At 59.4% G+C, this 107,137-nt stretch carries 101 protein-coding genes and 4 tRNA genes; 50 read left to right on the plus strand and 55 right to left on the minus strand.

What is annotated here, in order from left to right:
* Window positions 1–95, minus strand: a 95-nt coding sequence (locus FHT71_RS23060; protein ID WP_018010120.1) for a GTP-binding protein, incomplete at its 3' end; no start/stop codon positions are given.
* A 267-nt stretch (window positions 96–362) separates the two neighbouring features.
* Here FHT71_RS23060 and FHT71_RS23065 point away from each other — a divergent pair.
* Both FHT71_RS23065 and FHT71_RS23070 read left to right on the plus strand, forming a co-directional pair.
* Window positions 363–872, plus strand: a complete 510-nt coding sequence (locus tag FHT71_RS23065) for a hypothetical protein (RefSeq protein ID WP_132592282.1) — start codon at window positions 363–365, stop codon at window positions 870–872.
* Between the two features lie 83 nt (window positions 873–955).
* Complete coding sequence (locus tag FHT71_RS23070) at window positions 956–1,315, plus strand: hypothetical protein (protein ID WP_183722197.1); 360 nt, start codon at window positions 956–958, stop codon at window positions 1,313–1,315.
* Window positions 1,316–1,388: 73 nt separating this feature from the next.
* Here FHT71_RS23070 and FHT71_RS23075 read toward each other — a convergent pair.
* Together FHT71_RS23075 and FHT71_RS23080 are read right to left on the minus strand one after the other, a co-directional pair.
* Window positions 1,389–1,462, minus strand: a tRNA-Gly gene (locus FHT71_RS23075).
* A gap of 25 nt (window positions 1,463–1,487) precedes the next feature.
* Window positions 1,488–1,572 (minus strand) — tRNA-Tyr (locus tag FHT71_RS23080).
* Between the two features lie 206 nt (window positions 1,573–1,778).
* Here FHT71_RS23080 and rlmB point away from each other — a divergent pair.
* From rlmB to FHT71_RS23095, 3 genes are all read left to right on the plus strand, one after another.
* Window positions 1,779–2,669 (plus strand): 23S rRNA (guanosine(2251)-2'-O)-methyltransferase RlmB, encoded by an 891-nt coding sequence (rlmB, locus tag FHT71_RS23085; RefSeq protein WP_132592278.1) that lies wholly within the window; start codon window positions 1,779–1,781, stop codon window positions 2,667–2,669.
* Between the two features lie 874 nt (window positions 2,670–3,543).
* Window positions 3,544–3,619, plus strand: a tRNA-Thr gene (locus tag FHT71_RS23090).
* Window positions 3,620–4,150: 531 nt separating this feature from the next.
* On the plus strand, window positions 4,151–4,441 hold the full coding sequence (locus tag FHT71_RS23095; RefSeq protein WP_007791497.1) for a hypothetical protein: 291 nt from the start codon (window positions 4,151–4,153) through the stop codon (window positions 4,439–4,441).
* An 844-nt stretch (window positions 4,442–5,285) separates the two neighbouring features.
* Here the strand turns inward: FHT71_RS23095 and FHT71_RS23100 are convergent.
* From FHT71_RS23100 to FHT71_RS23115, 4 genes are all read right to left on the minus strand, one after another.
* Window positions 5,286–5,996: a sulfatase-like hydrolase/transferase gene (locus FHT71_RS23100; protein WP_183722200.1), complete on the minus strand. Its 711-nt coding sequence runs from the start codon at window positions 5,994–5,996 to the stop codon at window positions 5,286–5,288.
* The gene (locus tag FHT71_RS23105) at window positions 5,993–6,364 is read right to left on the minus strand and encodes a response regulator (RefSeq protein WP_007791502.1); all 372 of its coding nucleotides are present in this window, start codon (window positions 6,362–6,364) and stop codon (window positions 5,993–5,995) included. The genes FHT71_RS23100 and FHT71_RS23105 overlap by 4 nt, the downstream gene beginning before the upstream one ends.
* 102 nt (window positions 6,365–6,466) lie before the next feature.
* The gene (locus FHT71_RS23110; RefSeq protein ID WP_183722204.1) at window positions 6,467–7,096 is read right to left on the minus strand and encodes a response regulator; all 630 of its coding nucleotides are present in this window, start codon (window positions 7,094–7,096) and stop codon (window positions 6,467–6,469) included.
* Window positions 7,093–8,988, minus strand: coding sequence for a HAMP domain-containing sensor histidine kinase (locus tag FHT71_RS23115; protein ID WP_183722207.1), 1,896 nt, complete (start codon window positions 8,986–8,988; stop codon window positions 7,093–7,095). Before FHT71_RS23115 ends, FHT71_RS23110 begins: the two co-directional genes overlap by 4 nt.
* A 194-nt stretch (window positions 8,989–9,182) precedes the next feature.
* Between FHT71_RS23115 and FHT71_RS23120 the strand changes: the two genes are divergently transcribed.
* The 4 genes from FHT71_RS23120 (at window position 9,183) to FHT71_RS23135 (ending at window position 14,367) form a co-directional block, all read left to right on the plus strand.
* Window positions 9,183–10,193, plus strand: coding sequence for an HAD family hydrolase (locus tag FHT71_RS23120; RefSeq protein ID WP_132592270.1), 1,011 nt, complete (start codon window positions 9,183–9,185; stop codon window positions 10,191–10,193).
* A 106-nt stretch (window positions 10,194–10,299) separates the two neighbouring features.
* Window positions 10,300–11,145, plus strand: coding sequence for a hypothetical protein (locus tag FHT71_RS23125; RefSeq protein WP_183722210.1), 846 nt, complete (start codon window positions 10,300–10,302; stop codon window positions 11,143–11,145).
* Window positions 11,146–11,207: 62 nt separating this feature from the next.
* Entirely contained in the window at window positions 11,208–13,493 is a 2,286-nt protein-coding gene (locus FHT71_RS23130; RefSeq protein ID WP_183722213.1) for a tetratricopeptide repeat protein, read from the plus strand.
* An 85-nt stretch (window positions 13,494–13,578) separates the two neighbouring features.
* Complete coding sequence (locus FHT71_RS23135) at window positions 13,579–14,367, plus strand: hypothetical protein (RefSeq protein WP_132592264.1); 789 nt, start codon at window positions 13,579–13,581, stop codon at window positions 14,365–14,367.
* Between the two features lie 32 nt (window positions 14,368–14,399).
* Here FHT71_RS23135 and FHT71_RS23140 read toward each other — a convergent pair whose 3' ends face one another.
* The 3 genes from FHT71_RS23140 to FHT71_RS23150 form a co-directional block, all read right to left on the minus strand.
* On the minus strand, window positions 14,400–14,831 hold the full coding sequence (locus tag FHT71_RS23140; protein ID WP_183722216.1) for a DUF2721 domain-containing protein: 432 nt from the start codon (window positions 14,829–14,831) through the stop codon (window positions 14,400–14,402).
* Between the two features lie 51 nt (window positions 14,832–14,882).
* Window positions 14,883–15,542, minus strand: coding sequence for a hypothetical protein (locus FHT71_RS23145; RefSeq protein ID WP_132592260.1), 660 nt, complete (start codon window positions 15,540–15,542; stop codon window positions 14,883–14,885).
* A 97-nt stretch (window positions 15,543–15,639) separates the two neighbouring features.
* Window positions 15,640–17,346, minus strand: a complete 1,707-nt coding sequence (locus FHT71_RS23150) for an arylsulfatase (RefSeq protein WP_132592258.1) — start codon at window positions 17,344–17,346, stop codon at window positions 15,640–15,642.
* 617 nt (window positions 17,347–17,963) lie between these two features.
* Here FHT71_RS23150 and FHT71_RS23155 point away from each other — a divergent pair.
* Both FHT71_RS23155 and FHT71_RS23160 read left to right on the plus strand, forming a co-directional pair.
* Window positions 17,964–18,737 carry an NAD kinase gene (locus tag FHT71_RS23155; RefSeq protein WP_132592256.1) on the plus strand — a complete coding sequence of 258 codons (774 nt, stop codon included), beginning with the start codon at window positions 17,964–17,966 and terminating at the stop codon, window positions 18,735–18,737.
* Window positions 18,738–18,740: 3 nt separating this feature from the next.
* Complete coding sequence (locus FHT71_RS23160) at window positions 18,741–19,256, plus strand: hypothetical protein (RefSeq protein ID WP_132592254.1); 516 nt, start codon at window positions 18,741–18,743, stop codon at window positions 19,254–19,256.
* 108 nt (window positions 19,257–19,364) lie between these two features.
* On the opposite strand, the gene prfB is transcribed toward FHT71_RS23160, so the two are convergent.
* The 3 genes from prfB to FHT71_RS23175 form a co-directional block, all read right to left on the minus strand.
* Window positions 19,365–20,496, minus strand: a protein-coding gene (gene prfB / locus FHT71_RS23165) for a peptide chain release factor 2 (RefSeq protein ID WP_132592252.1) whose coding sequence is annotated in 2 segments (ribosomal slippage) — window positions 19,365–20,426 and window positions 20,428–20,496 — 1,131 coding nt in all. Because the reading frame shifts where the segments join, the coding sequence is not laid out codon by codon here.
* Between the two features lie 100 nt (window positions 20,497–20,596).
* A complete protein-coding gene (locus tag FHT71_RS23170) occupies window positions 20,597–23,044 on the minus strand; it encodes a penicillin-binding protein 1A (protein WP_132592250.1) in 2,448 nt (815 codons plus the stop codon).
* Window positions 23,045–23,287: 243 nt separating this feature from the next.
* Window positions 23,288–24,466, minus strand: a complete 1,179-nt coding sequence (locus tag FHT71_RS23175) for an N-acetylmuramoyl-L-alanine amidase (RefSeq protein WP_132592248.1) — start codon at window positions 24,464–24,466, stop codon at window positions 23,288–23,290.
* A gap of 719 nt (window positions 24,467–25,185) precedes the next feature.
* On the opposite strand from FHT71_RS23175, the gene FHT71_RS23180 reads away from it, so the two are divergent.
* Window positions 25,186–28,011 (plus strand): ribonuclease E/G, encoded by a 2,826-nt coding sequence (locus tag FHT71_RS23180; protein ID WP_132592246.1) that lies wholly within the window; start codon window positions 25,186–25,188, stop codon window positions 28,009–28,011.
* A gap of 347 nt (window positions 28,012–28,358) precedes the next feature.
* Window positions 28,359–28,757: a cupin domain-containing protein gene (locus tag FHT71_RS23185; RefSeq protein ID WP_132592244.1), complete on the plus strand. Its 399-nt coding sequence runs from the start codon at window positions 28,359–28,361 to the stop codon at window positions 28,755–28,757.
* Between the two features lie 26 nt (window positions 28,758–28,783).
* Here the strand turns inward: FHT71_RS23185 and FHT71_RS23190 are convergent, their stop codons facing one another.
* Window positions 28,784–29,887 carry a COX15/CtaA family protein gene (locus tag FHT71_RS23190; RefSeq protein WP_007801123.1) on the minus strand — a complete coding sequence of 368 codons (1,104 nt, stop codon included), beginning with the start codon at window positions 29,885–29,887 and terminating at the stop codon, window positions 28,784–28,786.
* Window positions 29,888–29,999: 112 nt separating this feature from the next.
* Between FHT71_RS23190 and FHT71_RS23195 the strand changes: the two genes are divergently transcribed.
* A complete protein-coding gene (locus tag FHT71_RS23195) occupies window positions 30,000–30,209 on the plus strand; it encodes a DUF2842 domain-containing protein (protein WP_007801121.1) in 210 nt (69 codons plus the stop codon).
* Window positions 30,210–30,327: 118 nt separating this feature from the next.
* Window positions 30,328–31,569, plus strand: a complete 1,242-nt coding sequence (locus FHT71_RS23200) for a GNAT family N-acetyltransferase (protein WP_132592242.1) — start codon at window positions 30,328–30,330, stop codon at window positions 31,567–31,569.
* On the opposite strand, the gene FHT71_RS23205 is transcribed toward FHT71_RS23200, so the two are convergent.
* Window positions 31,570–33,720, minus strand: a complete 2,151-nt coding sequence (locus FHT71_RS23205; protein ID WP_132592240.1) for a Wzz/FepE/Etk N-terminal domain-containing protein — start codon at window positions 33,718–33,720, stop codon at window positions 31,570–31,572. It abuts the gene before it with no gap.
* Window positions 33,721–33,911: 191 nt separating this feature from the next.
* On the opposite strand from FHT71_RS23205, the gene FHT71_RS23210 reads away from it, so the two are divergent.
* The 5 genes from FHT71_RS23210 to FHT71_RS23230 are packed head-to-tail and all read left to right on the plus strand — an operon-like array spanning window position 33,912 to window position 38,841.
* Window positions 33,912–34,487 carry a polysaccharide biosynthesis/export family protein gene (locus FHT71_RS23210; RefSeq protein WP_007801115.1) on the plus strand — a complete coding sequence of 192 codons (576 nt, stop codon included), beginning with the start codon at window positions 33,912–33,914 and terminating at the stop codon, window positions 34,485–34,487.
* A gap of 6 nt (window positions 34,488–34,493) precedes the next feature.
* The gene (locus FHT71_RS23215; protein WP_132592238.1) at window positions 34,494–35,663 is read left to right on the plus strand and encodes a glycosyltransferase family 4 protein; all 1,170 of its coding nucleotides are present in this window, start codon (window positions 34,494–34,496) and stop codon (window positions 35,661–35,663) included.
* A gap of 55 nt (window positions 35,664–35,718) precedes the next feature.
* Window positions 35,719–37,278, plus strand: coding sequence for an undecaprenyl-phosphate glucose phosphotransferase (locus FHT71_RS23220; protein ID WP_132592236.1), 1,560 nt, complete (start codon window positions 35,719–35,721; stop codon window positions 37,276–37,278).
* Window positions 37,275–38,537, plus strand: a complete 1,263-nt coding sequence (locus FHT71_RS23225; protein WP_132592234.1) for an O-antigen ligase family protein — start codon at window positions 37,275–37,277, stop codon at window positions 38,535–38,537. Before FHT71_RS23220 ends, FHT71_RS23225 begins: the two co-directional genes overlap by 4 nt.
* A gap of 10 nt (window positions 38,538–38,547) precedes the next feature.
* The gene (locus FHT71_RS23230) at window positions 38,548–38,841 is read left to right on the plus strand and encodes a DNA-binding protein (protein WP_132592232.1); all 294 of its coding nucleotides are present in this window, start codon (window positions 38,548–38,550) and stop codon (window positions 38,839–38,841) included.
* Between the two features lie 27 nt (window positions 38,842–38,868).
* Here the strand turns inward: FHT71_RS23230 and FHT71_RS23235 are convergent, their stop codons facing one another.
* From FHT71_RS23235 to FHT71_RS23255, 5 genes are all read right to left on the minus strand, one after another.
* A complete protein-coding gene (locus tag FHT71_RS23235; RefSeq protein WP_007801104.1) occupies window positions 38,869–39,081 on the minus strand; it encodes a hypothetical protein in 213 nt (70 codons plus the stop codon).
* A gap of 175 nt (window positions 39,082–39,256) precedes the next feature.
* Window positions 39,257–39,472, minus strand: a complete 216-nt coding sequence (locus tag FHT71_RS23240) for a hypothetical protein (RefSeq protein WP_132592230.1) — start codon at window positions 39,470–39,472, stop codon at window positions 39,257–39,259.
* A gap of 237 nt (window positions 39,473–39,709) precedes the next feature.
* A tRNA-Pro gene (locus FHT71_RS23245) sits at window positions 39,710–39,786 on the minus strand.
* A 399-nt stretch (window positions 39,787–40,185) separates the two neighbouring features.
* Window positions 40,186–41,055 (minus strand): 3-deoxy-manno-octulosonate cytidylyltransferase, encoded by an 870-nt coding sequence (locus FHT71_RS23250; RefSeq protein WP_183722218.1) that lies wholly within the window; start codon window positions 41,053–41,055, stop codon window positions 40,186–40,188.
* A gap of 264 nt (window positions 41,056–41,319) precedes the next feature.
* Window positions 41,320–42,018: a hypothetical protein gene (locus tag FHT71_RS23255; RefSeq protein ID WP_007801096.1), complete on the minus strand. Its 699-nt coding sequence runs from the start codon at window positions 42,016–42,018 to the stop codon at window positions 41,320–41,322.
* Window positions 42,019–42,669: 651 nt separating this feature from the next.
* Here FHT71_RS23255 and FHT71_RS23260 point away from each other — a divergent pair.
* The gene (locus tag FHT71_RS23260) at window positions 42,670–43,032 is read left to right on the plus strand and encodes a CAP domain-containing protein (protein ID WP_245505512.1); all 363 of its coding nucleotides are present in this window, start codon (window positions 42,670–42,672) and stop codon (window positions 43,030–43,032) included.
* 116 nt (window positions 43,033–43,148) lie between these two features.
* Window positions 43,149–43,343, plus strand: coding sequence for a hypothetical protein (locus tag FHT71_RS23265; protein ID WP_132592224.1), 195 nt, complete (start codon window positions 43,149–43,151; stop codon window positions 43,341–43,343).
* A 6-nt stretch (window positions 43,344–43,349) separates the two neighbouring features.
* Here FHT71_RS23265 and FHT71_RS23270 read toward each other — a convergent pair whose 3' ends face one another.
* From FHT71_RS23270 to FHT71_RS23300, 7 genes are all read right to left on the minus strand, one after another.
* A complete protein-coding gene (locus tag FHT71_RS23270) occupies window positions 43,350–44,015 on the minus strand; it encodes an HAD family hydrolase (RefSeq protein ID WP_132592222.1) in 666 nt (221 codons plus the stop codon).
* Between the two features lie 117 nt (window positions 44,016–44,132).
* A complete protein-coding gene (locus tag FHT71_RS23275; RefSeq protein ID WP_132592220.1) occupies window positions 44,133–44,675 on the minus strand; it encodes a MerR family transcriptional regulator in 543 nt (180 codons plus the stop codon).
* A gap of 218 nt (window positions 44,676–44,893) precedes the next feature.
* The gene (locus FHT71_RS23280; RefSeq protein ID WP_007801086.1) at window positions 44,894–45,232 is read right to left on the minus strand and encodes an integration host factor subunit alpha; all 339 of its coding nucleotides are present in this window, start codon (window positions 45,230–45,232) and stop codon (window positions 44,894–44,896) included.
* A 107-nt stretch (window positions 45,233–45,339) separates the two neighbouring features.
* Window positions 45,340–46,311: a beta-ketoacyl-ACP synthase III gene (locus FHT71_RS23285; protein WP_007801084.1), complete on the minus strand. Its 972-nt coding sequence runs from the start codon at window positions 46,309–46,311 to the stop codon at window positions 45,340–45,342.
* A 19-nt stretch (window positions 46,312–46,330) separates the two neighbouring features.
* Window positions 46,331–47,377 (minus strand): phosphate acyltransferase PlsX, encoded by a 1,047-nt coding sequence (gene plsX, locus FHT71_RS23290; RefSeq protein ID WP_132592218.1) that lies wholly within the window; start codon window positions 47,375–47,377, stop codon window positions 46,331–46,333.
* A 103-nt stretch (window positions 47,378–47,480) separates the two neighbouring features.
* A complete protein-coding gene (locus FHT71_RS23295) occupies window positions 47,481–48,035 on the minus strand; it encodes a DUF177 domain-containing protein (protein ID WP_007801079.1) in 555 nt (184 codons plus the stop codon).
* Between the two features lie 10 nt (window positions 48,036–48,045).
* Window positions 48,046–48,636 carry a ubiquinol-cytochrome C chaperone family protein gene (locus FHT71_RS23300; RefSeq protein ID WP_183722262.1) on the minus strand — a complete coding sequence of 197 codons (591 nt, stop codon included), beginning with the start codon at window positions 48,634–48,636 and terminating at the stop codon, window positions 48,046–48,048.
* Between the two features lie 178 nt (window positions 48,637–48,814).
* Here FHT71_RS23300 and FHT71_RS23305 point away from each other — a divergent pair, with 178 nt between their 5' ends.
* Window positions 48,815–49,351: an outer membrane protein assembly factor BamE gene (locus FHT71_RS23305; RefSeq protein WP_024316602.1), complete on the plus strand. Its 537-nt coding sequence runs from the start codon at window positions 48,815–48,817 to the stop codon at window positions 49,349–49,351.
* Between the two features lie 68 nt (window positions 49,352–49,419).
* Here FHT71_RS23305 and FHT71_RS23310 read toward each other — a convergent pair whose 3' ends face one another.
* The 3 genes from FHT71_RS23310 to FHT71_RS23320 form a co-directional block, all read right to left on the minus strand.
* Entirely contained in the window at window positions 49,420–51,564 is a 2,145-nt protein-coding gene (locus tag FHT71_RS23310) for a sodium-translocating pyrophosphatase (protein WP_007801073.1), read from the minus strand.
* Window positions 51,565–51,771: 207 nt separating this feature from the next.
* Window positions 51,772–52,254, minus strand: coding sequence for a transcription antitermination factor NusB (gene nusB / locus FHT71_RS23315; protein ID WP_007801071.1), 483 nt, complete (start codon window positions 52,252–52,254; stop codon window positions 51,772–51,774).
* A 3-nt stretch (window positions 52,255–52,257) separates the two neighbouring features.
* Entirely contained in the window at window positions 52,258–52,713 is a 456-nt protein-coding gene (locus FHT71_RS23320; protein ID WP_007801069.1) for a 6,7-dimethyl-8-ribityllumazine synthase, read from the minus strand.
* A gap of 329 nt (window positions 52,714–53,042) precedes the next feature.
* Between FHT71_RS23320 and FHT71_RS23325 the strand changes: the two genes are divergently transcribed.
* The 3 genes from FHT71_RS23325 to FHT71_RS23335 all read left to right on the plus strand — a co-directional run bounded on the left by FHT71_RS23325 (window position 53,043) and on the right by FHT71_RS23335 (window position 54,557).
* On the plus strand, window positions 53,043–53,393 hold the full coding sequence (locus tag FHT71_RS23325) for a hypothetical protein (protein WP_007801067.1): 351 nt from the start codon (window positions 53,043–53,045) through the stop codon (window positions 53,391–53,393).
* 98 nt (window positions 53,394–53,491) lie between these two features.
* A complete protein-coding gene (locus FHT71_RS23330; protein ID WP_132592216.1) occupies window positions 53,492–53,995 on the plus strand; it encodes a cupin domain-containing protein in 504 nt (167 codons plus the stop codon).
* Window positions 53,996–54,020: 25 nt separating this feature from the next.
* Window positions 54,021–54,557, plus strand: a complete 537-nt coding sequence (locus FHT71_RS23335) for a GNAT family N-acetyltransferase (RefSeq protein ID WP_132592214.1) — start codon at window positions 54,021–54,023, stop codon at window positions 54,555–54,557.
* Here the strand turns inward: FHT71_RS23335 and FHT71_RS23340 are convergent.
* From FHT71_RS23340 to FHT71_RS23375, 8 genes are all read right to left on the minus strand, one after another.
* Entirely contained in the window at window positions 54,520–55,140 is a 621-nt protein-coding gene (locus FHT71_RS23340) for a riboflavin synthase (RefSeq protein WP_007801061.1), read from the minus strand. The two genes, FHT71_RS23335 and FHT71_RS23340, sit on opposite strands and share 38 nt — an antisense overlap.
* Window positions 55,140–56,249 (minus strand): bifunctional diaminohydroxyphosphoribosylaminopyrimidine deaminase/5-amino-6-(5-phosphoribosylamino)uracil reductase RibD, encoded by a 1,110-nt coding sequence (gene ribD / locus FHT71_RS23345; RefSeq protein ID WP_132592212.1) that lies wholly within the window; start codon window positions 56,247–56,249, stop codon window positions 55,140–55,142. The genes FHT71_RS23340 and ribD overlap by 1 nt, the downstream gene beginning before the upstream one ends.
* A gap of 3 nt (window positions 56,250–56,252) precedes the next feature.
* A complete protein-coding gene (gene nrdR, locus FHT71_RS23350; protein WP_007801056.1) occupies window positions 56,253–56,729 on the minus strand; it encodes a transcriptional regulator NrdR in 477 nt (158 codons plus the stop codon).
* 9 nt (window positions 56,730–56,738) lie between these two features.
* A complete protein-coding gene (gene glyA / locus FHT71_RS23355; protein ID WP_132592210.1) occupies window positions 56,739–58,037 on the minus strand; it encodes a serine hydroxymethyltransferase in 1,299 nt (432 codons plus the stop codon).
* Between the two features lie 151 nt (window positions 58,038–58,188).
* Window positions 58,189–59,493: a L,D-transpeptidase family protein gene (locus FHT71_RS23360; protein WP_037084017.1), complete on the minus strand. Its 1,305-nt coding sequence runs from the start codon at window positions 59,491–59,493 to the stop codon at window positions 58,189–58,191.
* A 387-nt stretch (window positions 59,494–59,880) separates the two neighbouring features.
* Window positions 59,881–60,726, minus strand: coding sequence for a glycosyl transferase (locus tag FHT71_RS23365; RefSeq protein ID WP_132592208.1), 846 nt, complete (start codon window positions 60,724–60,726; stop codon window positions 59,881–59,883).
* Between the two features lie 183 nt (window positions 60,727–60,909).
* Complete coding sequence (locus FHT71_RS23370; RefSeq protein ID WP_007801049.1) at window positions 60,910–61,425, minus strand: MarR family winged helix-turn-helix transcriptional regulator; 516 nt, start codon at window positions 61,423–61,425, stop codon at window positions 60,910–60,912.
* Between the two features lie 129 nt (window positions 61,426–61,554).
* Window positions 61,555–61,992 (minus strand): DUF6163 family protein, encoded by a 438-nt coding sequence (locus FHT71_RS23375; RefSeq protein WP_132592206.1) that lies wholly within the window; start codon window positions 61,990–61,992, stop codon window positions 61,555–61,557.
* Window positions 61,993–62,127: 135 nt separating this feature from the next.
* Here FHT71_RS23375 and hemB point away from each other — a divergent pair, with 135 nt between their 5' ends.
* From hemB to FHT71_RS23395, 4 genes are all read left to right on the plus strand, one after another.
* Window positions 62,128–63,141 carry a porphobilinogen synthase gene (gene hemB, locus FHT71_RS23380; RefSeq protein ID WP_132592204.1) on the plus strand — a complete coding sequence of 338 codons (1,014 nt, stop codon included), beginning with the start codon at window positions 62,128–62,130 and terminating at the stop codon, window positions 63,139–63,141.
* 75 nt (window positions 63,142–63,216) lie between these two features.
* Entirely contained in the window at window positions 63,217–63,675 is a 459-nt protein-coding gene (locus FHT71_RS23385) for an RDD family protein (RefSeq protein ID WP_007801043.1), read from the plus strand.
* 177 nt (window positions 63,676–63,852) lie between these two features.
* On the plus strand, window positions 63,853–64,629 hold the full coding sequence (locus tag FHT71_RS23390) for an arginyltransferase (RefSeq protein ID WP_007801042.1): 777 nt from the start codon (window positions 63,853–63,855) through the stop codon (window positions 64,627–64,629).
* Entirely contained in the window at window positions 64,630–65,517 is an 888-nt protein-coding gene (locus FHT71_RS23395) for a DMT family transporter (protein WP_132592202.1), read from the plus strand.
* On the opposite strand, the gene FHT71_RS23400 is transcribed toward FHT71_RS23395, so the two are convergent.
* The gene (locus tag FHT71_RS23400; RefSeq protein ID WP_245505511.1) at window positions 65,456–65,965 is read right to left on the minus strand and encodes an SRPBCC domain-containing protein; all 510 of its coding nucleotides are present in this window, start codon (window positions 65,963–65,965) and stop codon (window positions 65,456–65,458) included. The genes FHT71_RS23395 and FHT71_RS23400 overlap by 62 nt on opposite strands.
* A 158-nt stretch (window positions 65,966–66,123) precedes the next feature.
* The gene (parC, locus tag FHT71_RS23405) at window positions 66,124–68,379 is read right to left on the minus strand and encodes a DNA topoisomerase IV subunit A (RefSeq protein ID WP_132592198.1); all 2,256 of its coding nucleotides are present in this window, start codon (window positions 68,377–68,379) and stop codon (window positions 66,124–66,126) included.
* Between the two features lie 236 nt (window positions 68,380–68,615).
* Between parC and FHT71_RS23410 the strand changes: the two genes are divergently transcribed.
* The gene (locus tag FHT71_RS23410; protein ID WP_007801034.1) at window positions 68,616–69,803 is read left to right on the plus strand and encodes a hypothetical protein; all 1,188 of its coding nucleotides are present in this window, start codon (window positions 68,616–68,618) and stop codon (window positions 69,801–69,803) included.
* Window positions 69,804–69,973: 170 nt separating this feature from the next.
* Here FHT71_RS23410 and aspS read toward each other — a convergent pair whose 3' ends face one another.
* Window positions 69,974–71,764, minus strand: a complete 1,791-nt coding sequence (aspS, locus tag FHT71_RS23415) for an aspartate--tRNA ligase (protein ID WP_132592298.1) — start codon at window positions 71,762–71,764, stop codon at window positions 69,974–69,976.
* Window positions 71,765–72,035: 271 nt separating this feature from the next.
* On the opposite strand from aspS, the gene FHT71_RS23420 reads away from it, so the two are divergent.
* The 4 genes from FHT71_RS23420 to FHT71_RS23435 all read left to right on the plus strand — a co-directional run bounded on the left by FHT71_RS23420 (window position 72,036) and on the right by FHT71_RS23435 (window position 77,254).
* Complete coding sequence (locus tag FHT71_RS23420) at window positions 72,036–73,427, plus strand: multicopper oxidase family protein (protein ID WP_183722223.1); 1,392 nt, start codon at window positions 72,036–72,038, stop codon at window positions 73,425–73,427.
* An 83-nt stretch (window positions 73,428–73,510) separates the two neighbouring features.
* Complete coding sequence (gene rnd, locus FHT71_RS23425) at window positions 73,511–74,656, plus strand: ribonuclease D (RefSeq protein WP_183722226.1); 1,146 nt, start codon at window positions 73,511–73,513, stop codon at window positions 74,654–74,656.
* 126 nt (window positions 74,657–74,782) lie between these two features.
* Window positions 74,783–75,850 carry an adenylate/guanylate cyclase domain-containing protein gene (locus FHT71_RS23430; RefSeq protein ID WP_132592192.1) on the plus strand — a complete coding sequence of 356 codons (1,068 nt, stop codon included), beginning with the start codon at window positions 74,783–74,785 and terminating at the stop codon, window positions 75,848–75,850.
* Window positions 75,851–75,895: 45 nt separating this feature from the next.
* The gene (locus tag FHT71_RS23435; RefSeq protein ID WP_183722228.1) at window positions 75,896–77,254 is read left to right on the plus strand and encodes an esterase-like activity of phytase family protein; all 1,359 of its coding nucleotides are present in this window, start codon (window positions 75,896–75,898) and stop codon (window positions 77,252–77,254) included.
* A gap of 96 nt (window positions 77,255–77,350) precedes the next feature.
* Here the strand turns inward: FHT71_RS23435 and FHT71_RS23440 are convergent, their stop codons facing one another.
* The 5 genes from FHT71_RS23440 to FHT71_RS23460 all read right to left on the minus strand — a co-directional run bounded on the left by FHT71_RS23440 (window position 77,351) and on the right by FHT71_RS23460 (window position 83,759).
* Window positions 77,351–77,971 carry a YdeI/OmpD-associated family protein gene (locus FHT71_RS23440; protein WP_183722265.1) on the minus strand — a complete coding sequence of 207 codons (621 nt, stop codon included), beginning with the start codon at window positions 77,969–77,971 and terminating at the stop codon, window positions 77,351–77,353.
* Window positions 77,972–78,122: 151 nt separating this feature from the next.
* Window positions 78,123–79,646 (minus strand): exopolyphosphatase, encoded by a 1,524-nt coding sequence (gene ppx / locus FHT71_RS23445; RefSeq protein WP_183722231.1) that lies wholly within the window; start codon window positions 79,644–79,646, stop codon window positions 78,123–78,125.
* Between the two features lie 12 nt (window positions 79,647–79,658).
* A complete protein-coding gene (locus FHT71_RS23450) occupies window positions 79,659–81,863 on the minus strand; it encodes an RNA degradosome polyphosphate kinase (RefSeq protein WP_183722234.1) in 2,205 nt (734 codons plus the stop codon).
* A gap of 64 nt (window positions 81,864–81,927) precedes the next feature.
* A complete protein-coding gene (hdaA, locus tag FHT71_RS23455) occupies window positions 81,928–82,641 on the minus strand; it encodes a DnaA regulatory inactivator HdaA (RefSeq protein WP_183722237.1) in 714 nt (237 codons plus the stop codon).
* On the minus strand, window positions 82,638–83,759 hold the full coding sequence (locus FHT71_RS23460) for an AI-2E family transporter (RefSeq protein ID WP_007801015.1): 1,122 nt from the start codon (window positions 83,757–83,759) through the stop codon (window positions 82,638–82,640). The genes hdaA and FHT71_RS23460 overlap by 4 nt, the downstream gene beginning before the upstream one ends.
* A gap of 246 nt (window positions 83,760–84,005) precedes the next feature.
* Here FHT71_RS23460 and purM point away from each other — a divergent pair, with 246 nt between their 5' ends.
* Both purM and purN read left to right on the plus strand, forming a co-directional pair.
* On the plus strand, window positions 84,006–85,079 hold the full coding sequence (gene purM, locus FHT71_RS23465; RefSeq protein WP_132595187.1) for a phosphoribosylformylglycinamidine cyclo-ligase: 1,074 nt from the start codon (window positions 84,006–84,008) through the stop codon (window positions 85,077–85,079).
* The gene (purN, locus tag FHT71_RS23470; RefSeq protein ID WP_132595185.1) at window positions 85,076–85,750 is read left to right on the plus strand and encodes a phosphoribosylglycinamide formyltransferase; all 675 of its coding nucleotides are present in this window, start codon (window positions 85,076–85,078) and stop codon (window positions 85,748–85,750) included. The genes purM and purN overlap by 4 nt, the downstream gene beginning before the upstream one ends.
* 2 nt (window positions 85,751–85,752) lie before the next feature.
* Here the strand turns inward: purN and FHT71_RS23475 are convergent, their stop codons facing one another.
* The 3 genes from FHT71_RS23475 to FHT71_RS23485 all read right to left on the minus strand — a co-directional run bounded on the left by FHT71_RS23475 (window position 85,753) and on the right by FHT71_RS23485 (window position 89,825).
* Window positions 85,753–86,916, minus strand: coding sequence for an alpha-D-ribose 1-methylphosphonate 5-triphosphate diphosphatase (locus tag FHT71_RS23475; RefSeq protein WP_132595183.1), 1,164 nt, complete (start codon window positions 86,914–86,916; stop codon window positions 85,753–85,755).
* A gap of 180 nt (window positions 86,917–87,096) precedes the next feature.
* Window positions 87,097–87,690, minus strand: coding sequence for an NUDIX domain-containing protein (locus FHT71_RS23480; protein WP_007801006.1), 594 nt, complete (start codon window positions 87,688–87,690; stop codon window positions 87,097–87,099).
* Window positions 87,687–89,825 carry a molybdopterin oxidoreductase family protein gene (locus tag FHT71_RS23485; protein ID WP_183722239.1) on the minus strand — a complete coding sequence of 713 codons (2,139 nt, stop codon included), beginning with the start codon at window positions 89,823–89,825 and terminating at the stop codon, window positions 87,687–87,689. Before FHT71_RS23485 ends, FHT71_RS23480 begins: the two co-directional genes overlap by 4 nt.
* An 83-nt stretch (window positions 89,826–89,908) precedes the next feature.
* Here FHT71_RS23485 and FHT71_RS23490 point away from each other — a divergent pair, with 83 nt between their 5' ends.
* Window positions 89,909–90,778, plus strand: a complete 870-nt coding sequence (locus FHT71_RS23490; protein ID WP_183722242.1) for a 23S rRNA (adenine(2030)-N(6))-methyltransferase RlmJ — start codon at window positions 89,909–89,911, stop codon at window positions 90,776–90,778.
* Between the two features lie 58 nt (window positions 90,779–90,836).
* Window positions 90,837–91,433, plus strand: coding sequence for a glutathione S-transferase family protein (locus tag FHT71_RS23495; protein WP_007801000.1), 597 nt, complete (start codon window positions 90,837–90,839; stop codon window positions 91,431–91,433).
* A 2-nt stretch (window positions 91,434–91,435) separates the two neighbouring features.
* On the opposite strand, the gene FHT71_RS23500 is transcribed toward FHT71_RS23495, so the two are convergent.
* Window positions 91,436–92,329, minus strand: a complete 894-nt coding sequence (locus FHT71_RS23500) for a LysR family transcriptional regulator (protein ID WP_132595177.1) — start codon at window positions 92,327–92,329, stop codon at window positions 91,436–91,438.
* 113 nt (window positions 92,330–92,442) lie between these two features.
* On the opposite strand from FHT71_RS23500, the gene FHT71_RS23505 reads away from it, so the two are divergent.
* Window positions 92,443–93,282 (plus strand): oxidoreductase, encoded by an 840-nt coding sequence (locus tag FHT71_RS23505; RefSeq protein WP_132595175.1) that lies wholly within the window; start codon window positions 92,443–92,445, stop codon window positions 93,280–93,282.
* 63 nt (window positions 93,283–93,345) lie between these two features.
* Here the strand turns inward: FHT71_RS23505 and FHT71_RS23510 are convergent, their stop codons facing one another.
* Window positions 93,346–93,978 (minus strand): outer membrane protein, encoded by a 633-nt coding sequence (locus FHT71_RS23510; protein ID WP_132591837.1) that lies wholly within the window; start codon window positions 93,976–93,978, stop codon window positions 93,346–93,348.
* 362 nt (window positions 93,979–94,340) lie between these two features.
* Here FHT71_RS23510 and FHT71_RS23515 point away from each other — a divergent pair, with 362 nt between their 5' ends.
* From FHT71_RS23515 to FHT71_RS23535, 5 genes are all read left to right on the plus strand, one after another.
* The gene (locus FHT71_RS23515; protein ID WP_183722244.1) at window positions 94,341–95,108 is read left to right on the plus strand and encodes an SDR family oxidoreductase; all 768 of its coding nucleotides are present in this window, start codon (window positions 94,341–94,343) and stop codon (window positions 95,106–95,108) included.
* Window positions 95,105–97,144, plus strand: coding sequence for an excinuclease ABC subunit UvrC (gene uvrC / locus FHT71_RS23520; protein ID WP_183722247.1), 2,040 nt, complete (start codon window positions 95,105–95,107; stop codon window positions 97,142–97,144). The genes FHT71_RS23515 and uvrC overlap by 4 nt, the downstream gene beginning before the upstream one ends.
* Window positions 97,145–97,254: 110 nt before the next feature.
* Window positions 97,255–97,845 carry a CDP-diacylglycerol--glycerol-3-phosphate 3-phosphatidyltransferase gene (gene pgsA, locus FHT71_RS23525; RefSeq protein ID WP_007800987.1) on the plus strand — a complete coding sequence of 197 codons (591 nt, stop codon included), beginning with the start codon at window positions 97,255–97,257 and terminating at the stop codon, window positions 97,843–97,845.
* A complete protein-coding gene (gene moaD / locus FHT71_RS23530; protein WP_132591833.1) occupies window positions 97,842–98,096 on the plus strand; it encodes a molybdopterin converting factor subunit 1 in 255 nt (84 codons plus the stop codon). The genes pgsA and moaD overlap by 4 nt, the downstream gene beginning before the upstream one ends.
* 1 nt (window position 98,097) lies before the next feature.
* A complete protein-coding gene (locus tag FHT71_RS23535) occupies window positions 98,098–98,565 on the plus strand; it encodes a molybdenum cofactor biosynthesis protein MoaE (RefSeq protein ID WP_132591831.1) in 468 nt (155 codons plus the stop codon).
* On the opposite strand, the gene FHT71_RS23540 is transcribed toward FHT71_RS23535, so the two are convergent.
* Window positions 98,566–99,462, minus strand: coding sequence for a branched-chain amino acid ABC transporter permease (locus FHT71_RS23540; RefSeq protein ID WP_183722249.1), 897 nt, complete (start codon window positions 99,460–99,462; stop codon window positions 98,566–98,568).
* Window positions 99,463–99,525: 63 nt separating this feature from the next.
* Here FHT71_RS23540 and FHT71_RS23545 point away from each other — a divergent pair, with 63 nt between their 5' ends.
* Window positions 99,526–100,077, plus strand: coding sequence for a CGNR zinc finger domain-containing protein (locus FHT71_RS23545; protein WP_037084032.1), 552 nt, complete (start codon window positions 99,526–99,528; stop codon window positions 100,075–100,077).
* Window positions 100,074–100,577 carry a hypothetical protein gene (locus tag FHT71_RS23550; RefSeq protein ID WP_007800977.1) on the plus strand — a complete coding sequence of 168 codons (504 nt, stop codon included), beginning with the start codon at window positions 100,074–100,076 and terminating at the stop codon, window positions 100,575–100,577. The genes FHT71_RS23545 and FHT71_RS23550 overlap by 4 nt, the downstream gene beginning before the upstream one ends.
* 69 nt (window positions 100,578–100,646) lie before the next feature.
* Here the strand turns inward: FHT71_RS23550 and ndk are convergent, their stop codons facing one another.
* Entirely contained in the window at window positions 100,647–101,069 is a 423-nt protein-coding gene (gene ndk / locus FHT71_RS23555; RefSeq protein WP_007800975.1) for a nucleoside-diphosphate kinase, read from the minus strand.
* A gap of 200 nt (window positions 101,070–101,269) precedes the next feature.
* Between ndk and FHT71_RS23560 the strand changes: the two genes are divergently transcribed.
* Window positions 101,270–101,785, plus strand: a complete 516-nt coding sequence (locus FHT71_RS23560; RefSeq protein ID WP_007800973.1) for a DinB family protein — start codon at window positions 101,270–101,272, stop codon at window positions 101,783–101,785.
* Between the two features lie 144 nt (window positions 101,786–101,929).
* On the plus strand, window positions 101,930–102,979 hold the full coding sequence (locus FHT71_RS23565; protein ID WP_183722252.1) for a GGDEF domain-containing protein: 1,050 nt from the start codon (window positions 101,930–101,932) through the stop codon (window positions 102,977–102,979).
* Between the two features lie 64 nt (window positions 102,980–103,043).
* On the opposite strand, the gene FHT71_RS23570 is transcribed toward FHT71_RS23565, so the two are convergent.
* The gene (locus tag FHT71_RS23570) at window positions 103,044–104,648 is read right to left on the minus strand and encodes a methyl-accepting chemotaxis protein (RefSeq protein ID WP_183722255.1); all 1,605 of its coding nucleotides are present in this window, start codon (window positions 104,646–104,648) and stop codon (window positions 103,044–103,046) included.
* Complete coding sequence (locus tag FHT71_RS23575) at window positions 104,645–104,956, minus strand: hypothetical protein (RefSeq protein WP_132591824.1); 312 nt, start codon at window positions 104,954–104,956, stop codon at window positions 104,645–104,647. The genes FHT71_RS23570 and FHT71_RS23575 overlap by 4 nt, the downstream gene beginning before the upstream one ends.
* A gap of 189 nt (window positions 104,957–105,145) precedes the next feature.
* Between FHT71_RS23575 and FHT71_RS23580 the strand changes: the two genes are divergently transcribed.
* A complete protein-coding gene (locus FHT71_RS23580) occupies window positions 105,146–107,029 on the plus strand; it encodes an ABC-F family ATP-binding cassette domain-containing protein (protein WP_132591822.1) in 1,884 nt (627 codons plus the stop codon).
* Window positions 107,030–107,137 lie beyond the last annotated feature (108 nt).

The following is a 107,137-nucleotide window of genomic DNA, read 5'->3' on the forward strand; positions in this document are numbered from 1 at the left end:
ATCGCTGCCGTCAGAGACGTCTTGCCGTGGTCAACGTGGCCGATCGTGCCGATGTTAACGTGCGGCTTGTTGCGCTCAAACTTACTCTTTGCCATTTGAATGCTTCCTGTGAACGAAATGGATGACCCCGGCGAACCGGTTTAGTGCCGCCGTTTAAGGCTTTCGTGGAAATTGCGCAAGACCTAATTGCGGACCGTATTCGCAGCCTGCGGGCGCATATGGGAAGGAGGTGCCGGATCGGCAATATCCACCGCAGATGGCAGCGAAGATATATTCGCGAAGAACGGGCGCGACCGGGACCAAGGATATGATACTATTTCATTTACTGCTCTCACGGGGAAGCACTGTCTGGAGACAACGCAATGGAACCAAAGGAAATTGCAAAGCGATCCGCGGGCAACTTTCTGATCTTTGCCGCTTGCGCATTCATATTGTGGATTCTTGCAGCTGCGATCGACTGGGTCGCGCAGATTGTACGCCTCTCCTCGCCTGAGCGGCTTCCAGCTTTGGCGACCTCGATCGTCAGTTCCTCGACGCTGCAGGCGATCGTCGCGATATGGCTGCTTACGGCGGCCTTCGCGATCGCCTTTCCGAAGATGCTGACGCCGCTTTCGACCACGACAATGCTGATGTTCGACGTCGGATACGGCATTCTCGGCGCGCTTACCGGTTTCGGTATCGCCATCGGTCTCTTCGGCGGCGGCTGGTCGATCCTGCTGCGCGCCGTGATCTACAGCGCACTGATTGCGATCGGGTTCATTGCCGTTCGCATCTGGCTTTCAAGGGAAGACCTCAGCGCTTACGGGCAGAGGCGATGGATGATCGCCGGCATCATCGCGCTCGCCTCGCCTTTTGTGCTTCTGTGGGGCTAGCAGCGCAAATCACACGCGCAGGTGCCGCGACAGCACTCTCCATATTCGGAATGAAATCAAGAAGGCGGACAGCCGAGAATAAGATGCTCGTTCTCTACCTATTTATTCCAGGTGCAACCGCAGTCTTTGCGGCGATGGGAATTGCCGCAATTTCCGGTCGCGCGACGGCGCTTCAGATCGCCGTTTATAGATTCGGTCTTATGCTTACCGCAGCGGTGGCTTGCTATGCCTTCGAAGGAGCCCGCGTGGTTCTCACAGTATGGCTCTTGTTCTGTCTGCCGGGTGCAGCGTTATTGATTTTCAGTAAAAAGGCGCTGGACTCTTCGGCACTCTATAAAATGACCGCAGCCTTTAAGGTGAGCCGCTTTGTTTGGAGAGGGTTTGGCAGTCGCGCTGGCGGGCGAGTTGTTCGCTGGTCTCGTCAGAGAGACACGCCGATCTAGGTTGACGGCAGCGCTCAGATCGCTAATCGCTCTCTATCACAGCGCCAATGGTTTTTGCAAAACTACTAAAGGTTGGAGCGGGTAGCGGGAATCGAACCCGCGTATTCAGCTTGGAAGGCTGCTGCTCTACCATTGAGCTATACCCGCGGGGTGGTTCCGATCCAATGACGAATGGTGGAGAGAGTTGGATTTGAACCAACGTAGGCTGAGCCAACGGATTTACAGTCCGTCCCCTTTAACCACTCGGGCATCTCTCCAGTCTTCTCGTCCGGATCGCGAGACCAAGCTCGTCAGACTTTCGAAGCGTTGCCGCCCCTCGGTCTGCGCCGCGTATATGACCGGACGATTTCCGCATGTCAACACGATGACGATGGAAAAAATGTGAAAAATTTCATCGACCGTGGAAAGCCGGGCTCTTGAAAGAAATCCTATGCGGAAAGAAGTGCCCTCGCTATAAAGCCGCATGAGCAAAGACAACAAAATCGGTGGCAAGCCCACCAACGACAAGTCCGCCAAGGACACACATTACGCAACCCTGCGCCGTGCGCATCGCGACAGCAAGCGCGAACGCGGCGAGATTCCGACACCTCCGCCGCAGAAGCGCCGGCGCGGCGCCGAGGACTGGAAGCCGCCGACACTCGCACCCGAGCAGGTCTATCTCTACGGCCTCCACACGGTTCGTGCAGCGCTCGACAACAAAGAGCGCAAGAACGTCAAATTGTCGGTGACCCAGAACGCGCTTGCCCGTCTCGAGATCGATGCCGATCAGCTCGGCATTCCGCTCGAGATCGTCGCTCCGCACGATATCGACAAGCTTCTCGGTCCTGACGCGATCCATCAGGGCGTCATGCTGGAAACGCGGCCCCTTCCCGTTCGCCGGCTCGAAGCGCTGAAAGACAGTCCGCTGCTTCTCGTGCTCGACCAAGTGACCGATCCGCACAACGTCGGCGCCATCATGCGTTCCGCCGTGGCCTTCAATGCCGGTGCCGTCATTACCACGCAACGCCACAGCCCGACCGAATCAGGCGTGCTGGCGAAATCAGCCTCCGGCGCGCTGGAACTCATCCCCTATATCCAGATCACGAACCTTGCGGACGCGCTTGGCGAACTGCACAAGCTCGGCTTCTTCACGATCGGCCTTGATTCGGAAGGTCCCGCCCCGCTCGAAGGTACATTCTCAGGTGAGAAGGTGGCGCTGGTGCTGGGCTCCGAGGGCAAAGGGCTGCGGCAGAAGACACGCGAAACCGTCAGCGCACTTGCAAGGCTCGACATGCCGGGCGCCATCAAGTCCTTGAATGTGTCCAACGCGGCGGCGATTGCTCTCTATGCGGCAAGGCTGCATTTGAAAGTATGATGCAATCGGCGGCGGATCGCGGCAACACGGGAATGCCACGATCCGCCTCGTTCTTCGATCGGCGGCGCTCTTTCTTGCCAATTTGCGCGCTGAGCGACGAGGCAAACGCGAACAGCAATCTCGCCCTGTCGCCGGCCGGAGACTGCGCGACAGCCATTGCAAGGCTCGATCCTTGATCTTCCACATTGAGGGCTTCCGGCTCGTACTGATGAGCGCCGACAGAGCATCCCTTTCATCATGGGGAACCACCGCAGCTTCGGGAAAAGCAAGGAGGAAGGCGGCAAACCATTGCTGATGATCAGAAAAAAGCTGACTCGCCTCGGTTTTGACTCTGCCGTTTTCTATAGCTGTCCCGTACGCGAACAGGAGGAACGTACCCCATATGGCCATCCGCTCCCTCATAGTCGGCACTCTCTTCGTCGCTGTATTCGTCGCCATCATTCTCAGCATCGCTTGGATCGACAAGTCGCAGCCAACGCACGAACCCGCTCCGCTGGCGCCCGCCCCTGAACGCCCCATTCCAACACCCACCCAATAGATCGTCGAGTCGTCGGGGAACCGACGGTCGCCCCCCCGAGTTTGCCACGCACGATTTTCAGGGAGAGAACCGTGCGGTGGTGATGGCCGTCATTGTTTCATGGTTGCCTCGGTGCTGAGCATCGCAATCATGTCGCCATCAGGAGCCAGTGAGACAGGCCCTGGAGACGCGTTGCAAGCAAGCGTGCGGCAAACTGCTCAGAATTGGGCTTGCGAAACCGACGCCGTCTATCTCGTTGCGCTTGCCAATCTCCGGCGGTCAGGTGGCACCCATGAAATCAACATCGCGCCGATTTCTTCTTTACAGGACGGCAGAATCTGGTACTTGGCAGGCATCGCCCTTGTAGCTCAGTTGGTAGAGCACCTGATTTGTAATCAGGGGGTCGCGGGTTCGAACCCTGCCGGGGGCACCATCTCTTGAGGAGACCGGTATCCTATTCCGGATGTCGTGATCTTCTCGGTCGTCTCGAAGAAGCCACGGATTTCGTTCCGTGGCTTTTTTCGTTGCGGGCGAGAAGCGATCAATGTCTCGACCGCACTGCCGGGAGAACCGACAAGGAATCCATTTTACGCCGATGGAGACAAAGCCTTTGTAGCTTCACGGCTATGGGTCGTCGCTTCACCAAATCGTGGCTTTCGAACTCAAAAACGTAGCGATTTCAGGGTTTGCATTTTACGGATTTGGGCCAACCTTCATCTCTTATTGCAGCCGTGGTTGTCCCAATCTCTGAAAGTAAGACAGGATCCGTTCAAAGTGGTAGCGCGTGTCCTCTAAACTGGTAGACTCTACCAACGGAGCCATCGTAGTCGGATGACGGGCTCGCCCAGGGGCCGAAAGCTCTCATCGTTGCCTGACATTTCCGCGGTAAAGGTTCTGGGTTCACTTGCTTGCGTGAGAGTGACCACGCGCGCGGAATCTGACCGATGAACTGGGAGGCCAGAGGATGTTTCAAAAAATAGTAGCGTCGGTCGTGATCGCGATGTTTGTTGCAAGCTGCACAGCCGTTTCGGGCTCCTATCAGTCGGAAGGCTACGCGCCTATTCCCGGCAGCATCACTTACGGCGGCCAGCCTCGAACGAAGATCACGAGGTCGCCGATCGGCTCTTCGTTCCCCCATACGTTCACGGATCAGACAGGGCGCGAGGTCGAGGAGATCTATATCATCCAACCGGATCGAACTCTGCTTATCGCCCAGCGACACTATCGGCCATTTTTGGCCTGGAGCAGGAACTAGGGGGCCGTGCCTCAGAGGCAAGCGCCCCCGAACGTTCACCTCCAACTTCTTCCAGGCCTTTGATCTTGAGAGACCGGGCATCCGGTGAACCCGTTTGACGCGCCTCGTAGCCAGCGAGAAGGCCGCCGTCGACAAAGCGGTCTACCTCGCCCAGCTCCGCTTGGCTTCCTGCTCATTGGGCACGACAGCGGACTTTTTCTTCAAGCAATGCCGTCACAATAAGCTAAATTAGGGAATAGCGCTGGATCCCGGCGCATTCACCAGTCTATATGGATTGGTCAAAGCCGCTCCCGGGAGTTGCAGGCTTCTCAAAATACCCCTGCTGTTCCTTCGTAGTCTCACGGCTGATGCGAGGCTTGGTCCACTTGCGTGCAATCGACACGACGATCTGTCTAGCGGTTTCCTCCTCGATATCGAGGGGTCCTGCCGGCGGATCCTCAGGGCCGCCCCTCGGCGGTACCGCCGTGCAGGTCAGCACGTATGCGCCCTTCGGCTTTTAGATGCGAACAGGATCGCGTTGCCCGGCTACAAGGTAGTACCCGCTCGAGTGATCCACGGGCCATGCACCGAGTTGGAAAAGCGGCTCCAAAACGCGCCTTTCAGCGACGATACCCTGGATTCGGATCCGCGGTTTCACGTACTTGGACCCGTCTACGATGGCTAACGCGGACGCCATCGATCTCTGAGTTGACCAGCGAAATCGGCCTCTACCCAGAGGAGCGACTCCCTACCTCGTCAGACCCGCTTGCCGATCCAACTCAAAACTTCGTCATGTTTGCCGCAGGTGGATTGGGTGACCGCACGAGGGTCTTCTTGTATTCCGCCACTGCCTTCAATATCGGCCCTAAAACCCAGTCGTACATTGCGCCGATATTGTGCTCCTGTTGCGGGTCGGCCTCGATGTTGAATACCGGGGATAACCGTTCATGGGTGCAGCGCTTGCACCTACGCCTCCCATCAGGATTGCCCCGCCCGCACCGCTGCGGCCCGGCGCTACGTCAGCAAAATAGGCCCGGAACTGCTTCCAGCGAACGGCGACCAGTTCCGAACGCACGAAGGTCAGCAAATGCTGGCGCGCCCCGTTGTCATCTTCGCCGAGCAGGAGTTTGCTCTGGTCGACGCCGTCGATCGGCCGGTTGTCCGGAATTTTGCCGCCCGCAATATGTGCGAGGGTCGGGAAGAAGTCCATGATCGAGAACATTGCGTATAAGGACCGCGGCTTGATCCGTTGCGGCCAGCGGATCATGGCGGCGGCGCGGATTGCGCCTTCGCTCACTTCGCCAAGCGCGCCGCGGCAAGGCCCGGAGGCTCCCATGTCTGGCATGTCGGCGCCGAAGCGGCTCGCGCCAGGACCGTCCGGTCCGTTGTCGGAGGCGACAACGACGATGGTATCCTCCTCTGCGCCAAGCTGCTTCAACGCGTCAAGCATCGTGCCGACTAAGGCATCGCCCTCCAGCAGGGAGTCGCCAAACTGGCCGATACGGGACGCGCCTTCAATGACTGGTGCGCCTTTTGACCCGCGGTCGTGGAGATCTTTCCTCGATCCAGAGTTCACGATCCGAGCGCCCTTTCGACCGCGTCGACAAGTACGGCCGCCGCGAACGGCTTTCGCAAATATGCGATGCACCCTGCCTGCTCTGCCTCGGTTTTCAGGCGAGCGTCTTCGAGGGCGGTAATGAAGATCACCGGCAGCTTCAATCCAGCCACTTTCACCCTCCGCTGTAGTTCGATGCCGGACATGCCGCCCAGGTCGATGTCCAGCACGAGGCAGCCGATCGGCGTCTCTGGATCACGGCCGAGAAAGGCTTCCGCCGATGCATACTCCATCGCCAGAAACCCGTAGGCATTGAGGAGCCGCCCGACGCTTCGACGTAGGCTCGCATCATCATCGACGACTGCGACAGTGCGGCGCAGCTTTCCCACCTCATGCCCCCCATTCGTGACAATACGCGAGATACGCAGTTGCCTGTCATTGTAGGTGCGTCGGCGGTTGCTTGATATTGCCCTAAGGGGATGGTCGCCCGATCACTCCCAGAGAGCACTGCGTCCGCGGTCGAGGCCGATGTCGGCGGCGATCGTGACAACCTCCGCCAAAGACTTTGCTCCGAGCTTCTCCATAACCTGATGGCGGTGCACCTTCACCGTCCGCTCCGAAATGCCAAGGGCATAGGCGATCTGCTTGTTGAGCTGGCCACGGATGATCAGCCCGAAGACTTCCGCTTCGCGCGCGCTCAAGCTCGCCATCAATGTCCTCAGCTCCTGCAGACGCTCGTGCTCGGCCCGCCGCCTTTCATATTGAGCCAACGCGCACTCGATCGTTTCCATCAGGACGGCGACCGAGCTCGGCTTCTCCAGGAAGTCCTGTGCGCCCGCCTTCATCGCGTCGACGCCGGCCTTTACGTCTCCTTCGCCGGTGAGGAATACGATTGGCAGTAGCGGCGCCAGCTCCCACAACCGGCGCTGTATCTGCAGGCCAGACTGGCCGGGCATCTGCAGGTCAAGGAGAACGCAGCCCGGCTCGCAGCTTGGAAGGCAGGCGAGAAACTGATCTCCGGATTCATAGGCCTCGACCTTCACGCCGTAGGCGGAGAGCAGCCGTGCAGTCGCCGTTCGGTAGGATTTGTCGTCATCGACGATATGGACGACCGGTTTCATGAGCCTCGCTCCTCCCGTCGGGCCAGAGGCAGGACCACCCGGAAGATGGCGCCGCCTTCAGGCCGGTTGTGCGCAGAGATCGTGCCGCCATATGTCTCGACGATGGCGCGCGCTATGGAAAGACCCAACCCTGTCCCTGCCTTCTTGGTCGTATAGAACGGCTCGAAGATGCTGGACAGGCGTTCTTCGGGAATGCCGCTGCCTGTGTCGACCACACAGAGCTCGGCCCTCTCCTTTGCAATTCCTGTTACGAACGTCAGGATTCTTCTGGCGCAATCGGCGTCCATCATGGCGTCCATCGCGTTGGTCGCCAGATTGAGGACGACCTGTTGCACATGAACTTTGTCTGCCCGAACCGGCAGCTCGGTCGTCGGCTGTTTCGTATTAAGCGTAATCCCTCTGCGATCAGCCTCGCCGTGCATGATGTGGATCGCGCTCGACGTGATGTCGTTCAGGTCGAATTCCTGCCAATCAATCTCACGTCTCTTCTTGAGCAATCCTCGCATCCGGCCAATGATGTCGCCCGCACGCTGATCGTCCTCCTGTATGTCGAGAAGGATCTGCTGAATCAACTCCAGATCGGGGTTGCCACTTCGAAGGAGCTGTGACGCTGCCTCGGCATTGTTTCGAATTGCCGACAGGGGCTGGTTTAGTTCGTGGGCGATCGATGAAGACAAGGCGCCGGCCGTTGCGGACTGGTTGAGGTGGACAGCTTCGAGCAGGTGAAGGCGAGACATACTCTCTGCATCCTGGCGACGACGTCGCTCGAGCAGCAATGCAGCGATAACGCCGGCCTGCATTAGAACGACGCCGAGCGCCACTGTTACCGCCAGCCAGTGTTCTTCCCACAGGCTCTTCTCCTTGTGCATCTGGACGGTACCCGGAGGAAGGTTCCCCTCCGCAAGCCCCCAACGTCGGAGTTGTCGAGAATCTACGATGTTTATCTGGGGTGCCTGGATATCGGACACCGGTCGGCCGGCTATGACATCGACGACAAGATTTCCGACGGTCCGGCCCAAAGCGTCAAAGGTGACGGTATTGCCGCCGACGATGCCATGGTCGATGTAGGTCTGATAGGGGCCATAGACAGGCGCGCTGGCCGTTGCCGCGATCAGCTTGATCGCCTCGCGCGGAATGAAATTCCGCCCTGCCCGATCCTTAAAGACCGTCAACGCCAAGATAATGCTATCGGACGGGACATGCGATGCACGTTCGACAAATTCCTCGATCGTCAGATCTTCAAGGTACGTCGTTTCGTATGATTTGGAGAACTCGTCAAGATCGGCGTGCGCCGTCGACAACCATCCCCGGTCGAAGTCCGACGATCCACCGATGATATACAGGTAACGGGCATTGGGCTGCAGTTTGCGGGCCATTTCGGCCGTCTTCAAAATATCGAATGTGGCGAACGCGCCGATCACGTCATCGGGTAGATCGATGTTCTCCGCGGTGGAGCTGCCGAAGCCTGCGGCGACTATCTTCGCACCGGGAGCGATCCTTCCTCGGTTCGTCGATATGAAGCTGGCAGACTCCTTGCCAAGTGCGACGATCACGTCCGGGCGACGAGCGGCATACTTCTCCGCCAGATATCGGCCCATGCGTACGACATGATCGGCTTCCGGAAACCTCGACAGATCAAGAAACTCCGAAAACAGATCGATCTTGCCCTCAGTCGCTTCCAGCAGGCGGCTGCGCAATGCTTCTCCGGCAGCGGTCGTTGCCGCGATCCGCTCATCATAGGGATAAAGTATGAGAACCCGCGGCGGCCGATCGAGGAGTGCATGCGACGTTTCCGAGGCAACGGCGTAGCACCCGCAAACAACCGCTGAGACAGCGATCGCCAGAACGGCGGCTCCTTGAAATCTAGCGGAACAACTGCATCCCCAGCCCATCAGACTTCCCCCAGATGCTCGGCGAACATAACAGCTTCACGCTGTGGTGTCATCCGGACAATTGCTACTCCGGATTGTTCCGAAGTCCGCAGATTCCCCAAAGGGCAATATCGGGGGAGAACCGTATTCGGTAGAGTTGGGCGGCGCCGGATAGAGTGCAACTCGGCGGGCGCACTCATCTGGGAGTACATCCTATGCTAGCCAGCCCCGACCTCCGCAAAACGGCACGCGGCGTGATGCTCGTGCTCGCCGCCACACTTTTCCTGGCGGCGTCCGCCTCCGCGCAGAGCGATCCCCTGTCCTCCTGGAACGATACCGCGCCCAAGGCAGCTATCGTCTCCTTCGTCGAGAGGGTAACCAAGCAGGGTTCGCCCGATTTCGTCCCGGAAGCCGAACGCATCGCCGTCTTCGACAATGACGGCACGCTGTGGGTCGAGCATCCGATGTACACGCAGCTTGCCTTCGCCCTGGACCGCGTGATGACGCTCGCTCCGCAGCATCCGGAATGGAAAAATGTACAGCCGTTCAAGGCGGTGCTCGAAGGCGATATGAAAACGCTTGCGGCATCGGGCGAAAGAGGCCTCCTGGAACTCATCATGGTCACCCACGCGGGACTGACGAACGACGATTTCCAGAAGGTCGTCACCGATTGGCTTTCAACGGCACGGGACCCAAAATTCAAGCGGCCCTACACCGAACTCGTCTACCTGCCGATGGTGGAACTGCTTTCCTATTTGCGCGCCAACGGCTTCAAGACCTACATCGTGTCGGGTGGTGGCGTTGAGTTCATGCGACCATGGACGGAGAAGGTCTACGGCGTCCCGCCGGAGCAGGTCATCGGTTCCTCGATCAAGACCGAGTTCAAGATGCAGGACGACACGCCGACCCTGTACCGTCTGCCGGAAGTCAACTTCGTCGATGACAAGGCGGGCAAGCCGGTCGGAATCAACCAACAGATCGGCCGTCGACCGATTGCAGCGTTCGGCAATTCCGACGGCGATCTCGAAATGCTGCAGTGGACGACGATGGCGGGCGCGCCTGCGCGTCTCGGCATGCTCGTCCACCACACCGATGCGCAGCGCGAATACGCCTACGACCGTGATACCGAATTCGGCCGCCTCGACAAGGCGCTGGATGCCGCCGCGATCACCGGCTGGACCGTCATCGACATGAAGGCCGACTGGAAGCAGATCTTCAAGGACTAGGACCGTGCGCCTGGGCGGCGTGCCAAATGCTTGAGACATCACACTTCAACGACGTTCACCAAGGGTGACGGGCTTCCTGCCCGTTCGAACTGGGAGGATAGATGCCATGAAAGTCGACCGTTTCACCACGCTGATCTTTGCCGCAGGTTTTGCGATGACGACCGCTGCCTTCGCACAGGATGCGCCGAAGAAGCCGCACGTACCGCTCGAAAAGGCAATTGGCCAAGTCACGCCGACAGGTCCGGTGCCGTCATTGGCAGTGATCAATTCGGCTGGTGCCAAAATCGAAAACGGAAAGCTCGTTCTGACCGGCGTCTCGGCCAACTCGATCGTCTTTGCCGACCGGCCGGTGCGCGCCGCCGGCCATGTGACGACCGAACAATTCATCATGCAATGGGACGACGGCAAGGACAATTTCGCCGTCGATCCTCCGAACGCGACGGTATCGGTGCTGGGCGGCGACGGATCTGACGTCAGCGACGCCGTCGTCACGCTGAAGACTCCGAAACTCGACGGCACGACGCTGACATTCGACATCGCCGTTCTGGAGGGAAGCCTAAGCGGTGCGACTGGACCCGCGGCACTCTTCATCGATCACTTCGGTGGAAGTTTCGGAGGAGGTGGTTTCGGTGGCTTCCATGGAGGCGGTTTGGGCGGCGGCAGCTTCGGCGGCGGCGGTTTCCGTGGCGGAGACTTCGCGGGAGGCGATTTCCGTGGCGGCTTCCGTGGAGACGACGTGCATATCGGCGACACGAACATCAACCGTGTCGGCGGCACCTACTGGCATGCGCCCGTCTACCATGGGGCTTGGTATCGCGGCGCTCCCGTTGCCGCGGGCGTGGTCGCCGGCGCAGCCATCGGAGCGGCGGCAGCCCGCCCCTACTATCCCTACTACAATTCCTACGACAACAACCAGCAATGCGGCTACTATCCCTACCCGCCTTGCTATTGATCTTCCATCTGCGTGACGAAGGCGGCGTGACTCTTCCAAACCAGCTATCATGGAGCGATCGAGTGGCAGGATCTGTTCGGTCAGAAGCGGAAAAGGGATTGGTCCTCCTCCTGACCCTATTGTTCCTGTCGCTGGCGTTCAGCGGGCAGAGCCTTGCTACCGAGAAAATAGCGACGTCCGCTCCGGATCCCCGGTTGTCGATTCATGAAGGTTTTGTCGACGAAACGACCTGCGCCTCCTGCCATGGCGATCAGGCGGCCGCTTTCGCAAAATCCCACCATGCCAAGGCCATGGCGCTGGCGACCGACGGCACCGTCCGCGGCGATTTCAACAATGCTCGGTTTGAACACGACGGCATTGTCACGACGTTCTCTCGTCGCGAAGGCCGGTTTTTCGTCAAAACGGAAGGGCCGGATGGCAACGAAGGCGAGTTCGAAGTCAAATATACCTTCGCCTATGAACCGCTTCAGCAGTACCTCGCGGATATAGGAGGAGGACGGCTGCAGGCTCTCGACATAGCCTGGGACACGGCCAAACGACAGTGGTTCTGGCTCGGCAACGACGCCCCGGCCAAGCCCGGTTCGACATATCATTGGACAGGCTCTTTCTACCGCTGGAACCGCACCTGCATCGACTGTCATTCGACCGATCCTCAAGCGAACTTTCAACCGGCGGCGAACGAATACAACTCGACCTATGTCGCCACCAGCATCGGCTGTCAGTCCTGTCACGGTCCGGGTGCCGAGCACGTCGCATGGGCGCAGTCCAGCGACGCCTCGTCAGCCGACAAGCCAGACCTGGGCTTGCCGAAGGCCGATGCAAGCGTCTGTTTTGCCTGCCATGCAAGACGGACCAAGCTCTTGAGCGGCTACGATGCCGGGAAGCCTTTTCTCGACTACTTCTCCCCTGCACTACTCCGACAGGATCTCTATTTTTCAGATGGGCAGATACTCGACGAGGTCTTCGAGTATGGCTCCTTTCAACAAAGCAAAATGGCAAGGGCGGGGGTGACATGTCTGGACTGCCATCGGCCACACGATGCCGGCCTGAAGGCCGAGGGCAATGCGCTCTGCGCGCAATGCCACGCGGAAACCAAACCTGAGCGCTTCGTCAAGCAGGATCCGAGTGGCCTGTTCGACGCGCCTGTTCACACCCACCACCCGGTCGGTTCGGCGGGAGCTCAATGTGCCAATTGCCACATGCCCGAGCGCATATACATGAAGGTAGATCCGAGACGCGACCACTCGTTCGTCATCCCTCGGCCAGATCTGTCGACGACATTCGGAACGCCGAATGCATGCACGACGTGCCATGCTGAAAAGGACAATGCCTGGGCAGCCGAGAACATGGACAAATGGTATGGAACGAAATGGCGTCAACGCCCCACGATCACCCATACTTTCGCCGGAGCCGCAAACGGCGATCGGACAGCCGTGGAGGCGTTGCGCAAGCTTGTCAAGGATCGGGAACAGGCGGGGATCGTCAGGGGTAGCGCAATCGCTAGAATGAGCCGGATCGGCGGAGTGGATACAACCGCGGACATTCGGGCCGCGTCAACAGATGCAGATCCCCTTGTGAGGCTTGGCGCCGCAGAAGCAGCAAGCAGCCTCCCGCCAGAACACAGGCTAGAGGCGATCGGCGACCTGCTCAGCGATGACACCCGCGCTGTGCGTGTCGCGGCCGTCACCGCTCTCGGCAGCACTCCTGCCGACCTCTTCGGCAACCAGCGAGGCAGCTTCGAGAAAGCGGTCGAAGACCTGCGCGCCTACGTCGATACAAATGCAGACGTTGCGGAAACGCAAAGCAACTATGGTGTCTTCCTGTTCGGCCAACAGCGTATTCCAGAGGCCGAAGCCGCCTTCCGGCGGTCGATTTCTCTCGACCCTACCCTAGAAGGTTCGCGTGTCAATCTCGCGGAGTTTTACCGTGCCATCGGACGGAACGACAAATCCGAGCAAACCTATGCCGAAGCAATTTCAATTTCGCCCGAACGGGCAGATTTGCGCTACGGACATGGTCTCTCGCTGGTTCGCGAAAAGGCGCTGACCGACGCGATCGCAGAACTCGAGGAAGCGGTCCGGCTTGACGCTGGAAACTCCCGCTACCAGACGACGCTAGCAGTCGCCCTCGATTCCGTCGGCAGGACCGAAGACGCCCTGAACCGTCTCGATCGCTGGGCGGCGACGGGAGACGCAGCCATCATCGGCCTCGCGCTGCAATATAGTTTCAAGCTTCAGAGGCTGCCGGAAGCGTTGCAATTTGCCGAACGAATGGCCCAACTGAGACCCCAAGACCAGCAGATCTTGGATCTGCTCAGGCAGTTGCGCCAGGCAGTCAACCAAAAATAGGCGTACAGCTTGCGGAAATTCACCTCCTGTTGCACAGTCCCGACTCGGGATCAGTGCTGGGTTCAAACGAGATCGGGGGATTCTCATGAAGGCCATTCACTTGCATGCGATTGTCTTGCTAGCCGGCGTCACAGCCGCAACGATCGGCAACGCCGCCGATATGACGCCTCTCGCGCCGGAGGCGAAGACGGTCGAGACCCGGAGCGGCTGGGAGTTCACGGTCGCGCCATACTTCTGGGCTGCCGGGATTTCCGGAGACGTACGGCAATTCGGGCTTCCCGAAGTCAACATCGACGCCGATTTCGGCGACATTCTCGACAATCTCGACTTCGCCTTCATGGCGACAGGCGAAGCACGATATGACCGCTACAGCATCGTCGGCGACGTGATCTACGTCAAACTGGGGGCCGATGCGCACACGCCCCGTGGCATCTTTGCCGACAGCGTCGACGTGACGTCCGAGACCTTCGCAGGACTTCTCGGCGTGGGTTACGCCGTCCTCGAAGATCAAAATGGCCACCTTGACGTGTTCGGCGGTATGAAAGTCTGGTCGGTCGAGACGGACATCTCCTTCAACGGCGGACTTCTGGCCGGTGTGGAGCGGGAAGACAGTGCCACGTGGGTGGACGCGGTCGTCGGCCTGCGCGGGAACTACTTCTTCACCCCGGAAATCTATGTCACGGGATGGGGACTGGTGGGCGGCGGCGGTGCCGACGTCGACTGGGACGTGGGCCTCGGCCTCGGTTACAAGTTCAACGACACCATCTCGGCGGTGGCCGGATACCGCGCACTGGGCGTCAACTACGAGAACGACGGGTTTGTCTTCGACGTTGTCCAGCAGGGCCCGATCATCGGGGTTTCGTTCCACTTCTAATGAGGGCGAGAGCGCCTTGAGCAGTTCGGCGATCAGCGCAGCTGACGGTCGTCGTGCTCTCTTTGCGATAGCCGGATGTCCTGCAGAAATCGGACGAGCGACCCCGCCAGGAAGCAAAGTGCCGCAATGAATAGTACGGCGGCGCCTGGTTCGTGGCGGTATCCCAAAAAAGCGACGACGAATCCGAATAGGAGGAGAAGCGTCACGCCGATCCCGGCAAGGACGGCCATGTGCACTGCACTGTTCAAGAGCAGTTCCCGCCGCCTCAGCTCCCCGATTTCCTGCTTCAGCCACACTCGAGAGACATCACCTTCATCGATCTCGCGGAGGCTTCTGATCCGCTCGGTTACGCCGGAAATCCGATTGACCAGAATCGCCACCATCGCCGCGACGGCATTGAGCACGAATGCCGGCGCGACCGCGTGATTGATCATTGTTGAAAGCTGATCAGCTTCGACTGACATACAGGCACCTTCGATCTATACGGACGAATGGACGACCGCGCCGTGGAGGCGCTACGGAATCACATTGACTGCACGCGCGGCCACGAGCACGAGTGTCAGCAGTGAAATGGCACTTTCGAGCATCATCAGCCCCTTCGCACGCCGGGTGAGCGGCAGCACGTCGGTAGGACTGAACGCGGTCGCCGTATTGAATGCGAGGGAAAGATAATCGAGGTAGAGCGGTCGCCAGTCCGGGGGCGCCAGTTCGGGAACCGAAGCCTGGGGAAAGAGCCAGTCGGGCGTTCCAGCCATCCCACGCGCGATACGCGATGGGCCACCCGCGTCGATCTGCCAATAGAGCAGCGAGAAGGTGAGCACGTTGGTGATCCAGATGGTAACTGAAGACGTCAACAGCGACACTGATCGCGTCTCGGGCGGGTGGATGGTGATGATCCCAACCATATCTCCGAGTTCTGCCGCCGTATTCCCTGCATAGACGCCGGCAAGCAGCATGATGGCGACGTGCTCGATGCGCAGCCACATTGCCTTGTCGGTCGACACCGTCACCATGATCATTGGAACGATAGCTGCAATCAGGACCGCGTATGACACCCATCGCGGCATGGCATAGACGTGATGCGGCAGCACGTCCAAAAGGGCGAACACCGCCAGGATCGCCATCACAGGAGGCCAGCGTGGTTCGTCGCGACCTGCTTGGATGAAATCGCTCATCGTTACGCCCTCAGTCGGCCCCAAGGCCTGACAGATAAAGCACGGAGCGGACGCCCCGAAGGGCGTCGGCTCCGACGTCGTTACGCTACTGCGCGCATCAATCGTGACCTGTCTTCATTTCCCGGACCTGCTGCATCACTTGCTCCAGATTGTAGCTTGCAGGGCTCTGAAGCGGCGGGAAGTCGATGTAGGTCTCGAGATGCTTCAGCCACAACTGCTGGCCGATGGGCAGGATGTTCCAGTCATAGACATAGGCGGTGGACGGTGACGCGATGGCGCCGCCTGTACCGAAGAGCGTCTTCAACTGTTCTCCGACCGAGGTTTCGAATGGGTCGCGCTTGATGTTGACGACCTGCGTCCAGGCGAACGGCCTCACCCCGGCAATGAATCCAGCCGGATCGTCGGAGACCATGGCGAAGTACATCTTCCAGTTCTTGTAGCGGACAGCCGACGGCTCCTTACCGGAATAGTACAAGAACGAGTCGCGCGCGGATGGCGACTTGCCTTCCAGGAAGTCGCGCTGGTCGATCCCGTCGAGCGTGGTCTTGACGATCTCCGGATACTTGCCCGCCTCGATCTCTTTCTTCAGGCCGTCGCCCTTCGGACCGCCTGCGATGTTCACAAAGGTCGGCAGCCAGTCGAGCGCAGAGAACATCTCGTTCTTGACTGTGCCGGGCTCGATGTGCCCCGGCCAGCGAACCAGAAGCGGCGCACGCATGCCGCCTTCCCAGGTGCTGAGCTTTCCGCCCTTGAACGGGGTTGTGCCGCCATCTGGGAAGGTGATCGTCTCGGCACCGTTGTCGGTCGTAAAGACGACGATGGTGTTGTCGAGTTCTCCCATCTCCTCGAGCCTCTTCAAAACGTAGCCGATATTGTCGTCCATCTGCTTCATGCCGGCTTCGTTGACGCCCCAGTCCTTGCCGCCGGGCTCGCCGACCATTGCCAAGTACTTGTCAGGCAGCACGGTGGTGATGTGCATGCGGGCCGGGTTGTACCAGACGAAGAACGGCTTGTTGGTCTTCTTCGGGTCATTGCGGTCGAGGAAATCGATGACCTTGGCCGAGATCTCCTCGTCAATCGTCTTGGAGCGCTCAAGCGTCAGAGGCCCCTCATCCTTGCAGCTTTGGTTCGCCGGGGATCCGTCGGACGATTTGCACGCAAGCATCGGACGCGGCGGCGTCAGGCAGGTCGTGGTTTTTGGGTCCACCGCCGCCGGGTCTTCCGCTATCCCAGGAATCGGCGTGTTCCTGCAAGCTGGTGCGATCCCCTGCTCGGTTGCGGTCTTGTTGATGTCGGGGAAGCTCACCCCCTGCATGGCGTCGAGGTGATAGAGGTAGCCCCAAAATTCCTGGAACCCGTGTGCCGTCGGCAGGGATTCGGTGGTATCTCCGAGATGGTTCTTGCCGAACTCACCTGTCGAGTAGCCGAGATCATACAGAAACTTGGCGAGGTGAGGCGTGCCGGCCCGCAGGTAGGACGGGCTTCCGGGAATCTCCGGCAGAACCATGCCGACGCGCACCGGCTGCATGCCGGTGATGAACGCGGTCCGCCCTGCCGTGCAGCTCTGCTCGGCATAGTAGGTCATGAACTTCGCCCCTTCCCGGCCGATGCGGTCGATATTGGGCGTTTCACCGACCGCAAGACCTTGGTGATAGATGCTCGGCTGCATCCATCCGATGTCGTCACCCATGATGAACAGGATGTTGGGCTTCCTGGTCTCCTGCGCATGTATTGCCGCCGTGCTCGCCAGCAGGCAACCGGCGACGGCAGCCGCCGCTGTGCATATCTTTGCCGTTCGTCTCATTTCTGATGCCTCCCTCAAGGGACTTCGCGTGGATGGCCACGTTGGTTGAAAAGACGTGTCAAAGCAGAGGAGACAATTCGGAGAGCTCCAAGTTGCAACTCAGCAGAATGGAGCGAAATAGCGCTCATGGCGCGCATTGTTGCCCCTCGACTTGCCGAAAGAGGGCATGTCCACTCTTCCACATATTTTCTACATCGTATCAGTGGGTGCAGATATTGCCCTTTAGGGAATCCGAATTCGGCTTGGCAGTTGCTCCGCCCAGACGAGCGTGAGGCCGAAATCGAGCTGGGGTGTCCTTCCTCCGGGAGCCTCTCGTCGCAACAGATGTTAGCACTGTCCCTGCAGTGAAAAGCGGCGAACGCGACTTGCTCGCCCCCTATTCAATCGCCCTTCAGCCACCAGGCAGGGCTTCATGGGCTTGTCCGGCAGGCGGGCCGTGAACCGCAGTGCCGACGCGGAAGAGAGCGGCCACGAGGCGTCGGGCGGGCGTGATCGCGACTCTTCAAGTTGACGTTGGCTTCACCCGGCGCCGCAGATGCACTTGACAAAATCGGCTTTTGTTGGCGCCTAGACGCCAAGACTATGTTATCGTTCATTGAATACAACAAAGGAATTACATGGGCCGTTCATTTCAGACGCTTTCCTTCCTTGCCTCCTCGGCAACCGAGGCGCTGGCGGCGCGGGAAGAGCTGATTCGCATCTATGGCGACGTGCCCCCTGATGATGCCGACGTGATCGTCGCCCTTGGTGGCGACGGCTTCATGCTGCAGACCCTGCACAGCACAATGAATTCCGGCAAGCTTGTCTACGGCATGAATCGCGGCTCCATCGGCTTCCTCATGAACGACTACCGAACGGAGAACCTGCAGGATCGGATCTGCGCAGCCGTCGAAAACGCTTTTCACCCGTTGCAAATGACAACGGCGAATTCAGACGGCACGAATTCGACAGCACTTGCCATTAACGAGGTGTCGTTGTTCCGGCAATCCTACCAGGCCGCCAAGCTGCGGGTCGAGGTGGACGGCGTCGTCCGGCTCGACGAACTCATCTGCGACGGTCTGATGGTGGCAACGCCCGCGGGTTCGACGGCCTATAACCTCTCGGCCCATGGGCCGATCCTGCCGCTTGACGCACCTCTTCTGGCGATGACTCCGGTCAGCGCGTTCCGGCCGCGGCGTTGGCGCGGCGCGCTTCTGCCAAACAAGGTGACGGTCGATATTCACATCCTCGAGGCGGAGAAGCGCCCGGTCAACGCGGTTGCCGACAACACGGAAGTCAAATCGGTGCTTCACATTCGCATCGCTCAGTCGGAACATACCACGGCGCGCATTCTTTCCGATCCTGATCGATCATGGTCCGATCGAATTCTTGCCGAGCAGTTTGAGGACTGAGAGATGAGTCTGCGACGAACGACGCTTTGCGCACTGCTGCTCGCCGCGATCGCGCTCTGCGCTCGAACCGCTGCGGCCGAAGACGCAACCCTGCCGGCTTCGATCATATTCGCGACAAGCACGGGTTACTGGGAGGACGACGGCACGACGCCTGTCGTCCAACGGGCACCTTCAGCTCCTCGGACCTCGGCGGCAGCTGCCGCTCCGGCAAAACCGCGCCACGGCTATTACAAACTGTTTGCTGTCAGGCAAACAGACCGGACGGCCAAAATCTATCTGCAACAGATCGAACAGGGCGCTGGTGGGCCTGCGATTGCCTCGACCGTGGAATTGCAGGAACTCAACGATCTAAAGCCATATGTCACCGACATCCGGCCTGAAAGCTCATCCGGCATGCTCAAGGAGCCTGGCCTTTTCGCAATGGTCTACCTAAAGACCGACCCGGATGCGGAATCGGAAACGTGGACAGTTGTCATCGACGAATTCGGTGAGGTTACCGTTGGCAAGGCAAGCAACTAAAGCGTTGTTGCTGCTCTTCCGCACGAGAATCCCCAACAAGCAGGCTTTTATGATTGAATCAAAAAAGGCCCCTTTCGGGACCTTCTTCAAATTCACACTTCGGAGTGATCAGTCGACGTCGTCTACGACCGCGTCCGGCTTGCCGCTGATGCGGTGGGCGAGCGCCGCTTCCATGAACTCGTTGAGTTCACCGTCCAGGACATCGCCCGGCGCCGTGCTTGCCACACCGGTGCGCAGGTCCTTGACCAGCTGATAAGGCTGCAGAACATAGGAGCGGATCTGGTGTCCCCAGCCGATGTCGGTCTTGGACGCCGCTTCCGCGTTCGCTGCTTCTTCGCGCTTCTTCAATTCCGCCTCGTACATGCGGGCACGCAGCATGTCCCAGGCCTTGGCACGGTTCTTGTGCTGCGAGCGTTCCTGCTGGCAGGCGACCACGATACCCGTCGGAATGTGCGTGATGCGCACGGCCGAGTCGGTCGTGTTGACGTGCTGGCCACCCGCGCCCGACGAACGGTACGTGTCGATGCGGCAATCGCTTTCGTTGATCTCGATGTTGATCGAGTCGTCTACGACGGGATAAACCCAGATCGACGAGAAGGACGTGTGACGGCGCGCGTTGCTGTCATAGGGCGAAATTCGAACGAGGCGATGAACGCCCGACTCGGTCTTCAGCCAGCCATAGGCATTGTGCCCCTTGACGAGCAGCGTCGCGGACTTGATTCCTGCTTCTTCGCCATCGTGAACTTCGAGAAGCTCGACCTTGAAGCGTTGACGCTCCGCCCAGCGGGTATACATGCGCAGAAGCATGTTGGCCCAGTCCTGGCTTTCCGTGCCGCCGGCGCCGGAGTGAACTTCGAGATAGGTGTCGTTGCTGTCGGCTTCGCCCGAAAGCATCGCTTCCACCTGACGGCGGGCAGCCTCAGCCTTCAATCCCTTGAGGGCGTCTTCGGCGTCCTTGACGACGCTCTCATCGCCCTCTTCCTCGCCCATCTCGATGAGCTCGATATTGTCGGTGAGCTCTTGCTCGAGCTGCCTCACGCCATTGATGCCGTCATCCAGCTGCTGGCGCTCGCGCATCAGCTTCTGTGCTTCCTGCGCATCGTTCCAGAGGTTCGGATCCTCTGCCTTGTTGTTCAACCAGTCCAGTCGTCTTACCGCCTGGTCCCAGTCAAAGATGCCTCCTCAGCAGGGTGATAGCCTGCTTGGTTTCATCGACCATGTTCTGGATTTCCGCTCGCATTTTCCTGCTTCTTTGCGTTGCTTCGAAAGTTGCCCGTCAAATAATTGTGGCGGCTGCGGATGTAAAGAGCCGCAGCCGCCACAACTGTTCGGGGGAAGGTTTAGTAGAGTCCGCCAGCGCCGGACTGCACGGCCTGATTGGCCTGCGGAGAGGTCTTCAAAATCTCCTCGGGCGCCATGGTGTTGTCCATGCCGATAACCGAGAAGCTGTCGGCAGGACCAGTGCCCGGCTTGAAAGCTTCGATGATCGTGTTCGGATCGCCCTGCGCCGCAGCCATGCCGGTCTTGCGGTCGATCGGAATGAGGTTCATCCCGGCGGGAATGACAAACTTGGACGCCGGCATGTCCTTAACGGCTGCCTGCATGAATTCGTTGAAGACCGGCGCCGACAGCGAGCCACCCGTGCCACCGCGGCCGAGCGTCGAAGGCGAGTCGAAGCCGATATAAAGACCGGCGACGAGATCCGGCGTGAAGCCAACGAACCATGCGTCCTTCTCGTCGTTCGTCGTACCGGTCTTGCCAGCAACGTCACGCTCACCGAGATCGATCTTGCCGGCAGCGGTACCACGCTGCACGACGCCCTGCAGCATCGAGGTGATCTGGTAGGAGGTCATCGGGTCAAGAACAGTTTCGCGATTGTCGACGACGTTGGGCTCGTCCTGGTTCTGCCATTCGCTGGCATTGCAGCCCTCGCAGACGCGCTCCTCGTGCTTGAAGATCGTGCGGCCGTAGCGATCCTGGATCCGGTCGATCAGCGTCGGTTTGATCTGCTTGCCGCCGTTGGCGATGACCGAATAGGCCGACACCATGCGAAGGACCGTGGTCTCGCCGGAGCCCAAAGACATGGCGAGAACCGGCATCATGTGGTCGTAGATACCGAAGCGCTCGGCATATTCGGCAACAACATTCATGCCGAGGTCGTTGGCAAGACGCACCGTCATGCGGTTGCGCGAGTGCTCGATGGCGAAGCGAAGGGTATTGGCGCCACCGCCCTCGCCTTCATAATTGTCCGGCGCCCATACCTGGCCATTGCCGGTCTGGATCGAGAGCGGGTCGTCGCTGACAACTGAAGCCGGCGTATAGCCATTGTCCATGGCCGCCGCGTAGACGAACGGCTTGAAGGACGATCCCGGCTGGCGCATCGCCTGGGTCGCGCGGTTGAATTCCGACTGCGCGTAGGAGAAGCCGCCGACCATCGCAAGCACGCGACCGGTCTTCGGATCCATTGCGACCAGGCCGCCCTCGACCTTCGGCGGCTGGCGAAGCCGGTAGGAATTGGAACCGTCGTCGCCCAACCGCTCGACGTAGACGACATCGCCGGCGGACAGGACGCCCTCCGGCGACTTGACCGTCTTCCGGCCGGCAGCCGAGCGATACGCCCATTGCATGTTCTTGGCCTCGATGACACCGCGCTCACGCTCGGCAGGAATCTTGCCGGCGCCGTCTTTCGGCGGCTGAAGTCCGATGTCGACGCTGTCGCCGGAAACGGCCAGTACAACTGCCAATCGCCATTCGGACACGTCGGTCAGCGCCGGAATATCGGCCAGCGCCTTGCCCCAGTCAGCCGTCGTGTCGATCTGCTTGATTGGGCCGTGGAAGCCGCGGCGCTCGTCATAGGTCGTCAAGCCGTCCTGCAGCGCCTTGCGCGCGAAGACCTGCAGCGCAGGATCAAAGGAGGTACGAACGGACAGTCCGCCTTCGTACAGCATCTTCTCACCGTACTGCTCGATCAACTGGCGGCGGACCGCCTCGGCGAAATAGCCGGATGCAAAGAGCGAAGGCCCGCTGCTGCGACCGGTAACACCAAGCGGCTGCTTCTTGGCCTCGGCACCGTCAGACTGGCTGACATAGCCATTTTCGACCATGCGATCGATGACCCAATTACGACGGGTGACCGCTGCTTCGGGATGGCGGAATGGATGATAGTTGGCCGGGCCCTTCGGCAGGGAGGCAAGATAGGCCGCGTCGGCGATCGTCAGTTCGTTCACCGACTTGTTGAAATAGGTGAGCGAGGCGCTCGCAATACCGTAGGAGTTCAGGCCGAAGAAGATCTCGTTCAGGTACAGCTCAAGGATCTTGTCCTTGCTGTAGGCTTGCTCGATACGGAAGGAGAGGATCGCTTCCTTCGCCTTGCGCTCCATCGTCTGTTCGCTGGAAAGCAGGAAGTTCTTGGCGACCTGCTGCGTGATCGTCGAACCACCCTGCGTCGGACCGCCGGTCAGGTAGGCAACGACTGCGCGCGCAAAGCCAGTAACGTCGATGCCGGGATGCTGATAGAAGTTTTTGTCTTCCGCAGACAGGAATGCAGCCTTGACGCGATCGGGAACCGCCTGAATCGGCAGGAAAAGTCTGCGCTCCTTGGCGTACTCCGCCATCAGCGCACCGTTGCCTGCATGCACGCGGGTCGTCACCGGCGGCTCGTAGCTGCTCAGCACTGCGTAGTCTGGAAGGTCCTTCGTGACGGTTGCCAGGTAAACGGCAACAACAGCCGCCACGCCCAGGAACAGGACGCAAGCCACTCCGAAGAAATATCCAAGAAGTCTAATCATATTTAAGCTACCGGTATCTCAATCATCGATCGGCGCGAGCATAACCATCGCATGGATCGGGGCATCTTGCGTGTTGGGCGACTTACTCCATGAGCGTTTTCGCCACAAGCCGATTCCGTTTCACCTATGGAAACACAAGCCTGAGTAACGGCGTGAATGTGAGTAAAATAGGGCCTTGAAGCGCTATTCCCACATTGCAATTGCGTTACCCGAGCAAGTGTCGCATCTGCGCCACGGCTGAACTTAGCCGCCATTTGCAACCATCGCCATTCGATAGTGCTTCACCGCCTCCGTCAGCAGGTCCGCCATCTTTCCCCGCCATCCGTCATCGAGGAGCAGTTTTTCGTCTTCCCTGTTCGAAAGGAAGCCTAGTTCCAACAGGATAGACGGCACATCTGGCGCCTGCAGAACGCGGAAGCCGGCATGGCGATGCGGATTGTTGATTGTCCCCACCTGATCCTTGAAAGACGCGAGCACGCTCTCTGCCAGAGAAATCGAGAAAGCCTGCGTTTCGCGGCGTGTCAGGTCGAGCAGAATATCGGCGACTTCGGGAGGCTCGGCCACGGTCTCCTTGCCGGCAATCTGGTCGGAAAGGTTTTCGCGGTCGGCGAGATCGGCGGCGAGCTTGTCCGAGGCCCGGTCGGAGATCGTGTAGACTGTCGCGCCGCGAATATCCTTCTGCTTCAGGGTGTCGGCATGCATCGAAATGAAGAGGCCTGCATGGTTCTGACGGGCGATCTCCACACGCTCGGACAGCGACAGGAACGAGTCGTCCTTTCGCGTCAGAAACGCCTTGATGCCGGACTCGCGGTTGAGGCGATCGGCCAGCGCCTTGGCGAATGCGAGCGTTACGTCCTTCTCCTGCGTCTTGGTATCGACGCCGATCGCGCCCGTGTCGATCCCACCGTGACCGGCATCGACAGCGATGATGAAATCGCCGTTGGCCGGCTTCTCCGGCGCAGGAATCGCACTGGTCGTCTGTTGAGGCGAAGGATCGCTCCATGACTGGGCCTTGACCAGTTCGATGAACTTGTCCTTGTCCGTCATTGCAGCATCGAGGACGAGACGATGCCCCTTGCCGTCCTCATCCGCCTGAACCTTGGCGACTTCCATCTTCACCGGCTTCTTGGCCGTCAGTACGATGCGCGCACTGTCCTGATCCATCCTTCCGTAACGGATGTCCTTGAATAGCCCCCTCGCCTCGAGGTCGGCGGTTGGGAACCCGAAGGCCGTCGCGGGCAGATCGATCACCACGCGTTCGGGATTGGCGATGTAATGGACCGAAAAATCCGGGGCCCGATCGAAATCGATGACGATACGGGTGCGTGCATCGTCGCCGATGATGCGGGCACCGTAGGCGAGCAAAGGCTCAACCTTGGCTGCATCATTTGCTCTCACGTCCGGAAGACATACAAAAACCATCGCCGCCACAGCGACGAACGCACCCGCAACCTTCGTCCTCCGCCATCCGGATATCACCGTCGCGGGTCGTACCCTCTTAAACAATCGACCGCCACACCTTAAATAACATTCCGATCAAGTTCTCCCGGTAAACGCGAAATTGCCCGTGTCGACGTCCTTCGCGGCCGCGGAGCCGAATCGGGGCCCTTAATCCCCGATTTTCTATGCCTTCCAAAATCCATCAATATTATGGCACATTTGGCTTTTCCCTTGCTATTGTGACAGAGAAAACATACAAGGATTTTTAGGGTAGAAGTGCTGACGGGATAGAGTCGCCTGCACGGCAGCCAAACCGATAAGGAACTGGCGCCACAACCGGCAATCGTCTGCCGTCATATGTGTTTCCACTCGAAATTGGATCCTGAATTTTCCGGCGTATGCGGGAACTTCATCGGTGGATAGCCACCAACCGCTCTTTACAGAGAGAGCAAACTCATCGGACCTGAACAAGGTCTTAGTTTTGTCGATCTCGCTTGGTCTTTGATGGTGTCGCAGCAGGTTTTATCTGAAGTCTACAGGCCCCGGGAGAATATCTCCCCCGCTGCTGTCTGGCTGCTGCCTTCCACACCGCACCAATCGCGACTTTCATTATCCGGCGCTGCAATGACGAGCCGCACCTCTTCTGTCTCATCGACACAAGCGGATGCTGACGTTCGACCGCGCCGAGGAGCACAGCTTACATGGCAGACAAGATGCTTATCGACGCGTCTCACGAGGAAGAGACGCGCGTTGTTGTCGTTCGCGGAAACCGCATAGAAGAATTTGACTTCGAGTCGCAGCACAAGAAGCAGATTCGCGGCAATATCTATCTCGCAAAGGTAACGAGGGTCGAACCCTCGCTGCAGGCCGCCTTCGTTGATTACGGCGGCAACCGGCACGGCTTCCTGGCCTTTGCCGAAATTCACCCCGACTACTATCAGATCCCGCTTGCCGATCGTCAGGCCCTGCTTCGCGCCGAAGCCGAAGAGCATCGCCGCGACGACGACGTCGAACATGTCGAGACGGCACCGGTCGATCTCTCCACCCAAGAGCAGCCGGACGTCGGTGTCGAAGCGCCTACAGCGGAAGCCGCGCCAGAGGTAGAAACTGCTGCCGTAATCGAGACGGTCGAGGCCGTTGCGGAAGTTGCCGAGGAAGCACCGGCCAAGAAGGCAAAGCCCCGCCGCAGCCGCAAGAAGGCAGCGCCGGCTGCCGAAGCGCCGGCAAGCGATGAGGCTGCCAGCGAAGCCACTGTTGACAACGATGACGAAGGCTCCTCGGGCAACGAGATGGCTGCAATGGTCGAGACGGACTCGATCTCCGAAGAGGTCGACGCGCGCCGCCGCAGCGATGACGACGATGACGACGATCACGACCACGAAGAGGAAGTGATCGAATCAGTCGGCGCCGAAGATGCCATGGAGGAAGTTCCCGATCGCGTCCAGCGCAAGCCGCGCAAGCAGTATCGCATCCAGGAGGTCATCAAGCGCCGCCAGATCCTGCTCGTTCAGGTCGCCAAGGAAGAACGCGGCAACAAGGGTGCTGCGCTCACCACCTACCTGTCGCTGGCAGGCCGCTATTCGGTTCTGATGCCGAACACCGCCCGTGGCGGCGGCATTTCCCGCAAGATCACCAACCCGCAGGACCGCAAGCGCCTGAAGGAAATCGCGCGCATGCTCGAAGTGCCCCAGGGCATGGGCGTCATCCTGCGCACCGCGGGCGCAAATCGCACCAAGGTCGAGGTCAAGCGCGACTTCGAATATCTGATGCGTCTTTGGGAGAACGTCCGCACGCTGACGCTGCAGTCGACCGCTCCCTGCCTCGTCTATGAGGAAGGCTCACTTATCAAGCGCTCGATCCGCGACCTCTACAACAAGGATATCGGGGAGATCATCGTCGCCGGCGAGGAAGGCTATCGTGAAGCGAAAGACTTCATGAAAATGCTGATGCCGAGCCACGCCAAGGTGGTTCAGCCTTATCGCGACATCCACCCGATCTTCTCGCGCTCCGGCATCGAGGCGCAGCTCGACCGCATGCTGCAGCCGCAGGTGACGCTGAAGTCGGGCGGCTACCTGATCATGAACCAGACAGAAGCGCTGGTTTCGATCGACGTCAACTCCGGCCGTTCGACCCGCGAACATTCGATCGAAGATACGGCGCTCCAGACGAACCTCGAGGCGGCCGAAGAGATCGCCCGACAGCTTCGCCTGCGTGACCTTGCGGGCCTGATCGTCATCGACTTCATCGACATGGAAGAGAAGCGCAACAACCGCGCCGTCGAGAAGAAGCTGAAGGAATGCCTAAAGAACGACCGCGCCCGCATCCAGGTCGGCCGCATCTCGCATTTCGGTCTTCTCGAAATGTCGCGCCAGCGCATCCGCGCTTCCGTTCTCGAATCGACGACGCAGGTCTGCTCGCATTGTGGCGGCACCGGCCACGTCCGTTCGCAGTCCTCGGTTGCCCTGCATGTCCTGCGCGGCATCGAGGAATACCTGCTCAAGAACACGACGCACAACATCGCGGTTCGCACGACGCCTGATATTGCGCTGTACCTGCTCAATCACAAGCGCCAGACGATCGTCGACTACGAAGTCCGCTTCGGCGTTGCGATCATTATCGACGCAGACGGCTCTGTCGGCTCGCAGCACTTTGCGATCGACCGCGGCGAGCCGGTCGAGAACCCGGTCAAGATCGAAAGCCTGTTCAACTTTGCCGCCATTCCCGATGACGACGACGATATCGTGGTCGAAGTCGACGAGGAGGAAGAAGAGGAACTGGAGGCCAAGCCGGCCGCCGCTGAACGTCCGGCACAGCGCGCCGAAGGCGATGGAGAGGGCCGCAAGCGCAAGCGCCGCCGCCGTCGTCGGGGCCGTAACGGCAACGGCGAGCCGGTAGCCACCGACAGCAACTCTGCCGAGGCTGAGGAAGGCGACCAGACCGGCAGCGATGACGAGGATGAAGGCGACCAGAGCGTCGCCACCACCTCGGAAACGCGTGACGAAGGTGATGAGACCCAGCGCCGCAAGCGCCGCCGTCGTGGCAAGCGCGGCGGCCGCCGCAACCGCGAGGAAGGCGGCGAGCAAGAAGCTTCTGCGGCGGAAGTGGCAAGTGACGGTGCTGAGGATGGCGAGACAGAGGTAACCGCCGCCGAGGTGATCGAAGCTGCCGCTGACGAAGCAGTCGAAGCTCAGCCAGCGATGGCAGCTGTTGAAACAGGCGCCTCGGTTACTGAGGACGTGAAGCCGAAGCGCGCACGTCGTAGCCGCAAGGCATCTCCGATCGAGGAGCCCGTTGTGGAAGAGGCCGCGGCGGAAGCGGCACCGACCGCGGAAGCTGAAGCCGAGTCTGCAGCCGCAGACCTCGCAACGCCGGCCGTCGAAGACGCAAAGCCTGTCCGCGCCAACAGGGAGTCGAACATCTCTTCATCTGAACCGACGGTTAAGTCGACGCGCAGCGATGCCGCGGAAAGTGAAGGTGACGGCAAGCCGAAGAAAGCTGGCTGGTGGCAGCGCCGCGGTTTTTTCTAAGACTGATCTTCGGCGATAAATAAGCAATACGATCCGGTTGCGGCGACGCAGCCGGATCTTTTATGCTCTCGTGAGATCGACGTCTCACCTGCTCCGTAGCGAAGGAGCGCAGGTCAAAACCACCTTGGATAGCGCGACCATGCCTGAGCAAGCGTTTGTCGCGGCGCAGATGTTCCGGGCCGGATGCCTACCGCTGATAGCCAGATGATGGCCCCTAAGGACCGCTGACGAAGGCTGCTACGTACTCTTACAAAGTGCCACCCTTGTCGACACATCGGGGATACACGTCTCCGGTTGAATTACACCTGTGATCAACGGGTATGGCCAGCAGGCACGGGAGAGGCGATATGGACATGAAACAGATGATGGCGGCGGCTTTGTTGATGGGGTGCGCGCTTGCCGAGCAACCCGCTTACGCGCAACAGCCACAGCTCCAGCGCACCGATATTGTAAAAGGCGATCTAAGCATTCCTGGCCATGAAGCCGTGCAGGTTCGGGTAGATCTTGAGCCCGGCGCGGTGTCAATCAAACACAGGCATCCAGGCGAAGAGATTGCCTATGTCCTCGACGGCGTGATTGAGTATCAACTTGAAGGCAAAGAGCCCCTGACGATCAAGGCCGGCCAGGCCTTGTTCATTCCCGACGGAGTGGCGCATGTGGCGAAGAACGTGGGCGACGGCAAGGCATCCGAGCTTGCGACCTACGTCGTCAGGAAGGTGTCGGAGCTGGTTCAGCCCGACGAATGAGCCTTGGTGAGTGCGCTCGACGCACCTCAATCCCGCTCGGCAATCGCGGTCTCGTGCGGGTATTCTCCGTAAAACGCCCGCCAGTTCGCGATCGCGAAACCAAGGACCACGAGGGCTCCGCCCTGATGCAGCAGCCCCCAATGAAGCGGGACTTGCAACAACAAGGTGGCGATTCCAATCGCCGCCTGAGCCATCACTAGCACAAAGAGAACGACGGCGCGTCGAGCATGCGTCGTGGACGGCGCTGCAGCAAGGGCAATGATCATGTTGACCAGCGTCACTGCAAACAGGGTGTAGGCACCCAGCCGATGGAGGAACTGCACCGTCTTGGGGTTCTCGAAGAAATTGATCCAGGCCGGTTGCTGGATCAATAGGTCGGAGGGAACGACGGAGCCGTCCATCAACGGCCAGGTGTTGTAGGTAAAGCCGGCATCGAGGCCAGCGACGAGCGCACCGAGATAGATCTGAAAAAACGCAAAAACGGCGATCACAGCGGCCCAGACATGCGAGCCCGGCGTGGGCGCCGGATCATCGGAGTGAGGGGAAAGCCCTCGCATGATCCACATGCAGGACGCGAAGATGAGACAGGCCATGACAAGGTGCGTTGCCAACCGATACTGGCTGACGTCGGTTCGGACGGAGAGCCCTGACGATACCATCCACCAGCCGATCGCGCCCTGCAGTCCACCCAGCATCAGAATTCCGAAGAGAGGCCAGCGCAGCCGTCGCTCCACCTTTCCTGTTACCCAAAAATAGAGCAACGGCAACGCGAAGATGACACCAATGCCGCGTGCAATCAGACGGTGGGCCCACTCCCACCAAAAAATGCCCTTGAACTCGTCGATGGTCATTCCGTCATTTATTTGCTGATACTCGGGAATGCGCTGGTAGAGCTTGAATTCCTCGTCCCATTCCGCGGCGCTCAGAGGCGGAATCACGCCGTGGATCGGCTTCCACTCGGTGATCGACAGGCCCGAATTCGTAAGTCTGGTGGCGCCGCCGACGATCACGAGACAGAACAGTGCCAAGAGCACAAAGCCCAGCCAAATGCGAACAGCCCGGCGATTGCCCTCCTGCCGGCGTATCTCACCCAATATCTGCTGTTCGGTGCTCAAGTTCGCGATGGCCATGGCTGCTCCTTACGTCCGGTAGTTGATTTGCCTGAGCGGCTCATGCAAAACAAGCCCCGAACCTTTGCGGCATGCCGTCGCGGCAGTTCAACACCAGTGCGAAAGATATCTGATGCCTGTCCGCCTCCGGAAATTTATCGGTACGATCCTGATCGTCGTGCTCGTACTCGCCTACGCGGTGCTTGCAAACACGATCGCAGTCGCGACGCTCGGCAACGCTCCATGGTGGGGGCAACTCCTCTACTTTTTCCTGACCGGGCTGCTGTGGGTTCTTCCCGCCATGGTTATCATCAAATGGATGGCAGGGCCGAAGCAGCAGTGAGCCGTTAACGTCAGGATAACCGTGATCGACGGAAAGCACGGTGCGTCGTGGCCCATAAACGAAATGGATGCCCTGCTACCCTATTCTCCGCGCTAGCAAGTCAGACCGGAGAAAAACCGTGCAGGCGCAGAAGCTTCCTGTTCCAGATAAAGCGCAACATTCGAGGGAATCCGACGCGGGCATTTCCGAATTGCGGGCGCTGACCGCGCAGCTTGCAGTGACGGAACTCGATATCGTCGTCCTGGATGGCTTGGAACCGCTGGAAGAGCTCTGGCGCGAGCTCGATCGCGACGATCTGAATTCCCTACACCAAGGTTACGACTGGTGCATGTCGTGGACTAACGCCCATGGAAACCCACTATCGATCGTCTGGGGCAGGCTTGGCGAAGAGACCGCATTTATTCTGCCAATAGAGATAAACAGGTTTCACGGTTTCCGCACCGCCAGATTTGTCGGTGCAGATCACAGCAACATCAACACGGGCCTCTTCACAGCACGCTTCATCGAGCTGGCCAAGGGTCTCGAGCGCCGAAAATTCGCGGAGTTGCTGCGTCGCGCTCTGGTTGGAAGCGCCGACCTTCTGTTGCTGCAGAACATACCGCTGGAATGGCGCGGACGCCGCAGTCCTCTAGCGCTGTTGCCGATCGTCCAGAACCAGAACCACGCCTACCATCTTCCGCTCCTGGCAGACATGGAAACGACACTCCAACAAGTGAGCGCAAAGGGCCGACGTAAGAAGTTTCGAACGCAGCTGAGACGTCTGGAGGCGCTCGGCGGGTTCGACTACATTTCTACCGGAACTTCGTATGAGCAACATCGGCTGCTCGATCGCTTCTTCGAGCAGAAGGGCGAACGATTCAAGGCGCTTGGACTGCCGGATGCGTTCGAAGACTCAAAGACCAAGGCTTTCCTGCACGGCGCACTCGACATTCGCGACCCCGACAGCAAGACGGTGGGGCTGGAAATGCACGCGATCCGCCTGAAGGGCGAGTACGATGGTCATATCGCGGCCCTGGCTGGTATTTCTCGCAAGGGCGACCACATCATCTGCCAAATCAGCGCAATCGATGAAAGCTTGGCGGCGGATGCGAGCCCTGGCGAATTCCTATTCTGGCAGATGATCGCCGGGCAGCATGGCAAGGGCGTCGGCCTGTTCGACTTCGGCCTTGGCGACCAAAGATATAAGCGCTCATGGGCACCAGTAGAAACCGGGCACTATGACGTTGTTCTGCCGCTTTCGTTACGCGGCAGAGTGGGCGGCCTCGTTCACCGGGCAATCACACGATGCAAAGCTTTCATCAAGTCTCGCCAGAAGATCTACCAGCTTGTCCAGCGCATACACCGGATGATCGGCGTTTGATCACGCGGCATGCCGAGAGATCGGGCTTTCAAGGGGCTCGTCGCTATCGGACATCAGCACGACACGCCCGTAGCCGGCCGCTTCGAACTCGGTCATAGCGGTCACGAACTCCGGCTCGACGATCTCAGGCATGGAGAGGATGATTTCGACGTCCTTGCTCTGCGTCAGGCGCGAAACGCCGGCCACGTCGGCAGCGCCGCATTCCACGATCACGAGATCATAGGCCGAGACCAGAGCGTCCAACAGCAAAGACAGCCGATCGGCACCGCGCATCGCCCGGCGCGGATCGCTGATACCTTGCGGAATGAAGTGTGCGTCGGAGCGGCTGTCGCCATGGATCGTATCGCCGAAGGCCGCATCCCCGCAGAGCAAATCGGTTATGCCGAGCATGTTGCGATCCTCGGCCATGAGGTCGGTCGGCAGCCCCGAGCCCGTCATGTCGACTAGTATGACACGCGAGCCATCCTCGGCTAACTTGCGCACAAGCGATACGGTTGCCGCCGAGCCGTCATTGCCGGTCGGCGAAATGGCGATGGCCAAAGGCGCTCTGCTGCCGCGAAGGTAGCCCGAGACAGATGCTATCGAGAACTCGTTCGTTTCGACGGCACTTTCCTCCTCGACTGGCTCGGCAACCGGCTCCTCGTCTGCGGGTGTAGCCAACAGGCTCGGTGTAGCCACCCGCCTGGCGGAACCGGCAGTCGTCGCTTCAGGCTCCTCTGCTTCATCACGCACCACCTTCTCCTCGGGTGGCTCGACGGGGCGGAGTGCCCGACCGCTGAAGAGTTCGGCGAGCATGATCACAATCGATGTCATAATGAAGGTTGCCAACGCAGCGACGATGACGATCGGCAAAACCTTCGGGAAATAGGGATCGACGGGTTTTATCGCCTTCGACACGATACGTGCGTCGGCTGGGCTTGAATTCTTGTCGGAGCGCGACGCCGCCTCGCGGTAACGAGAGAGATAGCTTTCCAGGAGTTGCCGCTGCGCCGTGGCTTCGCGCGTCAGGGCATTTAGACCAACCTCGTCTTCCCCAGCCTGGGCGCTGTTGGCCTTCAGTTTGTCGGCCTGCCGCTCCAGTTCCTTTTGGCGAACCGCAGAGACCTTCGCTTCGTTTTCGATGCTTGCGAGGATCTTCTGCGTCTCCTGGCGAATCTGTGCCTTGATGTCCGAAAGCTGCGCGCGAAGGCTCTTCAGTCGCGGATGGTTATTGAGCAACGACGTCTGCAGGTCGGAGATCTGCGACTGCAGACCTGACTCCGTGCTCTTCAGCCGCTGGATCGACTGAGACGACATGATGTCCTGTAATGTATCGGATGGCTCACCGGAGGAGAGAGCATTGCGTACGGACTGAGCACGCGCCTCGGCATTGGCGCGCTCTCCCCGGACCCTGGTAAGCTCTGCCGAAATGTCGTTCAACTGCTGTGTGGCGAAATTCGAGCCGCCGTTGGTCGGCAGCAGTCCGTGCACGGCGCGGTATTCCGCCACCTTCTGCTCGGCATCATTGACCTTCTGGCGGAGATTTTCGATCTCCGGCTCCAGCCAGCGCGTCGCCTCGGAATTCGAATCCAGCTTGGCGCCGCTCTGGGTGGCAAGGTAGACCGCCGCCATTGCATTGGGGATTGTCGCCGCGAGCTTCGGATCCTTCGAGGTGAAGGTAATGCCGATCACGCGCGATCCCGGCACCTGATAGACCTGAAGCCTTTCCATGAAGGCGTCGATCACGCGCTCTTCGGGGGGATTCTCATACGGGTTTTTCTTGAGGTGGAGCGCCACCAGGATATCGGTGAGTGCCGAGCCATTCGCGGCCGCATCGAACTCCGGCAAATCGTAAAGCTTCTGGCCGTTGATGACCTGCTTGATGAGGTCCGAGGACTGGAGAAGCTGCACCTGGCTCGCAATATTGAGCTCGTCCAGCAATGGTCCCGCATTGGTATCGTTTACCTGCGCATTGGCGAAGGCTGGGGCACGGGGCTCGATCAGGATGCGCGTTTCGCTTCGGTACTTGGGGGAGATCATCTTAGCGCCCGTGAAGGCGATCCCTGCCCCCAACGCGGTGATTGCCAGGACCTTCAGCCGGCGTGCCCAAACGGCGCGGACCAATTGTCCAAGATCTATGTCCACATCCTGATTACCCGATACGCCGGACATGCTTGTACTCCAAGAACAAACGTGGCCGCGAGGGTAAATCACTATAGTAACCCAACGGTTAATGTTTGCGCCGCCCCTCCGGCGGCACATCGACCGGTCGAAGTCAAAAAAATCGGCGGTTTTTACCGACCGTTAACCCTAACGGATTGATAACGGCTGAGATCGAATTCGTTTTCCTATGAGCAGACGCGATGCCCTTCGCACAGCCCAAGTTCCTGATGGCTCTGAGCCTCGCCGCCACGACCGCGGTCCTGAGCGGCTGCAATAGCTACAAGCCCGCCCCCCAAGCCTTCAACCAGGCGACGATCCAGCCCTATTCGCTGGACAGCGGCGACCGGCTGCGCATTACCGTGTTTGATCAGCCAAGCATGACCAACACGTACACGATCGACCAGGCCGGCTACATCGCCTTCCCGCTTGTCGGTCAAGTCCCTGCTCGCGGGCGCACGCTGCAGCAGCTATCGGGGCAGATCGCGCAGAAACTCAGGCAGGGCTACTTGCGGGATCCCGACGTCACGATCGACGTCGACCGCTACCGCTCGATCTTCGTTATGGGCGAAGTTGGCCAGTCCGGCCAATACGCCTACCTTCCCGGAATGACGGTGCAGAATGCCGTTGCCGTTGCCGGCGGCTTCACCTCGCGCGCCAATCAGGGCGCGGTCGATGTGACCCGCAAGATTAACGGGCAAGTAATCACGGGGCGCGTCAATATCTCTTCGGCGATCATAGCCGGCGACACCATCTATGTTCGCGAACGACTGTTCTGATCCGCGATGACTGAACAGCGTCCGCTCCGCATTCTCCATTGTTTCAGGTCACCGGTTGGCGGAATCTTCCGCCATGTCCGCGATCTGGTGCTAGAGCACAGCAAGGCGGGGCACGAGGTCGGCATTCTCTGCGACAGCTCTACGGGCGGCGAGCATGAAGACCGTCTATTCGACGATATTCGTCCCTTCCTGGCGATGGGTTTGACGCGCATGCCGATGCGGCGGCACGTCAGCCTCTCCGATCTCGGAATGCTCTGGGATACGTACAAGAACATCAAAAGTTTGCGGCCGGATGTGCTGCACGGTCACGGCGCCAAAGGCGGTGTGCTCGCGCGCCTTGCCGGCTCAGCCCTGCGGGTGAACAGGTATCGCGTAGCCCGCCTCTATACAGCGCACGGCGGAAGCCTGCATTATTCCCGCAGATCGCTCATGGGGCAATTCGTGCTCCGCATGGAGCGCCTGCAGGAATACTTCACCGACGCCCTCGTCTTCATCTGCGAATACGAGCGCGATGCGTATACGAAGAAGGTCGGTCGACCACGGACGGAAACGCGGCTGATCTACAACGGGATCGGTGAGCGTGATTTCGAGCTCATCCCAACCCGTTCAGATGCAGTCCACTACATCTACGTCGGCATGCTGCGGGACCTTAAGGGTCCCGATCTCTTTGTGGAGGCCTTCGCGAAAGCGGAGCGTATTCTCGGACGTCCGCTTTCGGCCGTGATGGTCGGCGACGGACCAGACCGCGACCGATACCGGGACATGATGATCGAACGCGGCCTGGGCAAGCGGATCAGCATGCTGCCGGCAATGCGCGTCCAGCAAGCCTTCGCAATGTCCCAGAATCTCGTCGTGCCGTCACGCGCCGAAGCCATGCCTTACATCGTGCTCGAGGGTCTCGGCGCCGGCAAGACCATCATCGCAACTCGTGTTGGCGGAATTCCCGAGGCATTGGGCAGAGATAGCCCGGCCCTTGTCAACCCTGACGATTCCGACGATCTCGCGCGCGCCATGGCGGATGCGATCCGCATCCCCGATTGGCATGACGCCGTGATGCCGCCGATGGAGCAGGTGAAGTCGGTTTTCTCGGCCTCGGTGATGGCCAATGATGTCCTGAAATTGTACCACGACGTCCTGGAGCTCCAATCCGGGCAAGCTCTTGCGGTTGCTTCGTAAAAGTTTCTTAGGGGCTTCCTGCTATGCCGTTCCGATAACCAGCGGCGGTAGCCTCATGAACAAGGCAGAGAAGAGCGATCAATTTAACCTCGATGCGCTACGCAAACAGGTTTCAGACATCAATCGGCACAACAAAGACGCGGATAAAAAGGCCCAGCCGGAGCCGATCAACAGCTATGCCCGTCAGATCGCCGAGCAATTCAGTGCGGGAAACCGCTCGCCGGCTATCATCATCGGCCAGTTTCGCCTGTTGGAATTTGCTTCGCAATTTCTGATCGGGCTGCTCGTATTCCTTCTCTGGCCGGGGAATGAGGCGGAGACCCTCTTTGGACGCGCCGTCACTGCCGTAATTGTTGCGGCCCTCCTCGTCTGCGGGCTCCAGACGGCCGACACTTACTCCGTCCCCGCCTTGCGCACGCGTTTGCGCCTGCTGCCACGCGTTTTTGCCGTGTGGGGATCGGTCTTCGTGATCGTCGCTGGCGCAAGCGCATTCGCCGGCAACGTCGGCTCGACCGTGGTGCCGGCCTATTTTGCCTGGTTCGTTGCTGGCGCGATCTTCCTCCTCGCAGCTCGCTTCCTGTTCGCCTACGGCATCCGCAACTGGTCGCGCAACGGCATCATGGAGCGCCGCGCTGTGATCGTGGGCGGTGGAGCACCGGCCAAAGAGCTGATCCGGGTCCTCGAGCAGCAGCCCGACAATGACATCCGGATTTGCGGCATCTTCGATGATCGCGGTGAGAAACGGTCGCCGATCATGGTCGCAGGTTATCCGAAGCTCGGAACGGTCGCCGAACTGGTCGAGTTCGTCCGTATCACGCGCATTGACATGCTGATTATTTCGCTTCCGCTCAGCGCCGAGGCACGCATTCTGCAGCTGTTGAAGAAGCTTTGGGTCCTGCCCGTCGATATCCGCCTCGCCGCTCATGCAAATCGTCTGCGCTTTCGTCCGCGCGCCTACTCGCGCATCGGCTCCGTCCCGATGCTCGATATTTTCAACAAGCCGATCCGGGACTGGGATTCCGTCGCCAAGCGCTGCTTCGACATCTTCTTTGCGTTGCTCGCTCTGGCGCTTTTCTGGCCGATCATGCTGACAACAGCGGTCGCCATCAAGCTGACCTCGAAGGGGCCGGTCTTCTTCAGGCAGAAGCGTCACGGTTTCAACAACGAGATCATCAACATCTTCAAGTTTCGTTCGATGTATGCCGACAAAGGCGATCCGACCGGTCGCGCCGCCGTCACCAAAGGTGATCCTCGCGTAACCCCGATCGGACGCTTTATCCGCAAGAGCTCGATCGACGAACTGCCGCAGCTTTTCAACGTGCTGACGGGCGACCTTTCACTGGTCGGCCCGCGCCCGCACGCCATTCTTGCGCAGGCGAAGGATCGTGCTTTCGGGGACGTCGTGGAAGGCTATTTCGCTCGCCATCGCGTGAAGCCCGGGGTGACCGGCTGGGCGCAGATCAACGGTTGGCGCGGAGAGGTCGATCACGACGACAAGATCAAGTTCCGGACGGCCTACGACCTCTACTACATCGAGAACTGGTCGCTCTGGCTCGATCTGAAGATCCTGTTCCTCACGCCCTTCCGGTTGTTCAATACGGAAAACGCCTATTGAGCGCGGTCGAAGCGACATCTCTGCGCGTCGCCCAGCCGCAACGAGCAACGTTGCGGCTGCTTGGTTCGGCGATGGTCGCCTTTGGCGTCTTTCTCTCCGGCTTCGTTATCGACGAGCCGGCGCCTTATGAGCTCTGGATGGCCGCGCTTCTCTGCATCTGGTTCATTCTGGGGCTTAGGATCTCGCGCTTCACCGTGCCGCTTCTGGCACTGCTGCTTGCCTTCAACATTGGTGGCATGCTTTCGCTGACGCAAATGAAAGATCTCGGGACCGGACCGATGTATGTCGCCGTCTCAACCTTTCTCGCGCTCACAGCGATCCTCTATGCAGCGATTATCGAGGATAGCCATCGGCGCCTGCCGCTCATTTTCAATGCCTGGGCATTCGCCGCCGTCATCACCTCGATGCTCGGGATTCTCGGCTACTTTCACGCCTTCCCCGGCGCGGAGGTCTTCACGCTCTACGATCGTGCCAAGGGCGCCTTCCAGGACCCTAACGTATTCGGCCCGTTCCTGGTCCCGCCATCCCTCTACCTCGTCCACGGCATTCTCGTCGGCAACTTGAGGACGTCGCCGATCAAGGCCTTTGCACTGTTGATCCTGGCGCTTGGCGTGTTTTTGTCCTTCTCGCGTGCGGCCTGGGGTCTTTTTCTTCTCGGCATTGTCCTTCTGATCTTCTGCATGATGCTCAAGGAACGCAGCGGCGCGTTTCGCCTGCGGATCCTGATCCTGTCGCTTGCCGCGATCATGCTACTGATCGGATCGCTGGTCGTTGCATTGCAATTTCCGAAGGTCAGCGCGCTCTTTTCGGCACGCGCCCAGCTCGTGCAGCAGTATGACGGCGAGCACCTCGGTCGCTTCGATCGCCACCGCATTGGCTTCACGATGATGATGGAACGGCCACTCGGAATCGGTCCGCTGGTCTTTGGCACAATGTTTCCGGAAGACGAGCACAATGTCTGGCTGAAATCACTAACGAGCTACGGTTGGCTCGGCTTTCTCAGCTATGTCACAATGCTTTGCTGGACGATCCATCTCGGGTTCAGCAATCTCCTCAGGGATCGCCCGTGGCAGCCCTATCTGATGATCGCATGGATCGGGGTGTTAGGGCATGCAGCAATCGGCAACGTCATCGACATCGACCACTGGCGACATGTCTACCTGCTTTTCGGCGTCGTCTGGGGCTGCGCTGCGCTCGAACAGCGCCATAAACGACGTCTTACAACACGTCGGTCTTGCGAACGAACGCCGGCGCACTAGTCTTTGATTCATGATTACAGCCACACAAATGCGCGGTGCCCGCGCCATGACCGGAATGAGCATCGAGCAACTGGCAGCCGCATCCGGGTTGCCCGCTGCCACCATCGAAACAATGGAACGCGACGAGCAGGACGGGGAGCCACACGCATTGCTCGCCGTCAAGCAAGCACTTGAAGCGGCGGGCATTATCTTTATTGCCAGCGGCAATCACGACGAAGGCGGACCAGGGGTGAGATTGCGGGCGCGCACGGGGGCCGATGAAGGCATCCGCCCGGAAAACCTCAACGCTGCGAACGACGATTAATCCAGTATCTTTCTTGGAGACCTGAAATTACAAATAGGCCTTTGCGAGAGCCGAAAGCTTGCCCTGGTCTCTGACGCCCTGTCGATAGAGCTGGATCAGAAGCGCGCCGATAGTCTCGGCGGCCGAGGTGTTCCGCTCGAGCCCCCTGTCCTTACAGACATCGTCAAGCACCCCGGACAAAAGATCGAGATCGTCCGAGAAAAGCGGCAGGTCACGCGGAAGAACTGGGGATTTGAGCATGACGCCACAGCTCCCATCAGGGGCTATCAATACCAGCAATTGTCATCGACCGCCCATCCATAGCCGACGATGCGGCCACTATGCGCGCGAGCCGGCAATTTATCAACCGAACATTTCTTGCGGAAACATTTATGTGAATGGCGTAGGCCAAGCCTGCCGATGGGCGAGTTCTGCCTCAGTTCTTCAGCTGCTCCGAGGCAAGCTGCGACTGGAGCGAGCCCTCAATGATGATCCTTGCGCTGACCTTGACGACATAGGTCTCGGCCAGTTCGGTCAGCGCCAGCGCGACTTCGTGCTCCGGCCAACCCGACGACACGGCCTTCTCAACCAGAGCCCCAAAGGGCTCCGATAGCGCTTCCCGGCATGTTTTGCTCGTCTCGCGGTCTGCCATGCGTCATCCACCAGCATTTGCGGGGCATATATTACAGAAAACTAATAATTATTCGAGTTACCACGACAAATTTCTGACAGCGGTATTTCCGTTGAGCCTCGACAGGCAGCCATCAGCATCGGAAATACTGCCGGAACAACGCGATTGCGTCGGCGCCGCACAATTGATTCGTCGACAAGTACCATCAAGGAGGCGAGATGACCTTCGGGCTTCTGGGGGTGCCGAAGGTTGAGTAAATGGTCGGGGCGACTGGACTCGAACCAGCGACCCCTTGACCCCCAGTCAAGTGCGCTACCGGGCTGCGCTACGCCCCGACCTGCCAAAACGGCCTGATCCTGTTAGTCTTTTGGGATTCCACACGCAAGAGGAAAATCGCCACTGGTGAATAAAAAGGAATAAGCGCGCTTCAACACAGAAAATCCCGGGGAGATCCGACGGGCAGCTCGCTTCCATTCTCATCCGAAGTCAACGACGCCGACTGGGCCAATTGGAGATGCCGTTCGCAACATGGCAGCGCTCAGCAGCGCGCCACCTGGTGGTTTTCACAAAGCCAGCCAATCAACCGAATGTGCAGACGGACGTAAGGGCTGCCAGTGTTCCCGGTTGAGATCCCTTGATGGATAGTTTCACTTGTGAACAGCTTCCGTGGCGCGCCGTCGATGATTGATATGCCGAAGTGCAGCGAGCCCAATTCCGGTGAGACGCGATGGATCCTATTTTTGTTCCATCGCCTCCCATCGCCGTTCCTTGCGCGTCTTTGGCTTTAGCCGCTTGTAGGTTCTTTCAACGAAACGGAGGAATCTCGTCACATGCATCAGCTTGTCAACGAATGAGCTCAAATTCACGAGACGCTCCGCCAGCACCTCGTTTGCCGTGAAAGCGATCTCGGCAGGAGAGTATTCTGGAAAGTGTGCGGAAAGCTCTGCATAGGAATTGGTTCGCTCGCGGCCAATAATGTCGATCTTCCCGCGCCGATACATTAGTCGCAAGACCACTTGTTCGAACGTCCAGTCATGAACGTCAAGAACCTGATAGCGCTCGCTTCGCTTGGACGAAAAGCCGGCCAGAGTGACCGTTACTCCCAGTTGGAGATTGGCGAGCCAAAAGCACAATGCAAATCCCGTGGTTGGCAGACTTGCAGTTGGATAAAACCGAGCGAACACATCCGTCAGATCCAGATGCCTGACTTTCACATCACCAAATGCGGAAGCTGGGCTGAACTTTTCGCTGTCACCGATGGTCAGATTGATGATCCCAAGGAAGCTACTTTTATCAAAGTACTGGAGAACCTTGGATACTTTGCCGCTTTTGACAAGGTTGGCTCCCAGAGCTCCGCTTCGCGACACCAAAAGGGCATTGCGCGTAAACGGTTTGCTCAGGACCTTGTAGACCTTGTTGAAGAAGATGAAGAGCGTCGTCTCAGGAAAGCGCGACGCGAGCTCGTCGATGTCGACCTCGTCGCTATTTGCCACTAAGACGATATCGCTGTAGCCGAGAAAAAACGATCTCCAATCCTCCGTGTTGATTTCCACTGGAGGAGTCGCGTTCATCGTTTCAAGATCGCTAGCGCCAGATCTGCTCATCGTTCAAACCATGTTTGTGTTGTCGTGCTAAAGGAACGCGTGGAGGCAGTTGCGCGATCGCCGTTCTCCGTTTCACTTCTTCGCCTGTCCCAGTTTTCACCAGGCGCCCCGGCGCTCCCACATAGACGCCAAAAGGCACCGTTATCCTTTCACCACACTGTTCGTCCCTATATGGCGCCTCGGGCGATACGGAAGCCCACAAGCACCCCGACTCCCGCGCCGATCCAATGAACGAAGCTTGACGAAAAAGCCGAGATTCAAGCGTCACACCGGAGCGAACTGCGGATCGATCGCGAGCGCCTTGTCGAGCCACTTTTGAGCATACTCGACATCCTGCCAGTTCTTGAACCAAGGGCCGCCGTTGGTGTAGTGAACGCCCTTCGGATAGCCGGCGGACGGCTTTGAGCTCCAGCCTTCCAGCCAGTTCCACTCTTCCGGAATTTCTCCGATCTCGCTGTCATCGGCCCATTGGAGACGATGAAGAAACGCGCCGGTTTCGGCGTTGATGCGTTCCGGCGTCAGGTTGCGGGTGGAGGGATGGCCGCAATTGAAGAGCATGAACGACGACCAGTTCTTCCGCGGATAAGTTGTCTGGATCTTGCCATCCATCTTTACGCCTTCCTTCGGCGTGTAATCATGATGGACGCAGGCAACGGCCTGGTCTTCATTGCGATACTGCAGCAGGTCAGCGACGTCGCCAAAGAACAGGAAATCGCAATCGCAAAACAAAGCCCAGCCCTTGTAATCGGCAAGCCATGGCGTGAAGAAGCGGGAATAGGTAAATTCCGTTGATGCCAGCGGATCGACCGCGCGGGTGTAGACACCACGGTCGATTAGATCCTGCAGCTTGATTGGGTGTACATCGACCTCGATCGAGGCATGTTCGAGCAGCGATTCCTTCGCAACTTCATAGGCGATATCTTCGCGTGAATCCCAACCGATGTAGACTGATAAGTCTGCCATGCACACTCCCCTTTTCTTCAGTAGTCAGAAGCCGATGGAACACTCGGCGCTGTTCTTATCAGCGCCGATGATTGCTAGCTCGCGCATCGTAACGTCGAGCGTGAGAAGGGCTTCAAAGCTCAAATCTGATTTGAGCAAATGTGAACAACAAATGTAAACAGCAAAACTCACCTTAAACGACGAAAGATGTGGACACTTCGCGACCAGACGCGCGATTGATATTGGCATATCAGCAACATCGAGGGATCGACGGTAGCAATCCGCCGGTCATGGGCCGATCCCACGGAGGACCCGTTTCTGACCTAATTTCCTTGTGTTTCGCCCGGATTGTCACCAACGACGCTTGGCACCTCGAGCGCCACGGCGAACAGACCTGTAACAACCCAATGTGGCTCGACTTTTTTACCGAACCTATGGAATCTCAAGCGCTCGGCGCCCTCTGCGGCAAAACACAGCCGGGCCGTCCGCGCGATATAACAGTCCCGTGGCGCACCTGGGTTGCCAAGACCGCTTGCTTTGTGTCTGTTCCGTGGCAGACCAGCCAAAGGCGAATCGTTGCCAAGATGGGGAAATCCGACCATGAAAACCCTAAAAACAATAGCAATTGTGGTTCTGAGTTCGGCATGCATAAGTGCGGCACGTCAGCCAACGATGATAGGCGATTTTGGCACCCAGACGCTGGCTCTCATCAATTCCTACAGGACGAGCCGTGGCCTATCTCCCCTCGCCGCAAATGGCACGTTGAAAGCGTTGGCCCGGCAACATAGCCTGTACCAAGCAGCTCGAAGAACCATCAGCCACGATGGCTTCCGCCAGAGATCGGCTCAAGCCAGAGCTGCGGGCCTCAGTGTGGTGTGTTCGGAAAACGTCGGTGTTGGATATATGACTCCACAGCAGCTTTTTTCTGGCTGGAGGAGTTCCCCGGGCCATAACACGAACCTGCTTCGACCTAACCTGCGATATGCGGGAATATCCGTGGTCGGAGGCTACTCGACTTTCTTCGCTTGTCGATAGTTTTGCCTTCGCCTGCGAACCGCAGGAAACTGCCGCTATTGGGGTAGCTCAAAAGGCTTGCTCGATCCGCCCTACCCGATTAAGAGACCTGCGAAACGCTAGACTTGGATAAGAACATGCAGATCGAGATCCCCTGCCCGAAATGCAGGAACACCCGAATGAAGTTCGAGCGACCCGAGCCGCTCGACACCGATATACTTATCTGCTTCACCTGCGGCCACGAACTGGGAACACTGGGTTCGGTCAAGGCAAAGATGCTTGCTGCCTTCGAGCGCATGAAGAAGCAGGCGCAGCAACAGCGCAAGCACTAGCAGCAGCTATTTGACCAACGCAACGCGGCCGTCGGGGCCGCTGTCGACACGCCAACCCCGATAATCGGGGATCGAAAAGTGCGGCGTTGCGAACGGCGTCGTATGCGTTTGTGTAATGACCGTCACATCTGCCCCCGCCGCTTCGCCTGCGAGAATACCGGCAACGGCATCTTCGAACACCAGGCATTTTGTCGGATCGACTCCGAGGCGTTTGGCGCCCAGCAGGTAGCATTCCGGGCTCGGTTTGCCGGCCGCCACTTCTTCACCGCTTACCATTGCTACCGGTGTGGGAATGCCAGCCGCTGCCATGCGGCGCCTGGCGAGTTCGATCGGTGCCGACGTTACGATCGCCCACTTTTCCGGCGGAATACCGTTCAGGAAATCGATAGCGCCGGGAATCGCGACGATGCCCCCGACATCTTCCATCTCCTCCTTCAGCAATTGCCTTGCCTCATACTCCGGATCTACGCCTGGCAGCGCCAGTTGCCGAATGACGTCGGACGCGCGAATGCCGTGGATCGTCTTGAGGAAGACCTCCGGCTCGAAGCCATACCGGATCGCCCATTCGCTCCAGACGCGTTCGACCACCGCAATGGAATTCAAGAGCGTGCCGTCCATATCGAACAGGAAGGCGTCGTAGAATTTGCCGGGAACGGAATGAGAGGCGGTCACGAAAGTTTCCCTGGTACTGACTGATATTGAACTCGGCCAACTGCTGTGAACCCGGCAGAGGCTGCGCGCCCGAAGAGCGGGCGACGTTTCACTCACTAAGCCAAAGGCACCTGGCGCTCAGCGAACCTGGTCCAGCAAGCGCTTGCATTCGAGGAGATCGTAGAGTGCTTCCTGGAGCAGAGCCCGATCCTCCTTACCGACGCTCGACTTGCCGATCGAAACTTCGGGAGATTCTTCATCGCCACCGCCAAAATTAAAAAACCGGCGGGTGATCGGTGGTTTCGCGCGGCCGACGAGCTGATCCTCCTCGGACATCCCGACCCGCGGTTCGGCGGCATCGGCGCCCTCCTGCTGGCCGCCCGTCAATGCCTGAACGCTGGCAAGGTCGCCATGTCCGATCGCTATGACGAACTTGTTGCCATTGGTCTTCAAGAGCTTCTGCACGCCCTTGATGGTATAGCCGTGATCATAGAGCAGGTGCCGGATGCCCTTCAGGAGATCGACATCCTCGGGCCTGTAGTAACGTCGGCCGCCGCCGCGCTTCATCGGCTTGATCTGCGGAAACCGCGTTTCCCAGAAGCGCAGGACATGCTGTGGAAGGTCTAGGTCGTCCGCCACCTCGCTGATGGTGCGGAACGCATCGGGGCTCTTATCCAACATCCTTACTCCCTACGCGGTCTCGGGGCGTGCCGCGCGTCTGTTCGGCTGATAAGACGCGGCTGTATCTCATGAACGCCAGAACCGAGCCGCGACTCATCATATTTCAACGGTTTGACGCCGTGAATTCAAGTCACGTCTTGAATACCGCACAGATCGTTCAGGGAAGATTATAGTTGTTGTCGGCAAACGAGAGAACGATTCTCTCTTTTTGGGTCCGATCAGGAGGCCGGATTGGCGGTCTTCTGCTTGGTCTTGCGCAGGGTATGCGCCTTGAGAATCCGCGTCTTCAAGACATTCGACGCCTTGAAGGTCATGACGCGGCGGGGAGAGATCGGCACTTCCTCGCCGGTCTTGGGGTTACGTCCGATGCGCTCATTTTTGTCGCGCACCTGGAAGGTCGCAAAAGACGAAAGCTTGACAGTTTCGCCGCGAACAATCGCGTTACAAATCTCGTCGATGACAGTTTCCACGAGCTCAGCAGATTCGGTTCTCGAAAGACCGACCTTGCGAAAAACCGATTCCGCCAGGTCTGCTCGCGTCACTGTCTTTCCGGTCATGGTTTCCCCGCCCATTTGCCAATTATATTATGAAAGCGAATAAAGAGTATTTGTCTTGCGCCTCACGGTCAAGCTCTTGTTCGTCGGTAGTTTTTTGGATTTTCGGGTTACCAGCGCAGGAGTGCGGCGCCCCAGGTAAAGCCGCCGCCCATCGCTTCCAGCATCACCAGATCGCCTTCCTTGATGCGGCCATCGCCGGCAGCCGTCGCCAGCGCGAGCGGAATCGAGGCGGCAGAGGTGTTGCCGTGAAGATCAACCGTAACGACTACTTTCTCTGGAGCAATATGCAACTTCTTGGCGGAACCATCGATGATGCGACGATTGGCCTGGTGCGGCACGAGCCAGTCGAGATCGTCAGCAGTCGTCCCTGTCGCGTCGAAGGCAGCCTGAATGACGTCGGTGATCATGCCGACCGCATATTTGAAGACTTCGCGGCCTTCCATGCGAAGCTTGCCAACTGTGCCAGTCGTCGAGGGGCCACCATCCACGTAAAGCTTTTCCTTGTGGGAGCCGTCGGAACGCAGATGCGCCGTCAGCACGCCGCGATCGACCGTCGTGCCCTCGCCTTCCGCAGCTTCCAGCACGATTGCGCCGGCGCCGTCGCCGAAGAGGACGCAGGTCGTGCGATCGTTCCAGTCGAGAATGCGCGAGAAGGTCTCGGCGCCGATCACCAGCACACGCTTGGCGAGACCGCCCCTGATATAGGCGTCGGCGGTCGTCACTGCGTAGACGAAGCCCGTGCACACGGCCTGCACGTCGAAGGCAAAGCCATGGTGCATGCCCAGTCGGTTCTGGATATTGACGGCAGTCGCCGGAAAGGTGTTATCGGGCGTTGAGGTGGCACAGATGATGACATCGATGTCGGCCGGGGTCAGACCAGCCCGGTCGAGCGCTGCGCGCGCTGCCGCTTCGCCGAGCGACGAAGTCGTCTCGCCCTCGCCGGCAATGTAGCGCTGGCGAATGCCAGTGCGCTGGACAATCCATTCGTCTGATGTGTCCACGACATCTTCCATGTCGCGATTGGTCATAACGCGTTTCGGAAGTGCGGCTCCGAACCCGCGAACAACTGAACGGATCATATTGCTTAAACCTCGTCGCTCATGCGGCTTCCGGCCCGATCGGGGGCAGCCGCTTGGCATGATACTTTTGAAGATCGTTTTCTATTTTCTGATTGAGGCCATTCTTGGCCATGTCGTAGCCGACCTCGATGGCTGCAGCGATGCCCTCGGCGCTGGCGCCGCCGTGGCTCTTGATGACGACGCCGTTGAGGCCAAGGAAGACGCCGCCGTTAACCCGGCTCGGATCCATCTTTTCGCGCAGCATGTCGAACGCGCCTTTGGCGAAGAAGTAGCCGATCTTGGCAAGCAGCGTGCGCGACATTGCGGCGCGCAGATACTCGCCGATCTGGCGCGCCGTGCCTTCGGCCGCCTTCAGCGCGATGTTGCCGGAGAAGCCTTCGGTCACGACGACGTCGACGGTCCCCTTGCCGAGATCGTTTCCTTCGACGAAGCCATAGTACTCGAGCGAGTCGATGTTCGCCTCGCGGAGCAGCCGCCCCGCCTCCTTCACCTCTTCCTGCCCCTTGATCTCTTCGACACCGACGTTCAGCAAGCCGATCGTCGGACGTTCGATCTCAAACAGCGCGCGGGCCATTGCCCCACCCATGAGGGCGAAATCCATCAACTGCTGCGAATCCGCGCCGATCGTCGCGCCGACGTCGAGAACGATGCTTTCGCCCTTCAGCGTCGGCCAGATGGCGGCGATCGCCGGCCGCTCGATATTGGCCATCGTGCGCAGACAGAACTTGGCCATCGCCATGAGGGCGCCGGTATTGCCGGCCGACACGGCAACGTCGGCCTCCTTCGTCTTCACCGCCTCGATCGTCCGCCACATGGTGGAGACATAACGACCGCGGCGAAGCGCCTGACTCGGCTTCTCGTCCATACGGACGGCCAGTTCGCAATCGTGGAAGACAGTCTTTTCCTTAAGCTTCGGAAACCTGTCGAGAACCGGCTCGCACTGTTCCTTCAAACCATACATCACGAAGGAAATATCGGGATGTCTTTCCAGTGCCTTGGCGGCGCCGGGGATGACAACCTGGGGACCATGGTCGCCACCCATGAGGTCGATAGAAATTCTGATCACGCGTCCCTGATCCTTATTTTTCGCCTCCGGCGGGCGAAATTTCGGCCAAAATACCGGTTTTCCCGTCGCTTACAACTGAATTGTGTCAAATCCCCAACGGCGTTCAGTCCTTTTTCCAATCCTTCAACACGGCGAAGGCGGACGGCTTTTTATCATTCTCTCCAGTGTCTTCTACGTGACCGCCGAACTCGACACCTGCCTTGCGGGGATAAGGATCTATCGCAAGAGCCGCGAATTCCGTCACGACCTCACCGGCATCGATTGTATCGCCGGTAAAGCTCTCGGGAAGGTCCGGACCGTCAGGATCGAGCACCATCTCACCGGCATCATTGGCTGGCCGACGCGCAAGCTTCGAATTTTCAGGCACGAAGATCTGCTCGAAGGTCTCATCGATGGCGGATGGAACCGGATCGAGGGTAACGACGCAGGATTGGACAATATTTGCCTGGACCCTGCCCTTCATGCGGATGCCGTCGCGCTTCCACCGAGCGATCTGAAGTTCGGCTTTGAGGCTGTCCACAGAAAGGACATTCCAACGCTCGGCGAGCGCCGCCAATTCCCGCTTGTCGGCCTCCAGATGCACCTCGACAGGATTGGCCGATATATGACCGACATTTACGAGGTAAGAGAATGGCACGTCATCTCTCTTGTTCTTCATCGTCTTCTCCTCAGGCAACCTTCGGGAGCGTCGCCGAGCCTGTCGCGATGACGTCTTCCGACTGAGACAAAAGATGGTCCTCGGCCTCGAACATCCAGCCCGCGAGACCGCGCATATCGACCGGCTCGGTCGTCTTGGGATGGATGTTTCGGACAAGCGCAGCGGCAAGCCCTTCGGCATCCCTGGTGTCCATCGCCTTGGAGTAAGCCTCGAGGCGGCCATAGAACATGCCCGCCAGCTTCTTCATGCGTTTCGGCACGCTGTTGTCGCCGATCCCCAGTTCACGAATGGAGTAGTCGATGTCCTGGAAAAAGGCATCGACGATTTCCTGCGCGATTTCCTGGCCGCTCGTCTCAGACGTTCGTGTGCGCCGGAAGAAGAGGATCATCACCGCGGAGAGCATTTCGAAGCGCCCCATGACCGTATCCGGCACATTCAGGCGCTCATAGAGTTCCGGCATCCGCGCGGCCGACGTTAATGCCTGATATTGCCGATCAACGATTGCCTGATTGTTGTTTTTCTTGCCAAAGAGCCCGAAGATCATTGTTTTGTCCGGAAAGGCCTCATTCTTGACGCCAAGCGGCGTCCGGCCTTGTTGCATGATTTCGAAAGCTGGTTTACCGAAGCAGGCGCGAATTGCAATGCCGAAGGTGGCCACTTTCGGGACAGCACCCCATCTGTCCGCACGAGCCAACGGGACGTCTGACCCCGGAATGGCCACAATGGTTTTGCATCAGCGATCTGAGGCCGGTGGCTGCCATTCATAATTTAGGGAGTAGATGTCGTTGACGAAACGGTATTTCAAGTCTGACAAGAAATTCCTCAGCAATGCCGCCATTGCCATCATGATCGCCTCCGCCGGACTTTCGGGCTGCCAGACAGGAACCGTCCTTAATGGCGGGTATGTCGCCGACGAGCAGTCTCTGAATCTCGTCCCGGAAGGATCGAGCCGCGAGCAGGTTCTCCTATCCCTGGGCACGCCGTCAACGACGGCGACGTTCGATGGCGAAGTCTTCTATTACATCTCACAGCGCCGCGAGCGCTCCATGGCCTTCCAGAAGCTGAAAGTCGTCGACCAGAGCGTTTTGGCGATCTATTTCGACAAGGACGGCATCGTTACGCGTCGCGCGAACTACACCCTCAAGGACGGCAAGGTTTTCGATACGATTACCCGCGTCACCCCGACAGGCGGCAAGGACTTCACCTTCCTGCAGCAACTCCTGTCCGGCGGCAGCGCCGCGAACGCTGCCAAGGGCCTCTTCGGTGGCGGCACCTCGCAGCCGGCGTCCCCGCAGAATCCGGCCAGCTTGCGCTAACGGGGATCGAACTCCCAAAGAAAAACCCGCCGGATCGCTCCGGCGGGTTTTTTAGTGTTCGTTCGCGGTTAACCTCGGGCCAGAACGGCAAGAAGCAGAAGCGCGACGATGTTGGTGATCTTGATCGCCGGATTGACGGCCGGACCCGCCGTGTCCTTGTAGGGATCGCCGACCGTGTCACCGGTCACCGAAGCCTTGTGGGCATCCGATCCCTTCATGTGGCGAACGCCGTCCTTGTCGACGAAACCGTCCTCGAAGCTCTTTTTGGCGTTGTCCCAAGCGCCACCGCCCGAGGTCATCGAGATCGCGACGAACAGGCCGTTAACGATCACGCCAAGCAGCGATGCGCCCAGCGCCGCGAAAGCCGATGCCTTGTCGCCGCCGGAAATGAGCAGGATGCCGAAATAGACGACGATCGGCGCCAGCACCGGCAGCAGCGATGGGATGACCATCTCGCGGATCGCTGCCTTAGTGAGCAGGTCCACGGCCCGGCCGTAGTCTGGCCGTTCAGTGCCTTCCATGATGCCCGGTTTTTCGCGGAATTGCCTGCGCACTTCCTCGACGATCGAGCCGGCCGCACGACCCACTGCGGTCATCGCGATGCCACCGAACAGGTATGGGATGAGGCCGCCGAAGATTAGGCCGGCAACGACATAGGGGTTAGACAGGCTGAAGGAAATTTCGCCGACGCCGTTGAAGTACGGATACTGGCTGGGATTGGCGGCGAAATATTGCAGGTCGTTGGCATAGGCGGCGAAGAGGACCAGTGCACCGAGACCAGCGGAACCGATCGCGTAACCCTTCGTCACGGCCTTCGTCGTGTTGCCGACCGCGTCGAGCGCATCGGTCGACTTGCGCACCTCCGGCGGCAGATGCGCCATTTCGGCGATGCCGCCGGCATTGTCGGTGACCGGACCGAAGGCATCGAGCGCGACAATTATGCCCGCAAGGCCGAGCATGGTGGTGACCGCGATGCCTATGCCGAACAGGCCGCCGAACTGGTAGGTCGCCAGGATGCCGCCGACGATGACGATGGCGGGTAGCGCCGTCGATTCCAGCGAGACGGCAAGTCCCTGGATGACGTTCGTGCCGTGGCCGGTCACTGACGCCTGGGCGATCGAATTGACCGGTCGCTTGTTGGTGCCGGTGTAGTATTCGGTAATGACGACGATCAGTGCCGTAACGATGAGGCCGATCAATCCACAGGCGAAAAGATTGGTTCCGGTCACCTCTGCGCCGCCGACGGTGCCGACTGAGCCCCAGCCGATCGTAAGCGACGTGGCGGCACCAAGACCAATGATCGAGAGCAGACCCGTGACGATCAGGCCCTTGTAGAGCGCGCCCATGATCGAACCGTTGCTGCCGAGCTTGACGAAGAATGTGCCAATGATCGAGGTGATGATGCACGCGCCGCAGATCGCAAGCGGATAGAGCATCGCCGATTGAAGAATGGGCGCCCCGGCGAAGAAGATCGCGGCGAGAACCATCGTTGCGACGACGGACACGACATAGGTTTCGAAAAGGTCTGCGGCCATACCGGCGCAATCGCCGACATTGTCGCCGACGTTATCGGCGATCGTGGCGGGGTTGCGCGGATCATCTTCCGGGATGCCCGCTTCGACCTTACCGACGAGGTCACCGCCGACGTCGGCGCCTTTGGTGAAGATGCCGCCGCCCAGACGGGCGAAGATCGAAATCAGCGACGCACCAAAGCCAAGCGCGACGAGTGAATCGACTACCTCGCGAGAGCTGCCTTCGTGCCCAAGCACGACAGTCAGAACGTAGTAGTAGATCGACACGCCAAGAAGCGCGAGACCGGCCACCAGAAGCCCGGTGATGGCACCCGACTTGAATGCGATTTCAAGGCCGGCCGCCAGGCTTTGAGATGCTGCCTGCGCCGTGCGGACGTTGGCGCGCACCGAGACGTGCATGCCGATGAAGCCGGCGGCGCCGGAGAGAACCGCGCCGATGAGGAACCCGATTGCAGCCGTGCCGGAGAGCAGCAGCCAGGCTGCAATGAAAACGACGATGCCGACGATTGCGATAGTCTTGTACTGGCGCGTCAGATACGCCTGCGCACCTTCACGAATATAGCCTGCAATTTCCTGCATACGCTTGTTGCCCTGATCGGCGGCAAGCACCGACCGGGTTGCCCAGATGGCATAGACCACCGAGAGCAGACCGCATGCTATTACCCATAAAAGAATGCTCATTTCGCTCTTTCCTCCAAAAGAGCCGGAGCTCACTCCCTCTCCGGCTGCGAATACGCCGACTCGATTTCCTCCCACAGAAATGCTGCAACGCCGCGCGGAGATTGCGTGGAGGAAAACGGCGCGTCAAGCCCGCAAACGCCAAAAGCCCTTGCAGCACAATGGGAACCGGGAGTTTCTGGAGGTCGGGGCCACGGCCCCGGCAAAACGCTACTTCTTGGCTTCGCCGCGAACCTGCTTCGCGATGCGGTCAAGCACTGCATTGACGAGCTTCGGCTCATCTTCGCTAAAGAAGGCCTGGGCAATCTCGACATATTCCGTCACGATGACCGCGACGGGAACATCCTTACGATCGAGGATCTCGAACACGCCGGCACGCAGGATCGCGCGGACCGTGCTATCGAGACGCGACAGCGCCCAGTCGTCCTGCAAAGCGGAGGCGATCAGCGGATCAAGTCGACGCTGTTCTCGTACGACGCCGGAGACGATGGAGCGGAACCAGGAGGGGTCGGCCTTCAGATAGGTCTCGCCGTCGAGTTCCTGACCGAGGCGATGCGCCTCATACTCGGCGACGATTTCCAGGACGCCGGTACCGCCAATATCCATCTGGTAGAGCGCCTGAACGGCAGCCAGGCGCGCAGCACCTCGCTGGTTTGCGGTCTTGACGGGACGCTCCGAGTTCTCGTTGTTCATTCGTTATGCACCCAACTTTTTCTTCAGCTCGATCATCGTGAGAGCTGCGCGGGCGGCAAATCCGCCCTTGTCCTTGTCTGAACGGCGGGCGCGAGCCCAAGCCTGATCGTCATTCTCAACAGTCAGAATGCCATTGCCAATGGCAAGGGATTCGCTCACGGCCAAATCCATCAGCGCGCGCGAGGATTCATTCGACACGATATCGAAATGGTAGGTCTCGCCGCGGATGACCATGCCAAGGGCGACATACCCGTCATACTGCGTACCATCATTATCCGCTCCGTCGAGCGCCATGGCAATCGCCGCTGGAATCTCGAGAGCGCCGGGAACGGTGACGACCTCATAGGTCGCGCCGGCCTCTTTCAAGGCGAAGGTCGCGCCTTCAAGCAAGGCATCGGCCATGTCGTCGTAGAAGCGTGCTTCAACGATCAGAATGTGGGGAGCGGTTTCTCGCGCCATGCTTCACCTTCGGTAGCTAGAGGACTTCGCCAATCGGCAGGCCGCGGTCAAAACACGCCGCGACCCGAATGGCAAGCAAATTCCGAACTCGGTTTGGACGCGAAATCCAAGAATCACGGCAGAGGCATGGTTGACAATCCTTGCATCGCCTTGCGCCGAAGGCGGCCCCGGCGCCTCGAAGATGGCAAATGAAGGGCGATCCGCATGAACAATTTGTAACTAAATTCCAGATACTTATTGGTTGAAGGCGGATGATCTGGACACCAATTTCATCTGTGTAACGCTGACGATCCACGGCCGATCGTCAGAGCAGATGAAAGGATACTCCCATGAATCGCGTTGCCGCCATCGCCTCCGCAGTCGCTACTCTTGCCTTCGCAGACGCCAGCCGTGCGGAAAGTCTGGATATGAACACCCCTTCGGGCATCGAACGAACGCTGCGCAGCTTCAGCGGCCGCAATCTCGATGTTCGGCAGGTGTACGATCACGGCGGCTCGGGAAATATCGGGGACCCCAAGTCCTTCGCCGCGCGCAGCGTAAACGACATCCAGATGATCCGTGCCGCTATTGCCGTCAACAAGCCTCTTGTGCATCAACTCAACGCCAGAGGCGTCCTGTTGGGTAACATCGTCAATGCCGACCAGGCCGCGGATGGCGGTATCACCGTCTACTATCGATGAAAGCAAGGGCGACAGCGGAAGCCTGTCGCCCTTACGATGCTTTGCGGTTGTATTTTCTCGCGGGATGGTGCCTCTTCTCCGGAAACAGGAGGGAGACAATGTCCACCGTATCGAAGCCCGTGATCAACATCGCCGATGTGGAGCTTGAACACTGGAAGCAGGGAGATCTGTATGAAAGCGCGGATGCCTCGTTTGGCTCGCTTCTCGGTCTCGCAGGTCTCGGCATAAGCTACAACGAAGTTCCGCCCGGCAAATCCAGCTGTCCGTTCCACAACCATCACGTGGAGGATGAGCTGTTTTTCATTATTGAGGGCACCGGCGAGTATCGCTTCGGCCGTGACCGCTACCCTATCCGGAAGGGTGACACACTCGGTGCGCCCGCCGGAGGACAAGAGACAGCTCACCAGATAATCAACACCGGTTCGACGCCTCTTATCTACCTCGGCATCTCGACAATGGCGAAGACCGAAATCGTAGAATATCCGGATTCCGGCAAATTTCTTGCCAAGACCAATCGCGACGGGGGACAAGCGAACCGCTTTCGCGTTATCGGCAGCGAGAGCGGTAAGTTGGACTACTGGGATGGTGAGCCCGGCGCATGACTTCCATCCGAGAGAGCACTTCGAAATGACAAGTATTCCGGCCATCGAGACCGCGCGGCTATTGCTGCGACCGCACACTGTTGATGATTTTTCGGACTATGCGACGATGTGGAGCGATCAAGCGGTGGTGCGCTTCATCAGTGGTGTGCCCTCTACCCGTGAGCAAACCTGGGCACGCATGCTGCGCGTTGCGGGCATGTGGTATTACTTGGGCTTCGGGTTTCTGGCGATCGAGGAAAAGCAGTCAGGGCGCTTCATCGGGGAAGCAGGCTTTCTCGACATGAAGCGGGACATGCATCCGCTCTCCACGGAAGGCACCCTGGAAACCGGCTGGGGTCTGATGCCCTTCGCGCAAGGACGCGGCTACGCCAGCGAAGCGCTGACGGCGCTGATTGCCTGGGCGGAAGAACGCTTCCCCTCCAAACCGATGACCTGCATCATCCACCCCGAGAACGACCGCTCGCTACGCCTAGCGCGCAAGCTCGGCTTCCGCGAAGTCCAGCGATGCAACTACAATGGAGACGTCATTCTGCTTGCGCGGTCGGGAACTCCGCCAGCCTAGCGGCATAGCGCGCCATGGTATCGACTTCGAAATTGACGAAGTCGCCTGCCTTGCGCTCGCCCCAGGTCGTGACCTCAAGCGTGTGACGGATCAGCAGGACGTCGAAATCCGTGCCGTCGACCGCATTGACCGTGAGCGACGTGCCGTCCAGGGCGATAGAGCCCTTGGGTGCAACGAACTTGGCGAGATGTTCAGGCGCGCGCAGGCGAAAGCGTGTAGCGTCACCCTCTTCGGTCACAGAGAGAATCTCTGCCTTGCCGTCGACGTGACCGGAAACGATGTGACCGCCGAGTTCGTCACCGATCTTCAGCGAACGCTCGAGATTGATGCGGCTACCTTCCTTCCACGTTCCGATTGTCGTCAGACGCAGAGCCTCTTCCCAGGCTTCGACCTCGAACCAGCGGCCGTTGCTGCCGTCGCTCGGCAGGCCGGTCACCGTCAGGCAGATGCCGCCGTGCGAGATCGAGGCGCCCATGTCGATGGTCGCCGGATCATAGGCAGTGGCGACACGCAGCTTGATGCCTTCCTTCAACGGGGAAACGGACTCTATCGTGCCGATGTCGGTGACAATTCCGGTAAACATCAAAGCTCTCTTTCGTATTCGTCCAGGCGGTCGTCGCCAAACATGAAGGTGCCCTTGCGCAGGAAACCCGATGGCATATCGGTCTTCGTCACCGGCGATTCAATACCGCCCTGCCCGATCACCGCAGGGCCTTGATAGAGCAGAATCCGGTCGACGTATCCGGCGTCAAGGAAGAGCCTTGCCGTCCGCGCACCACCTTCGACAACAAGCGAGGAAATGCCGCGTGAGGCGAGCGCAGGCAGCAGCTCGTCCAGGCGGTAGGGATTGCACTGGACGACTTCGACGCCCGCCCGATCGAGCGCGGCACGGCGCGCAAGAAAGGCCGCGTCCTCGCTTTCGTCGAAGCGGGGCGGCTCGGTTGCAACGACGATCAACGGCACCTGCTTGGCGGTCGCAACCAGCTTGCTATCGAGCGGCAAAGAGAGATCTTCGTCGAGCACGACCCGGATCGGCGAGCGGGTCTCAAGGCCTGGGGTGCGAACTGTCAGCAAGGGATCATCAGCAATCGCAGTACCGATCCCAACCAGTATCGCATCGGTTTCAGCGCGCAGCTTCTGCACCTCGGCGCGTGCGGCAGGCCCGGTAATTGCAATCTGCCCTTCGCCCTTTTTCCCGATCATACCGTCGGCAGAAACCGCAAGCTTGAGAGTCACGTACGGCCGGTTCTTTGTCTGCCGCGTGAGGTAGGCGGCAAGCGAACGCTTACCTTCATCTTCAAGAATTCCGGACTCGACCTCGATCCCGGCATCGCGCAGCATGGCAATGCCCCTGCCCGAGACGCGCGGATCCGGATCGGTCACGCTGATGACGACGCGACCGACGCCATAGGCAATCAGCGCCTCCACGCAGGGCGGCGTCTTGCCATGGTGCGAGCAAGGTTCGAGCGTCACATAGGCGGTGGCGCCCCGTGCCAGATCGCCGGCTCCGGCCAGAGCTTGCGGCTCCGCATGCGGGCGCCCGCCGACTGCCGTTACGCCACGGCCGACGATCTGCCCGTCACTCACGATGACGCAGCCGACCGAAGGATTGGTTGATGTCTGGCCGAGGTGCAGGAGACCCAGCCGGATCGCCTCTTGCATGAAACGCGCGTCGTTTTCCGAAGCGCTCATCAGCTAGTTGTCCAAGGGATCGCGAGCGATCTTGGCGTTGATCTCGGATATCACTTTCTCGAAATCCTCGGCATGAGAGAAGTCCCGATAGACCGAAGCGTAGCGAACAAAGCCAACATCATCCAGACTCTTCAATGCTTCCAGCACCTGCAGACCGATCTGCTCGGAGCTGATCTCAACCTCGCCGGAGCTTTCAAGCCGTCGAACGATACCGGAGACCGCGCGCTCGATGCGGTCGCGGTCGACGGGGCGTTTGCGCAACGCGATCTCGAAAGAACGCACCAGCTTGTCGCGGTCGAAAGGCACCTTGCGGCCGGTCTTCTTGACGACCATCAGTTCGCGCAGTTGCACGCGCTCGAAGGTTGTGAAGCGACCGCCGCAGTCGGGACAGATACGCCTCCGGCGGATGGACGTGTTGTCCTCCGCCGGGCGTGAATCCTTGACCTGTGTGTCTTCCGATCCGCAAAATGGGCAGCGCATGCGCTACTCTTAGCCGATGTAGTCGTACATTGGGAAGCGGTTGGTCAGGTTGACAACCTTATCCCGCACGGCAGCTTCGACGGCTGCATTGCCTTCGTCGGAATTGGCGACCTTCAGGCCATCGAGAACCTCGACGATTAGGTTACCGATGTCCTTAAATTCCGCTTCCTTGAAGCCGCGCGTCGTGCCGGCAGGGGCGCCGAGACGAACGCCCGATGTGACGAAAGGCTTTTCGGGGTCGAACGGGATGCCATTTTTGTTGCAGGTGATGTAGGCCCGGCCAAGAGCTGCTTCGGCGCGCTTGCCAGTCGCGTTCTTCTTGCGAAGGTCGACGAGCATCAGGTGGTTGTCAGTGCCGCCCGAGACGACATCGAGCCCGCCAGCGATCAGGGTTTCGGCAAGTGCCCTGGCGTTCTTGACGATCTGGGCCGCGTAGTCCTTGAACTCAGGCTGCAGCGCTTCGCCGAAGGCAACGGCCTTGGCGGCGATGATATGCATCAGCGGGCCGCCCTGGAGACCCGGGAAGACGGCCGAGTTGAACTTCTTCGCCAAGTCCTCGTCGTTGGTCAGGATCACACCACCGCGCGGACCGCGCAGCGACTTGTGGGTCGTGGTCGTGGCAACGTGGCAATGCGGGAACGGCGACGGATGCTGGCCACCGGCAACGAGACCGGCGATGTGAGCCATATCAACCATGAGGTACGCGCCAACGGAGTCAGCAATCTCGCGGAAGCGCTTCCAGTCCCAGATGCGGGAATAAGCAGTACCGCCAGCGATGATGAGCTTCGGCTTGTGCTCTTCGGCCTTGCGGGCGACTTCGTCCATGTCGAGCAGGTTGTCGCCTTCGCGTACGCCGTAGGAAACGACATTGAACCACTTGCCGGACATATTGACCGGCGAGCCGTGCGTCAGGTGACCGCCCGAGTTGAGGTCGAGGCCCATGAAGGTGTCGCCCGGCTGCAGCAACGCGAGGAACACGGCCTGGTTCATCTGCGAACCGGAGTTCGGCTGAACGTTGGCGAAGTTGACGCCGAAGAGCTTCTTGGCGCGTTCGATCGCGAGCTCTTCAGCAATATCGACGAACTGGCAGCCGCCGTAGTAGCGCTTGCCCGGATAGCCTTCGGCGTACTTGTTCGTCATGATGGAGCCCTGGGCTTCCAGCACCGCACGGGAAACGATGTTTTCCGAAGCAATCAGCTCGATCTCATGCCGCTGGCGGCCGAGCTCCTTTTCGATCGCGCCGAAGATTTCCGGATCGGTGTCGGCGAGCGAGCGATTGAAGAAGGTCTGGGTGGAAGCATTTGTCATGGGCGGGCTCCTCAACTGGAATGCGCGAAGGTATTAGCGCCCCGCCCTGTCAAGGGCAATACGGAGAACGACATTTGCTAGGCAATCTACGCGCAACAAAAAACCGCGCCTCGAAAGACGCGGTCTTGAATGCGAACGAGAGGCTCGAGCCTCATTGAACTGGCTGCTCCGTGCCAGCGGTCGTATCCAGCGCCAGCTCGGCATTGCCGTCGAGCTGGTAGATATCGTCGCGGAACTGCACAACGCCATCCGGCATGCCCCAGGCGGAGATGTAAACGAAGTAAACCGGCACTTCTTCAGCGAGTTTGATCGGCGTGTTGACGCGGGTCGTGATGACCTGCTCCATCTGCTGACGCGACCATGGCGGGGTCTCGCGAAGCAGCCACGTCGTCAGGTCGCGCACATTCTGAACGCGGACACAGCCGGAGGATTCAAAGCGCATGAGTTTGTTGAAGAGGCCCTGCTGCGGCGTGTCGTGCATATACTCGCCGTTCTTATTGTAGAAATTGATCTTCGTGGAGGCCATGGCGTTGATCTTGCCCGGGTCCTGACGGAACATCAGATTCGGCGCCTTCTCAGCATTCCAGTCGACCGTTTCCGGCGCCACCTCATTACCCTTGCCGTCAATCAGGCGAATGGCATTCTTCTCGAGGTAGGTCGGATCCTTGCGCATCAGCGGCACGATGTCCTTTTCGACGATCGAGCGCGGTGCGGTCCAATATGGGTTGAGGATGACCTCGTAGACCTTCGAGTTGACGAGATGCGTGGGACGGCTGATGCGTCCGACGACGGCCGCATGGCGCGTGGCAACGCTGCCGTCTTCGACCGCCTCGACGTAAGCCGCCGGAATATTGACCATCAGATGGCGGCGTCCCAGTTCTTCCGGGAACGTTTGAATGCGGATGAGATTGGTGTTCAGTTGCTGCAGACGAACGTCAGCCGGAATGTTCATGGCCTTCAAAGTGAACTCGCCGATGACACCGTCAGCCGGGAGACCGTGGCGCGCCTGGAAGCGCTTGACGGCGCCGTCGACATAGGAGTCGAAAGCACTGGAAATGCCCGCTTCCTGCGGCAGGTCGCCGGTGATGATCAGGCGCTGACGAAGGCTCTGGACGGCCGGATCAGTCACGCCGATCTGCAGACGCTGCTGGCTTGGGCTCACCTCCGGCCAGCCGCCTGCGGAAGCGATCTGCTGATATTGGGCGATCGCCTGTTGGATGCTCGGCACCGACTGCGGTCCGAGAATCGGCGTGTTCGAAACGACGGCCGTCGCCGTGCGGGACGCGGCTTTCGCATCGAACTGGTCGTCCCAATCGCCGCGCTGCGGAGCATTGATGAGCGAGTCAATCGCCGACTGCGCGAATGCGGGGGCAGCCAAAGCGCCCGCGCCGACCATTGCCGCAGACGTCAGAAACGCCCGACGAGAAAAAGCTTCAGTTCTGATTTTCTTCGACATTCATCCCAACCACTAAATTGCCGCTGCCTGAGAGACCGGCGGCCTTCGCTATCCCTGCGAGAACGCAAATCCCTATCAACCCGTCGCCACGGCGCATCGCACAATCTTTCTGCCGGCGATCACATGATTGCGAGCAGGGAGCGCGAGGTTATCGGACCTCAATTGGGGAAGCGCCATTTGCTGTGTATTTCCGCTGACATGCTAATATGGCCAATTCGTGTCGCCCAAAACCACGCTCAACCGTCGGTGGCGGGCGATGTGCAAGTAACCATACCGATCCACAGAATGTGGCGGTTAATAGCGGCTAAAAAACGGCTTGAATACAGGCGATTATGCTTGCCTGCCATGCGTTGCAAAGATGTCACGAGACCGCTGACGGGGTCCGAATTACTCGCGCCAGTGGTCGGCCACCCATGGCGTCGGGCGGATGTAGTGGCGCAGGTAGCGGAACAGCGACTTGTTCCTCCTCCGCTCCGGATCGAACATATGCAGGATGTGATCGAGCGGTGGCGCCGCACGCCCCTTCAACCCGAACCGCCCTTCGACCGCGAACTGCGGATGGAAATCGCGTGGGAATAGGATCACCCGGGCATTCGCGGGTAGGCGCGGCGTCAGGAAATAATTCAGCGGGAAAGGCCAGCGGCAATCCTGCCTGAAATGCAGGACCCAGCGGCGGGGAAAGAACTTCGCGCCACCGGGCGCATTTCGCGTCACGAAGCGCTGTTCGAATTCGTACTTGTCGGCCACGCCCTGCGGATCGGCTCGGAACTTCTCCTGCAACGAAACGAGCTTGCCGACCGGGAATCGGAAAAGAGAGGTCTGCCCGAGGCGTTCAAACGGTGTCGTCTGGTTGCGCGACAGGATGACGTCATCCGGTTCGCCAACCTCGAAGAATGAATCGAGAGAGCCGACAATCACCAGATCGAGGTCCAGAAACAGAACCGGGCCGCTCAACTTTCCAAGCTTCGGACCCCAAAGCCGCGCCTTGGGCCAGATGCCCTTCGTCCTGACCGGCATGTTTTCGACATCCAGCGGCGGCAGGTCCTCGCAGAGAATTTCCGGATTCAGGTCGGCGCGGTTGTCGGTGAAGCAAGTGAACGTGAAGGGCGGCGTGATGTTGCGCCTCACCATGGCGTACAGGCGATTGATGAAGGGAGCCCCGTACTTCGTTCCCCAGCTAATGCAGATGACCTGCTTCACCCCACCGCTTGCAGCCAGTACAGCTGACGTCATAACCACAACTCCTGATTCACGCGAAGACCGAAGGTCCGTGCGGAAGTCATTATCAACTTGGCGACCGAATATGTAGCCCCGTCAGGAAGCGCAGCAAACGGCGGAAAGGGCGCTACGGGATACCGTTGCGCCCTTTCGTGCCTTGGAGGTCCAATAAGCCAGCAGGGAAGTTGGCCTAAGAGATTACAGGCGGTAGAGGATCTGGTCGTTCCAGAAGCGGTCCAGACGGGTCAGCAGCTTGTTCATCTGCGTGAATTCGTCGGTGCCGATGCCGCCGACCTTGTCGATCGAGCCGATGTGGCGCTCATAGAGCTTGGCAACGGTTTCGGCGATGTCCTGGCCCGTTTCCGTCAGGCTAATGCGGACCGAGCGACGGTCGATGCGCGAACGCTGGTGGTTGATGAAGCCGAGATCAACCAGCTTCTTGACGTTGTAGGAAACGTTGGAGCCGAGATAGTAGCCACGGGAGCGAAGTTCGCCGGCGGTCAGCTCGGAATTGCCGATGTTGAAGAGAAGAAGTGCCTGAACGGCATTGACGTCGCTGCGACCCTGACGGTCGAACTCGTCCTTGATGACGTCGAGGAGACGGCGGTGAAGACGTTCAACAAGATGAAGGGATTCCATGTAAAGATCACGGATGCCCTGTTCCTGCTGGTCACGGAAGTTCGATACCGCCTGCGGCTTGATTTTCGTGTTCATGATGACTGCCTCACTGTTTGTTTGGCGGTGTTGGTTTTCTTCCCGCCTTGAGACAGACCCTATCGAATACAAATAAAATTCTACTTAAACCGCAGGCTTAACAGTGCCTTACCGAATCTCCGCGTTGTATCAGGGTAAATCAACGCTTACCTGCTGACGGCGCTTGTGCTTCTCGTACCAGAGCGCGGCGCGGAATCCCAGGTAGACCAGGGCTACCGCAATATGGAGCAGAACGATCAGCCGGTTGGCTCCAAACACCTCCGGCATGAAGCCGTACATGATGGTCTGTCCGCCTGCCGCGAGCACCCAGATAACAGGCCCCCAGGAGACGGCAAGCCACAGGCCGAGAGACGCGACGGGGAACAGAACGGCAAGGCAGGTGCTTGCGACCTTCCATGGAAGGCTGAGCAGATCGAAGCGGCCTGCCCCCACCAGCGAATAGCCGACCAGCATCGCCCAATACTGCAATCCGAACCAGAAGCAGGAAATGGCGACAAGCCGCAAGAACAGGATGAAGAGAACGCTGGTCAGCGTCCGTTTCGGTATCGTCGGGGAATCAGCGTCCATGTCTTAAACAATAGGGTTGCGATTGCGACTTCGCCAGCGCCTCTTCCATTGCGGCCAATCGTCCGGTTTGGATTTCGGCGGCGCCATGATAATGAGCGCTTCGATAATATGGAATGGCAGAAAGCTGGAACGACCATGCAGGACAAGACCCATCTCGTCGACGAAATCACCGGCCATCGGCGCATGCGCCGCAATCGCAAGGCCGATTGGACGCGGCGCCTCGTGCAGGAGAACCGTCTGACGGCCGACGATCTCATCTGGCCGGTTTTCGTCGTTCCCGGCACAGGGATTGTCGAACCAATACCGGCGATGCCCGGCGTCAACCGCATGAGCGTGGATAAGCTCGTCGAGGCCACCAAGGAAGCCGCTGACCTTGGCATCCCGGCGATTGCGACCTTTCCCAATATTGAGATGGAACTGCGTGACGAAACCGGCTCGAACAGCCTCGAGGCCAACAACCTGATCAATCAGGCAACGATCGCGATCAAGAAGGCAGTGCCTAATATCGGTGTCATCACCGATGTCGCGCTCGACCCCTTCACCAGCCACGGCCATGACGGGATCCTGCGACAGGGCGAGATCGTCAACGACGAGACCGTCGATCAGGTCGCGCGTGCAGCAGTCATGCAGGCCGATGCCGGATCCGACATCATTTCCCCCTCCGAGATGATGGACGGCAGAATAGGCGCTATCCGCCGCGCCCTCGATGCCGCAGGGCATCAGAATGTCGGCATCATGAGCTATGCCACCAAGTTCGCTTCAGCTTTCTACGGCCCTTACCGCGAGGCGATCTCGACCGGCGGACTGCTCAAGGGCGACAAGAAAACCTACTACATCGACCCGGCAAACGGCACTGAGGCAATCCGCGACGCCGCGCTAGATGTGGAAGAAGGCGCAGACATGCTGATGGTCAAGCCGGGGCTGCCCTATCTCGACATCTGCTGGCGCATGAAGGAGGCGTTCGGTCTACCGACCTTCGCCTACCAGGTTTCAGGCGAATACACGCAGATCAAGGCCGCCGCGATGAACGGCTGGATCGACGGTGAACGGGCCATGCTAGAAACCCTACTCTCGTTCAAGCGCGCGGGCTGCGACGGTGTCCTCACCTATTTTGCGGTCGAGGTGGCCAGGATTCTCGCCAAGCGCTGAGCCCTGCACGAATATTGCATTTGCGGGAAGCGATACCATATCAGCGGCATCGCTTCCCGCAAGGAGACCGCAACAATGACGCTCACTCCCAACCCGCTCTATGCCGCACCGGACGACTGGCGCGCCTATAGCGGCACGCTGAGCCGTCGTGTGTTCGCCTTCATCCTCGACTACGTGATCGTTCTGCTGCTCTGCATCCCGGCAGCCGTCGTGCTTTTCTTCCTGTCGATCGTCACGCTCGGCCTGGGATTCTTTCTTTATCCGGCATTATTCGTAATCGTCGCTGGCCTCTATTTCGGCTTCACCGTCGGTGGCTCCAATCAAGCCTCGCTCGGCATGCGTGCAATGGGAATCGCAATCATGCGGGTCGACGGGCAGCGGATGGACTTTCTGACGGCCATCGTTCACCTGGCGCTTTTCTGGATCCTGAACTCCGTTCTGACGCCGCTGATTCTGCTGGTTGGCCTGTTCACCGAGCGCAGCCGGTTGATCCACGATTTTCTCGTGGGCACCGTCACGGTCCGCACTGCCTAATTGGCCGTGGTGGGCTAAAATAAACACAGCTTCTGATCTTTGCCGGGAAGGTCGTGGCACCATATCCCAAAGTATGACGCGCGACAGCGGGTTCGAAAACAGCCCCGCTGTTGACGTTTTACATTCTTAAGTCATCCTGTCAGATACGCAGCAAACCGAAGGAAATCTCCGCAACAGATGAATACGCAGACCACGCCATCACCGCAGTTTTACCTAACTGCTCCGGCTGCGTGCCCTTATCTGGCCCACGAGATGGAACGTAAGGTCTTTACACATCTCGTCGGCCCCCGCGCAGCGGAGATGAACGATATCCTGACACAAGGCGGCTTTCGCCGGTCGCAGAACATTGCCTATCGGCCAGCCTGCGAAGCCTGCCGCGCCTGCATTTCCGTCCGTATCCTCGCGCAGGAGTTCCTGCCGACGAAATCAATGAAGCGGGTGCTTGCGGCAAATGCCGATATCATCTCGACCGAATTCCCCGCCCAGCCATCCAGCGAGCAATATTCGCTATTCCGACGCTATCTCGACTTTCGCCACCAACAGGGCGGAATGTCCGACATGACGGTGCTCGATTATGCCATCATGGTCGAGGATACACATGTGAACACCAAAATCATCGAGTATCGGCTTCGAAAGGAAGGGGCTGGTCTCGAAGAGCGCCCGACGGGTGAACTCCTGGCTGCCGCTCTCACGGATACGATGAGCGATGGCCTGTCCATGGTCTATTCCTACTTTAATCCTGACATGGATCGACGTTCCCTTGGCACGTTCATGATTCTTGACCACATCAAGCGCACAAGAGCTTTGGGTCTTCCGCACGTCTACTTGGGCTACTGGGTTCAAGGGTCGCGGAAAATGGACTACAAGACTCGCTTCCAGCCACAGGAGCACCTGACATCGCGCGGCTGGGAACGTTTCGATCCCTCCGCAATGCCCGAAAGCACACGCTACTAAATGCTCTTCCCCTCCCTTTCCGATCATCGGAAGGGTCTGCTGCTGACAGCGATCGGCGGCCTGGCTCTTTCCATGGACATTCCACTCGTACGCCTTGCTCACGGGGATATGTGGTCGATCCTCGGCGCGCGCAGCATCACGACCGTCGCCGTGACGCTCGTCGTGGTCTGCCTCATCAGATACCTCAAGGGAACATGGCCTTTGCTTATGCCCGGCAGGCACGGCCTTGCGACGGGACTGCTGTACGGCTGCTCGACGCTGACCTTCCTGCTTGCCGTCTTCAATACGGCAACGGCCAACGTGGTCTTCATCGTCGCGTTCAATCCGATGTTCGGCGCGCTTCTATCATGGGTGTTCCTCAAGGAACGCCCTTCGATATCCACGCTCGTCACCATGGCGGTGATGGTGTTCGGTGTCGGCTTGATCGTGCATGATGGATTGGCCGGCGGCCATGTCTTTGGTGATGCCATGGCGCTACTGAGCGCCCTTATCCTCGCCTCGGCGATAACGGTTGGCCGGGCATCACGCCGGGACATGGGCTTTGTGCCCCTGCTTGCCGCCGCCCTGCCCGCCATACTCGGCTTTGCGAATGCCTTGCCGAGCGGGCTCGCCATAGAACATCCGGCCTGGATCATCCTCAATGGTGCCCTTCTGATGCCGGTTGCCTTTTGGTGCTTAGCGACGGGACCACGCTATTTGTCAGCGCCCGAAGTCGGCATGTTCTATCTGCTCGAAACCATCCTGGCTCCGATCTGGATCTGGCTGATCTTCGCGGAAACGCCCCCGACGATGACGCTCATCGGCGGCACGATCCTCGTCTGCGCGATTACGGCGCACTCGCTTTGGATGGTTCGGAGGAAGCCTGTGCGGCAATCTCTGGCACATTGACCACCTGCATCGCCTCGAGTTCGCGCTCGAGCCCCTGCATCACGTGAAGCCAGCCCTGTCGCGTCTGCTCTTCGAACTGGCCCCATTCGGCGCACATTTCGTGTGAGAGTGTCAGCCGCGTGCCTTCGGCCAATGGTTCGATGTCGATCTGGATTCGATCTGCGTTGTGGTCGTGCTCCGCTGCCGAGAAGCAGAAGACCATTCGCCGCGGCCGGCGCAATTCCAGAAACACGCCGTAATGCACCGCATCACCTGTCGGACGCCGGTCGATAACGAGAAAATGGCCGCCGACCTTCGGATCGATATCGGCGCGGATAACGCGGCCTTCGTCGCTCGCGAAGAGGAAGCGTTTTGCGATCTGAGGATTCAGCCATGCGTCATAGACGGCGCAGGGCGAGGCATTGAAAGTATGCGCAACGTTCAAGGTGATGGTATTGCAAGCACTCATCAACATTCCTCCGTGATCGGACATGACGCTCTCCCTGAGGCGCCACATTCGATCATTCCGTCCGCCTGCGGAATGATGTCTGTCCATGTTGTGATTACACGACAGAGGTAGAGGAGTTGCCTCGCCCGCCAAGAGCGAGGCGCGGATTTATTTTCGCCTTAGCCGGCAAACTTGCCGCTGCGCGGGAAGCCCTTCGGAACGGTGCGGCCGGCTGTCGCGCGATCAGCGAGCCATTCGGCAAGCTCATCCTTGTTCTTGGTGAAGGTGCGGCCGGCGCTGTCTTCCCAGACGAGGCCGTCAGCGATCGCGAAGCAGCGCACGTCAGAGATGCCGCCATCCTTGTAGCGCTGCAGGCGAACGCCCTTGCCGCGACCCATTTCCGGCACCTGCGCCAGCGGGAAGACGAGCAGCTTGCGGTTTTCGCCGACGACGGCGACATGATCACCGCTGACGGGAACGATCAGCTTCGTCTCATCTGGCATGGACACGTTCATGATCTGCTTACCCTTGCGGGTATTGGCCACCATGTCGGTCTCGGCAACGACGAAGCCGTTGCCCGCCGTCGAGACGATCATCTGCTTGCGCGCAGAATCATGCACGAAGGCGGTCAGAACGTCCTGATCGTTCTCCATGTCGATCATGATGCGCAGCGGCTCACCGTGGCCACGACCGCCAGGCAACTTGTCGCCGCCAAGAGTGAACGCCTTGCCGCCAGTCGTGATGATAAGGATCTTGTCGGTCGTCTGCGCCGGGAAGGCAACCTTCAGCCCATCGCCCTCCTTGAAAGTCAGGGTCGCGGTGTCGGAGATGTGCCCCTTCAGCGCGCGGATCCAACCCTTTTCGGAGACGACGACCGTAATCGGTTCCTTCTCGATCATCGCCTGCTGGATGGCCTGCTCGTCGGCCTCGGGTGCATCGGCGAACTGGGTGCGGCGGCGGCCGAGCTCGGTCGCCTTCGCGAACTTCTTCTTTACCTCGCCGATTTCCCACGCGACGGTCTGCCACTGCTTTTCTTCCGACGCCAGCAGGGCTTCGATCTCGCCCTTTTCCTTAGTGAGTTCGTCGAACTCAGTGCGGATTTCGAACTCCTCGAGCTTGCGCAGCGACCGCAGACGCATGTTGAGGATCGCTTCAACCTGGTTGTCGGTCAGCGACCAGCGCGCGATCATCACCGGCTTCGGCTCGTCCTCCTCGCGGATGATACGGATCACCTCATCGATGTTGAGGTAGGCGATCAGCAGGCCGCCGAGGATTTCGAGGCGCCGATCGATGGCAGCGAGGCGGAAGCGCGAGCGGCGCTGCAGCACTTCGCGGCGATGGTCGAGCCACTCCTTGAGCACCTCGTTCAGAGCCATGACGCGCGGGATGCGGCCCATGGACAGAACGTTCATGTTCAGCGGGAAGCGGCTTTCCAGCTCCGTCAGCTTGAACATGGATTCCATAAGGATCGTCGGATCGACCGTCCGGTTCTTCGGCACCAGCACGACGCGGACGTCCTCAGCGGACTCGTCGCGGATGTCCTCGAGCAGCGGCAGCTTGCGCGCCAGCAGCAGTTCGGCGATCTTTTCGATCAGGCGGGACTTCTGCACCTGGAACGGAATTTCGGTGACGATGATCTGGTAGCCGCCGCGGCCGAGATCCTCAGTCTCCCACTTGGCGCGTGTGCGGAAGCCGCCACGGCCGGTCTTGTAGGCTTCGATGATGCTTTCACGGCCATCAATAATAATGCCGCCGGTAGGGAAGTCCGGACCGGGGATGAACTCAACCAGCTTTTCGACCGAAGCATCAGGATGCTTGATAAGGTGGAGTGCTGCGTCGCATAGCTCGTGGACATTGTGCGACGGAATGGACGTCGCCATGCCGACCGCAATACCGGACGAACCGTTTGCAAGCAGGTTCGGGAAGGCGCCCGGCAGGACGACCGGCTCTTCGTCTTCTTCGTTGTAGGTCGGCCGGAAATTGACGGCATCCTGCTCGATGCCGTCAAGCAGCAGACCCGCGACCTCGGTCATACGCGCTTCGGTATATCGGTAGGCCGCGGCACTGTCGCCGTCGATGTTGCCGAAGTTGCCCTGCCCGTCCACGACGGGATAGCGCTGCGAGAAATCCTGCGCCAAACGCACCAGCGCATCGTAAACCGACTGGTCGCCATGCGGATGGAACTTACCTATGACATCGCCGACGATGCGCGCGCATTTCTTGAAGGCGGAATTGGGCCGGATGCCCATTTCACTCATGGCGTGAATGATACGGCGGTGGACCGGCTTCAGGCCGTCGCGCACATCCGGAAGAGCGCGGTGCATGATGGTCGACAGCGCGTAGGCAAGGTATCGCTCTTCGAGCGCTGCCTTCAGATCGACCGGAAGGATACTGTCGTCGTCTCCGCCAGAGGGCGGCAAAATCTCTTGTCCCATATGTCCTGACTAGCCGAGAAGACCCTCTTGAGCAAGGATTCCGGGCATTCCGGCTGTGGACGAAGTCTTGGGGGCACAGGAAAAGAATGGCTTGAGACACTTTGCCTGAATTTGGTCGTTGTTTCGTTTTCCCTTCAACACAAATTTAGAAATCCGCAAATATAACCCGCGATTGAACCACAGTAGACCGGCAACGAATTGAGCCGTCGCTACGCACCGCCACCAGGGGACCCCAGATGACTTTTTACCGGACGACACGGCTAATGCTTTCGGGCGTTGCCTTTCTCTCTCTCGCCGGCTCGGCTTTCGCGCTCGACGGCCAGGATCTGCTGAAGAAGATCAATGCCGCCTATAGCCAACAGGGCGGCACGATCGTTGCCGATAGCGTCAACGTCGACGGTACGACCGTGACCCTGAAGAAGGCGAGCTTCAAGGCAAACAGCGGTGAAGCGGTGTCGATCGGCGATATCACGATGACGGGTGTCGAAGCCGACGACGACGGCGGCTACTACGTCGAGGAAGCGTCCTTCCCGAATGTCAGCGCCACCAATGAGGGCGCGACCTTCACGGCCACCGATCTGACGCTTAGCGGCATTTCGATCCCCGCCGATCCGAAGGGCGAAGGGCTCGACTCCATGCTGCTTTATGAGAACGCTCACAGCGGTCCTGTGAAGGTTGTCCAGAACGGCGCGGAACTATTCTCGATCGCCGAAAGCGACGTCAACCTGACGCTGCGCGAAGACGAGTCCGGCTTCGACTTCGATGGCGCTTTCAAGGGCCTGAAGGCCGATCTCAGCAAGGCAAGCGACGCGCAAAGCAAGGATGCGATCGACAAGCTCGCACTTCAGCACATCCAAGGCGACATCACGATGAAGGGTGCCTGGGAGCTGACGCCAGGCACGATCGACGTTTCCGAATTCGCCTTCGACTTCAACAACATCGGCAAGCTGAACCTCGCCTTCAAAATCTCCGGCTACACGATGCCTTTCTTGAAGTCGCTGCAAGAAGCCGCCAAGCAGGCCGAAGCGAACCAGAACAAGGAAGAAGCGCAGCAGGCTCTCGGCCTCTCGATGCTCGGACTGATGCAGCAGCTGTCGTTTGAAAGTGCCCAGATCCGCTTCGATGATGCTTCCATCACCAAGCGCGCGCTCGACTACGCCGGCAGCCAGCAGAACATCTCCGGCCAGCAGATGGCGGATTCGCTGAAGGCGATGACGCCGATCATGCTGGCGCAGCTCAACATTCCGGAGCTGCAGAACGCCATATCGGCGGCCGTCAACACCTTCCTCGACGACCCGAAGAGCCTGACGCTTGCCGCTGCTCCGGCAAAGCCTGTACCGTTCCCGATGATCATGGGTGCTGCGATGGGCGCACCGAACACGCTGCCGCAGGTTCTCGGCGTGAAGGTTTCGGCCAACGATTGATCGGCCAAGCTTGACTACTTGGAAACCCGGCGCGCCGTTGCCCGCTGGGTTTTCTACTTAGTAGCGAGGTGACCGCTGACCGTCACGTTGCTGGACGCGATCTGGAGCCTCGCAGAAATAAAGAAAGCCGGCGAAATCGATTGCCGGCTTTTATCATTCAGTAAGCCTGCTTAGTCCTTCTTGACCGGCGGGATCGGGCGGATCGCCAGTTCACGCAGCTGCGTCGGCGTTGCCGGCGTCGGTGCACCCATTAGGAGATCCTGGGCCTGCTGGTTCATCGGGAACAGCGAGATTTCGCGCAGGTTCTTCGCGCCGACAAGCAGCATGACAATGCGGTCGATACCGAAGGCCATGCCGCCATGCGGCGGTGCGCCGTACTGGAAGGCGCGGTAGAGGCCACCAAATTGCTCCTCGACCTCGGCGCGCGACTTGCCGGTCAATTCAAAGGCCTTGACCATGACTTCCGGCAGCTGGTTGCGGATCGAGCCCGAGGCGATCTCGAAGCCGTTGCAGACCATGTCGTACTGGAAGGCCTTGATTGACAACGGATCGGCGCCGTTGAGCGCTTCCATGCCGCCCTGCGGCATCGAGAACGGATTGTGGGCGAAGTCGATCTTCTTTTCTTCTTCCAACCATTCGTAGAATGGGAAATCGACGATCCAGCAGCATTCGAAGCGATCGCGATCGACGAGGTTCAGTTCCTCGCCGGCCCGGGTGCGGGCTTCCCCGGCGAACTTGTAGAACTTCGTGGGGTCGCCAGCGACGAAGAAGCAGGCGTCACCGTCATCGAGACCGAGCTGGCTACGGATCGCGTCGGTGCGCTCCTCGCCTATGTTCTTGGCAAGCGGGCCGGCGCCTTCGAGTTTCTCGCCTTCCTTGCGCCAGAAGATGTAGCCGAGGCCCGGCTGGCCCTGGCTCTGCGCCCAGGCGTTCATACGGTCGCAGAAGGCGCGGGAGCCGCCGGTCTTGGCTGGAATAGCCCAAACCTCGACCTTCGGGTTGGAGGCGATCATATTGGCGAAGACCTTGAAGCCGGAGCCATCAAAATGCTCGGTCACGGCCTGCATCTCGATCGGGTTGCGCAGGTCCGGCTTATCGGAACCGTACTTGCGGATCGCCGTCTCATAAGGAATACGCGGGAACTTCTCAGTCACTGGTTTGCCATCGGCGAACTCGACGAAGATGTCACGAATGACCGGCTCCATCGTGTTCCAGACGTCTTCCTGTTCGACGAAGCTCATTTCGAGATCGAGCTGGTAGAATTCGCCCGGCAGGCGGTCGGCGCGCGGGTCTTCGTCACGGAAGCACGGGGCAATCTGGAAGTAACGGTCGAAGCCGGCGACCATTAGCAGCTGCTTGTACTGCTGCGGCGCCTGCGGCAGCGCGTAGAACGTGCCAGGATGAATGCGTGATGGCACGAGGAAGTCGCGTGCGCCTTCCGGCGAAGAGGCCGTCAGGATGGGCGTCGTGTATTCGGTGAAGCCGATATTGCCCATCTCGCGGCGCATGGCCGAAATGACCTGCGTGCGCTTGACGATATTCTTGTGCAGCGTCTCGCGGCGCAGATCGAGGAAGCGGTACTTCAGGCGCACGTCTTCCGGATAATCCGGCTCGCCGAAGACCGGCAGTGGCAGTTCCTTGGCAGCGGAGAGAACTTCGATCTCCTGCGCGTAGAGTTCGATCTCGCCGGTCGCCATGTTCTTGTTGACGGTGTCTTCCGTACGAGCCTTCACGAGGCCGTCGATGCGAATGACCCATTCGCCGCGAACCAGTTCGGCCTGCTTGAAAGCGGGCGAATCCGGATCGGCAACGACTTGGGTGATGCCGTAGTGGTCGCGCAGGTCGATGAAGAGAACGCCGCCATGGTCGCGAACACGATGGACCCAGCCGGAAATCCGGACATTGGCGCCGACATCCGACTTGCGGAGGGCTGCACATGTGTGGCTGCGGTAACGATGCATCATCTCAATTCCCGGTATCTGGCTTAAAGACGGCAGCAAGGGGCTCTGATGGCTCTCCCGCACCGACAAGAAAATCGGGCGGAAAAGCGCATGGACGGTCTGATTTGTCAAGGGTTGGCGCGTAGGGCACGCGCGTTGCGAAGGCTTTATGGCAAGCATGCAACCGTGTCACCGGGAAAAGCCATGCGGCAGTTTGGCAACATCGCACCATATTGCTGAAGCTTGCGGTCAACTTTAAAGAGGAACGCTATCATTTTCTCGGAGCCTCTACATGCCCCTCCTCACTCGCCGCAATCTCCTGAAAGCCTCTGCCGTCGCAGGTGCATATGGCGTCGGTGTCGGGATCGCGGGGAAGTTTGGGCTTGCGGAAGCAGCCCCCGAGCCGCAGGTCTTGAAAGCGGTGAAGACGACGGCCAGTATCACCGATGCCGGTGTCACGAAAGAGATCATGAGCTGGGGTGACGGCGGCATGCCGCCGGTGCTACGGATGACCAAGGGCAAGCCCTATACGGCACAGCTGACGAACGCGCTCGACGAGCCGACGACGATCCACTGGCACGGTTTGAGAATCGCCAACAAGATGGACGGGGTGCCGTTCATAACGCAGCCTTACGTCTATACCGGCGATAGCTTCGATTATGCCTTCACGCCGCCGGATGCTGGCACCTTTTGGTATCATCCCCATTGCAACACGCTGACGCAGATGGGCCACGGCATGACCGGTGTTCTCGTGGTCGAGGATCCAGCCGACCCGACATTCGATGCCGAAGTGGTGCTCAATCTGCGCGACTGGCGCCTCGGCGGCGACGGCCAATTCATTGCGGCCTTCCGTCCACGCGACGCAGCAAAGACCGGTACTTACGGAACGGTAAGGACGGCCAATTGGCACCAGGAGCCACAATACGAGGCGCCGGCCGGCGGTCTCATCCGGCTGCGAATTGCCGTGACCGACGTCACCCGCATCTTCTCGCTGAAGATGGAAGGTGCCGAGGCGACGGTGATTGCGATCGACGGCAACCCTGTGCCGAAGCGCTTTCCGCTCGATCTGCTGCGGATCGGCCCAGGCCAGCGCCTCGATCTCGCCGTGCGGATGCCGGACAGCGAGGGCGCCATTGCCATACTCGAAGACATCAGGGGCACGACGCCGAAGACGATCGCCAAGCTTAGAGCTGTCGGAACATCCTTGAAGCGCCATGTCGGCGATCTCGGCACGCTCAGCGAAAACCCGGTCGCTAAGGCCGATCTGTCCTCGGCACAGAGGATTCCGCTCATTCTCAGCGCCACGGCCGAAAGCGCGCCTGCCGACAGTATCTGCGGCACCTTCGGCTACAGCTTCTGGGCCATCAACAAGGTGCCGTGGCCGGGCGACACCGCGGACCCGACCGCGCCGCTGGCGGAACTGAAGCTCGGCAAGAGCTACATTTTGCAGCTTGAGAACGTGACACCGCATGCGCATCCCATCCATCTGCACGGAATGAGTTTCACCGTCCTGTCGTCATCGACGCGGGAGGTCATGCCACTCGTTAGCGACACCTATCTCGTACAACCAGACGAGAAGGTGCAACTCGCCTTCGTGGCCGACAATCCCGGCGACTGGGTGCTGCATTGCCATATCATCGAGCATCAGAAGACTGGCATGACCAGTTATGTCAGGGTTGTTTGACGGGTCTTTACGGGTTCTAGTTGACTTATCCGGCCGAAAGGAGAAGGAAGGTTCAACTATGTCTATCCTGCGAATGAATTGAGATGATCGAAACAACCGCCGATTTGGAGGCGGCCTGCAAAGAGCTGGCCAAGTCAGAATTCATTACCATCGACACCGAGTTTCTCCGAGAGACAACATTCTGGCCGGAACTTTGCCTGATCCAGATGGCAAGTCCGACAACGGAAGTGCTGGTCGATCCGTTGGCGAAGGGTCTCGACCTCAAGCCATTCTTTGAACTGATGGCCAATCCTGCCGTTTTGAAAGTCTTTCATGCCGCACGCCAGGATATCGAGATCATCTACAACCGCGGCGGCCTCATCCCGCATCCGATTTTTGACACGCAGGTTGCTGCGATGGTTTGCGGCTTCGGAGACTCCGTCTCGTATGATCAGCTCGTCAATCGCACCAAAGGCGTTCAGATCGACAAGTCTTCGCGCTTCACCGACTGGAGCCGCCGGCCACTTTCGGAAAAGCAGCTGGACTACGCGCTTGCCGACGTGACGCACCTGCGCGACGTCTATCTCTACCTGAAGGCCGAGCTCGAACGCGAAGGCCGCTCGTCCTGGCTTCGGGAGGAGATGGATATCCTCGAGGCTCGCGAGACCTACGACATGCATCCGGACGATGCTTGGCAGCGGTTGAAAATGCGCCTGCGCAAGCCGCAGGAACTTGCCATTTTGAAATATGTGGCCGCCTGGCGCGAGCGCGAGGCGCGCTCCCGCAACGTGCCGCGCTCGCGCGTCCTCAAGGATGACGCGATCTACGAGGTCGCCCAGCAGCAACCGAAGGACGCCGAAGCGCTCGGCCGCCTGCGAGCGATCCCCAAGGGCTGGGAGCGATCGGCAGCCGGCATCGCCGTTGTCGAAGCCGTCAATGCCGCGCTCGCCTTGCCGAAGGCCGAGATGCCGCATGCTCCACGACAGACGCAACCGCCGGAAGGTGCTGCCGCTGCCGCCGAGCTGCTGAAGGTCCTGTTAAAGCTGATCTCGGAAAAGCATGGCGTCGCACCGAAGGTGATCGCCAACAGCGAAGATCTCGACCGCATCGCGGCGGAAGGCGAGAAGGCCGAAGTCGCAGCGCTGCATGGCTGGCGGCGGGAGCTTTTCGGTGAGCCCGCGCTGCAGCTCATCCAGGGCCAGGTTGCCCTCCGCTTCGTTGGCAAGAAGGTCGAGACGGTGGCGCTCTAGGTGCCATCACAGTCATCTCCAGATCGATTCGGTCCAAGGAAACTGACGCAGCGCCTTTCGGAAACAATCAACGTTTCCTATATGCCCTAGGTATCCCCGACGGACAGGTACCGCGAAAAGGACTACATGAGGGAAATATCTCCGGTCCAGAACTGGCTGTTGATCGCGCTTGTCATAGCCGCGAGCGGCGTTTTCTATGACATGCGCTTCTATGGCGGCCATCCGTTTGTCGGCGCGACCTTTGCGCTGTTCATCGGCATGCCGATCATCGCCTTCGAGCGCAAGGTGATCCTGCGCGGCCTTTACCGGCGCATGCAGGCATTGCCGACGGTGACGTTCTTCCTCGCTGAGATCTTCGTCTACGAGATCCTGATGAGCGTTGGATTTGCGGTTGCCGGCCTCTCGATGTGGTGGCTCGGAGCCTTTCGCCCAGCATCGTGGGTCGATGCCGTTATCCTGCCATTCGACGCCTTTCTTTATGCCCTTGCCGTGTGTGCGCTTATCATCTTCGTGCTACGTATCCGCGAACTGCTGGGCCGCGACATCTTCATCAGCATGCTTTTCAGCCGTTACCGGAAGCCGATCAGCGAGGAGCGCGTCTTCCTGTTCATCGATCTGGTGGATTCGACCTCCTTTGCCGAGAAGCACGGCGATCTTCGAGCCCAACAGATGCTGAGTTCCCTGTTTGCGTCGTTCGCCGAGCCGGTCCGGAAATACAAGGGCACCATCGATGACTACGTGGGTGACGCCGCGATCATCAGTTGGCCGCTGGAGCGCGGGATCAAGTTCGGCCGATGCGTGAACTGCATCTTCGATATCATCAGCGCGATAGAGGCGGACGCCGAGAACTGGCTGAAGACATTTGGTCAGGTCCCTCGCCTGCGCGCCGCCTTGCATGGCGGTACGGTTATTACGGCCGAAATCGGCGTCGACCATCATAAGATCACCTACTTCGGCGACACCGTAAACACCACATCCCGACTTGAATCGCTCTGCAAGAGTTTGAACCGATCGGTTCTCATCTCAAGCGACCTCGCCCTGCGGATCAAGATGCCGGAGACGGTCTCGGCCGAGGATCTTGGAAGCCACGCCGTCAAGGGCCGCGGCCAGAGCCTCGGCGTTATCGCGCTCGCCAAGGCAGACAACCGCAAGGCGTCATCAAAGCTTCACGCAAGCGTCAACGCGCCGACATGAAAGCATTGCTAATCGAGACCCGCATTCCAATCCTTGGGGGTTTCGATGAAAAATACTTTTCTCGCTTCTGTTTCATTTCTTCTTTTGATCGCTGGTTCGGCCGCCGCCGACCAGCAGGAATTTCCAGCTAAGCTCGCAGGCCAGGCCATTCTGCCGGCCAACACACTCGTCGCGGCTCCAGCCGATGCGCCTGAGTTCCTCAAGCACTCGGGCAAGTTCACGACCGCCGACCGCAAGCGCACCGAAGCGCTCGGTACGGTTCCCGGCAAGGACGGCGCTCGCGTCACCGATCTGAAGCTGCCCTTCGACGGTCAACCAATCCAGGGCTTCTCCGGCATCAAGACCATGCCGGATGGCACGTTCTGGACGCTCTCCGACAACGGCTTCGGCTCGAAGGCGAACTCCAGCGACGCGATGCTCTTCCTTCATCAGGCAAAGTTCGACTGGCAGACGGGCAAGGTCGAGGTCGTCAAGAACCTCTTCCTCTCCGACCCCAGCAAGAAAGCTCCTTTCCCGATCGTTCTGGAAGGCACTGAGAAGCGTTATCTCACAGGCGCAGATTTCGACATCGAATCCGTGCAGCCTGTGGCCGACGGTTTCTGGGTCGGCGACGAGTTCGGACCCTATATCATCAAGTTCGACACGGGAGGCCGCCTGACCGACGTGATCTCGACCACTGTCGACGGCAAGCCGGTTATGTCGCCCGACAATCCGGTGCTCTCCGTTCCGGCAAATCCGATCGCCAAGATGCCTGTGTTCAACCTCAAGCGCTCGGGTGGCTTCGAAGGTCTTGCAATGTCGAAGGATGGCAGCAAGCTCTACGGCCTTCTGGAAGGCGCTATCTATCAGGACGACGGCAAGATGGAGTCGGTTGACGGCCATACCGCCATCCGCGTCATCGAGTTCGACACTGCCTCCAAGAGCTGGACCGGCCGCAGCTGGTTCTACCCCTTCGAGGACAAGGGCGTTTCGATCGGCGACTTCAACATGCTCGACGACACGACCGCGCTCGTCATCGAACGCGACAACGGCGCCGGCACGAAGGACAAGGCTTGCGCCGATCCCAAGCAGCCGAAGCCGGATTGCTTCGAGGCACCGGCCGACCTCAAGCGTATCTACAAGATCGAGTTCAACGACGCCAACGTCGGCAAGTCTGTTCGCAAGATTGGCTACATCGACCTCCTGAACATCAAGGACCCGGACAATAAGAAGAAAGCTAGCGGCAAGGATGGCATCTACGACATGCCGTTCGTGACGATCGAGAACGTCGATCGCGTCGATGCCACCCATATCGTCGTCGGCAACGACAACAACCTGCCCTTCTCGGCGGGCCGCGCTGTCGACAAGGCCGACAACAACGAGTTCAGCCTGCTCGAAGTCGGCGAGCTCCTGAACGCGAAGTAAGTTTACGCTCATAAGGAAGGCCCCGCTCGAAGGAGCGGGGCTTTTTCGGGAACGACGCGGCAGACACCAGATCGGTTGGGCGTTCGAAAATTCGGACTAGCGCTCTGTTGCGCCCTTTCCAGCGAGAATGTGATCTCGGAATTTAGCAATCCGCGTCGTTCGCGTTTCCGACTTTTTCACCCCGTTGAGATTGATCACGTAGCTTTTCTGCCGGCCGGGCGTCAGCTCGTGAAAAGCCTCGGCAAGTTCAGGGTCGGAATCCAGGGCCTCCACCAACTCGTCGGGCAGTTCTATTTGGCTTTGCTCTTTAGGCAGCTTAATGCCTGCCTCCGCATAGCCCATCGCCTCCTTCAAGTAGGACCGGATGACGGGTTCCATCTTTGCTACCTGTGCATTGCTTACAAAACGGAGCATGTCGGGATGTTGGGTGTTCGATCCCTGCTTCTCAAGCACGCCTTCGGGATCCTTCATCAGTGCGGCGTTAAAGAAACTTGCGCGAAAATCGCCGCGGAAGGCACCGAGTATCACGATATTGCGGCCTTCGTGCATGTAGCAGGGATGCCCCCATTTCACCGTCTCGACGAGGCCCGCATCGCGACAGATGCGGCGAAGTTCGTTTAGGCCGTCAATCCATTGCCGTGTCGAACAGTCCGGTGTCGCAAACCGCTCGCAGCGTCCGCATCCTTTCGTAAAAAAGTCCTCAATATCCGTGATCATGTCTCTCGCCCAAATGTCGCTCGTGATGTTGGTTGCAAGCATACCGAACCAATACGTCAACTTAGGGACGAAATTTGCGGGAATGCGCCATAAGCGATCAACAAAGTCGTCGGTTTGTTCGCGGCGGTGTGCCTTGGTCAAGCGCGAAGCGCTACTCGAAGCGGAAAGCCAAGCGCTTGTTGGTGAGTCTGGACAACTGTTGCAGGCGGCCATCAAGGCGCTCACCGGCAAAGTCGCTGTACTCCGCCGGAACCACGAACTCCAGGTCCAGATCGGGATTGGACGACTTCTGGAAACTCAGGTTGCGGACCACGCCCGGCATGGATGCCGAGAAAAGGTAGACGACCCGCAGCATTCCGCCGAGTAGTTTGGCGCGCTCGACATATTGCGGCGTAGCGATCGTCGCCAACGGCCCCGTCGCGCCGTCATCATGCGGCCCCTCGAACCGGTAGTAGTTGGTGAGCGCGATGAATGCCCGGCCGGGATGGCTGATGCCGACGAAGGACGAATGGGCAATGATGTTCAGTGCCTGCAAGCCGCGATAGTCGGGATGTGCGCGCCAGCTGATGTCGGCGAGCAGGCATGCGGCCTGACGATAGCGCGCCTCTTCTTTCGTCTCGGTGACGCCGAAATAGGGCATCATCCGACCGGTCCACTCCGCCAGTTCTCTGGCATGCTCCGGCGAACGGGCACGGAGAATGGCAAGCTCGCCCGCCGCGGCCAATAGTGGATCGCTGCGGCGCTCGGTGTCGGAAAGCAATGAATAGAGGTAGCCTTCGCGCACGCCCTGCCCCGAAAACGAGATAACAGAGGGGTTCATCGCACTCAGGACTTCCTTCATGGCGACCGCGCCGAAGGGAAGCAACGCGCGGCGATGCTTCGAGACGGCCAACCATGCGGGATCTCTCGAGTCCCTGGCGATCTCCACGTGATCGAGGAACTGCATCATCGCCTCGAGCGAGACCTCGTAACCTTGCATCATATGCAGCGGATACTGCGTCAATTCCATGTGCAGCTTTGCGATGTTTCGCCAGGTGCCCCCCACGGCGTAGAAGGTGCGCCCAGCGCCCTTCGCCAGAAGCTTGGAGCTTGTTCTCACATGCTTGCGAGCAAACGTGCGGGCCTTCTCCATCGAGCCGCCGGCATATTCGGACAGGCGAAGGCCGCCAAGCGGCAAGGTTACGCCGTTGCCGATTTCCTTGCCCTTGATATCAATCAGTTCGAGCGAACCGCCGCCCAGGTCACCAGCAATACCGTCCGGCTCATAGAAGCCGCTGACAATGCCGAGGGCGGAGAACTTCGCCTCTTCTTCACCGGAGAGAACGCGGACCTTACGCTGCAGAATTGTTTCTGCCTGATGGATAAAATCCGGTCCATTTGATGCTTCGCGGGCAGCCGCGGTCGCCAGCACGAACATGGTGGCAGCGCGCGCCTGATCGGACAATGCCTTGAACCGGTGAAGAGCGGCCAGAGCGCGCTCGACGCTCGCCTCATCCATCTTGCCGGTCAGCGCAATGCCCTTGCCGAGCCCGCACAACACCTTTTCGTTGAAAAGGATCGTCGGCGAACGGGACATACCCTCATAGATGACCACACGGATCGAGTTCGACCCGATATCGACAACGGAGACCGGGGCAATCCCTGGAAGGCGCCCCTGGGCTTCTGATTCAACCATGCAGGTCCAATATTACTTGTTGTTTCGGCCGGAAAGCAGGCCGGCGATCAGCTTAGGCGCACTGGATTTCAAGGCTTCGCCACGACCCGACAGGCTGGGGTTGGTCATGAAATACTGCTGCGCGTTGAACGGCTCCTCGCCCTTGCGCACCTCCATGCGCCTGGACGTACCGTCGGGCAATATCTCGTAGCTTTGCTGATTGTCAATGATATTGCCCAGCATAATCTGTGAGAGAACCTGCTCGTGGACCGTCGGATTCGTCAGTGGGACGAGCGTTTCGACACGGCGATCGAGGTTGCGCGGCATCATGTCCGCAGAGCCGATATAAACCAGCGCCTTGTCGGACGGCAGCCCGTGCCCATTGCCGAAGCAGAAGATGCGGCTGTGCTCCAGGAAGCGTCCGACGATCGACTTCACCCGGATATTGTCGGACAGACCAGGCACTTGTGGGCGCAGGCAGCAGATGCCTCGAATGACAAGATCGATCTCAACGCCGGCGCTGCTTGCCGTGTAAAGCGCGTCGATGATCTCAGGGTCGACGAGCGAATTCATCTTCATCCAGATCGCCGCCGGCGCGCCGTTCTTGGCGTGTTTGATCTCTTCCTCGATGTGGCGAACGATGCGCGAGCGCAGCGTGTAGGGAGAAACCGCCAGTTTCATACTCTCTTCCGGCTCGCCATAGCCGGTGATGAAGTTGAAGATATTCGCCATATCGTGCGCGATCACCGGATTGCAGGTGAAGAACGACAGGTCTGTATAAATCTTCGCGGTGACCGGATGATAGTTGCCAGTGCCGAGATGGCAGTAGCTGCGAAGCTTACCCTCTTCGCGGCGGACGACCAGCGACATCTTGGCGTGTGTTTTCAACTCGATGAAGCCGAAGACGACCTGTACGCCAGCGCGCTCCAGGTCGCGCGCCCAGCGGATATTGGCCTCTTCATCAAAGCGGGCTTTCAGCTCCACCAGGGCCGTAACGGACTTGCCGGATTCGGCCGCGTCGATCAGTGCACGGACGATCGGGCTGTCGTTCGACGTGCGGTAGAGGGTCTGCTTTATCGCCAGGACGTCAGGATCGCGTGCAGCCTGGAGCAGAAACTGGACCACCACGTCGAAAGATTCGTAGGGATGGTGAACCACCATGTCCTTTTCGCGGATGGCAGCGAAGCAGTCGCCGGCGTGCTCTCGGACGCGTTCAGGAAATCGCGCGTTGTAGGACGGAAATCGAAGATCTTCACGCGGCGCCTTGGTGATCTCGGACAGCGTGTTCAGGGCCAGCAGTCCGGGCAGAACGGCGACGCGATTTTCCGGAACACTGAGGGCCTGAACAACGAACTGGCGCAGCGACGCGGGCATCTCCGAATCGGTCTCGATACGGATCACTGATCCACGGCGACGGCGCTTCAGTGCCGTTTCGAAAAAGCGCACGAGGTCTTCGGCTTCTTCCTCGACTTCGATATCGCTGTCGCGAATGATCCGGAATGTGCCGGAGCCCTGCACTTCGTAGCCAGGATAGAGCCGGTGAATGAAGACATTGGCGACGTCCTCAAGCGTGATGTAACGGATGGTGTTGCCATCGTCGGGCAGTCGCACGAAGCGGTCGAGTGCCGGTGGCAGGCGCAACAGCGCCGTCATAGGCTCACGGCCGTTCTTGCTGACGAGCTGCAGCCCGATCGAGAAGCCGAGGTTCGGGATGAAAGGGAACGGGTGGGCCGGGTCGATCGACAGCGGCGTCAACACTGGGAAGATCGCCTGCTCGAACTCCGTTGCGAGCCAGGCCCGATCGGATGCACTGAGTGCACCCGGACGGACGATCAGGATGTCTTCCTTGGCGAGATACTGCTGGAGCACGGCAAGCGATGCCTGCTGCTCCATCTGCAGATTGTCGATTTCCTGAAGGATGGCATCCAGTTGTTCTGCAGGCGTCTTGCCGTCGGGCGTGCGAACAACGATGTTCTGACGCACCTGCCCCTCGAGGCCTGCAACACGGACCATGAAGAATTCGTCGAGGTTTGCTGCCGAGATCGACAGGAAGCGGACGCGTTCAAGCAGCGGATGCTCGGTGTTCAGCGTCTCCTCGAGAACACGGCGATTGAACTGCAGCCAAGAGAATTCGCGATTGATGAAACGTTCAGGACTGGCGAGCAGTTCTTCCAGCGATGGCGCAGTCTCATTGGTTTCCGGAGTAGGTTGGTGATGCTCCGCGACTGCACTATCCATGGTCTGATTGTCCCGTTTCATTCGCCCAGCGAATTATATCAGTTTCACGACAGAACTGTGACAGTCAATCCACCGGCTCCGAATTGCCCAATTCATTCAACACTTCAGCGGCGAGAGTTCGAGTAATCTTCGTGCCTCGAGAGAGGGCAAGTCGATCAAGCCTGTCCACAATTGTCTGGGCCGCGTTCAGCGACCGCTCCATCCGGTTGACTATATAGAGGACCAGTTTGTCATCAATATAAAGCTGGCGGTCAGCAAACAGCTTCACAATGACCTGTGACAGCAGTTCCTCGTCCGGCTCCCCGATCTCGACAACCGTCGCAGCCTTTAGACGCGAGCGCAAATCCGGCAGTTCTACCGGCCAGGACATCGGCCACAGGCGGCTTGTCATCAGAAGACTGTGACCATTTTCCCGCACGCTGTTTATCACATGGAAGAGTTCTTTGTCGTCGAAGCCAAGCCGATCGACATCCTCGAACAGCACCGGACCATTGGCGGCATTGATCGCCGCGTTGGCACCGGCCCTTGGATGAATATCGACCGCACCACTGTGATCTTTCCAGATGTTCGCCAGATGCGATTTTCCGGAGCCCACTGGACCGGCGAGGATCACGACGGGCGAAGGCCAGTGCGGCCAGGCATCGACGATCGAGACGGCCGCCGCAAGCCGTTCGGAGATCAACAGATCGTCGCGCCCGGTTGCCGCATCGTGCGAAAAGGCCAAGGGAAGCTGTTCGACGGCATTGCGCCTTGGAGCAGCGTTTTTCACATCAGTCATTTGGGATCAGCTTTTGTCTTGCCGACCTGGCCAATCTTCGACCCGCCAGCATAGAGATCGCTCTCAAGGTAGCGTGAAAGCGCAAAACGGACAAGCACGCCGACCGCGGCAGCCGCCGGCACGGCGACCAAGAGGCCAACAAAGCCGAACAGCGCGCCAAAGGCAAAGAGCGCGAACATCAACCAAACGGGATGCAGCCCGACGCTGTGTCCCACCAGCTTCGGCTGTAGGATGTTTCCTTCCATGAACTGACCGCTGAAAAATACCGCGAGCACCGCGCCGACCCAGATGTAATCGGGCCAGAACTGGACGATGGCAACGCCGACGGCAAGGACTAGCCCCACCAACGAGCCCACATAGGGAATGAAGCTGATCATACCCGCGAACAGACCGATCAGCAGGCCGAAGTTCAAGCCGACCAACGACAGGCCAACCGCATACCAGATGCCCAGGATGAGGCAGAGCGAACCCTGCCCGCGAATGAACCCGGCGATCGCCTGGTCGATCTCGCGCATGATCTGGTGGACATTGGCTACATAGTCGCGCGGAATGTACTGATCGACCTTTGCAATCATGCGATCCCAATCAAGCAGCATGTAGAAGGCCACAACCGGCGTAACGATCATCAGCGAGATCACGTTGACGACGGCAAGACCCGAGCTCCAGACCTGACCAAAGAGGCCAGTCAGGAGTCCAAATCCCTGCGACAGGATTTCGGAGAAGTTGTTCTTGATCGTCCCGAGCTGGTTCCTCACCCAATCCGGCATGAGAGAGTTCTGCGACGTTGTAATGAATGTCTGCAACTGATCGATATAGCCCGGCAGGCGACCGGCAAAATCGCTGAACTGGCTCGCCAAAACCGGTATCAGGATCATCAAGGCCAGCACGATCACGACGATGAAGGCGATCAAGATGACGATCGTCGCCATCAGGCGGCTCAGCCCAAAGCGTTCCAGCCGATCGGCGACCGGATCGAGGAAATAGGCGAGCGCCATCCCTGCGAGGAACGGGAGTAGGATCGAACTGAAGAGGAAGAGGAAGCCGATGAAGAAGGCGAGTACGATCAGCCAGAAGATGACCTGGCGCTTCAGACCTGCCCCGCTAACCTGCTGTGGCATCACATTCCCCGCTGATCGACCGTCTCGTTTTCCCGCATCGTCACGATGCAACCTTTCGAGCACATAGGATGTGGCTGAGAGAATGGTCAACCCCGCCGCTGAAAATCCGGAGGGCCAACGTCAAAAGAGCGGGAAATTGGGGCTTTTTCCATGCAATCCCTTGCATGTAGGCCCGTGTCATGCAATGGCGACCCGCATATTGAGGCGGTGACATTTCCCGCCCCTGCACAGCCATCGGAGAGCAGCATGAGCCAGTCTGGAAAAAACGGCCTGACCTATAGCGACGCAGGCGTCGATATCGATGCCGGAAACCTTCTGGTGGAGAAGATCAAGCCCGCCGTGCGCTCGACGCGCCGCCCCGGCGCCGACGGCGAAATCGGCGGCTTCGGCGGCCTGTTCGACCTGAAGGCAGCTGGTTTCACCGATCCGGTTCTCGTCGCCGCCAATGACGGCGTCGGTACCAAGCTGAAAATCGCGATCGACGCCGATTTTCATGACACGGTCGGCATCGATCTCGTTGCCATGTGCGTCAACGATCTGGTCGTCCAAGGCGCCGAGCCGCTGTTCTTCCTCGATTACTTTGCCACGGGTAAGCTTGACCCCGACCAGGGTGCGGCGATCGTCGAAGGCATTGCTGCCGGCTGCCGCGATGCAGGCTGTGCACTGATCGGCGGCGAGACGGCCGAGATGCCGGGCATGTATTCCTCCGGCGACTACGACCTTGCCGGCTTTGCCGTCGGCGCTGCCGAGCGTGGCCAGTTGCTCCCCTCGGGCGACATTGCCGAGGGCGACGTCATTCTTGGCCTTGCTTCCTCGGGTGTTCACTCCAACGGCTTTTCGCTCGTGCGCAAGATCGTCGGGATTTCGGGCCTCGCCTGGGATGCCCCGGCTCCGTTCGCGGAAGACAAGAGCCTTGGCGAAGCACTGCTGACGCCGACGCGCATCTATGTAAAGCCGCTCCTGAAGGCGATCCGCGAAACCAAAGCCATCAAGGCGCTGGCGCACATCACCGGCGGCGGCTTCCCGGAGAATATTCCGCGCGTTCTGCCGAAGCATCTGGCAGCCGAGATAAATCTTGCTGCTGTCAAGGTTCCTACGGTGTTCTCCTGGCTTTCCAAGACGGGCGGCGTTGAGGCCAAGGAAATGCTGCGCACCTTCAACTGCGGCATCGGCATGATCGCAGTCGTTTCGGCTGAGAACGTTGCGACCGTCACCGCCGCGCTCGAAGCTGAAGGCGAGACGGTCGTGGCACTCGGCCGCATGATTGCCCGCGCCGAGGGTGCAGCCGGTACGCTCTACAAGGGTACGCTCGCCATATGACGACGCCGCGCAAACGCGCCGTCGTCTTCATCTCCGGCGGCGGTTCCAACATGATGGCGCTAGTGGCCGCGGCCAAGGCTGCCGACTATCCGGCAGAAATCGTCGGCGTCATCTCCGACAAGGCCGATGCCGGCGGACTTGCCAAGGCGGCAGCCGAAGGCATTCGGACATTCGCCTTCGTCCGCAAGGACTACGACAGCAAGGAAGCGCACGAGGAAGCGATCTTTGCGGCGCTCGATCAACTGTCTCCCGACATCCTCTGCCTTGCCGGATACATGCGGCTGCTGAGCGGCACTTTCATCCAGCGCTACGAAGGCCGGATGATCAACATCCACCCGTCCCTACTTCCGCTCTTCCCCGGCCTGCACACCCATCAGCGGGCGATCGATGCTGGCATGCGGGTGACGGGATGCACCGTTCACTTCGTTACCGAAGGCATGGATGAAGGGCCAGTCATCGGCCAGGCGGCCGTGCCGATCCGCTCCGACGACAGTGCCGAGAGCCTAGCGGCGCGCGTGCTAACCGTCGAGCACCAGCTCTACCCGCAGGCGCTGCGGCTGTTTGCCGAGGGCAAGGTGCAGATGGAAGGCGGCAAAGCCGTCAGCACAGGCGCCCTCGCCAAGTCAGCGGAAAACGGCAAAGTCATTTCGATCATCGGCGAGCGCGCCTGAACTCAGGCGGCAAGCGCCCGCGGCTGATGCAGCGTACCATCGCTGTAGACGAAACGGCCCTTGCGGAACGTGGCGCGGATGCGGTGCACGTCACCAACCTCGACGACCACGAGATCCGCCTGCTGGCCGAGGGCGATCTCGCCTCGATCCAGAAGACCGGCCGAGCGGGCCGCATTGCGCGTCGCCATGGCGACGGCATGGGGCAGGCTCGTGCGATCGGCGATCTTGAAAATGCCAGGCACGAAGGCTGCGGGATGGTAATCAGCAGCGACAACCGTCAGCAGGCCGGCTGCCGCGGCGTCGAGCGCACTGAGATTGCCGGACATGGATTGTCCGCGTAGGGCATTCGGAGCGCCCATCAGCGTCCACAGACCCCGGCGACGCGCCTCTTCTGCCGCGGCAAGCGTCACCGGAAATTCGCTGATCGTGACGCCGAGATCGTGCATTTGCGCGACCTTTTCGGCGCTGTCGTCGTCGTGGGAGGCGAGCGAAAGCTTGTGTTTCAGGGCAAGATCGACGACCCGCTTCAGCTTGATCTCGATGTCCGGATTGTCGCGCATCTCGATGCGCTTGGTGACCATCTCGGCGGCCATCTCCTCGGAAATGGCGCGGCGTTCGGCAATGCTCAGGATGTAGCTTTCGATGTTGTTGTACTGGCCCTGCCCAGGCGTGTGGTCCGTCAGCGAAACCATATCGACATGACCGGCATCGAGCAGCTTCTCAAGCGTGGGTGCGGCACCGAGGTTGGTGATCTCGTAGCGCGCGTGGACGCGGTGATCGATCAGCAGGTCATCCTTAAGCCGGTTGATACCCTCGATGACGGCCGAGGTCGTCTCAAGCGAGCGGACATGACCGTAGACGCTCTCTGTCGCGAAGGAGACGGCGGCAAAGGCGGTCGTGACGCCAGCCGCCGCCAGCTTCTTATCCAGTTCGTGAATGCTGAAATCGATTGGCATCGGCGCGTTCGGGCGCGGCGCGATCTCGCGTTCCACCATGTCGCCGTGAAGATCGACAAAACCCGGCATCAGCAGGCGCCCGCCGCCATCGATGGCGGCGTTGGCGACCGGCTGTTGCCGAACTTCAGCGATCGCGCCGTCCTCGACGCGCACCGAGCCGTGGCTCACGATCTCATCTGGAAGGACAAGAGTAAAATTGCTGAGCCACATGGATCTGCTCCGAGAGGGTAATTGTGACAAGCCGGAGCGCATAGCGCTGATTCATGACATAGGTGTGAACGCAAAGACGAGTTGGTCATGTGGTTGACCAACTTCACGCCTGCCGCTGGTCACAACTGCTGCAAAGCTGAAACAAGCCGCCGCCGTGGAGCATTTGCGGCCGATTTCGCTCTAGAGTAACGTCTCGCGGTTCAATGTCGCCCACTGCAGCAGGATAATCGTCTTTGCGTCGACGATCTCGCCCTGCTCAATCATCGTCATCGCCTTGCCGAGCGGCACTTCCAGAACTTCGATATCCTCGTGTTCCTCGGCAAGTCCGCCACCGTTCGATACCCGATCGGTCGTATCGATCGATGCGGCGAAGAAGTGCAGCAGCTCCATGCTCGAGCCCGGCGAGCTGTAGGCCTTGAACAGGAAGCGCATGTCTCGAATGCGAAATCCGGTTTCTTCCATGGCTTCGCGGCGGATCGCGGCTTCCGGCTCATCGCCATCGAGCAGGCCCGCCGGCGCCTCGATGATCCAGGCCGGTTCATCATGAAGGTAGACCGGCAGGCGGAACTGCCGGACCAGGACAACCGTGTCGCGCTTTGGATCGTAGAGCAGGATCGTCGCTGCGGGTGTGCGATGATAGACCTCGCGCTGCAGTCGGTGTGTCTTGCCGTCGGAATCCGTGTAGTCAATCTGGAAGCCGCTGAGACGCGTCCATCCGCTCGAGAGCGTCTTTACATCGACGATCTCGGCTTTTGCCTTGTCAAACTTCGTCATGCGGCATCCCTGCGCAGCCAGACCTTGTTGTCGTGAACCGCCGCGCCGCCGTATGGCGCGACCGGATCTGCGCCAGTCAGCACGTTGATGCCTTCGCCATCGACATGCGCCTTGTTCGGCCAGAGACCTTCGGCGATCAGCACACCCGGCTTGACCTCATCGGTGATGCGCACGTGGATGCGCAGGTCACCACGACTGTTGCCGATCCGCACGAGGTCACCATGCTCAATGCCGCCGTCGGCAGCATCGGTCGGATTCATCATCAGCTCCGGTCGCCCCTCTTTCTGGCGCGAGGTCTTCGTCTCCGAGAAACTCGAATTCAGGAAGTTGCGCGCCGGCGATGTTGCGAGCCGGAACGGATGCTCGGCATCCGCCACCTCAATGACATCCACCTGATCCGGGAACGGCGGCAGTCGCTCGTGCGGGCCAAGAGCCCCGACGGCGGCCGGCGGTTTATTCGGCGCGGGACCGTTGACCCAGTCCGGCCGGAAATGGAACTTGCCATCCGGATGCGCGAATCCCTTGAGGAAATGCGCATCCTCGAAATCCGGCTGACGGTCGAACCATTTGTGTTCGAGGAAATGATCGTAGCCCGGCAGGTTGCTGGCCTCGAGAACCCGATCGATCATTTCGCGCGCGGTGAAGCCGAAGCCGGGGCGATCGGCGACGCCGAGCCGTTTGGCCAGTTCCTCGATCACGAACAGGTTCGTTCGCACCGTCGATGGCGGCTCGACCAACTTGGGACCGAGGAGGATGTGGTTCTGGCCACCAGCGCGGTAGATATCGTCATGCTCGACGAACATCGTTGCCGGGATGACGATATCGGCCATTTCGGCCGTCTCCGTCATGAACTGCTCGTGGACGGCGACGAAGAGGTCGTCGCGGGCAAAACCGCGCTTCACCAGCCGCTGCTCCGGCGCGATGTTCACCGGGTTGGTGTTTTGGATCAGCATGGCCGTGACCGGGCCGCGATGGCGCAGCGCTACGGCATCGCCTGCCAACGCACGGCCGATTTGCGACTGGTCGATCATGCGGATATCCGCATCCTTCATCGACTTGCCCGTCAGTTCCGCATTGCTCATGCGGAAGATATCGCTGTTCGAATGGAAGGCCCCGCCGCCTTCATATTGCCAGGAGCCGAGGACGGTGGCGATGGAGGCAGCGGCGTGCATGGCGACGGCGCCGTTACGCTGCCGCGTGAAGCCGTAGCCGAGGCGGAAATAGGTCTTCTTCGTCGTGCCGACGAGCCGTGCAAAGGCCTCGATCTCGTCCACAGACAGACCAGTGATGGCCGCAGCCCATTCCGGCGTTTTCGTTTTCAGATGCGCTTCAAGGCCGCCTGGATCGTCGGCGTATTTGGCCATGTAGTCGCGATCGGCGTAGCCGTCGCGGAAGGCGATATGCATGACCGCACAGGCAAGTGCCGCGTCCGTACCCGGCTTGACGATCAGCGCCATGTCGGCCTGCTTCATCGTCGGATTGTCGTAGATATCGACGACGACGATCTTGGCGCCGCGTTCCTTGCGGGACTTGATGGCGTGGGTCATCACGTTGACCTGTGTGGACACCGCGTTCGTACCCCAGATCACGACGCAATCGGTGCGGCCCATCTCGCGTGGGTCAGGTCCCCGCAGCGTCCCTGTCGCCATCGTGAAGCCGGTCCAGGCCGGATTGGTGCAGATCGACGAGAAGAAGCCGGAATAGCGCTTGGCGTGGCGCAGGCGATCGATCGAGTCGCGCTGAACCCAACCCATGGTTCCGGCATAGTAGTAAGGCCAGATCGCCTCACTGCCGTCCCGGGCTTCGGCCTTGACGAAGGCTTCGGCGATTTCATCCAGCGCCTCGTCCCAGGAAATCTGCTGCCACTGCCCTGCCCCCTTGGCGCCGGATCGGCGCAGGGGATGCATCAGCCGGTCCGGGTGATAAAGTCGTTCGGCGTAGCGCGCGACTTTGGCGCAGATAACGCCCGAGGTATAGCTGTGATCGTTTGCGCCGCGCACACGGCCGATGCGGCCATCGTCACTGATCTCCACCTCCAGCGCGCAGGTCGAGGGACAGTCGTGCGGACAGGCAGTGTGACCGAGCCTGATGTTCGACTCGGCGGATTTGGCGTGAATGGGGGTCGCAATGTTCATGGCTTTTCTATATTCGAACCGGAAACCGGCCAAAAGTCACAAATGACGTCGATCAGGCGAATTCATAACGGGCATCAGCAAAAATGAACTACCGCCACATCTACCACGCGGGCAATTTTGCCGATGTGCTCAAGCACGCCGTTCTGGCGCGGCTGATCCGCTACCTGCAGAAGAAGGATGCGGCGTTTCGCGTGCTCGATACCCATGCCGGTATCGGACTCTATGATTTGTCCTCCGAGGAGGCACAAAAGACCGGCGAGTGGAACGAGGGTATCGGTAAGCTCCTGGGGGCGGACCTCGCTCCGCAGGTCGCAGAGCTGTTGGAGCCATATCTTTCCGCTGTCCGAGAACTGAACCCGGAAGACGGCATCCGCTTTTATCCCGGTTCGCCAAAGCTCTCGCGCATGCTGTTTCGCCCGCAAGACAGGCTTTCCGCCATGGAACTGCATCCGGAGGATTTCGCGCGGCTGCATCGGCTCTTCGAGGGCGATCATCATGCACGCATCACCGAGCTTGACGGCTGGCTGTCGCTCGGCGCGCACTTGCCCCCGAAAGAGAAGCGCGGCATCGTCCTGGTCGATCCGCCGTTCGAGGAGGATGGCGAATACGAACGGCTGGTGGATGGTCTGGCAAAGGCCTACCGCCGTTTCCCCGGCGGCACCTACTGCCTTTGGTATCCGCTGAAGAAGGGCGCGCCGATCAAGGAATTCCATGAGGCATTGCAGGCCCTCGATATTCCGAAAATGCTTTGCGCCGAACTCAGCGTGCGCAGCGATCGCGGCATCACGGGGCTGACAGGCTCCGGCCTGATTATCGTCAATCCGCCCTTCACGTTGAAGGACGAGCTGCATGCTTTGCTGCCCGCGCTCAAGGACCATCTGGCGCAGGATCGCTACGCCTCGCATCGCGCATTCTGGCTACGCGGTGAAAGCAGGGCGGCAAAGGAGGATTGACCGACTCCTGGCGGCGCGAAATAGTCGCGCCGAGACATAACGATATGGAACAACGACCATGAAGATTCTTTGCGCTCCAAGCTCTCCCTATTCCAGCAAAGTACGGATGGCGGCGCACTACCTGGAACTCGATGTCATCGAAATCCGTGTGGACACCAATGCCGGCCCGGCAATCCTTGTCGACAACAACCCACTTGGCAAAATCCCGACGCTGCTCACCGACGACGGACTGTCGATCTTCGACAGCATCGCCATCATGCACTATTTCGGCCGACTGAAAGGCAAGAAGCTTTATCCCTCGAAGAACAGCAAACGGACGGAGGCTGAAATCCTCGAGGCGCTTTGCGACGGAATCTGCGACTGCCTTCTCGCAATCGTCTACGAGCGGCGTTTCCGCGACGAGGAAAAGGTACACCAGCCCTGGATCGACCGGCAATGGAAGAAGGCCGTCAGTGGCTTGAATCACCTCGCCGTTCACCTACCGAAGATCGGTAAGCGGCTGCATGGCGGCCATTTCGCACTGGCGGCAACGCTCGGCTACCTCGATCTGCGCTTCAAGGGTCAGTGGGAGGCCGATCATTCCGAACTCATCGGCTGGCTTCGCCGGTTCGAAAAGAAGTTTGCCGCCTATGACGACCTGAAGCCTCAGAGTTGAGCCTAGCCTTGGTCGGTCTTGGCGAAATCGATGAAGGCGCGCAGCGCCGTCGGCAGCTGCCGACGGCTCGGATAATAGAGGAAGAAGCCCGGATAGAAGGGACACCAGTCTTCGAGCACGCGTATCAGCCTGCCATCGGCCACCGCCTCCTGCACCTGCTCCTCGAAAAGATATCCGAGGCCGCAGCCGTGCAGCACGGCATCCAGCATGATGTCCTGATCCCCCAGCGTCAGGGGACCGGCGACCTCGATCTCCAGTTCGATCCCGCCGCGTTCGAACTCCCATCGATAGAACGCGCCGCCGGCAAAACGGTAACGCACGCATTCGTGGTCGCGCAGATCGTGCGGCGTCACCGGCCTACCCCTGCCCTCGAAATAATTCGGCGCCGCAACCACTGCGAAGCGATGACGCGGACCGATCGGCACGGCGATCATGTCCGCGGCAATACTTTCGCCGAAACGCACGCCGGCGTCGAAGCCAGATGACACCATATCGACCAGCGCGTCATCGATGACGATCTCGACCTCGACGGAGGGGTAGGCCTTCAGGAAGCGCGAGACGATCGGCAAGAGCACAAGCTTGGTGGAAGCCCGCGCCGCATTGATGCGCAGCTTGCCATGCGGTTGGCCGCGGAAATTGTTGAGATCGTCGAGTGCTGCGTCAATATCGAGGAATGCAGGCCGGATGCGATCGAACAGTCGCTCGCCGGCCTCAGTCAAGGCCACGCCGCGGGTCGTCCGGTTGACCAAGCGAACCGCCAACCTCTCTTCGATTGCCCTTAATGCGTGGCTCAGCGCAGAGGCCGTAACACCCAGTTCGACCGAGGCTTTCCGGAAGCTTCGGTGATTTGCGATCGCGAGGAAGATCGCCAGGTCGGTAGAGCGCACACGCTTCATTGATGAATTCTTCTCAGCAAATTATGAAACACAACGTAAATTCTCTCATCTCTGCCAATACGCTACCTTCACTCCGTAAGCAAATCGCAGCGCAACGGACAAAGGAGATCGTCATGCGTGTTTGGTTCATCACAGGGGCATCGCGTGGTTTCGGCGCCCTTATCGCTCAGGAAGCTCTCAATGCCGGCGACGCCGTCGTCGCGACGGCGCGCAATCCGAAGGGTCTTGAGGAGAAGTTCGGCAATCATCCCCATCTGCTCACCGTGTCGCTTGACGTGACCGACGAAGCCTCTGCGCACAAGGCAGCGGAAGCAGCCGTGAAGCGCTTCGGGAGGATCGACGTGCTGCTCAACAATGCCGGCTTCGGGCTTCTGGGCGCCGTGGAAGAAGCAACCACCGAAGAGATCGAGAAGCTCTACGCCACGAACGTCTTTGGTCTCTTGAAGGTTACCCGGGCGGTCCTGCCGCAGATGCGCCGCCAGCGCTCCGGGAATGTGCTTAACATCTCGTCCATCGGCGGCTACGAGTCGCATGCCGGTTGGGGTATCTATTGCTCGACGAAGTTCGCCGTCGAGGGCCTGTCCGAGGCTCTCGCTGCCGAAGTGGCTCCGCTTGGCATCAAGGTGACGGTCGTCGAGCCCGGTTTTTTCCGCACCGACTTTCTGGATGAGAGCTCACTTGCCGTGAGCCCAAGTTCGATCGCCGACTATCAGCAAACGCCTGTCGGCGCGATGCGCGAATTCGCTGCCGGCCATAATCATCAGCAGCCCGGCGACCCTGCCCGACTTGCTAAGGCGATGGTCACCTTGGCGCACGCCGAAAACCCGCCGCTGCGCATGCCGTTCGGCAGCGACACCGTCGCGGTGATCGAAGCGAAGAACGAGCACGTCGCGAAGGAACTCGCCGCATGGCGTGAACTTGCCGTCTCGACCGATTTCCCCAAGCAGGTCTAAGGGTTCCTCGCATAGACAAAAAAGCCGGGCTAGAGCCCGGCTTTTCCGCAGTTGATGTTCGGCTTAGAACTTGACGCCGATACCGACCTTGACGCTGTGCTCGTCGTAGCCGCGCGAAATGTTCGCGCCGCCGACGTTGAAGTCGCTGTCAGCGTAGTTGGTGTAACGGTACTCGACACGGGCCGTGATGTTGTTGGTCACGAAGGTTTCTGCACCCGCACCAACCGTGTAACCGAGCGACGTGTCGGTGTCAGAGCCGGCTGCGTTGCTGAACTTGTTCTTCGTAGCAGCAAGACCGGCCGTGCCGTACAGCAGGAACGGGTTCAGATCGTAACCGATACGGCCGCGGATAGAGCCGTTGACTTCGTTCTTGCCGGTGCCACCGCCAGCAGCACCGTCAGCGCCGGAGTAGCCGATGTCGGCTTCGGCACCGTATACGATCTGGCCAGCCTGCCAATTGTAGCCGGTGTAGATCTGACCGCCGAGAGCGCGCGCGTTGTACTTGTCGCCAAAGCCGCCCATGTTGTAGGTGCCGGCACCGCCGAGATAGAAGCCCTGCCAGTTGGCCGCTGGAGCCGGTTCATTCTGTGCAACCGGAGCTTCCGGGATCTGATCAACGGCATCGGCTGCATAAGCGGCGGAAAACCCACCAAGGGCAACGGTCGAAACCAACAGGCTAGCAATAAACGTACGCATACTCGTCTCCTTTCAGACCCGCGTCCTTCGTCAACTGTCCTACAGCGAAGCATTCGCGGGCTATTACAAATGTCCCTTGCGGTTAGGGAGAGAAATTGATGCCCAATTGAGGATTTGAAAGAGCCAAATTGTGATTTGATTGTGGCACCTGGATGGCTGAAATTCGATGTTGCTTTGTCGCAACAGAATATTTGTTAACCATAATGAATGGTTAAATCATGAATACTTATTTTACGGAAATATATTCTTAACTAATACATACAGTAATTCCGGCGCCGTCGCAATCAAAACGGCTATTTATCTCACCTTCTCCCGCGCCTATATAAGCAGCGAACAGAGTTTCGCGGCGAGAAGGCATGATTTTGAACGAGAAAAGACTTCGGACGGCACTCGTGACCGGAGCGGCCAAAAGAATAGGCAGGGCGATAGTCGAGGATCTGGCCGCGAATGGATTTTCGGTTGCGATCCACGCCAGCCGTTCGATTGAGGCGGCTGAGAATTTCGCGGCGGAATTGCGGCAAAGCGGCTCCCGGGCGTTTGCCGTGCAAGCTGACCTCGAGAAAATTGACGAGACAAGCGATCTGATAAGGAAGGTCTCAGAGACGCTTGGACCGATCGATCTGCTTGTCAACAATGCCTCTGTTTTCCACGAAGATTCCGTCCGCCATATCGACGCCAAGGCCTGGGACGAGCATTTCGCCGTCCACGTCCGCGCGCCCTCGATTCTCTCGGCGAACTTTGCGGCGCAACTGCCCGAACGGGCGGATGGTCTGATCATTAACATTATCGACCAGCGCGTCTGGGCGCTGCGACCGAGCTTCTATTCCTATACACTGTCGAAGTCAGCCTTGTGGACCGCGACGCAGACCACGGCGCAGGCGCTCGCGCCGCGCATCCGCGTCAACGCCATCGGGCCCGGCCCCTCGATGCCAAGCGAACGGCAGTCGCAAGAAGACTTCCAAGCTCAGGTTTCAGCGCTTATCCTCCAGCGAGGGCCGAAGCTCGAGGAATTCGGCAAAACGATTCGCTTCCTCTACGAAACGCCCTCGATCACCGGTCAAATGATTGCCCTCGACGGCGGCCAGCACCTTGCCTGGCAGACGCCCGATGTGGCGGAGATTATGGAATGAATTCAAGAAAGCTGCCGGACGGCGGCGTTCTTTACGACGAAACGGACGAAAGCGACGACGATATCGAAGTGGAGAGCGAGGCCTCCGCTGCGCCGATTTCGGCTGCGATCGATTGGAATGAAGGCGGGATCAACGAAACCGGCCTCGTCGGTGCCGAACTGATTGCCGAATTTGTCAAACGGCTGCCGAACAGTCCGGGTGTCTACCGCATGTTCAACGAGGCCGGCGACGTCCTCTATGTCGGCAAGGCCCGCAGTCTGAAGAAGCGCGTTAGCAACTATGCGCTCGGCCGCGTGCACTCCAACCGTATCGCGCAAATGGTGCGCCTGACGGCGAACATGGAGTTCGTAACGACGCGCACCGAAACCGAAGCGCTGCTCTTGGAAGCGAATCTGATCAAGCGCTTGCGGCCACGCTTCAATGTGCTGCTGCGCGACGACAAGTCGTTTCCCTACATCTTGATCACGGGCGACCACCGCGCCCCGGCGATCTTCAAACACCGCGGCGCCCGCGCCCGCAAGGGCGACTATTTCGGCCCCTTTGCGTCAGCCGGCGCCGTCGGTCGGACGATCAACTCGCTGCAGCGCGCCTTTCTCATTCGCACCTGTACCGACAGCGTTTTCGAGACGCGCACCCGCCCCTGTCTTCTCTATCAGATCAAGCGTTGTTCCGGGCCATGCACACGTGAGATCAGCGACGAGGGCTACAGCGAGCTCGTTCAGGAGGCCAAGGACTTCCTTTCCGGCAAGAGCCAGAAGGTCAAGGAACATATGGCCAAGGCGATGAACCTCGCGGCGGCGGATCTCGACTTCGAACGCGCCGCCGTCTACCGCGACCGTCTGGCCTCGCTCTCGCATGTTTCCAGCCACCAGGGCATCAATCCGGCCGGCGTGGAAGAGGCGGATGTCTTCGCCATCCATCATGAAGGCGGCGTCTCCTGTATCCAGGTGTTCTTCTTCCGCACCGGACAGAACTGGGGCAACCGCGCCTACTTCCCAAAGGCTGATCCGCAACTATCGGCAGCCGAGGTGCTGAACGCCTTCCTGGCGCAATTCTATGATGACAAGCCAGTGCCGAAGCAGGTCCTGCTGTCGGAGACCGTCGAGGAAATCGAACTGCTTGCCGCCGCGCTCGGCGAAAAAACCGGACATAAGGTGTCCATCCTCGTGCCACAGCGCGGAGAGAAGCGTGATCTGGTCGAGCATGTGATCGCCAACGCACGCGAGGCGCACGGTCGGAAGCTCGCGGAGACGGCTTCGCAGTCACGCCTGCTCGAGGGCTTCAAGGAGACGTTCCGGCTTCCCTATACGCCGCAGCGCGTCGAAATCTACGACAACTCCCACATCATGGGCACCAATGCGGTCGGCGGCATGGTGGTGGCGGGGTCGGAAGGCTTCGTGAAGAACCAGTACCGAAAGTTCAACATCAAATCGACCGACATCACGCCCGGCGACGACTTCGGTATGATGCGCGAAGTGATGACCCGTCGCTTTTCCCGGCTAATCAAGGAAGAGGGAATTCCGGACCGTAGCCAGCAGGCACCGCCGGCAGATGCAGCCGACATGTCCTTCCCCGCCTGGCCCGACGTCATCCTGATCGACGGCGGACAGGGACAGATGACGGCCGTGCGCGCCATCCTTGAGGAGCTGGGGATTACCGACAGCGTGATCGCCATCGGCGTCGCCAAGGGAGTCGACCGAGACGCCGGGCGCGAGCGCTTCTTCCCGCCGGGACGCGAGAGCTTCACCCTGCCGCCGCGCGACCCCGTCCTCTATTTCATTCAGCGCATGCGCGACGAGGCGCACCGCTTCGCCATCGGCTCGCATCGTGCCCGGCGCAAGAAGGAGATGGTTAAGAATCCGCTCGACGAGATCGGCGGGATCGGGCCGTCGCGCAAGCGCGCCCTGCTGCAGCATTTCGGAACCGCCAAGGCGGTCTCCCGCGCCGCTCTTTCCGACCTGATGGCCGTCGAGGGCATTTCTGAGACCGTCGCCAAGCAGGTTTACAACCATTTTCACGACGACGCCGCGAAATAGGTGGAGACGGTCGCAAATTCCACGCAAAGGCAGCGAAAAAACAGAAAGAATGTTGACGCTTTGCGGTCAAAGCCGTCATCTACGGGCACATCACTTCAGAGACATGTTTCATGGCATCGCGCGCATATAATATACCGAACCTGCTGACTTACGGCCGCATTCTGGCAGTGCCGTTGATCGTGCTGTGCTTCTTTCTCGAAGGAAAGCTTGCGATCAGCAATACGGCGCGATGGGTGGCGCTGTGGATCTTCGTCATCGCATCGATCACCGACTTTCTCGACGGCTATCTCGCCCGCATTTGGAATCAGACATCGAATATCGGCCGGATGCTCGACCCGATCGCCGACAAGCTGCTGGTCGCGTCCATTCTCCTGCTGGTGGCTGCCGACCAGACGATCGCCGGCTGGTCCATTTGGGCGGCGATCACCATTCTCTGCCGCGAGATCCTTGTCTCCGGACTACGCGAATATCTGGCGGCCCTCAAGGTCAGCGTGCCCGTGACCCGGATTGCGAAGTGGAAGACGACGGTGCAACTGGTCGCGATCGCATTCCTGCTGGCCGGCCCTGCTGGTGACGAAATATTCCCCTATACGACGAAGACCGGCATCGGCCTTCTCTGGATCGCAGCGATTCTGACGATCTACACCGGCTACGACTATTTCCGGGCGGGCCTGAAGCACATCGTGGATGATGAAGAATGACAAAGCTCGTCTATTTCGCCTGGGTGCGCGAACGGATCGGCAAGGCTGAAGAAGAGATAGCCCTGCCCTCTTCCGTCGTCACCGTTGCCGATCTTCTGAATCATTTGAAGACGATGGGCGAAGAATATGAGACCGCGCTTCAGTTTCCCGACGTCATTCGCGTCGCGATCGACCAGGAGCATGTCGAGCACGACGAGCCGATCGGGAATGCCAGGGAGATCGGCATTTTCCCGCCGATGACCGGAGGCTGACGTGAGCAGCAAGGTCGAGCCCGATATTCGCGTCCAGCGCGAGGATTACGACCTTCAGGCGGAAGTCGATCGGCTCAGCACGCGTGCCAGCGGCATAGGCGCGATCGTGACATTCTCAGGCTTGTGCCGTGACGAAGGCGGCAGGCTCGCAGCGCTCGAACTCGAACATTATCCTGGCATGGCCGAGGCGGAGATGAGCCGGATCGCCAGCCTTGCGATCGAGCGCTTCGGGCTCCTCGGCCTGACGGCAATCCACCGCTACGGCAAGATCGCTGCGCGGGAGAATATCGTGCTGGTCGTCGCCGCTGCGCCCCATAGACAGGCTGCATTCGACGGTGCGAATTTCGTGATGGACTACCTGAAGACAGCCGCTCCCTTCTGGAAGAAGGAGCACGGCAAGGATGGCGCTACGGGCGAATGGGTTGCGGCCAGGGACGCGGATGACGCCGCACGCGACAAGTGGAAATAATCAGGGTATGGCTCGCTCCCTCCTGCTGAGGACGAGAAGAAGCACAAGCAGCGAGAACACCACAAGATCGCGCCAGAGATAGGGGCCGTAGGCGCTCCACATCGTCTCCGCGACACCGAGACCGGCTGCGCCTGCGGCCGACTTCAACGGGTCCGAATATCCGCCGACGGCAGCAACCATCAAGACCTTGAGGCCGAACATCAGACCGGCACCGAAATCCATCGTGCCGTAGTAGAAAGTGGCGAGGATGCCACATGCTGTGGCAATCAAGCCTGCCGCCGCGTAGGCAACGAGGAAGACGCGATCGGCGCTGGTGCCGCATAGTTCTGCCGCCAGAGGATCGTCGGTGACGGCCCGCCACAGCCGCCCCCAGGACGTACCCCTCATGATGATAACGCCAAGCGCGATCATGACGCACATCAATCCGGTATTGATGAGTTGGATCTCCGTAAGCGCGACCTTGAACGCCCCGTCACTCCAGAACACAACGACGCTGTTCAGGAAGGGCGAAAGCCACAGGCTTTTCGTGTCGGATGCAAGCCTGGCCGTTTCCATGAGGACAATAGTGATGCCGAGCGCCGCCACGATCACTGTGTTCGAGGACTGGCGCACCAGTGGCAGCATGATGGAGCGGCCGATCCAGGCCGCCGCCAGCATTGAATAGATTAACGAGAACAGCGTCCCCATTGCCAGCGCGGCCGGCAGGATCAGCCAGAGCCTGTTGTAGCCGAGGTCGGTGAAGAGCAGCAAAATCTGACCCGAGAAGGCGAAGATCGCCCCATAGGTGATATCGGCGCGCTTGGTGACCCCAAAGGCGATGGCGTAGCCGAACGCAAGCGCAGCGTAGAGTGCAGCCACAGGGACCGCGTTCGCCAATTGCTGCAGCAGATAGGCCATAAAGAACTCCCGATTGCAGAAATCATAACTAGCAAAATGTATTTTACCAGTTATATTTTCATCATGAGCTTTTCCTGGACCCCACACCGCTTTTCCGGAGGCGCATTGGCACTGGATGTCGCCAACAGCGTTGTCCTCCGGCATGACGAGACGCGACGGATCGACCGTTTCGAAGCACCCGCCCAACTGGAAACCTTTCCGCAGGCTGCAGCGGAGTTCTGCGCGGAGCGGGCGATCTTCGGTGACATGGTTGGTCCGACACCACATAACAAAAGGAACTTCCTGGAGTTGCGCGAGGCGACGGATAGGTATTTCCGGGCTCGCGTCTCAGGCGACAACGACGATCAGCTGCTCGCCACCCTTCTGGAGGCGCTTGCACGCACGCTGCGCGGCGCCAGTGACGCAAATGGGCTCGACGCTGCAACCGCACATTCGGTGTTGCGGCTGATCGCGATGCAGGATCCCGAGCGGATGAAGATCTGCCGCAATTGCGGCTGGCTCTTCATCGACCGCAGCAAGAACAGAAGTCGCGCCTGGTGCGACATGGCGGTGTGCGGCAATCGCGCCAAGGCGAGCCGCCACTATCGCCGGAGGAAAGAGGAAGAGGCGCCATGAAAGCGCTATCGATGGCCGTTTTCGTTGCAGCCGCAATGCTGACAGGGTGCCAGCGAGAGACCGACAAGCTGGTCGAGGTCAATGGCCGCGTCTTCGTTTTCAACTACCGGATCGCGGTGGCGACTTATGTCGTGACCCTCAACAAGAAGGCGCCGATCCCGGAAGGCACCGTCGCCATCGCGGAATTCGAGAACCCTGCGGGCGGAGACGTGCTAGTGACCAGTGAAAAGATCTACCCGTTCTGGGACAAAATCACGCTGCAGAGCCCGGCACTTCATTGCGTCAAGAAGGACAAGCCTTACGCCGTGAGCGTTCGCCTTGTCGATGCCAACGGAGAGACGTTGCAAAGCCTGAAGACCGAGGTGATTTCGAGCCTTGACCAGTCTGTCATGCCCGGTAAGCCGCTGGTCGTTGGGCCGTTCTATACGAAGAACCCCGAGGTCTTCAAACCGGACGGCACCGTAGACTACGATTCCGCTGCGACCTGTCCTTCAACGTAGAAAGCCGGAGCAGAGCCCCGGCTTTCAGAGTCAATTCAACAGCTTCAGCGGTTTCGCTGAGAGCCTGAATCAGCCGACGATTTCGGTGTCGGAGAACCAGTACTTGATTTCCTGAGCAGCAGTTTCCGGAGCGTCCGAGCCGTGAACCGAATTTTCGCCGATCGACAGGGCGTGAACCTTGCGGATCGTGCCTTCGTCAGCATTGGCCGGGTTGGTCGCACCCATGACTTCGCGGTTCTTGAGGATCGCGTTTTCGCCTTCCAGGACCTGAACGATGGTCGGACCGGAGGTCATGGTTTCAACGAGTTCACCGAAGAACGGGCGATCCTTGTGAACGGCGTAGAAGCCTTCGGCTTCGCGCTTGCTCATCCAGACGCGCTTGGAAGCGACGACGCGCAGGCCGGCGTCTTCGAGAATCTTGGTGATAGCGCCCGTCAGGTTGCGCTTCGTTGCGTCCGGCTTGATCATCGAGAAAGTGCGTTCAATCGCCATTGGTCAAAATCCTTTATTCCGTGGGAAAAGTGGGCGGTGTTTACCCGCCTGATAGCCCGAAAACAAGTGGGCATCGGCAATTTCACGCCGCTGTCATGTTCCAGCCTACAGTCCGACCATCATCGACTTTCATGGTCTTATCAAAGATGATTGACCTAAATTGCCTTAACATCAGCTGCCAAATGGAGGCAGGATAGAAAATGCTGAAACAATATAAGATGTTTGCGGATTACAATCGTTGGGCCAACGCGATCGTATACGCCGCCGCGTCCGAACTGACAGAGGCGGAATTTCAGGAAAATCGGGGGGCCTTTTTTGGTTCGCTGCAGAAAACACTCAATCATCTCCTGGCGGCCGATCGGATCTGGATGAAGCGCTTTACCGGCACCGGCGATGCCCCTTCAACGCTCGACAGCGTGCTTCACGAGGATCTTCCGTCACTACTCGGGGTCCGTCAAATCGAAGACCAGCGGATCATAAACTGGATAGATACGCTCGATGAATCCTCTCTTGCTGCGAACTTCACCTACATGCCGATCATCCAGCCGATCGAGATCAGGCAACCGCTGTGGTCGGGCCTCTCACATTTCTTTAATCATCAAACCCATCACCGTGGCCAATGCCACATGACGCTGACGGCGCTCGGAAAAGCCAGTCTCCGCCTCGACCTCGCATACTACCTGCGCGCAGACGGCAAACGATGGCTCGACAACTGAGCATCAAGCACCCGTTAACCGCGTCATAAGAACCACCCGGGCGCACGCCCCTCAGACGGTCGGGATTCAACCTATCTTAAGCCATTGCACGCATAGGAAGAACAGCGCCAGGCCGAACAGGGCCGACGAGCGAAGGGGACGGTCATGCGACATGCAGCATCGGATTTACAGGTGCAACGCGAAGCCTCACGCCCAGGCTCTGGAACGGACATCCAACGGGTCAGCCAGCATATCACGCGTCTCGGCATTGCGGGCCTGCCTCGCAACTACGAACTTCTGTACGAGGCAATCATCGGGCAGAACGCAGCCTTGGCACAGGATATCGCATCCCTCGGCTCGGCTCCGAACCAGGCTTCCCTCGATGATCTCGGCCTGAAGTACCGTCTCGTCAGTCATTGCGGCATGATCGACAATACGTCCCAGGCAGAGGCCGCCAAACTCCTGCGAGAGGCAGCAGAGCATCTTGCCGACTGCCTTATCCACAGACGAGCGTTCACGCGGGCGGCAGAAACCGTATTGAACTCAATCGTCGGCGATCCGGAACAGAGCCTGTCCTCTCTGATGAACGAGATGGAGTATCTCTCGCAAGCGCTTGAGGAAGCGACAAGCGGAGAAACGGCGCTGCAGACGAAGCTGCAAGCCGATCTCGAACGGCTTGAGACGCTGGCACGCGGTGTGGCGGCGGCGCAGGTTGCCTCCACGACCGACAAACTGACAGGCCTGCCAAACCGTATCGCGCTCAACAAGGTAATCGCCGATCTTTATGAACGCGACGAAGGCTTCGCCGGCAGTGCTCTCATCATGGTCGATATCGATGACTTCAAGGCATTCAATAGTCGCTACGGCACACACACCGGCAGCCGGCTGTTGAAGAAGCTGGCGGACATCTTCCGTAAATCAATCAAGAAGAATGACGTTGTCGCGCGAACGGACGGTGACGAATTCTCCTTGCTGTTTGCCAATGTCGGCATGCAAGAGGCCGTGGTGATTGCTGAACGCCTGCGCACGTCGGCGGAGGACAACCTGGTCTTCGCGACCTCCGACAACGGCACCGGGACGAGGCTGACGATTTCGCTCGGGATCGCACTGAGCGCCGACGCAGCGACGGCATCGCAGTTGCAGGCAAATGCGCGTGTCGCACTCTACGCTGCCCAATCAAACCGCCGGCAACCCGTGCAAGCGTTTGGGCGCTGAGCGCCACGCTCAAGCTTTCATCCGCCCCAAGGCCACGATGCGCTTATCGCAAAGTACGGCGCCTTCATTCTCCCGCCGCCAGTCGAAGCACTGACTGTCTTCCAACGACCGCGAAGCGACCGAGGATATCCTCAAGGCGCTCGGCTTCCGTCGTGAGCAGGCGGGCCGCGGAAGTCGAGTCCTCAACCATCGCAGCATTCTTTTGCGTGATCGCATCAATTGCGCCGATTGCCGAACCAATCTCGCCGAGAGCAGCTGACTGTTGGCGCGCGCCCTCGACGATGGCGTCGATGTGCACGCGAATGTTCGTAACGCTCGCGGCGATCAGCGTCAGCGTGTGTCCAGTATCGTTTACCAGGGAGACGCCTTCCCGCACCTGCGCATCCGAAGAGGCAATCAGCGTCTTGATCTCGCGCGCGGCGACCGCGGAGCGTTGTGCCAGTTCGCGGACCTCTTGAGCGACGACTGCAAATCCCTTGCCCGCTTCGCCCGCTCGCGCCGCCTCAACACCCGCATTCAAGGCGAGAAGGTTGGTCTGAAACGCGATCTCGTCGATGACCCCAACGATATTGCCGATTTGCCTGGCTGATCCCTCTATTCTCCCCATGGCACCAACGGCGGCAACCACCACAGCGTTGGACTTCTGCGCCACCTCAACGGTTTGCGCCACCAACTGACCCGCCTCCTCCGCGCGTTTCGCCGATTGTTGGACGGTCTCCACGATCTGCGTGACGGCAGCCGCGGTCTCCTCAACCGAGGAAGCCTGTTGCTCTGCACGCCGGGCAAGGTCGTTATTGGAATCGCGGATCGATGACGAACTGGAGCGAACGGCCCTGGCAGCATCGCCGACCGTCAACATGACCTCCTGCAGATTCCCGGCCGAAAGGTTGAACGCCGTACGCAAGCGCTCGAGATCACCAGCGAAGGGTTGCTGCAGCCGGAACAATAGGTCGCCGCTTGCCAAAGCGGCAAGGGCTTCATCGAGCCGCCTGACAGCAAAGAGCGTCTGTTCGGCTTGCTCGATGCGCTCGCGATCCCGCGTAGCGCGCTCGTCCGCCGCACGTGCTTCCGTCTCCATCATCTTGATTCCCATTTCCTCGGCAGCCCTTTGGGCTGCCGTCGCCCACTCGGCCGCCTCTTCCGCAGTTTCCACAGACGCGAGCGCTTTTGCTACTCGGTGAACGAGGGCGACTAGCACAACACTCTGCAGGACCAGAACCGTCGCGTGTAAAAGCACGCGCGTGAAATCCGAGGTTCCGGGAAAAACCGCCACCGGCAACAGGAAGAAAAGCACCAGGTGATGAACAGTAACGACGGCGGCATAGGCGATGATCGCGCGCCAATCGATCCATGCCGCGCAGATCGCCAGCGTTGCGAAGAAATACATATGGATGTCAATCTGCAGCGGCGAGCCGCTGAAACTGTACACGAGCAGAGCGACGAGCGCCGCGTGTGCCATGGACGATACCACACGGGTGACAGCACCTGCTCGATCGATGAACCAGAGAATGGTTGCCAACGCCACAATGGCGACGCCGCAGAGAGTAACCACCGTTGCCGGAAGGCTGGAATAGGCGAACAGCCTGAGGGCCAGAAGGCCCAGATCTATCCAGAGCAGCAGCAGAATGCCACCGGCGACGCGCATGCGCAGGCTGTCGATCGATTTCATACAGTCCCCCTCATCAAACAACTCTCGGTCATCCAGTGGTTAGTAACGAGCAGCGCTCCATGCCTGAGGAGGCGCTGCGCGAAACCGGCATGATCGGAATGGGCGACTGCCATCCATGGGTAGCGTCCTTCCGCGATATATTGCCCGCCCGCGTCGCCGATCATTTGGTGCATTTGCGCTGCCCGAATGTCGGGTGAGGCGATAACGACGACGAACGGACCGGCGGGAAAGAGCAAGGCGACGGCTGAAAGCAGGCAGATGAACGTAAAACTCGCGACCACCACGAGAATATCGGCGTTGCGGGACATGAATGCCTATCCTTCAATCCGCGCCGACATCGCACGAGCCCACCGCCGAAACAATCATGGCGTGTAATGCACTTCAACACACGCCAATTAGCAAAAGGTTACGGAAGTAATGTAACTTTCCGCCATATCGTGCCGTCCCGCTTCGGCGCGCCCTTGCCTTCGGCCAAGAGTTCCGACAAAACCCGACCCATGATCACGATTTCCGATATTTCCGCGCGCGTTGCCGGCCGCCTCCTTCTCGATCACGCCGGCGTTTCGTTACCGGCCGGCACCAAGGCCGGCTTGGTGGGCCGCAATGGTGCGGGCAAGTCCACGCTTTTTCGGGTCATCACCGGCGACTTGGCTTCGGAAAGCGGTTCGATATCGATCCCGAAAAATGCCCGCATCGGTCAGGTGGCGCAGGAAGCACCGGGAACAGAAGACGCGCTGATTGAAATCGTGTTGGCAGCCGACAAGGAGCGCTCAGCCTTGCTGGCGGAGGCGGAAAGCGCCACCGATCCGCACCGCATCGCCGAAATCCAGATGCGGCTCGTCGATATCGATGCGCATTCTGCGGAAGCGCGCGCCGCCGCCATTCTGGCCGGCCTCGGCTTCGATCAGGAAGCGCAGTCGCGATCGGCCTCGTCCTTCTCGGGCGGCTGGCGGATGCGCGTCGCCCTCGCTGCGGTTCTATTTTCCGAGCCCGACCTGCTGCTCCTCGACGAGCCGACCAACTACCTCGACCTCGAAGGCACATTGTGGCTCGAGGATTATGTGCGTCGATATCCGCACACGGTCATCATCATCAGCCATGACCGTGACCTGCTGAACAACGCCGTCAACGCGATCGTCCACCTCGATCAAAAGAAGCTCACCTTCTATCGCGGCGGCTACGATCAGTTCGAAAGGCAGAAGGCCGAAGCCGACGAGCTGCAGACAAAGGCACGAGCGAAGAACGAGGCCGCGCGCAAACACCTGCAGAGCTTCATCGATCGCTTCAAGGCGAAAGCCTCCAAGGCCCGCCAGGCGCAGAGCCGCGTCAAGGCGTTGGAGCGCATGGGCACAGTGGCAGCCGTCATCGAAGATCACGTGCAGCCGATCACCTTCCCCGAGCCGGAAAAGCAGCCGGCCTCCCCCATCGTTGCCATCAGCGGTGGCGCGGTCGGCTATGAGCCTGGCAAGCCGATCTTGAGAGGCCTCAATCTGCGTATCGACAACGACGATCGCATCGCACTGCTCGGCTCCAACGGCAATGGCAAATCCACCTTCGCGAAATTCATTTCCGGTCGCCTGTCGGCGGAGGCGGGAGAAGTCAAGCTCGCCCCAAACCTGAAGATCGGCTTCTTCGCGCAGCACCAGCTCGACGACCTGATCCCCGACCAGTCACCGGTCGAGCATGTGCGCCGCTTGATGCTGGATGCACCCGAAGCAAAGGTGCGGGCGCGTGTCGCCCAGATGGGCCTCGCGACGGAGAAGATGTCGACAGCGGCAAAGGATCTTTCCGGCGGTGAGAAAGCCCGGCTGCTGATGGGTCTCGCCGCCTTCCACGCGCCGAATTTGCTGATTCTCGACGAGCCGACGAACCATCTCGACATCGACAGCCGGCGAGCACTCATCGAGGCGCTGAACGACTACGAGGGCGCCGTCATCCTGATCTCCCACGACCGCCATCTTATCGAGGCGACGGTCGATCGATTGTGGCTCGTCAACAACGGCACCGTGACGACTTTTGATGGCGATATGGACGAGTATCGCGACCTCGTTGTCACATCGGGTAAAAAGAAGGATGAGAGGCCTCAGCTCGCTGAAGAGTCCGCCTCGAAGGCGGACCAGCGCAAACTGAATGCAGAGAAACGCGCGTCGCTTGCGCCGCTCAAGAAAAAGATCAACGAAATCGAATCCTTGACCGGCAAGCTGGAGAAACTGATTCAGGCGCTTGATGCGGAACTTGCAGATCCGCTGCTGTACGAAAAGGCGCCTGCGAAAGCCGCCGAGAAAGCCAAACAGCGTGGCGAGGCTGCCGCAAAGCTCGCTGTGGCTGAAGAGCTGTGGCTGGAGCTTTCGTCGGAATACGAGGAAGCCATGGCCGGATAGCCACAGCTCTAAACTCACATGAGGATTTCGCCGTCAAGATCAATCACCTTTTCATAGCGTGCTCCTTTCGATTTGTATCGAATCCATGGCTGAGCCACCTTTCATGAC

The organism is Rhizobium sp. BK060 (assembly GCF_014193145.1).
Taxonomy (GTDB): domain Bacteria; phylum Pseudomonadota; class Alphaproteobacteria; order Rhizobiales; family Rhizobiaceae; genus Rhizobium.

What these genes read in the sequence shown, in the direction of transcription:
- FHT71_RS23065 (WP_132592282.1), top strand. Translation starts at nt 363, where the DNA reads ATGGAACCAAAGGAAATTGCAAAGCGATCCGCGGGCAACTTTCTGATC.
- FHT71_RS23070 (WP_183722197.1), top strand. Translation starts at nt 956, where the DNA reads ATGCTCGTTCTCTACCTATTTATTCCAGGTGCAACCGCAGTCTTTGCG.
- rlmB (WP_132592278.1), top strand. Translation starts at nt 1,779, where the DNA reads ATGAGCAAAGACAACAAAATCGGTGGCAAGCCCACCAACGACAAGTCC.
- FHT71_RS23095 (WP_007791497.1), top strand. Translation starts at nt 4,151, where the DNA reads ATGTTTCAAAAAATAGTAGCGTCGGTCGTGATCGCGATGTTTGTTGCA.
- FHT71_RS23110 (WP_183722204.1), bottom strand. Translation starts at nt 7,096, where the DNA reads ATGAAACCGGTCGTCCATATCGTCGATGACGACAAATCCTACCGAACG.
- FHT71_RS23115 (WP_183722207.1), bottom strand. Translation starts at nt 8,988, where the DNA reads ATGGGCTGGGGATGCAGTTGTTCCGCTAGATTTCAAGGAGCCGCCGTT.
- FHT71_RS23120 (WP_132592270.1), top strand. Translation starts at nt 9,183, where the DNA reads ATGCTAGCCAGCCCCGACCTCCGCAAAACGGCACGCGGCGTGATGCTC.
- FHT71_RS23125 (WP_183722210.1), top strand. Translation starts at nt 10,300, where the DNA reads ATGAAAGTCGACCGTTTCACCACGCTGATCTTTGCCGCAGGTTTTGCG.
- FHT71_RS23135 (WP_132592264.1), top strand. Translation starts at nt 13,579, where the DNA reads ATGAAGGCCATTCACTTGCATGCGATTGTCTTGCTAGCCGGCGTCACA.
- FHT71_RS23140 (WP_183722216.1), bottom strand. Translation starts at nt 14,831, where the DNA reads ATGTCAGTCGAAGCTGATCAGCTTTCAACAATGATCAATCACGCGGTC.
- FHT71_RS23145 (WP_132592260.1), bottom strand. Translation starts at nt 15,542, where the DNA reads ATGAGCGATTTCATCCAAGCAGGTCGCGACGAACCACGCTGGCCTCCT.
- FHT71_RS23150 (WP_132592258.1), bottom strand. Translation starts at nt 17,346, where the DNA reads ATGAGACGAACGGCAAAGATATGCACAGCGGCGGCTGCCGTCGCCGGT.
- FHT71_RS23155 (WP_132592256.1), top strand. Translation starts at nt 17,964, where the DNA reads ATGGGCCGTTCATTTCAGACGCTTTCCTTCCTTGCCTCCTCGGCAACC.
- FHT71_RS23160 (WP_132592254.1), top strand. Translation starts at nt 18,741, where the DNA reads ATGAGTCTGCGACGAACGACGCTTTGCGCACTGCTGCTCGCCGCGATC.
- FHT71_RS23170 (WP_132592250.1), bottom strand. Translation starts at nt 23,044, where the DNA reads ATGATTAGACTTCTTGGATATTTCTTCGGAGTGGCTTGCGTCCTGTTC.
- FHT71_RS23175 (WP_132592248.1), bottom strand. Translation starts at nt 24,466, where the DNA reads ATGGTTTTTGTATGTCTTCCGGACGTGAGAGCAAATGATGCAGCCAAG.
- FHT71_RS23180 (WP_132592246.1), top strand. Translation starts at nt 25,186, where the DNA reads ATGGCAGACAAGATGCTTATCGACGCGTCTCACGAGGAAGAGACGCGC.
- FHT71_RS23185 (WP_132592244.1), top strand. Translation starts at nt 28,359, where the DNA reads ATGGACATGAAACAGATGATGGCGGCGGCTTTGTTGATGGGGTGCGCG.
- FHT71_RS23190 (WP_007801123.1), bottom strand. Translation starts at nt 29,887, where the DNA reads ATGGCCATCGCGAACTTGAGCACCGAACAGCAGATATTGGGTGAGATA.
- FHT71_RS23195 (WP_007801121.1), top strand. Translation starts at nt 30,000, where the DNA reads ATGCCTGTCCGCCTCCGGAAATTTATCGGTACGATCCTGATCGTCGTG.
- FHT71_RS23205 (WP_132592240.1), bottom strand. Translation starts at nt 33,720, where the DNA reads ATGTCCGGCGTATCGGGTAATCAGGATGTGGACATAGATCTTGGACAA.
- FHT71_RS23210 (WP_007801115.1), top strand. Translation starts at nt 33,912, where the DNA reads ATGCCCTTCGCACAGCCCAAGTTCCTGATGGCTCTGAGCCTCGCCGCC.
- FHT71_RS23215 (WP_132592238.1), top strand. Translation starts at nt 34,494, where the DNA reads ATGACTGAACAGCGTCCGCTCCGCATTCTCCATTGTTTCAGGTCACCG.
- FHT71_RS23220 (WP_132592236.1), top strand. Translation starts at nt 35,719, where the DNA reads ATGAACAAGGCAGAGAAGAGCGATCAATTTAACCTCGATGCGCTACGC.
- FHT71_RS23230 (WP_132592232.1), top strand. Translation starts at nt 38,548, where the DNA reads ATGATTACAGCCACACAAATGCGCGGTGCCCGCGCCATGACCGGAATG.
- FHT71_RS23235 (WP_007801104.1), bottom strand. Translation starts at nt 39,081, where the DNA reads ATGCTCAAATCCCCAGTTCTTCCGCGTGACCTGCCGCTTTTCTCGGAC.
- FHT71_RS23240 (WP_132592230.1), bottom strand. Translation starts at nt 39,472, where the DNA reads ATGGCAGACCGCGAGACGAGCAAAACATGCCGGGAAGCGCTATCGGAG.
- FHT71_RS23250 (WP_183722218.1), bottom strand. Translation starts at nt 41,055, where the DNA reads ATGAGCAGATCTGGCGCTAGCGATCTTGAAACGATGAACGCGACTCCT.
- FHT71_RS23255 (WP_007801096.1), bottom strand. Translation starts at nt 42,018, where the DNA reads ATGGCAGACTTATCAGTCTACATCGGTTGGGATTCACGCGAAGATATC.
- FHT71_RS23260 (WP_245505512.1), top strand. Translation starts at nt 42,670, where the DNA reads ATGATAGGCGATTTTGGCACCCAGACGCTGGCTCTCATCAATTCCTAC.
- FHT71_RS23265 (WP_132592224.1), top strand. Translation starts at nt 43,149, where the DNA reads ATGCAGATCGAGATCCCCTGCCCGAAATGCAGGAACACCCGAATGAAG.
- FHT71_RS23275 (WP_132592220.1), bottom strand. Translation starts at nt 44,675, where the DNA reads ATGTTGGATAAGAGCCCCGATGCGTTCCGCACCATCAGCGAGGTGGCG.
- FHT71_RS23280 (WP_007801086.1), bottom strand. Translation starts at nt 45,232, where the DNA reads ATGACCGGAAAGACAGTGACGCGAGCAGACCTGGCGGAATCGGTTTTT.
- FHT71_RS23285 (WP_007801084.1), bottom strand. Translation starts at nt 46,311, where the DNA reads ATGATCCGTTCAGTTGTTCGCGGGTTCGGAGCCGCACTTCCGAAACGC.
- FHT71_RS23295 (WP_007801079.1), bottom strand. Translation starts at nt 48,035, where the DNA reads ATGAAGAACAAGAGAGATGACGTGCCATTCTCTTACCTCGTAAATGTC.
- FHT71_RS23300 (WP_183722262.1), bottom strand. Translation starts at nt 48,636, where the DNA reads ATGCAACAAGGCCGGACGCCGCTTGGCGTCAAGAATGAGGCCTTTCCG.
- FHT71_RS23305 (WP_024316602.1), top strand. Translation starts at nt 48,815, where the DNA reads ATGTCGTTGACGAAACGGTATTTCAAGTCTGACAAGAAATTCCTCAGC.
- FHT71_RS23310 (WP_007801073.1), bottom strand. Translation starts at nt 51,564, where the DNA reads ATGAGCATTCTTTTATGGGTAATAGCATGCGGTCTGCTCTCGGTGGTC.
- nusB (WP_007801071.1), bottom strand. Translation starts at nt 52,254, where the DNA reads ATGAACAACGAGAACTCGGAGCGTCCCGTCAAGACCGCAAACCAGCGA.
- FHT71_RS23320 (WP_007801069.1), bottom strand. Translation starts at nt 52,713, where the DNA reads ATGGCGCGAGAAACCGCTCCCCACATTCTGATCGTTGAAGCACGCTTC.
- FHT71_RS23325 (WP_007801067.1), top strand. Translation starts at nt 53,043, where the DNA reads ATGAATCGCGTTGCCGCCATCGCCTCCGCAGTCGCTACTCTTGCCTTC.
- FHT71_RS23330 (WP_132592216.1), top strand. Translation starts at nt 53,492, where the DNA reads ATGTCCACCGTATCGAAGCCCGTGATCAACATCGCCGATGTGGAGCTT.
- FHT71_RS23335 (WP_132592214.1), top strand. Translation starts at nt 54,021, where the DNA reads ATGACAAGTATTCCGGCCATCGAGACCGCGCGGCTATTGCTGCGACCG.
- FHT71_RS23340 (WP_007801061.1), bottom strand. Translation starts at nt 55,140, where the DNA reads ATGTTTACCGGAATTGTCACCGACATCGGCACGATAGAGTCCGTTTCC.
- ribD (WP_132592212.1), bottom strand. Translation starts at nt 56,249, where the DNA reads ATGAGCGCTTCGGAAAACGACGCGCGTTTCATGCAAGAGGCGATCCGG.
- nrdR (WP_007801056.1), bottom strand. Translation starts at nt 56,729, where the DNA reads ATGCGCTGCCCATTTTGCGGATCGGAAGACACACAGGTCAAGGATTCA.
- glyA (WP_132592210.1), bottom strand. Translation starts at nt 58,037, where the DNA reads ATGACAAATGCTTCCACCCAGACCTTCTTCAATCGCTCGCTCGCCGAC.
- FHT71_RS23360 (WP_037084017.1), bottom strand. Translation starts at nt 59,493, where the DNA reads ATGTCGAAGAAAATCAGAACTGAAGCTTTTTCTCGTCGGGCGTTTCTG.
- FHT71_RS23365 (WP_132592208.1), bottom strand. Translation starts at nt 60,726, where the DNA reads ATGACGTCAGCTGTACTGGCTGCAAGCGGTGGGGTGAAGCAGGTCATC.
- FHT71_RS23370 (WP_007801049.1), bottom strand. Translation starts at nt 61,425, where the DNA reads ATGAACACGAAAATCAAGCCGCAGGCGGTATCGAACTTCCGTGACCAG.
- FHT71_RS23375 (WP_132592206.1), bottom strand. Translation starts at nt 61,992, where the DNA reads ATGGACGCTGATTCCCCGACGATACCGAAACGGACGCTGACCAGCGTT.
- hemB (WP_132592204.1), top strand. Translation starts at nt 62,128, where the DNA reads ATGCAGGACAAGACCCATCTCGTCGACGAAATCACCGGCCATCGGCGC.
- FHT71_RS23385 (WP_007801043.1), top strand. Translation starts at nt 63,217, where the DNA reads ATGACGCTCACTCCCAACCCGCTCTATGCCGCACCGGACGACTGGCGC.
- FHT71_RS23390 (WP_007801042.1), top strand. Translation starts at nt 63,853, where the DNA reads ATGAATACGCAGACCACGCCATCACCGCAGTTTTACCTAACTGCTCCG.
- FHT71_RS23395 (WP_132592202.1), top strand. Translation starts at nt 64,630, where the DNA reads ATGCTCTTCCCCTCCCTTTCCGATCATCGGAAGGGTCTGCTGCTGACA.
- FHT71_RS23400 (WP_245505511.1), bottom strand. Translation starts at nt 65,965, where the DNA reads ATGAGTGCTTGCAATACCATCACCTTGAACGTTGCGCATACTTTCAAT.
- parC (WP_132592198.1), bottom strand. Translation starts at nt 68,379, where the DNA reads ATGGGACAAGAGATTTTGCCGCCCTCTGGCGGAGACGACGACAGTATC.
- FHT71_RS23410 (WP_007801034.1), top strand. Translation starts at nt 68,616, where the DNA reads ATGACTTTTTACCGGACGACACGGCTAATGCTTTCGGGCGTTGCCTTT.
- aspS (WP_132592298.1), bottom strand. Translation starts at nt 71,764, where the DNA reads ATGCATCGTTACCGCAGCCACACATGTGCAGCCCTCCGCAAGTCGGAT.
- FHT71_RS23420 (WP_183722223.1), top strand. Translation starts at nt 72,036, where the DNA reads ATGCCCCTCCTCACTCGCCGCAATCTCCTGAAAGCCTCTGCCGTCGCA.
- rnd (WP_183722226.1), top strand. Translation starts at nt 73,511, where the DNA reads ATGATCGAAACAACCGCCGATTTGGAGGCGGCCTGCAAAGAGCTGGCC.
- FHT71_RS23430 (WP_132592192.1), top strand. Translation starts at nt 74,783, where the DNA reads ATGAGGGAAATATCTCCGGTCCAGAACTGGCTGTTGATCGCGCTTGTC.
- FHT71_RS23435 (WP_183722228.1), top strand. Translation starts at nt 75,896, where the DNA reads ATGAAAAATACTTTTCTCGCTTCTGTTTCATTTCTTCTTTTGATCGCT.
- FHT71_RS23440 (WP_183722265.1), bottom strand. Translation starts at nt 77,971, where the DNA reads ATGATCACGGATATTGAGGACTTTTTTACGAAAGGATGCGGACGCTGC.
- ppx (WP_183722231.1), bottom strand. Translation starts at nt 79,646, where the DNA reads ATGGTTGAATCAGAAGCCCAGGGGCGCCTTCCAGGGATTGCCCCGGTC.
- FHT71_RS23450 (WP_183722234.1), bottom strand. Translation starts at nt 81,863, where the DNA reads ATGGATAGTGCAGTCGCGGAGCATCACCAACCTACTCCGGAAACCAAT.
- hdaA (WP_183722237.1), bottom strand. Translation starts at nt 82,641, where the DNA reads ATGACTGATGTGAAAAACGCTGCTCCAAGGCGCAATGCCGTCGAACAG.
- FHT71_RS23460 (WP_007801015.1), bottom strand. Translation starts at nt 83,759, where the DNA reads ATGCCACAGCAGGTTAGCGGGGCAGGTCTGAAGCGCCAGGTCATCTTC.
- purM (WP_132595187.1), top strand. Translation starts at nt 84,006, where the DNA reads ATGAGCCAGTCTGGAAAAAACGGCCTGACCTATAGCGACGCAGGCGTC.
- purN (WP_132595185.1), top strand. Translation starts at nt 85,076, where the DNA reads ATGACGACGCCGCGCAAACGCGCCGTCGTCTTCATCTCCGGCGGCGGT.
- FHT71_RS23475 (WP_132595183.1), bottom strand. Translation starts at nt 86,916, where the DNA reads ATGTGGCTCAGCAATTTTACTCTTGTCCTTCCAGATGAGATCGTGAGC.
- FHT71_RS23480 (WP_007801006.1), bottom strand. Translation starts at nt 87,690, where the DNA reads ATGACGAAGTTTGACAAGGCAAAAGCCGAGATCGTCGATGTAAAGACG.
- FHT71_RS23485 (WP_183722239.1), bottom strand. Translation starts at nt 89,825, where the DNA reads ATGAACATTGCGACCCCCATTCACGCCAAATCCGCCGAGTCGAACATC.
- FHT71_RS23490 (WP_183722242.1), top strand. Translation starts at nt 89,909, where the DNA reads ATGAACTACCGCCACATCTACCACGCGGGCAATTTTGCCGATGTGCTC.
- FHT71_RS23495 (WP_007801000.1), top strand. Translation starts at nt 90,837, where the DNA reads ATGAAGATTCTTTGCGCTCCAAGCTCTCCCTATTCCAGCAAAGTACGG.
- FHT71_RS23500 (WP_132595177.1), bottom strand. Translation starts at nt 92,329, where the DNA reads ATGAAGCGTGTGCGCTCTACCGACCTGGCGATCTTCCTCGCGATCGCA.
- FHT71_RS23505 (WP_132595175.1), top strand. Translation starts at nt 92,443, where the DNA reads ATGCGTGTTTGGTTCATCACAGGGGCATCGCGTGGTTTCGGCGCCCTT.
- FHT71_RS23510 (WP_132591837.1), bottom strand. Translation starts at nt 93,978, where the DNA reads ATGCGTACGTTTATTGCTAGCCTGTTGGTTTCGACCGTTGCCCTTGGT.
- uvrC (WP_183722247.1), top strand. Translation starts at nt 95,105, where the DNA reads ATGAATTCAAGAAAGCTGCCGGACGGCGGCGTTCTTTACGACGAAACG.
- pgsA (WP_007800987.1), top strand. Translation starts at nt 97,255, where the DNA reads ATGGCATCGCGCGCATATAATATACCGAACCTGCTGACTTACGGCCGC.
- moaD (WP_132591833.1), top strand. Translation starts at nt 97,842, where the DNA reads ATGACAAAGCTCGTCTATTTCGCCTGGGTGCGCGAACGGATCGGCAAG.
- FHT71_RS23540 (WP_183722249.1), bottom strand. Translation starts at nt 99,462, where the DNA reads ATGGCCTATCTGCTGCAGCAATTGGCGAACGCGGTCCCTGTGGCTGCA.
- FHT71_RS23545 (WP_037084032.1), top strand. Translation starts at nt 99,526, where the DNA reads ATGAGCTTTTCCTGGACCCCACACCGCTTTTCCGGAGGCGCATTGGCA.
- FHT71_RS23550 (WP_007800977.1), top strand. Translation starts at nt 100,074, where the DNA reads ATGAAAGCGCTATCGATGGCCGTTTTCGTTGCAGCCGCAATGCTGACA.
- ndk (WP_007800975.1), bottom strand. Translation starts at nt 101,069, where the DNA reads ATGGCGATTGAACGCACTTTCTCGATGATCAAGCCGGACGCAACGAAG.
- FHT71_RS23560 (WP_007800973.1), top strand. Translation starts at nt 101,270, where the DNA reads ATGCTGAAACAATATAAGATGTTTGCGGATTACAATCGTTGGGCCAAC.
- FHT71_RS23565 (WP_183722252.1), top strand. Translation starts at nt 101,930, where the DNA reads ATGCGACATGCAGCATCGGATTTACAGGTGCAACGCGAAGCCTCACGC.
- FHT71_RS23570 (WP_183722255.1), bottom strand. Translation starts at nt 104,648, where the DNA reads ATGAAATCGATCGACAGCCTGCGCATGCGCGTCGCCGGTGGCATTCTG.
- FHT71_RS23575 (WP_132591824.1), bottom strand. Translation starts at nt 104,956, where the DNA reads ATGTCCCGCAACGCCGATATTCTCGTGGTGGTCGCGAGTTTTACGTTC.
- FHT71_RS23580 (WP_132591822.1), top strand. Translation starts at nt 105,146, where the DNA reads ATGATCACGATTTCCGATATTTCCGCGCGCGTTGCCGGCCGCCTCCTT.